Below are 110,083 nucleotides of genomic sequence, written 5' to 3' on the forward strand. Positions count from 1 at the left end.
CAGTGAGTGCACGAGCACCTCCCAGCCGAGGCCGACAAATCCCGTTAAAGACCCGAAGCCAGTAAGCAGAAGGGTCAGACCCCGGCGGGAGGTGCTCATGAACATCATCTCTGTAAGCAGAGCAAAGTCCTTGAAGCCCCTTCGGGACTGCCGTGGTGCTGTGTAAATGCGAGGTGAGTTGATCTTCATCCGTTAGTGACGGCTGAGGACGTGTCAGGATTTGCGGGTCAGGTCGCCTCCGGGCGAAGCGGCCTCGCCGCGGACGTCGGGTCGGGCCTTGCCGTCCGCATACTCGAGTGCGTGTACTCGCCGACGAGTAATGCGAAGCGGACGGACGAGCGAAAAAGAGCAAGATGGCCAAGCGACGCCGGGTGGCCAACCTGATGGCGCTGGGCGTCCTGTCCACCGTCGCGTTCCGGCCGATGCACCCGTACGAGATGGCCACTGCCCTTCGCGGGCCAAGCACGGCCTGCCCGAAGAGGCCGAATCGAGTCGCGCGGGCCGCCGCCCCGAGCGCACCGGCCCCGAGCAGCGCTACCGCATCGATTGGCCGGCGTCGGTCTGAGCCACGTGCCGGCGGAACCTCTCCTCGAGGAAGGCCCGGTCGGGCCGCCCGATCACCCGCAGCCGCGCCATCCCGCCGTCGGGCAGGATGTCGAGCCGCACCCGGTCGGCGGCCCGCCCGGACGCCACCGCGAACCGATGCGGCGTGTCCGGGTTGAGCGGCACCCGCGGCAGCACCTCGAACCATTCCCCGCCGTCGAGCGAGCCGTGCACCGAGGCCGCCCCCGGCGCGTTGCCCTTGAAGTGGCTGGTGTCGAGGTCGACGAACTCGATCTCCGACGGCGCCGCCAGCGTCACCTCCACCCATTCGTTGCCGTCGGTGCGGCGCCGGGCCGTCTCCCACCCGTCGCCCATGTGCTGCGCCAGCCCCGGCATCAGCATGTTGTGCGGCCGGCCGAAGAACATGTTGCTGCACCCGGAGATCCGTCCCCCGGCGGCGATCGTGGCCACGTCGAAGACGGCCGGCAGCAGCGTGGGATCGGGCACCACCTCGCCGTGCACGCGCAGCCGGGCCACCCCGCCGTCCGGATGGATCGTCAGCCGCACGTGGGTGAACCGGCGGCGGTCGTCGACCGGGAACAGGTTGCGGGTGTCGCCGTCGAGCGGGGACTTCGGCACGATCGGCACCCAGGTGGCGGCCTGCAGCGCGGCCGGCGCCGGATAGCCGTCGGTGGCCAGCGCGTCGACCGACGCGTGCGTGGGGTAGTTGCCGACGAAGAACGCGGTGTCGACGTCGACGCCGTGGATGACCCCGGGCGCGCCGAGCCGCACGATCGCGACGTCGTGCCCGGGGCTGCGCCGGCGGCGGGTCTCCCAGCCGTCGTACACCTGGCCCTTCTGGTCGAAGGTGCGCGGCGAGAAGGCCGGCGCCGACGGCAGGACCAGGTGGTCGGCGGCCGCGAAGAACTCGTCGTTGGCCCACACCACGCCGCCGCCGAGGGCCCGCGAGGCGAGGTCGGTCCGGGTGCTGAACTCCTCCATCGTGCTACCCCTCTCGCGCGAGAAAACGGCCGCGGGCCTGGTCGGTGGTCACCGTGCGCCCGCGCAGCCAGGTCGTGCGGACCACGCCGTGCAAGACCCTTCCGGCGTACGGCGTGACGGGGTTCCGGTGGTGCAGCCGCCGCGGGTCGACCTCGAAGGCCGCGTCGGGGTCGAACGCGACCAGGTCGGCGTCCGCGCCCGGCGCGATGCGGCCCTTGCCGGTCAGCCCGGCCAGCTCGGCCGGGCGCCGCGCCATCCACTCCACCACGTCGGCGAGCCCGTGCCCGCGCTCGCGCGCCGCCGTCCAGATCACCGGCAGCCCCAGCTGCACCGACGCGATCCCGCCCCACGCCGCCGCGAAGTCGCCGGTGTCGCGCCTCTTCAGCTCGGGCGTGCACGGCGAATGATCGCTGACCACGCACGTGATCAGCCCGTCCGCGAGCGCCCGCCACAGCGCGTCGGCGTTCGCGGCGTCCCGGATCGGCGGGCAGCACTTGAACTCGGTGGCCCCGTCGGGGATGCCGGCCGCGTCGAGCGTCAAGTAGTGCGGACAGGTCTCCGCGGTGACGCGTACCCCCTGGGCTTTTGCCTCGGCGATCAGCGGAAGCGCGCCGGCCGCCGAAAGATGCAGGATGTGCACGCGCCGGCCGGTCACCCGCGCCGCGTCGATCGCCGTGGCGATCGCGGCGTGCTCGGCCGCGGCGGGCCGGGAGGCGAGAAAATCGGCGTACGCGGCGGACGACGCCGCGTCCCGGAGGTGACCGGGATCCTCCGCGTGCACGACGAACAGCGCGTCCACGGCCCGCAGAGCCGAAACCAGCTCGGCCGGGGACACCGGCGGGAACTCGGGAACGCCCGAATCGGCGAGGAAGGCCTTGAACCCGAAGACGCCGGCGTCGTGCAGGCCGGGCAGCGCCGACGCGTTCCCCGGGATCGCGCCGCCCCAGAAACCCACGTCGACGTGGATCTGCCCGCACGCCGCCGCCTGCTTGATCCGCAGCGCTTCCACGTCGACCGTCGGCGGCAGGCTGTTCAGCGGCATGTCGATGATCGTGGTGACCCCGCCGGCCGCGGCGGCCCGGGTGGCGGTCGCGAAGCCCTCCCATTCCGTACGCCCCGGCTCGTTCACGTGGACGTGCGTGTCGACCAGGCCGGGCAGCAGGGCGGTGTCGCCGAGATCGATCTCTTCGGTGGCCTCGATCGCCGCGTCGTACGACGAAACCGACACGATCCGCGAACCGGTCACGGCCACGGCGGCGGGCCGCTGCGCGCCATCGACGACCGTGCGCCGGGAGCGCAGCACGAGATCGGCCATGTCACCGACCTTAGACGGCGGACCGAGGGTTGTTCAGCGCGCTGGGTAATCCACACTGTGGGCGTGACGCGAATCGTGAATCTGGTCTTCGTCGACCCGTCCGGCCGGCTGCTGGGCGCCCTCCCGCCGTTCGAGGTGCCGACGCCGTGGCGGCAGGAGGTGGGTGCGTTCGCCGACCAGCGGTGGCAGGTGCTGCGGATGCTGCACGCGGACGGCCGTGAGGTGACCTACCTGGCCGAGACCGCCGACCCGCCGGCCGGGCTGCTTCCCGCCTCCGCCGATCTCGCGCCGCACCCCCTCCGGGCGCCGTACGCCGAGGTCGGTGGGCCGGCCGCCTCGCTCGCCTGGGCGCGGTCGGTGCTCGGGCCCGGGATCACCGCGCATCAGGTGCGCACCTGGAACCTGTCGGCGATCTGGCGCCTCGACCGGGACGGCCGCACGGTCGCCTGGCTCAAGCAGGTGCCGTCGTTCTTCGCCCACGAGCCGGACGCGTTGCGCCTGGTCGACGCGGTGCGGCCCGGGCTGGTGCCGCCGCTGATCGCGGCCGGCGACCAGGGGCGGATGCTGCTCGCCCACGTCGAGGGGACCGACCGGTACGGCGCGGGCGCCGACCTGTGCGCCCGGATCGCGGAGGCGTTCGTGCCGGTGCAGGCCGAGCTGGCCGGCGCGCCCGGGCTGAGCGTGATCCCGGCCGGCCGGCTGGACGTTCGGCGGGTCGCAGCGCCGTACTTCGACAAGATCGACGGGCTCGAGGCGCTGATCGACAGCCTGCCCGGGCGCCTGGAAGCCGTCGCGGAGTGCGGCCTGCCCGACACCCTCGTGCACGGCGACCTGCACCCCGGCAACACCCGCACCGACGACGCCGGCCGGCTCACCATCATGGACTGGGGCGACTGCACGGTCGGCAACCCGGCCTTCGACATCCTCCGGCTGACCGAGGGGCTCGCGGACCCCGGTCCGGTGACCGAGCTGTGGGCGTACGGATGGAAGAAAGCCCGGCCCGGCACCCGGCCGGAACGTGCCGCCCAGCTGTTGCGCCCGGTCGCCGCGTTGCGCGGCGCCGTGACCTATGCCGCCTTCCTGGACGCCATCGAACCCTCCGAATGGCCCTATCACGCCGACGACGTCCCGGCGTGCCTGTCCGCGGCCGTCGCCGCCTCTATCGTGAAGGGGTGACCGGCCCGCGCGGGGACTACCTCGAGCAGATCCGGCGAGGTGGCGCCGACCTCCCGCCGGAGCTGGCGGCCGCGTTCGCCAAGGTTCCTCGCGAGGCGTTCGTGCCCGACGGCTTCCAGCGCCGCGACGGAAGCTGGGTGCGCCCGGCCGATCCCGAGTTCCTGGCCACGGTCTACAGCGACGACGTGCTGGTCACCAAGGTCGACAACAAGATCCCGGTCAGCTCGTCGAGCCAGCCGTCGCTGATGGCCATCATGATCATGGCGCTGCGCGTGACGCCGGGCCTGCGCATCCTCGAGATCGGCGCCGGCACCGGGTACAACGCCGCCCTCCTCGCTTCGCTCGGGGCGACGGTCACCAGCATCGACGTGCAGGAGGACGTGGCGGTCCGGGCGCGCGCCGCGTTGGCCCGGGCCGGAGTCTCCGGCGTACGGGTGGAGCACGGCGACGGCTACGCGGGTCGTCCGGGCGACCGCTTCGACCGGGTGATCGTCACGGTCGGCATCGGCGGCGTCTCTCCACAGTGGCTGGCACAACTCACGCCCGGGGGTTTCGTGCTCGCCCCCGTGAAGCACGCCGGCACCCATCCCGTCCTGGTCGTCTCGGGCCCGCCCGGCGGCCCGGTCATCGCCACCCCGGTCTGCCCGTCGGGATTCATGCTCGCGGCCGGCCCGCTGACCGCCGACCACCCCGGCGCGTTCCCGTCGCCGGCCGGCCCGCTGCCCGAGCTCTCGCCGGTGGCGCCGCCGCGTTTCGACCCGCCGCTGGACGAGATCGCCTACCGCGACCTGTGGTACGCGGCCGGCGCCTGGAGCCGCCGCGCGGCGCACGTCGCCGTGCCCGGACGGGATCAGGGCTGCCTGGCCCTGCTCGACGAGTCCCGCACCGACGGCGCCGTGATCTATCCGGACGGCAGCATCCACACCGGCAACTCGGCGGATCTCGTGCCGGCGGCCGCGGACATCCTCGACCGGTGGACCGCGGCGGGCCGGCCCACGATGCGGGCCTGGCGGGTGTCGTTCACCCTGACCGGCGATCCGGCGGCGCCGATCTGGGCGCCCGACGCTTGGGAGTTGTCATGACCGATGCCGTGCTGGCTTGGTTGCGCGACCGGGGCGCCGAGTCCGTCCCGCACGCCGGGGGCTCGCTCTACGAGCACCTGGGCCGGGTGGCCGACCGGCTGGCCGGCCACGGCGGGTCGCCGGCGTGCTGCCTGGCCGCGCTGACCCACGCGGCGTACGGGACCGACGGCTTCCCGGTCGTGCTGCTCGACGTCGCCGAGCGGCAGGTACTGCGCGAGCTGATCGGCGCCGAGGCGGAGGAGATGGTCTACCGCTACGGCGGCTGCGACCGCGGCCGCACCTGGCGCGCGCTGCCCGCGACCGGGCTGATCTGGAGCCGCTTCACCGGCCACAGCGAATCGCCGACGCCGGCCGGGGTGCGGGCCTTCGCCGACCTGAGCATCGTCAACGAGCTGGACGTGTACGAGCGCTCGCCGGAGATCGCCGCCAAGGCCGGCGACTATTTCCGGTCGGTCTTCCCGACCTGGGCGCCGGTGGCGTCGCCCGAGGTGATGGCGGACGCCCGGCGCGTGTTCGGCCTGAGGTAGTTCGGACTCCCGACGTGTCGCCTTCCGGCTCAGAAGGCGTTTCGGCGGCGCTCTCGCCAGGGGCGGCCGTCCGGGTCGTAGAAGAGGCGGTAGACCGGCAGCGACCAGAACCGCTGGTGCCACGGCAGGCGCTCGGGGGAGTGCGGGAACACGCGACCAGCCGGCCTTTCCGACTCGCGGCCGTCGTCGCTCCAGGCGCGCAGGCGATCGGCGGTCTCGGTCATCGCCTTGACCGCGGAGACCGGGTCCACCAGGTCCTCGTCGTCGCCCTCCGTCCGGTCCAGGTGCTCGCGCATCAGCCGGATGCGCAGGTCCCGCGCGAACCGCCGCGGCTCGTCGCTCCTCGGGTCGTCGCGGTCCTCTTCGCTCTTCCGGTCGCGGTCCTCATCGCTCTTCCGGTCGTCGCGGTCGTCGTCGCTCGGGTTGCGGTCGGCGCGGGTCTCGTCGAGGATCGCGCACGAGATCTCGCTGTCGTGCGTCCACGAGCGACGGTTGAAGTTGTCGCTGCCGACGCTGCACCAGATGTCGTCGATGACGCAGACCTTGGCGTGCACGTACACCGGGGTGCCTTGATGATTTTCCAGGTCGAAGACGTGGACCCGGTCGGGCGCGGCCAGGTGGCACACCGACAGCGCCTGCTCGCGGCCGATCTCGTTGGGCGGCAGCGCCAGGCGGCCGTCCACGTCCGGATAGCGGGGCACCACCGCGACCAGGTGCAGGGTCGGCGTGCTGCGCAGCGCCTCGGCGAACAGCTGGGCCACCTCGGTCGACCAGAGATACTGGTCCTCCACATAGATCAGGTGCCGGGCCTTGCGGATCGCCTTGGTGTAGGCACGGGCGATGGTGCGCTCCCCGTTCGGCGCGAACGAGTACTTCGGGCGCATGGCCGGATATGTCCGCAACACCTGGACGGCCAGCGTGCCGCACGGCGGCGGATCCGGCGGCTGCGGCGGGAGCGGGTCGGCGTGGTCGTCGGCGTGCTTGAGCTTGTCCATGATCGTGGCGATCGGGCCGTGCTGGTCGAGCGGGGCCGGGTCGGTCCACCGCTCGCGGAAGCTCAGGTCGAGCGCGCCGACCACCGGTCCCCGCAGGGCCAGCTGCAGGTCATGCCATGGCGGATTTTTCCCGTATTTTCCGGACATCTGCACTGCCTGCGGATCGCCCAGGTGCAAGGGCCCGTCCCGGCGGCTGTGGCACAGGTCGATGCCGCCGACGAAGGCCACGTCCCGCTCCGGCTCGCCCGGGTGCCGGATCACCACCAGCTTCTGATGGTGGGATCCACCCCGCCGTACGCGTTGATCGAGCAGCACCTCGCCGCCGGCCGCCCGCACCGCGTCCCCGAGGTTGCGGTTCTCCTCCTCGCTGTAGGCCATCTTGTCCAGATGGGACCGCCACAACAGCCCTTTGACGATCACGCCCCGCTTGGCGGCCGCCGCGAACAGCGACGCCACCGTCGGCCCCTCGTCGCGCAACCGCTCGTCCGGGTCGCCCCGCCAGTCGGTGAAGAACAGGTGGTCACCCTCCCGGAGACTGTCCACCTCGGCGACCAGCCGGTCAAAATACGTTATTCCGTGAATAAGCGGTTCGGCGGTGTTTCCCGTGCACCACGTGGGTATGGAGGAGTCCGGGTTGCCGCGCTCCCGCGTACTGAGGAACCACTCCACCACGCAGCCCCTTCGAGGTCGACGAAGCCCTCACGGTAAGCCCCTTGACGCACCCCCGCACCCTGGACGCCTTCCCCGGAGGGATCAGCCCATGAGCAGTGAGCCACTCACGACCACGCCCGCCGCCTCTGCCTCTGCCACTGCCGCCCCGGCCGTTTCCCCTGCTGTCTCGGCCGCTTCCGTTGCCTCGGCCGCTTCCGTTGCCCCGGCCGCTTCCGTTGCCTCGGCCGCCGCGGCCGCCGAGAAAGGCTTGCTCGTCGCGATCCTGGCGATCGTCCTGCTGGGCGCCGGTGCGATGCTCGTCATGATCTGACCGCGCCGATCGACAGGGTGGTCGGCACCGGCGCCCCGCCTTCGCGAAACTCCCGGAACGCGAAGCCGGCCGCCAGAAACGCCCCCAGCAGCTCCGGCAACGGATAGTGCGTGGCGCCGACCCGGTTGCGCACACCCTCCGTGGTCCACGAGTCCTTCGTCCAGTGACCGTCCACGTACCCCGGCCGGATCACCACCGCCGCGGGGTCGCTGCGGTCCGCGAAGCCGCCGCAGAACGCCGGATGCACTCCGACGTGCACAAACGTGCCGCCCGGGCGCAGGACCCGGGCGGCCTCACGCAGCACCGCCGGGTAGTCCGGCATATCGGTATGCACCATGATCGCCACCAATGCCCCCAGCGCACCGTCACGGATCGGCAGGCGCGTGGCGTCACCCCGGGCGACCGGCAGGCGCTTTTTCGCGTACGTCAACATGCGCGTCGACAGGTCGACACCCAGCGGCGTCCAACCCAGCTCGGCGAGCTGAGCCGCGTGCACGCCGGTGCCGCACCCGAGCTCGAGGACCGGCCCCCGCCCCGGCTCGAGCAGCGCCTCGATCGCCGCCCGAATCCCGATCGGATCCCCCGGAGTGCTGCCGGGGAGGAACTCGGTCTCGTACCAGTCGGCTATCGCGTCATAAACCGCCATCTACGCCAGCCCTCCGCCGTTCCGGTGCTCGCCGTTGCGCTGCCGGCTGTTCCGAAGTTCGTCGTTTTCGGCCCACCGCCGACCCCGCCCTCCCTGGGGGAGCCCCCGCTGGTCATTATCGCGGAAATGGGGCGACGGCGTGCCGCGGGCCGTCGCAGGCTGTGGACGACACGCAACTGTGGACAGACGCCGGCGTCGTGATACCGGGCCTGCCGGCGCGCTTGTCCGGAATCCCGCGGCCGTGACAACGTGTACCTGTGTCGCAGTTGACTGCCGATTCGAAGCGTGCGCTCGAGAGCATCGATCGCTTCGTCGCGGTCGCCGGTGAGATCGCCGAGCTTCCGATCCTGCGCCGGCCGGATTTCCGTCCGGCGGCGGACGCTTTGTACCGGATCGCCCAACTTCTCTTGGATGCGAACGAAAACCTCGCGCGGTGGCTGCACCTGTTCTTGCAGTTCAACTTCCACGGTGGCGACGCCCGTCAGCGGTTCCTTGATCTCGTGCAGCGCTATCGCACGGCAAAGGCCGGGCAGGAGCTGCGGCAGATGAAGTTCCGGTGCGGCGACATCTCGGTCATCTACTGGAACCACGTGGCCGGCAAGATGAGCGAGCTCTATCCGTCGGATGAGCACGACCGCCAACGTGCCGAGATGGCGTTCGGCCGGCTCGCCAATGCCGATGACGACATGGTGGCGCTCATCTACGAGACGGTGGTGGCCGGGATCGACGGATTCCTGGCGGACGCGGAGCGCAACGTCGATCGCTCGGATCTCAACGCGGCGGAGGCCCGGCGGCTGGCCTTCAAGGTCGCGTCGGCGCCGCTGTCGCAGCAGGTGGAACGCCTCGGGGCGGAGTTGTCCGACCTGGTCCTGCGGTATGCGCGGCTGGCCCACCGGTCGGTGACGCTCACGGCTGAGGGCGGATAGTGTCACCCAGATTCGCGCCGTCGAGCAGCACCTGTTCGGGACGTATCCCGGACAGGTCGGTGTGGCGCAGATCGGCGTCCCGCAGGTCCAGCTTCACCGTGGAGCGCCGGAGCAGACGGCCGGCCACGCGGAGCGCCGCCCGCACATCTTCGGGTGGCATGTCCGGACGCTCGCGGAGCTCTCGCGACCGCTCCCGCGTGAAGGCGCCGAGGACCCAGATTATCGTGTCCCGATCGTGCGACGAGTCGTTGCCGATCCGCTCCAGCGCATAGATGCCGCCGATACGTATTGCCGATGAGGCGTCGCCCAGCTGGGCAACGGCTTTCGTGTACCGATCCGTGATGTGGCCGTCCCGGCCCAGCCGGTAGGTGCGCGCGGTGAACCAGAGCGTCACGGCACTTCCGACCAGGACGACGAAACCGATCAACGGGGTCCGGACGTCATTGACCGCCTTGAGTTGCTCCGCGGCCGTCAGGTCGCGCGACGGATGCCGCGTCAACAGGGCCGGCAGGATCCACAGCGTCAGGATTCCGAGGACCACCACGCCGCTCAGCAGAAGCAACGCCCGCCATCCCCACCGCACGGCGTTCCTCGGGCCCATACGAATCTTTGTACGCCCGCGGCGTCAGCGACACCAGGCCGAACCAGCCCACCCGGTCACCGCAGGAAGTCCAGCAGGATCGGGTTCAGCAGGTCGGGGCGCTCGATGCTGGGCAGGTGGCCGACCCAGGGCAGGTGCATCCGGGTGGCCGCGGGCAGCACCCCGGCCAGGTGGTCGGCCACCTCGCTGAACTCGGGGAGGTCGTGGGCGCCGGTGACGAGCAGGGTCCGGGCGGTGATGTCCGCGTACGCGTACTCGTAAGCGGTCTGCGGTGGCTCCTCGGGGACTGCCATCTGGATGTCGAAAACGCGGCGCTGCATGACCCGTACGGAAGAACGGGTTTGATCCGATGCTTCCGGACCCACCCATTGGGTGACGTTCAGATCCACCGCACCGTCGATGTCGCCCGCTTCGAGCAGGGCGTTCTCGCGATCCCAGACGGCGCGCAGCCGCGGGCCGGGCGCGAGGTCGTCGCTGGCGGTGCAGAGCAGCACCAGCGTGGTCACGCGGGCCGGATGGCGGGCGGCGATCTCCAGCGCGACGCGGCCGCCGCCCGAGGAACCGATGATCGCGAAGGGACCGGGGCCGAGCAGGGCGAGCGCGTCGTCGGCGTCGTTGTAGGGCTCGGCGGCCAGCGGGGAGTCGCCGTAGCCGCGCAGGTCGCAGCGGACCGCCCGGAAGCCGGCCTCGGCGAGCGCGGGAATCGTCGGATCCCACATGCGGCGGTCGACCACCGTCGAATGCAGCAGCAGGACGGTGGGGCCGTCACCGGTCACGTCGTGGGCAAGAGTCACGCCGACGACGGTAGACCCCGCCGCCGGACCCACCTGATCTAGGCTGTCCGGCATGGGACGGATCGAGCGCTTCGCCGACCTGGTCGTCCGGGCCGGGGTCAACGTGCAGCCGGGGCAGGGTGTCGTGCTCGACACCGACACCGAGCACCTGGAGATCGCCCGGGCGGTGGTCGAGGCGGCGTACCGGGCCGGCGCCGCCTGGGTCGAGACGATCTGGAGCGACGGGCCGATGCAGCGGTCGGCGGTCGACCACCTGACCGTCGAGCAACTGTCGCGTAGCCGGCCGTGGGCGCTGGCCCGGATCGAGGAGTGGGCGGCCGCGGGCGCCGCGTCGATCGCGCTGGTCGGCGACGCGAACCCGCACCTGTTCGACGGCGCCGACCCGGCCAAGGTCGCGGCGCGCCGGTGGGACGAGGCGCAGGCGCGCCGGCGGGTGCTGTTCGGTCGGATGCGCTGGAGCGTGGTGGCCGCGCCCAACCCGGGCTGGGCCGAGCAGATCTTCGGCGAGCCGGACATGGATCGGCTGTGGGAGGCGGTCGGCACGGCGATGCGGCTCGACTCGCCCGACCCGGCGGCCGAGTGGCAGCAGCGGTCGGCGACACTGACGGCGCGCGCCCGCCGGCTGGACGAGCTGGAGCTGACCGAGGTGCGCTACCTGGGCGAGGGCACCGACCTGACGGTCGGGCTGCCGGCCAGCGCCCGCTGGACCGGCGGCGGCATGATCGACGGCGACGGCATCCCGTACATGCCGAACATCCCGACCGAGGAGGTCTTCACCAGCCCCGATCGCCGTCGCGCGGACGGCGCGATCCGGGTGACCAAGCCCATGGTCATCCTCGGCCAGATGGTCACCGGCCTCCGGGTCGACTTCAAGGACGGCAAGATCATTGACGCGTACGCCGACGAGGGCGCCGACGTCGTGCGAGCGCAGATCGCCACGGACGAGGGATCGAGCCGGCTCGGCGAGGTGTCGCTGGTCGACCGGGACAGCCGGATAGCGAAGGCCGGGATCGTCTTCCGGAACACCCTCTTCGACGAGAACGCCGGGTGTCACGTGGCGTGGGGACAGAGCTTCCCGTTCGCGGTCGAGGGCGGCATGGCGCTCAGCGAGGACGAGCGGGCCGCGCTCGGGCTCAACGTGTCGGCCGTGCACACCGACGTGGTGATCGGCGGGGACGGCATCACCGTCACCGGGACGGGTCCCAAGGGCACAGTCGAGATCATCCGCGACGACGAGTGGGTGCTCTGACCGCCCGCATGCGGGTGCTGGTGCTGGGCGGGACGGGCTTCGTCGGCCGCACCATCGTCGAGCGGTTGCTCGCCGACGGCCACTCCCCGACGCTGTTCAACCGGGGTCGCAACGCCTCACTGTTTCCCGAGGTCGAGCAGCTGGCCGGCGACCGGTATGCGGGCGACTTCGGGGCGCTGGCGGCCGGCTCGTGGGACGCGGTCGTGGACGTGACATCGTACGTGCCGCGGGATGTGGCCGGGGCGATGGACGCGCTCGGCGACCGGGTGGGGCGGTACCTGCTCATCTCCAGCCACGCGGTGTTCGACGGCGCCGGCCCGGCGCTGCGCCCACCGATCCGCGACGCGGTGTGGCCGCTGACGAACGAGACCTACGGCCCGTCGAAGGTCGCCTGCGAGCAGGATGTCGCCGGCCGCTTCGGCGCACGGGCGACGATCGTGCGGCCGGTCAAGGTGGCGGGCCCCTATGACGACGAGAATGGGTTGGTTTACTGGGTGCGGGCCGCGGCTCGGGGCGGCCGGGTTTCGCTGCCCGGGGATCCGGCCCAGCCGATCCAGCTGGTCGACTCGCGGGACCTGGCCCGCCTGGTGGTCACCCTCCTGGCCACCGATCGGGGCGCCGCTTTCACAGCGGCCGGCCCCACCACCACCTTTGCCGGACTTATTGGGATTTGCGCCGAAGCGGCCGGGACGTCGGTGGAGGTGGTGCCGGTGCCGCCGCGAGGCCGGTTCCCCCTGGTGCGGGACCCATCGGTGTGGCCGACGCTGCACCGCACGCCGGCACCGGAGATGGGTGCGCTCACGCCGCTGCTGACGACGGCCCGGGACGTGCTGGCGTGGGACCGCGAGGCGACCGCCTGACGGCTCAGTCGGTGTGCGGGAGCCGGTCGGCCGGCACCACGCCGAGGCGGCCCTTCTGGAAGTCCTCGAACGCCTGGGCCAGCTCCTCCTTGGTGTTCATCACGAACGGCCCGTAGTGCGCCACCGGCTCCCGGATCGGCTGACCGCCCATCACGAACAGCTCCATCGCCGGAATGTTCGAGTCCTGGGCGGCGTCCGCCGTGACCCGGATCGCGTCGCCGGCGCCGAAGACCGCCAACTGTCCGATCTGGATCGGCCGCTTCTCGGCGCCGACGGTGCCGCGGCCGGCGAGGACGTACACCAGCGCGTTGTAGTCCGGCTGCCACGGCAGGTCGAGCTGCGCGCCGGGCTGGAGGGTCACGTGCGCCAGGTTGATCGGCGTGAACGTCGAGCCGGGGCCGGCGTGCCCGTCGATCGAGCCGGCGATGATGCGGATCAGGCTGCCGCCGTCCGGCGTGGTGATCAGCGCCGACTCGCGTCCGCGGATGTCCTGGTATTTCGGGGTGATCATCTTGGCGGCGCGCGGCAGGTTGACCCAGAGCTGCAGGCCGTGGAAGAGGCCGCCGCTGGTCACCAGGTGCTCCGGCGGCGCCTCGATGTGCAGGATGCCCTGCCCGGCGGTCATCCACTGGGTGTCGCCGTTGGTGATCGTCCCGCCGCCGCCCAGCGAGTCCTGGTGGTCCATGATCCCGTCGATCATGTAGGTCACCGTCTCGAAGCCGCGGTGCGGATGCCAGGGCGTGCCCTTCGGCTCGCCCGGCGCGTAGTCGACCTCGCCCATCTGGTCGAGGTGGATGAACGGGTCGAGCTCGTTCACCGGCACGCCGGCGAACGCGCGGCGCACCGGGAAGCCCTCGCCCTCGTAACCGGAGGGCGCGGTGGTGAGGCGGCGAACCGGCCGGAAAGCACCGGTGACGGTGCCGAGGCGGGGCAGGACGAGGACGTCGTCGACGGTGATGGCGGGCATCTCAGGCCTTCCTTACTTTGTCGAAAACCCTCTCGATGACCTCGAGCTCGTCGGGGTCGAGGCGGTCGATGAAGCGGTCCCGCACGGTGACCAGGTGCAGCGGGGCCGCGGACTCCAGCGCGGCCATCCCCTCGTCGGTGAGCACGGCCTCCTGGCCGCGCCCGTCCTCGGGACAGGGCTGCTTGCGGACGAGGCCGCGCTTGACCATCGAGTTGATCTGGTACGTGATGCGGCTCGGCGAGAACACCAGCCGGCCCGCCAGCTCGCCCATGCGCAGCCGGCGGCCGGGCGCCTCGGAGAGCACGACCATGACGTGGTAATCGTTCATGCTCAGGCCGGTCTGGGCGCGCAGGTCGTCCTCGAGATGGGTGTGCAGCGCCCACGAGCTCTCGATGAACGTGCGCCAGGCGCGCTGCTCGTCGTCGGTCAACGGTTCGGCCATGACGAGAACTGTAGCTCTTTCAAATCTTAAATAACAAGGTGCCGAGGGTCACGACGCGTCGCGGATCCGCTCCATCAGCGCCACGAACGCCGCCGGCTGATCGAACATCGACCGATGACCCGCGTTCTTGAGCGTCACGAGCTCTTTGCGCGGCGCCTTCAGCACCGCGTTCCAAAGACCGAGATCGCGTACGCGCGCGGGCACCTCACGGTCACCGGCGACGAAATAGACGGGTACGCCCAGGGCGGGCACCTGGCTCTTGAAGTCGATCGAGCGCACCCGCGGGTAGTAGGCGTCGAACGAATCGAGGAAGCCGGACAGCACGTGGACCTTCTCGAGCGCCCCCAGCTCGGGCGCCTCCGCGTTCTCGATCAGCGCGTCGCCGTTGTCCGTCCCGTACACCCGATCCTCGTTGAGGATCATCGGCTCGTACCCGTAGATGTTGGTGTAGGGCGGCGGGCCGACCTGCGTGAGCCGCGCGACCAGCTCGCCGTCGCCGTGGGCCCGCGCCCACGCCAGCGTGTCCGCGTACTGCGTGCGGTCGCTGGCGGTCGGATCCGCCACCTGCCCGACGCCGACGTAGGCCGCGAAATACCCCGGGCTTTCCTGTACGGCCAGGGTCGCGCCGATCGTGCCGCCCGAATGTGCGACCAGGAGGATCTTGTCGCGCCGGAACCGGGTGCGCAGGTATTCGGTGACGTCCAGGACGTTGCGGGTCTCGTTCGCCACCGTGAAGGTCGGCGTCGGGTCGAGCGCGCCGAACGACCGCGCCCCGCCGCGCCTGTCCATGGTCACCACGACGAACCGCTGCTCCAGCGCCGCGAGCCGCTCGCGCATCGCGCGCAGCTCGGAACCGCCCGGCGACCCGGGGACGAACAGCAGGACCGGGAGGTCGGCGCGGGCGCCCCTGATCATGAGACCGAGCTTCCCCGCGTACGCAAGCTCGGAAATGCCCCGTCGATCGGCGCGGCGCGCCCCGGGACCGCGACCACCACCCCGGTCGCGACCACCACGACGGCCAGCACGCCCGTCACGAACCGGCCCACCCACCGCCAGGGGCTGCGGCTGTGCCGCGTGGAGCCCGCGCCGTAGGCCGCGGCGACCCCCATCGGCAGCAGCGTGAGCAGCGCCTGGAAGCCGCGCCCCACGATCAGCGCGAGGATGCCCAGGGCGGTCGGGCGCGGATAATCCACCGTCGGGCCGGCGAACCCCACCCGCGTCACCTCGGCCGCCACCAGGAACAGCAGCGGCGTCAGCAGAATCGCCCAGCGCGAGCGGGTGTAGCGCCCCGCGAACGCGCCGACCGCGATGCTGCCCAGCAGGATCGCGACCGCCTCGATCGGGAAGACCGGCCCGCGCGGCCGCCAGAAGGCCACGAGCACACCCCAGACCAGCGCTGGAAGCAACCCCACGCCACGGACCATGAGGGGCACGGTAGTGGAAAATCGATGCCGTCTGCTGCCCCGGGACGGCTAACCTGCGTGCCATGATTGCTCGCCTCGCCGTGCCCGATGACGCCGACGAGCTGGTGCGCCTGCGCGCCGTCATGTTGCGCTCGCTGCACGCCGGATCGTGGACCGACGACTGGCGCAAACACGCCCGCGCCACCCTGATCGACCGCCTCGCCGCCGGCACGATGGCGGCGTTCGTCGTCGACCGCCCGGAGGCGACCGGCCTGGCGTCGTGCGCGCTCGGCGTGATCGAGGAGAGGCTCGGCGGCCCCGGCAACCCGTTCGGCCGCAGCGGCTACGTCTTCAGCGTCGCGACCGACGAGGACATGCGCCGCCGCGGCTTCTCCCGCGCGTGCATGACGGCGCTGCTCGACTGGTTCCGCGACCGCGGCGTCACCAAGGTCGACCTGCGCGCGTCGCCGTCGGGGGAGCCGCTCTACCGGTCGCTGGGCTTCGAGCGCACCCCCGACCCCGCGATGCGCCTACGGTTCTAGGGTCCGCAGCATCTGCCAGCCGCGGTGGATCCACGCCTCGGTCCCGCGCCGGAGCTCTTCCGCGCACCGCTCGGCCGTGACCCGGGCGAGCTCGGCGTCCGCCGCGCTCATCCAGCCGTGGCGAAGCGACTCCTCGTACTCGTCCCAGTCCTCGATCTCCACCCGCCCGTCACCCTCGTGCCGCACCGGATCCAGCTCGAGATCGACATACCGCCAGCCGTCCGCGGTGGGCTCGGGCGGAAGGCAGATGTCGATCTCCAGCCGCCGATCGGCTGGCTCGTCGACCCACCAGGCTGCCCACGGACGGCCCGTCGCCAGCCACACCAGCACCGGAACCGCCGACGTGCCGTCATCGTGCGGCGCCTGCCACGGCGAACCGACCGGGCCCCACAGCCACGTGCCATCGCCGTCCTGGGCGATCGGCTGGAATCCGTACCAATGGACGCCCCCGGGGCGCTTGACCTTCGACAGGCTCATCGCTATTCGGGGCGGCCGTCGGCGAGCCACTGCGCCAGGCCGCGCAGGCCGACCGCCCACCGGCCGAGGTCGGTGACCTCGGGGTGCCCGGTGACGACGGTGAGCAGCTCGGCGACCGCCTCGTCCGGCCGGCCGGCGTCGTTGAGGGTCAGGGCGCGGAAGACCCGGACGGAATCGGAGTCGGGGAACTCCCGGCGGGCGCGGTCGAGCACGGCCAGCGACTCGTCCAGGTCGCCCAGCCACCGCAGGGTGCTGGCGTACTGGCACAGGCACCTGCGCAGCGGGTCGCCGTCGAGGCCGAGGGCCAGTGCCCGCTCGTAGTAGCCGCGCGCGGTCTCCTCCTCGCCCGCGGTGTCGTAGGCGCCGCCCACCTCGTACACGAGCACCGGATGGTCCGGGTGCTCGGCCAGCAGCGCCTGGAAGTAGGCGATCGTCGGCGCCATGTTCGCCCGGTCGCGCTGGTCGTAGCCGCGCTGGATCGCATCGGCCAGCTCGGAAGTCACTTCTGATGTCACTGGTGCAGCCCCTACGCGTATCGGACGGTGAAGGTCGTGGGCGCGCCGTCGACCGCCGGCCCGCACCGGACGCTATCGGGCGCGCGTCCGGTCGCGCGGAGGCGGGTGGCACTGTGGCGGCTCACGCGCGGGTGAGTTTCGCGGAGGCGAGTGGCGCTGTGGTGGCTCACGCGCGGGTGGGTGGCGCGGCGGCGCTCAGGCGGCGGGCTGCAAGGCCTGGTGGCCCCGGCCTTCCGCGACCGACGTTTCCGCGACCAAGGGCTCGGCGGTCAGTGGCTCCGCGTCCAGCGGCTCGGCGCCCACGGGCTCGGCCACGAGGGGCTCGGCGGGCGGGGCGGCGACGGCCAGGCGGGCGACCGGTGGGGGCTCGACCGGGATCGGGATGGCCGCGGCGCCGGCGCCGGTGGGGCGCGGCTTGCGCTTCGGGGAGCGGGACGACGTGCTGCCGCCCCGGCCGGGATAGACGTAGAGACCGTTGACCGGGTCGGGGGTCGCGTCGAGGGCCGCGGTCACGACGGGCAGGGACCGGAAGCGATCCCACTCGTCGGCCTCGCGGAACGCCACCTCCAGCACGACGCCGCCGGGGATCACGGTCCACTCCCACTTGCGGGCGCCATTGGTGACGGCCGCCTCCAGGAGGGCCTCACCGTATCCGTCCTTCCACCGCAACGCGGGCAGGACGCCATCGCGAACCTCGATCGACCACCACCGCACGCTCATGCCATCGAAGGTACGCCTCGAAAGCACGCCGCGCGGGTACGCATTCCAGACATCGGGGAGTTGCCGCGAGCGGGGAACGGAAACTCATCTGGCGTGCGTTCCGGGCACCCGGATGACCTGGAAACTTGCACTGATCATGACCGCGACGAAGGCCTGGCCACGCCATTATCATCGACGCGCTATGGCTTACCGGGTGGAGTACAACGGCGAGGACATCGAGCTCGCCACCCTCGATGCCGCCCTCAACTGCGCCCGCAACGCGATCGCCAACGACGTCGACCGCTTCGACGGCTGGGCGGTCGAGCACGACGAGGAGCTCGACGACTGGTTCGTGCAGGCCGTGCGCAACGGCCGCCGGATCGGGCCGACCGCGGTGATCTCCGGACCCGGCGCCCGCGTGGTGGAGGAGTGGGAGCGCCGGGTCTCGTTCATCGGCCGTACCCCGGCCGAGGCGTTCGCGATGGCGGCCGACTGGCTGGAGCGCCGGCCCGACATCGACGTGCTCGGCGATGTCGGCTGGCACCACACGTCCAGCGGCCACCAGCTGCGCATCTATTACCGCGGCTGAGCGGCCACGGTGGCACAGCGGCCGTTCGGTCACCGTGGCCAAACGGCGCCGCGGCTAAGCGGCCTCGTTCTTCAGCGCGTTCTCCAGATCGGCGCGGAGCTTCCGGAAGTCGACGTCGTGGTCGGCCAGGATGCGGGCGGCCAGCCCCTCGCCCTCGCGCAGCAGGCCCAGCATGATGTGCTCGGGGGCGATGAAGTTCTGGTGCAGGCGGATCGCCTCGCGCAGCGAGAGCTCGAGCAGCTTCTTGGCTCGCGGGGAGAACGGGATGTGCCCGCCGCTCGCGTAGAACTTGCCGAAGATGCCGCGCTTGCGCGGCGCGGGCTTGGGCAGGCGCAGCGAGCCGGCGCCGAAGCTTTCCTCGATGGCGGCGCGCACCTTGTCGAGGTCGATGCCGATGGCCTTGAGCGCGGCGGCGTCCTCGTCGTCGGCCTCGGTGAAGGAGAGGTCGGGCCGGTCGGACGGGTAGATGCGCCGGACGTCGGCCCGGGCGGTCGCCAGGTCGAGGGGGCGCAGCAATCGCGCGACGGCGCCGTCCTCCTCGGCCAGCATCGAGAGCAGCACGTGCTCGGTGCCGATGCGGTCGTGGCCCAGGTCGCGGGCCTGTGCCTGGGCACCGACCACAACCTGGCGCGCGGCGGCGGTGAACCGTTCGAACATGTCAGTCCTCCCGTGGGTCGCGCGCCGGCATGAGGTGCGCGTGCTTCTTGTGGACGCCCTGGCGGGTCACGTCGAGCGCGTCGGCGATCTCCTGCCAGGACCAGCCCTGGCGGCGGGCGTTGGCGACCTGCAGGTGCTCGAGCCCCTCGAGCAGTCGGCGCAGGGCGACCACCGCGCGCAGGCCGACCCGGGGGTCGGCGCTGCCGGCGGCGGCGGCGAGGTCGGTTGCCTCAGTCATGCTGTCAACTTACGTTGACGACACCCCCGTCGTCAACCCCGGTTGACACCTTCGGGACGCGCGCACCGGCGTCCGCTCCGCTCCGCGACCAGGACGGCCGGCCCCGTTCACCAGCCTTTGCTCTGCTTACAGAGCGGAAGCACGGAGACATTCGCTGCCGAGTCCGCGCTTCCCCAGAGTGAGCAGAGCAGTCCGCGCTTCCCCGGAGTGAGCAGAGCAAAGCCTTCGGAGACCGTCGCCCGACCGGTGGCGGACGCTGGTAAACAGAGCGTCGGGAGCGAGGCCGGGCGAAAAAGAAGGCCGGCTTCCCGAAGGAAGCCGGCCCCTTTTGGTCGGACGAATCAGCCGCCGTACGTCAGCTCGAACCCGATGATGTCGTTGTAGGCGACCGAAAGCTCCACCGGCCGCGGCACCGGCGCCGTGACCGCGAACGGCGCACCCGCCGGGTCGACAATCTCGACGTACCGCCCGAGCCCCAGCTCCACCGGCCCGGCCGTCACCCGGCCGCCCAGCCGGGCCACGTCGTCGGTCAGCGCGGGGCAGTCGGCCACCTGGAACGACGGCTGCCAGCGGTTGTCGTACCGCCCGGTGATCAGCCCGGCCACCGAGTCGTGCGCCTCGGTCAGCCATTCGCCGCTGCCGAACTCGTGCGTCAGCGTCCACCCGAACACCGAGCCGTAGAACCCCGTCGCGCGGGCCGTGTCGTCGGTCAGCAGGTCGGACCACGCCATCGTGCCCGGCTCGCCGCGCAGCTGGGCGCCCGCGAACCCGGTGGACTGCCAGAGGCCGAAGAGCGCTCCGCCGGCGTCGGCGACGATCGAGCTGCGTGCGCCGGCTCGCTCCTCCGGCGGGGTCAAAATTCTCCCGTACGCCTGGAGCACACGTTCCCAGGTCTCCTCGAGATCGGGAGTCGCGAGGTACGTCAGCCACCCGTCGGGCCGGTCGTGCCGGCTCCGCGAGATGCCGGCGACCGCGCGACCATCGAGCAGGAACCGATCGCCGTCGATCTCCCAGCCGAACAGTCCGGCGTAGAACTCCGCCGCCCGCGCCGGGTCCGAAGTCGTCAGTTCCACCCAGCAGGGGGTCGATGGCGCAAAGCCTCTGATCCTCATGTGCCGCTCCAACCTGGATGTCCCCGAATTGCTGAACACCTTACGGCACCCAATACGCTTCGTCACTACCCAAGGGTTCAATGTCCGGTTTGGCGCGTGTTGCCGCAACGTAGAGTAATTGGTTGAGGGTTCGAATGTAACGCGACCGTTAGGCTGTCGATCAGTCGAGTGTGGATCTGATCAGCATCTCGAACCACACGGTCGAGCCGCGGACCGACGGGTCGGTGCCCCACGAGTCGCTCAGCTCCTCGATCAGCCCGAGGCCGCGACCGCGGCTGCTCAGGCTCGTCTTGGCCTCGGCCGGCGTGCGGATCACGCCGCCCCGGGTGCCGGTGTCGGCGACCGACACCAGCAGCCTCTCCGCGTTCAGGTCGATACCCACCTCGGCCGGCGTGCCGGCGTGCAGCAGCGCGTTGGTGGTGAGCTCGCTGGTGCACAGGACGGCGGACGCGATCACCGGCTCGGGCACCGACCACTGACGCAGGCGGGCGGTCATCCAATGGCGTACCCGGCCCGGGCCGCTCGGATCGGCCGCCACCCGCATCGTGTCGGACCGGCTGCGGGTGACCGCCCGCTCCACCGCGAGCACCGCCACGTCGTCGTCGGTCGGCGGGCCCGGCACCGCCGCGGTCGCCAGCGAGCACAGGTTGCGCGGGTCGCCGCTCGGCGCCGCCGCGGCCGCCGACACCAGCGCGTCCAGCCCGTCGTTCAGCGGGCGGCCGCGCCGCTCCACCATCCCGTCGCTGAACAGCATGATCGTGTCGCCCGGCTCGAGCCGCACCTGGCCGGTCTGCCACCGGCCGCCCAGCCCCAGCGGCGCGCCCGGCGGCACCTTGACCAGCTCGGCCGTGGGCGGCTCGCCGGCCAGCCCGGCGCGGCGCAGCACCGGCGGCGGATGGCCAGCGCTGGCCAGCGTGATGGTGCCGTCCGCGAGGTCGAGCACCCCGTACGCCACCGTCACGAAGATCTCCTCGTTGCGCGACTCGGCGCCCAGCGAGCCGACCAGCCGGTCGAGGCCGGCCAGCACCGCCGGCGGCTCGCTGTCGGTCAGCGCCATCGCCCGCAGCGCGGCCCGCACCTGGCCCATCACCGCGGCCGCCCGCACGTCGTGCCCGGCCACGTCGCCCAGCACGATCGCCAGCCGGTCGTCGGCCAGCCGGAACGCGTCGTAGAAGTCGCCGCCCGCGGCGTTGCCGTCGACGCCCGGCGCGTAGCGGGCCGCGATGCGGAAGTTGTCGAGCTCGGGCAGGTGCTCGGGGAGCATGCTGCGCTGCAGGAGCTGGGCGGTGCCGTGCTGCGCCTCGAAGCGGCGGGCCCGCTCGGCGGCCTGGGCCACCAGCTGGGCGACCGCGCCGAGCAGCGCGCGCTCGGCCGGCAGCCAGGTGTGCGGGGCGCGATAGCCGATGCTCAGCGCGCCGGTCAGCGACGGCGTGCGCAGCGGCAGCACGGCCAGCGCCCGGACGCGCCGCTCGTGCCGGTCGGCCGCCACCTCGCGCAGCGGCTCGCCGTCGGGCACGAACGACGGCCGCCCGTCGCGGGCGGCCGTCACCAGCGGGGCGCGCGCGTCGCCGGGCATGCCCTTCCACACCGGGGGAAGGCGCTCGTCGGCCTCGTCGAGCACGTCGCCGCGCACCCGCCGCACCATGCGGAAGGCGGCGCCGTCGTCGACCGCGAAGGCGCAGTGGTCGACGTCGAACGAGGCCGCCGCGTAGCCCAGCACCACCCGGGCCACGTCGTCGACGGTCAGCGCGACCGCGAGCCGTGCGGTCAGGTCGCCCAGGTTCTGCAGGCGGCGGGTCACCTGGGTGGTCTCGGCGGCCACGGTCAGCACCCCGGCCACGGCCCCGTGCGAGTCGTGCACGACCGAGTGCCCGCGGGTGAAGAACGCCTGCTCGGCCGGGCCGCCCTCGGTGCGGGCCACGGTCAGCTGGGTCTCGGCCTCGAGGAACGGCTGGCCGCTGCGGTAGACCCCCTCGACGACGCCGCCCAGGGTCGCCCAGAGGTCGGCCAGTCCCTCCGGCGCGGGGCGGCCCAGCGCGGCCGGGTGCAGGGAGCCGATCATTTCCGCGTACGCGTCGTTGTAGATCAGCAGGAAGCCGGCGCCGGCGCTGAACGCCATCGGCATCGGGGACGCCAGCACGAGCTCGACGGTGGCCGCGACCGCCGGATCCCAGCTCTCCCGCGCGCCGAGCGGGGTGGCCGGCCAGTCGATCTCGGCGACGATCTCGACGCAGCCGCGGCGGCCAGGCTGGGGCCCACCCGGCTGCGACGGCAGCGCGGGCATCACTGAGGGGCTCACCCCACCCGTCCCGGCCATGAACAAAAGCGTAGCCCGCCTCGGCCATTCGGACGATGCCCCGCCCACCGTCCGTCCGATTCCTGACGGTACGAGTGATGACACCGCGAGCCGAGCGGCGTTGCTCGTTCCGTCTTATGGTCGCAGTGTTCTTGATGACGGCAGGGGAGTGGCGATGACCGATAACGGGATAGGCCAGGGGCTCAGCGACATGTGGCGCTCGGTGCTGTTGTTCCTGCCCAAGGCGCTGGTGTTCCTCGTGATCCTGATCGTCGGGTATGTCGTGGCCCGGCTGCTGCGGACGCTGGTGGCCAAGGGGCTCGGGCGCACCGGCTTCGATCGGGCGGTGTCACGCGGCGGGGTCGGGCGAGCGCTGCGCAACGTCAGCGCCGCCGACCTTTGTGCGAAGATTGTCTTTTATGCGGTCCTGCTGTTCGCGCTCCAGCTGGCGTTCGGGATCTGGGGTCCCAACCCGGTCAGCGACCTGCTCACGGCGCTGATCGCGTGGCTGCCGCGGGCGTTCGTGGCGATCGTCATCGTGGTGGTGGCCGCGGCGATCGCCGGCGCCGTCCACGATCTGATCGCGAGCGCGCTGGGCGGCCTCGGGTACGGGCGGGTGCTGGCCCGGGCGGTGGCGATCGTGATCGTGGCGCTGGGCGTGATCGCGGCGCTGGACCAGGTGCAGATCGCCACGTCGGTCACGCAGCCGCTGCTGATCGCGGTGCTGGCCACGGTCGCCGGCGTGGTGATCGTCGGGGTCGGCGGCGGGCTGGTCCGGCCCATGCAGCAGCGGTGGGAGGGGTGGCTGGATCGCGCCTCGACCGAGACCAGCGCGATCCGCGAGCATGCGAAGGCGTATGCGGACGAGCGCCGTGCCGAGGAGGCCCGTCGTGCCGAGGAGGCGCGGCTCGCGGAGGAGGCCCGGCTGGCGAAGGAAGCCGAGGAGGCGCGGCTCGCGGAGGAGGCCCGCCTCGCGAAGGAAGCCGAGGAAGCCCGCCTCGCGAAGGAAGCGGAGGAGGCCCGGAAAGCCGAGGAAGCCCGGAAAGCCGAGGAGGCCAGGAGGGCTGAGGAGGCCCGGAAAGCCGAGGCGGCCAGGAGGGCTGAGGAGGCCCGCCGGGCGGAGGAGGCACGAAAGGCCGAGGAGGCTCGGAAGGCCGCGCAAGCCGAGCCGCCTCCGGATGACACCCAGGTCATCCCGACCCCGCGTGGCCGCCGCGTCACCGACGGCGCCGACGCCGAGCAGCGTGCCGACTTCGTCCCGGGCTTCGACGCCGACCCCGATGCCACCACGATCATCACCTCGGACACCGCCGACACCACGATCATCAACCCCGGTGCCGACGACACGGTGGTGATCGCCGGCGACGAGACCCAGGTGATCTCCGCGGACGATGTCACGCAGGACGTCACGCGGGACGACACCACCCAGGACGTCACGGCCGAGGACCGCCGCAAGCCGAGGAGATAGCGCCGCCGACATAGAAGGCCGCCACCGGGTACGAAACCCGGCGGCGGCCCGGGTCGGACAGCCTGTGGAGCGGTGGGGCGTGCGATCAGCCGGCCTCGGGCAGGGTGCGGGCGAGCGCGCACACGGCCAGCAGCCGGCGCATCACCCAATCGTTCTCCGACCAGTCGATCGGGCCGACCGGCGGCCGCCAGCCGTGGGTGAAGGCGGCGTCGCGCACGCCCTCGGCGTACGCGGCGAGCAGGACCGCGGTCAGTGGGCGGACGTCCGCGGACAGGCTGTCGCGGATGCCGGCCGAGTGCTGGTCGACGACGGCCATCAGGCCCGGGCTGACGTCGGCGGCGTCGAGGCCGCTGACGCCCACCGTGTCGTGGAGCTCGGCGAGGCAGGCGTAGGCGGAACGGAGGGCAGCACGGGCGGCGGCGCCGCTGAACAGGCCATTCATGAGAAGGAAAGCTACGGAGACCGGGGTAGGGAAAGGTATTCCGTACAGGTGCAGGTCGGTTGAAGGAGAACGACTTTTCCGCAACGTCACGCCCGGGCACTGGACGTTCCAGCCGGTGGAGGGCGCCTATTCGGCCGGTTCCATCGACGACGGCCGGCGGCGCTGGGCGTCGTCGGCCAGGATCACGGTGGCCACGCAGAGGGCGACGACCACGGCGAACAGCCAGGACGCGTCGTGGACGACCTTGGCGGCCACCGGCGCCTGGAAGGCGGCCAGCAGGAAACCGACCCAGGCGTACCGACGCTGGCGTTCGGACAGGAAACCGGCAGATCGCATTCGGCCAGTTTGTCGCGGTCGTCGGGGATCGCCGTCACCCGTTCGGCCGATTCTCCGTTGTCCGATAGTGCTCTCAGGATTGCGCCCACACGGCTCAACAGTTCGCGGGATGGTCGCGTTGTTGCTGGTCGGCGCGTTGGCCGGGTGCGCGTCGCCGACCTCGTCCCGGTCCGGCCCGGTCCCGGCGCAACCGGTGGCCGCCGGGTCGCTTCTCGGCCGCACCGGCGCGTACCTGACGGTCGAGGACGCCGCCTCCCGGGTCGAGGTGATCACCGCGGCGCTCCCCGGCCTCCTCTACCGCGTCACCACCCCCGCCGACGGCGGTCTCACCCCGCACGTCACCAGCGAGAACGGCCATGTCCGGGCGACCCTGCGGCCGAATGGCGCGGGCGGTCCCGACGAGGTCCGCATCGTGCTCAACCGGGACGTCCGCTGGGCGATCAGCCTGCCGGCGGGCGCCGGCGAGCAGCGGCTGGACCTGCGCCGGGGCCGCGTCACCCGGCTCGTTCTGGGCGCGTCCGGCCTGCTGGAGCTGCATCTGCCGGCGCCGGCCGGCACCGTGCCGATCACCCTCGCCGGCGCCGTCGGCAGCGTCGTGGTGGACGCTGCCGCCGACGCCGGCGTCGTTCCGGGCGCGACGCCCCTGCGCGTCGAGCTGGCTCAGGGCGCCGGCTTCGCCGAGCTTCCGTGGCGATCCGGCCGGGCGATCACCTCGCGCGCCGTCGTGGAGACGCCGGGTTGGAGCAAAGCCCTGGACCGGTACGCGATCACCGCGCACTCGACGATCGGAAGCCTGACCGTGCGCTAGGTTCGCGCCTCGGCCCGGCCCGGTGGCTCAGCGGCCGGGCCGGTCCACCTCACCGCGCCACGCGCCGGTCTCCACGCCTCGGCGCCCCTCGATGAACTCGCGGAAGCGGTTCAGATCGCCCTTCACCCGGTGGTCGACGACGCCCAGCTTGGCGCCGGCCGTCTCGATGGCGCCCTGCGGGTCGAAGTCCATCTGGACCGTCACCCGGGTGTGGGTGTCGTCCAGGCGGTGGAAGGTGACCACGCCGGCCTGCTTCTCGCCGTCCACGGACTTCCAGGCCACGCGCTCGTCCGGCACCTGCTCGGTGATCTCGGCGTCGAACTCGCGCTTGACGCCGGCGATCTCGGTCTTCCAGTGCATGCGGGTGTCGTCGAGCTGGCGGATCTCGCGTACGCCGTCCATGAACCGCGGGAACTCCTCGAACTGGGTCCACTGGTTGTACGCGGTGCGAACGGGAACATTGACGTCAACAGACTCCGTCACGGTGCTCACGGGATCTCTTTCTCCTTCGGTCGAGTTTTCCGTTCGTGTTAAGCAAGGACGTGCCCGGGCATACCCCGGCTAAACGCGATGGGGAGATGGATGGACGCCGCGGACGCGATCGTGATCGGCGCGGGGCACAACGGGCTCGTCGCCGCCAACGTGCTGGCCGACGCCGGCTGGTCGGTGCTGGTGCTGGAGGCGACGCCGCGACCGGGCGGCGCCGTCAGATCTGGATTTATCACAACGAGTGGATACTTGTCCGATCTGTTCAGCTCATTTTATCCGCTGGGGATCGCCTCGCCGGTGCTGCGCGAACTTGATCTTGGCATCGAGTGGCGGCACGCGCCGGACGTCTTCACCCATCTGCTGCCGGACGGGCGGGCGGCGACCGTCAACCGCGACCTCGAGACGACCATGGCCTCGATGGAGCAGTTCGCCCCCGGCGACGGCGAGCGGTGGCGGGCCGCGTACGAGGAATGGCGATCGATCTCGGCGCCGTTGCTGGACGCGCTGCTGCGGCCCTTCCCGCCGGTGACGGCGGGCCTCGGCCTGCTGGCCCGGCTCCGCGTCGCCGGCGCGCTCCGGATGGCCCGGCGGCTGTTGTTGCCGGCCCGTCAGCTGGGTGCGGAGCTCTTCCGCGGCGAGGGCGCGACCCTGGCGCTGGCCGGCTGCGCCCTGCACACCGACCTGTCGCCGGACGACGCGGGCGGCGGCATCTACGGGTGGCTGCTCGCCATGCTCGGGCAGGAAGTGGGCTGGCCGGTCCCGGCCGGCGGGGCGCAACGGATCACCGATGCGCTGGTGACCCGGCTCGAGGCGGGTGGCGGCGAGATCGTCTACGACGCGCCGGTCGAGCGGGTGCTGATCGCCCGGAACCGGGCCATGGGGGTCCGCGCCGACCGGGACTACCGGGCGCGGCGGGCGGTCCTGGCCGACGTGCCGGCGCCCGCGCTGTTCCTCGATCTCGTCGGGTCGCGGCGGCTGCCACCGCGGATGGTCGACGACCTGTCCCACTTCCGCTGGGACGGCGCGACGATCAAGGTCGACTGGGCCGTCCGGGGCAAGATCCCGTGGGCCAACGGCGCGGTGGCCGGCTCCGGCACCGTGCACCTCAACGCGGACCTGAACGGGCTCACCCGGTACGCCGCCGAACTCGCGACCGGCGAGCTGCCCCGGGATCCGTTCCTGCTGCTCGGCCAGATGACCACGGCCGACCCCCGGCATTCGCCCCCGGGCACGGAGTCGGCCTGGGCCTACACCCACCTGCCCCGGCGGGACAACTGGCACGCCGACGAGATGGCGGCCCACGTCGAGAAGATGGAGGCGGCGATCGAGAAGGCGGCGCCCGGCTTCGGTGAGCTGATCATCGGGCGGCACGTGTTCTCCCCGGCCGGGCTCGAGCGCGCGAACCCCTCGCTGGACGGCGGAGCGATCGGCGGCGGCACCGCGGCCGCGTACCAGCAGCTCTTCCTCCGCCCCGTCCCGGGCCTGGGCCGCGCCGACACCCCGGTCGACCGCCTCTACCTGGCGAGCTCCTCGGCCCACCCGGGCGGCGGCGTGCACGGCGCCCCCGGCGCGAACGCCGCCCGGGCCGCGCTGACCCGTGCGGCCCCGGTCACAGGAGACCTCTACCGTGCGGCCATCGCCGCAGCTCAGCGGGCTGTCTACCGGTAACGTGCGGGGGGTGATGTTTACCGTTTCGGGCGTCGGGCACCAAGCACCCCGTCACCGTCGCCCGACCGGAGGGACACCGTGCGCATCGCGATGATTTCCGAGCACGCCAGCCCCCTGCGGGACGGCGGGCAGAATACCCATGTCGCCGATCTTTCGGCGGCGCTCGCCGACCTCGGCCACGAGGTCCGCGTCTACACCCGGCGCGACGACCCCACGGTCGCCGAGGAGGTGACCACCCGCGGCGGCATCCGCGTCGTGCACGTGCCGGCCGGACCCGCCCACGTCGTGCCGTCCGACGTCCTGCTGCCGTACATGGGGGAGTTCGCCCGCTGGCTCGAGCAGCAGTGGCGCGCCGGGTGGGCGCCCGAGGTGGTGCACGCCCACTTCTGGACCAGTGGACTGGCCGCCGTGACCGCCGCCCGCCAGCTGGGCATCCCCGTGGTGCAGTCCTTCCACGAGCTCGGCGAGGCCGAGCCGGCCGCCGACGGCAAGCCGTCGCGGTCCGGCTACGAGCGGGCGCTGGGCCGCGCGGTCGACCGGGTGGTCGCGCAGTCGCAGGACGAGGTACGCGGTCTGGTGCGCATCGGCGTGCCACGGGCGCAGCTCACGATCGTTCCGGCCGGGGTCAACTCGGAGCGGTTCACGCCCGAGGGCCCGGCGGTCGAGCGCGACCCCGACCGGCCGCGCATCCTCTCGGTCGGCAAGCTGGTCGAGCGCAAGGGGTTCGGCGACGTCATCCAGGCCATGCGCTGGGTGCCGAGCGCCGAGGTGGTGGTCGTGGGCGGCCCGCCCGCCGATCAGCTGCCCGCCGACCCGGGCGCCCGCAAGCTGCGCGCCCTCGCCGAGCGCCTGCAGGTCGCCGACCGGTTCCGGCTGGTCGGCCGGGTCCCGTCGGCCGACATGCCGCGCTGGTACCGCTCGGCCGACCTGCTGGTGGCCGCGCCCTGGCAGGAGGAGCTCGAGCCGTCCGCGCTCGAGGCGATGGCCTGCGGGGTGCCGATCGTGGGCACCGCGGTGGGCGGGCTCAACGACGCCGTGGTCGACGGGCTGACCGGCGATCTGGTGCCGCCGCGCGACCCGCGGGCGCTGGGCGGCGCGCTGCGCCGGCTGGTCAACGACAAGGTGCGCCGGTTCGCGTACGCGACGGCCGCGCTCGACCGGGCGCGCCAGGCGTACTCGTGGAAGCGGGTCGCCGCCCAGGTCGGCTCGGTCTACGCGGCGGTCGCCGGCCTGCGCAAGGCCGGCGCGACCGAGGCGAACACCGAGGCCGTGGCGTAAGCCCGCATCCACCAACCGGTTGACCGGAAGGCTCGCTCGCCGGTCGATTCGACGCGGCCGGTTCTCCGCGACGCTCGATGCATGCCAGTCATCGAGGTCCAGAATCTGCGGAAGCGCTACGGGGACACGGTCGCGGTGCGGGATGTCTCGTTCACCGTCGAGCGTGGCGAGATCTTCGGCATCCTCGGCCCCAACGGCGCCGGCAAGACCACCGCCGTCGAGTGCGTGGCCGGCCTGCGCGTGCCGGACGGCGGCACGATCGACGTGCTCGGCCGGGAGCCACGCGACCGCTCGCTGCGCCGCGCGGTCGGCGTGCAGCTGCAGGAGAGCCAGCTCCCCGACAAGATGACCGTCCAGGAGGCATTGCAGCTCTACGCCTCCTTCTATCCCGACCCGGCCGATTGGCGGGCGCTGGCGCGCGAGCTCGGGCTCGCCGACCAGTTGCGTACGCGGTACGCGAAGCTCTCCGGCGGCCGCAAGCAGCGGTTGTCGATCGCCCTCGCCCTGATCGGCAACCCGGAGATCGCCGTCCTCGACGAGCTCACCACCGGCCTGGACCCGCAGGCCCGGCGCGACACCTGGGACCTGATCGAGTCGGTCCGGCGGAGCGGCGTGACGATCGTGCTGGTCACCCATTTCATGGAAGAGGCGGAGCGGCTCTGCGACCGGCTCGCGGTGATCGACCACGGCGAGGTCGTCGCGCTCGACACCCCGGCCGGACTGGTCGACGCGGTCAGCGCCGAGCAGCGCATCTGGTTCCGGCCGTCGGCGCCGCTGGACGACGCGCTGCTGCTGGCCGCGCCCGAGGTCGCCACGGTCGTGCGGCACGGCCAGCAGGTCGAGGTGACCGGGAGCGGCAACCTGCTGCACGCGGTCACCTCGGTGCTGGCCACCCACCGGATCATCGCCAACGACCTGCGAATCGAGCAGCCCGGCCTGGACGAGGCGTTCGTCCGGCTGGTCGGAAAGGACGGCTGAGCCGTGTTCACCAGACTCACCATCAGCGAACTCAAACTGCTCGCCCGCGAGCCGGTGGCGGCGTTCTTCTCGCTGCTGTTCCCGACGGTGCTCGTGGTCATCCTGGGCAGCATCCCGGCGTTCCGCGAGCCGTCGCCCGATTTGGGCGGCCTGCGCGTGGTCGACGTCTACGTGGGCATCGCGGTGGCGTTGACGCTGGCCATGCTGGGCTTGCAGGTGACCCCGCTGGCGCTGGCCACGTACCGGGAGCGGGGCATCCTGCGCCGGCTGGCCACCACCCCGGCCCGGCCCGAGTTGCTGCTGGCCGCGCAACTCGCCGCGGCTCTGGCGACGGCGATCCTGTCCAGCGCGCTCGCCATCGCCGTCGGGCGCCTTGCTTTCGACGTACCCCTCGCCGGGAATCTTGTGGGTTTTGTTCTGGCCTTTGTCCTCACCGCGCTGGGGATCTTCGCGATCGGGTTGTTCGTCGCTGCCGTGGCTCCGAGCGGGAAGGCCGGCAACTCGATCGGCACGCTGCTGTTCTTCCCGCTGATGTTCTTCGCCGGGTTGTGGACGCCGCGCGAGGTGATGCCCTCGGTCCTGCAGAAGATCGGCGACTTCACGCCGCTGGGCGCGGGGGAGCGGGCGCTGCACGAGACCATGACGGGTCACTGGCCCGCCCTGGTGTCGGTTACCGTGCTGGTGGGATACCTCGCGGTGTTCGGGTTCGCGGCGGCCCGGCTGTTCCGCTGGTCCTGAGGGGGTTGCGGAGATGTCGGACAGGTCGGAGGTCGCCCGGCTGGAGACCTCGCAGCGCCGGCTCGACCGGTGGATGATGTGGGTGCCGTACGGCGCGCTCGTCATCTCCTCCGCGCTGGTGCCGATCGGCGCGGCCGCCGACCTGGCCACGGTGCCCTACCCGGTGGTCGGCGTGGTCGTGGTCCTCACCGCGGCCTGGATGCTGTGGTGGACGACGCTGCACCCGCAGTGGGAGCACGACCGCCGGCGCATGGTGACCTTCTACGCCGTGCTCGTCGCGCTGATCTACGTGCTGATCTGGTGCAGCCCGCTGTTCGGCTTCTTCGCCTGGACGGGGTACCTCTTCACGGCGTACGCGCTGAAGGGACGTCTCACCCGGCTGGCCGGCACCTCCGCGGTGGCCGTGGCCACCGCCCTCTCCCAGGTCGGCGGCTACCCGGCGATCAAGAACCCGGGCGCGTGGCGCTTCTTCGTGGTGCTGCTGCTGTTCAACGTGGTGATCGCCGGGTCGATGACGCTGCTCACCACGATGACGCACGAGCAGTCGGCCAAGCGCGCCGAGATGCTGGAACAGCTCACCGAGGCCAACGCCAAGCTCGAGGCGGCGCTGCGGGAGAACGCCGGGCTGCACAGCCAGCTGCTGGTGCAGGCGCGGGAGGCGGGCGTGCACGACGAGCGGCAGCGGATGGCCGGCGAGATCCACGACGTGCTGGCCCAGGGCCTGACCGGGATAGTCACGCAGTTGGAGGCGGCCGCGTCGGTGCCCTCGGCGTGGGAACGGCACGTCGAAGCGGCCAAGAAGCTGGCCCGGGAAAGCCTCACCGAGGCCCGGCGGTCGGTGCAGGCGCTGCGGCCGCAGCCGCTCGACGAGGCCGGGCTGCCGGACGCGCTGTCGGATGTGGTCTCCACCTGGTCGTCCCTGCATGACGTGCCGGCGTCGCTGATCACTACCGGGGCGCCGCGATCCCTGCTGCCCGAGATCGAGATGACGCTGTTGCGGACCGCTCAGGAGGCGTTGGCCAACGTGGCCCGGCACGCATCCGCCACCCGAGTTTTCCTGACATTGTCGTATATGGAGGATGTAGTCACCTTGGACGTCCGCGATGATGGTGTCGGCTTCGACGTGTCCGTTTACCCGGAAATTTCGTCTTATGGGCTGACGGCGATGCGAGACCGGGTGCTGCGGGTCGCCGGGTCGCTCGAGGTCGAATCGGAGCCCGGCGCCGGGACGGCCGTGTCCGCGTGCGTGCCCGCCCTCGGGGTGGCGGCGTGATCGGGCTGCTCATCGTCGACGACCATCCGGTCGTGCGGGACGGCCTGCGCGGCATGTTCGCCGGCGACGACCGGTTCGAGGTGCTGGGCGAGGCCGGGAACGGCCGGGAGGCGCTGGCGGTGGCCCGGTCGGTCGCGCCCGACGTGGTGCTGATGGACCTGCGCATGCCCGAGATGGACGGCGTCACCACGATCAAGGAGCTGCGGGCGCAGGGCAGCACGGCCCGCGTGCTGGTGCTGACCACGTACGACACCGACCGCGACGTGCTGCCGGCGATCAAGGCCGGCGCCACCGGCTATCTGCTCAAGGACACGCCCCGGGAGGAGTTGTTCCGGGCGGTCACCGCGGCGCACCGCGGGGAGTCGGTGCTGTCGCCGGCCGTGGCCGGCCGTTTGATGGGAAATTTGCGCTCGCCGGTGAAGGAGCCGTTGTCCGCCCGCGAGATCGAGGTGCTGACCCTGATCGCGCGCGGAAACAGCAACCGGGAGGCGGCCTCGCTGCTTTTCATCAGCGAGGCGACGGTCAAAACCCACCTCCTGCACGCGTACGCGAAATTGGGCGTTCGCGACCGGGCGGCGGCCGTTGCCGCGGCCTTCGAGCAGGGTCTGATGAGCCGCGACTGAGGCGGGTGTCATACCCAGGTGGTAGAGGACTGTACGACGCTGGTGCGACGCGCACCCTCATCTCTTCGGCAAGGATCGACGACATGCCTGGTCCATCGAGTTCCGCTTCCGCCGTCCACGCGTTCCCGTCCGGCCCACCAGCGCCCGGCGTGCCGGTGCCCGAGCCACCCGCCGGAGCGCCTTTTCCTGGTGCGCCCTCACCCGGTGCGCTGCCCTCAGCCGGTGCGTCGCCATCTGCCGGGGTGTCGGTTTCCCCTGTTTCGTCGGCTTCTCCGGTCTCGTCGGTTTCCCCGGTCGCGGCGCCGCCTCCCGGTGCGCGGCCGATCGAGCGGGCGGGCTATCTGATCGGTGCGGTGCTGATCGCGAGCGGCCTGTTCCACGCCGCCGTGCTGATCACCTCGGGCGGCACGTGGGAGGGTCCGGTCTCCTGGCGCAAGCCGATGACGTTCGGCCTCTCCTTCGGCCTGACGCTGATCACCCTGGCCTGGGTGACCTCGTGGATCCCGCTGCGCGACCGCACCCGCAACCTGCTGCTGGGCCTGTTCGCCACCGTCTCGGTGGTCGAGGTCCTGCTGATCACCATGCAGGCCTGGCGCCGGGTCCCCTCGCACTTCAACATGGAGACCGCCGTCGACACCGCGGTCTCCCGCGTCCTGGCCGGCGGCGGGGGCGTCATCATCGTCGTCCTGATCGCCCTGACCGTCGCGACCTGGCGCCCGCTTCCCGGGGTGGCCCCGTCGATGCGGCTGGCCCTGCGCGCGGGCTTCCTGGCCCTCGACTCGGCGTTGCTGATCGGCGCCATCATGGTCGTCACCGCCGTGCTGGATGTCTCGCGTGGCGACCAGCTGGCGGCCTACGCGGTGGGCGCCCAGTGGAAGCCGGCCCACTTCGTCCCGATGCACGGGGTGCTGGCATTGCCCCTGCTGGCGTGGTTGCTCACCCGGACCCCGCTGCCGGAACGCTCCCGCCTCCGGACGGTCGCCCTGGCCGCGGCCGGATACGCCGTGCTCTGCCTGCTGTCGGTCGTCGAGTCGGCCGCGGCCATCGATCCGCTGCGGGCGCCGTTGCCGGTCGACACGACCGCCGCCGTGGCCATAGCCGCGATCGTGGCGGCGGCCGGCCGGGCGCTGGCGTTGCTGCGAAGCACGCCCGTCCCCGAAGCCCCGACCACCTGAGCCACGCCTGACCCGTTCCCGCTGCCGGGCCGGCCCGGCGGATAGTGCCGGGCAGGCTCTCGGACGACGGCGGCGGCGGTTGGTCAAGGTCGGTGGCCGGGCAACTGCGATCGGTCAGGCCTGCTGCCCGGGCCGCGACATTGGGTGGTCAGGCCTTCTGCCCGGGCCGCAACAGCGGGTGGTCAGGTCGGCTCGTGAGTGGTCGTGTTCGCCGGCGGGGTCGCCACTGCCGACGTGGGCGTTGCGGAGGTGGGCTCTGCCGGGCTGGCCGGGGCGCGGGCGGCCACCCACTGGGCTACGGCGACCAAGCAGCCGAGCAGCAGCAGCCACAGGTAGGGGTCGACGAGCTCGATGCGGCTGTTGGCCAGCTGGTCCGCCGGGGTCAGGGCGTGCGGCGCGAGGCTGGGGATCAGCTCGGCCGGGCCGAAGGAGCCCAGCAGCACGACGGCGTTGAAGATCAGCAGGGCCGCGGTGGTTCCGGCGATCAGGGCGGCGCGCAGGGCGGTCATCGGCGTGCGGCGGGGCACGAGGAGGACCGCGGCGGCCATGCCCGCCCCGACGATGGCGGTCGCGAAGCCGGGGCCGGGCGGGATCGGCGGGGCCAGCACCACCGCGACGACCCACGCGGCGGCGGCGGTCGTGCCGGCGGCCAGTCCGATCAGCAGCGAGCGGGAGGTCGCCTCGGCGCGGCGGCGGGTCACGGCCAGCGTCGCGGCGAGGTAGACGGCCAGCACCGTGGACAGCACCGGCACCCCGGCCAGGTCGTTGTTGTCCTTGTGGGCGATCGCGAAGTCCACCTCGACGGCGAGGACGCCGACCAGCAGGTACCCGCAGGCGCGGGTGAACCGGGCGGCCCCGCCGCGGGCGACCGGTCCGAGCGGTCCGACGACGCCCAGCTCGGCGACGACGGCGAGGACGGCGGCGAACGCGACGACGCCCCAGCGCCGCGGCGCCCAGTCGATGCTCGCGCTCCACAACAGCACGTAGGCCACGACGGCCGCGGGCAGCAGCGCATAGCCGATCCGCCGCCACACGGCCGGCCGGCTGCCGACCGCCGCGACGCACCCGATCGCGAAGCGGCGGCGCTCATCCGGCTCGGTCAGCGCGTCCAGCTCCGCCCGCATGGCCGCGCCCCAGTCACGCCGGCCGGGCGGCAGCAGCCGCACCGCGCCGGCCAGCAGCCGCGCCGCGGCGTCGGGGCGGGCCGCGCCGGCCGGGAGCGCCTGCGTGCTGGGCGAATCGCTCACCACGCACCCCCGAACTCGGCCGGGCGCAGCGCCCGTGCCCGCGGCGCCTGGGACCGGGCGACGGCGGGCGACGGCTGCTCGGCAGCAACCTCGGCCGCCAGCTGCCGGCCCGGCTCGGTCAGGCGATAGAGGTGGCGGGGCGGCCTGCCGGCCGGCGGCTCGCTCTCCCAGGTGGACTCCAGCAGCCCGCGGTCGGTCAGCCGCATCAGGATCGGGTAGAGCGAGCCGGCCCGCAAGCCGACCTGCTGGCCGAGCTCGTAGCCGTATCGCCAGGCCGACGGCTCGTCGGCCAGCGCGTGCAGGACCGCAGCGGTCTGCGGTGAGGGTCGTCGTATCCGGGTCACGAGGCGTAACTCTATATAGGTAGAGTTACTCGCGCTAGTCCCCGGCGCGGGGTTCTCCGCGGTAGGTGCCGAACGACCAGAGGTTGCCCTCGGGGTCGCGCGCGGCGAACTCGTGCGAGCCGTAATCGGTGTCCTGCGGCGGGCGGATGATCTCGGCGCCGGCCGTCACGGCCCGGGCGTGCAGGGCGTCGATGTCGTCGGCCACCACGTACGCGCCGAACGTGCCGGGCCGCAGCGGCCACTGGTCGCCGGGGCCACGGTCGGCGGAGCCGAGCATGATGCCGCCGCCCAGCGGCCAGCTCAGCTGGGCGTGATCGACCCGGTCGCCTTCGCCGTAGACCACGGTCTCCTCGAAACCGAACGCCTCGACCAGGAACTTGATGAGGGCACGGGCGTCGTTCGCCCGCAGCGTCGGCCACACCTGCGGTGGCGGGGTCTTCGTATCGGTCATGGCTCGATCCTCGCCCCGGGCGGCGGGCGGGGGCTTGGACAAAACCGAACTACCTTCCGGAGGCTCACGGCCAGCTCGCGCTCGTCGGCCAGCCAGGTGGTCGGCGCGCAGCCGGCGAAGGCGCGGAACTCGCGGACCAGGTGCGACTGGTCGGCGAAGCCGTGCTCGGCGGCCAGATCGGCGAGGCGGGTGGCGGGGCCGAGCGCGCGGCGGGCGCGGTCGAACCGGGCCACCCGGGCCGCCTCTTTGGGGCGCAGGCCCACCTCGGCCCGGAACCGGTCGGTGAGGTAGCGAGGGCTCCAGCCCACCTCGGTGGCGACGGCCGCCACCGGGACCGGCGGGCCGGCGAGGAGGCGACGGCAGGCGTACGCGATCTCGGGCAGCGCGCCGGGCGGATCGTCGCGTAAGCGACGCAGCAAGGCCTCGTCGACCACCGCGAAGCGCGACGGCCAGTCCGGGGCCGACCGCAGCCGATCGCGGATCTCGTCGACCGGAAGGGCGCCGAGCACGTCGGCCGCGTCCAGGTCGGCGCCGGCCAGCTCCGCGGCGGGCAGCCCGAACAGCGCGCGGCAACCCAGCGGGCGCAGCGCCACCTGGACGCCGGACTGACGGCCCGGGTGGGTGATCACCGCGGGCGCGAGGTGCAGGCCACCGATCAGCGCGTCGTAGCGCCCGGCGGGCTGGCGGGGGTCGGGGTGGGCGGCCACGTCCAGCGGGTCGTCGATCGTGAAGATCAATGTCAGGTACGGCGACGGCAGCCCCCGGTGGCGGGCCGGCGCCAGCCCGGCCTGGCGATACCCGGTGTAGAAACCCACGAACGGGCGCAGGCCGGCCGAGGGTCGTGCCTGCGCGTACTCGTCGACGCCCACCACACAGACCCTAGTCGGCGAGCGCCTTCGCCAGCTCGTCGCGGAACTCGCGCTCGGTGTCGGTCACCTGCTCGCCGCCGATGCCCAGGACCCCGCCGGTGCTGGCCGCGCCGACGACGCTCTCGGCGATCTCGACCAGCCAGTGCTTGTAGGTCTCGGCGTCGGACTGCTCGGCCTTCGCGGTGAGCAGCGCGTTCACCTCGGTCGCCCGATCGAGCACGTCCTCGACGTACGCGATGGGGTCCGGCGGCTCGATCACCGGAACCTCCTCGCCCAGCTCGGGATCGCCCCCCTCGGCGAGCAGCTCGGCGGCGACCGCGGTCACCAGGGGACTGGCCGACGCCCGGGCGTCGGAGATCACGTCCCGGCCCGCCTCGTTCTCGGCCCGGGTCTTGCGGGCGCTGTCCGGCGTGGCAGCGCTCGCCGCCGTCAGCACCGACTGCGGCAGGCCGACCAGCAGCCCCCACTCGGCGTCGGTGAAGCCCAGCTTCGCGTAGAGCGGTTCGTCCGTCACGACAATCGTCCTCACATCTCGGCACATCGGCAGATCGTTCTTCTTCTACCCGGACCGTCGCCGGAGATCACCGACCCGAGGCAGCGAGACGGAAAGTATCAGCAGCCGCTCCCATGTTCACTTGACGTAATGATTACGTCATTCTATTATTTGGCAGTGTTGTTTCCGACGCCGACGTTGTCTCCGGCCGATCGGGCAGTCCTGTCCGAGGTCGAGCAGATGCGCGACCGGCTCCGCCATCAGGTTCAGGCGCATCCGGGCAAGTGGACATCCGGGTTGCGCAAGCTCCTGGCGGCCGACGCCGTCGCCGCGTCGAACTCGATCGAAGGCTTCCGCGTCACCACCCAGGACGTTCAGGACTTGATGGACGGCGAGCGGGACGTCGACGTGTCCGACGAGGACCGCGAGGAGACGCTCGCCTATCAGCGCATGATGACCTACGTGCAGTCGCTGCACGACGTCGCCGACTTCCAGTACGGCAAAGGCCTGCTGAACGCCCTCCACTGGATGCTGCAGGGGCACCGGCACACGAAGCGCAAGCCGGCCGGGCAGTGGCGCAACGGGCCGGTGTACGTGACCGACCCGGGCAACCCTCGGCTCGCGGCGTACACGGCTCCGGGCGCGGCCGACGTTCCCGGGCTGATGGCCGAGCTGGTCGACTGGCTCAACACCGACGACGGCGCCCACCCGTTGATCCGCGCGGCCATGGCCCACCTGCACCTGGTGTCCATCCACCCGTGGGCCGACGGCAACGGGCGGATGTCGCGATCGCTGCAAACACTCCTGATCGCTCGCGAGGGTGTCCTCGCCCCCGAGTTCTCGTCGATCGAGGCGTGGCTCGGCCGGCCGGGGAACACCTGGGAGTACTACCGGGAACTCCAGCGCCGGGGCGCCACCTACCTGCCCGACCAGGACGTTTCCGGGTGGATCCGGTTCAACCTGACCGCCTATCACCAGCAGGCGCAGACGGTCCAGCATCGGATGGACGATTCCGCCGCCGTGTGGGAGCTGCTCACCGCCTTCGTCGTGGAGGCCGGGCTGGACGAACGGGTCGTCTCGGCGCTGCACGACGTCGCCGTGGTCGGCCGGATCCGGCGGTCCCGCTATGAGAAGGCCGAGGGCCTCACCCTCCAGCAGGCCCAGCGCGACCTGCGCGACCTGGCCGCCGCCGGCCTGCTCGTTCCGGTCGGCCGCACCCGGGCGCGCTATTACACCGAGGGGCCGCGGTTTCCCGAGCCGGTGCTGGCGAGGGCCCGCACGCCGTTCACGATCAGCTCGCCCTACCCGCTCTGAGCGCCCGGCTCCGCTTCGAGCAACTTGCGCTCCAGGACCACCGGCACCGACAGCGTCTTGTAGCCCACGTCGTCGAAGAGGACGGTCATCCGATCCTCCTCGTAGCCCATCACCATGCCGGCGCCCCACTCGTCGTGGCGGACCTTGCTGTGCACGGCGAACGGCTCGGACGCCGACGACAGCTCTTCGGTGGCGCCGTTGACGCAGTTGTCGCAGTGGCCGCACGGCTTGGGCATGTCCTCGCCGAAGTAGGCCAGCAGGACCTGGCTGCGGCAGCCGCGCGCCTCGGCGAAACCGCGCATCATGTCGGTGCGGGAACGCGAGACCACCTGCTGCCGCTCGTACGCGTCCATGGCGGCCTTGGCCGCGGCGGCCGGAAGCGGGGCGAAAAGCGGGACCGTCATCTTGTTGCCGGCGCCGGCCACGGCGGCGCCGATCTGCTCCAGCAGGCCCAGGTATGCACCCAGCTTGCGCGGGCCCAGGCCGGTCTTCTCCTTCAGGGCGGTCTTGGTGACCGGGCCTTTGCGTAGCGCCGCGGCCAGCTCGCGCAGCTCGACCTCGTCGGGGGCGCCGCCGGTGAAGAAGCGCTGGATGGCCTCGTCCTCGGCCCGCCACAGCAGCATGGCGTGGGCCAGCTCGCCGTCGCGGCCGGAGCGGCCGATCTCCTGGAAGTAGCTGTCGGGGGAGTCGGGCAGCGCCATGTGGGCGACCCAGCGGATGTTGGCCTTGTCGATGCCCATGCCGAACGCCGAGGTGGCCACCATGATGTCGACCCGGTCGGCGGCGAAGTCCTCCTGCCGCTGCTCACGGGCGCCGCCGGCCATTCCGCCGTGGTAGAACGCGGTGTTGTAGCCGGCGTCGGCCAGGCGCTCGGCGAGCTCCTCGGCGGCGCGGCGGGTGGCGACGTAGACGATGCCGGGACGGGGGACCGAGTCGATCAGCTTGGTGAGCCGCCGCCAGCGGTAGTCCTCGTCGGGGCAGTAGGCGACCTCGAGGAACAGGTTGGGCCGGTCGAGACCGGAGACGTGGATCTCGGGACGGCGCAGGCCGAGCCGGTCGATGATGTCCTCGCGTACGGGCGGCGAGGCGGTCGCGGTCAGCGCCAGCACGGGCGGGCGGCCCAGCTCCTTGATCATCTCGCCGAGGGCGAGGTAGTCGGGGCGGAAGTCGTGGCCCCAGGCCGAGATGCAGTGCGCCTCGTCGACCGCGACCAGCCCGGGCTTGAGCGCGCGGACCTCGGCCAGCCGGTCGGGGTTGCTCAGCTGCTCGGGCGTGATGAAGAGGAACTCGGCGCGGCCGGCGCGGATCTCGTCGAGCGCCGCCTGCTGCTGGTTGGGGGTCTCGGCCGAGCTGACCCGCACCGCGCGGACGCGCGGATCGTCCCGCTCGTTGAGCGCCGCGATCTGGTCCTGCTGCAGCGCGAGCAGCGGGGAGATCACGACCGTCGGCCCCGGCAGTAGCACGGCCGGCACCTGGTAGATGGCCGATTTTCCGGCGCCGGTGGGCAGCACGACCAGGGCGTCGCGGCGGCGCAGCACGGCGCGCATCGGCTTGAACTGGCCGGGGCGCAGGGACGGCCACCCGAACTGAAGGCGCGCGACCTTGCGCAGGCGGGGTCCGTAAACAGGCAGCTTCATGGCGCGGGCCATTGTGCCCCACGGGTGTGACAGTCAAACCGCTACTTGAACATCCGCCGGATCGCCCAGAGAAGAAACAGGACCGCAAGAGCAACACCCAGCAGGCGTACGGCGTGGATCTGCGACCAATCGACGCCCGAGGACTCGGCAAGCGGGTAAGGCACGAGCGCATCGTATCGAGCCCGGGCTCGGTCCCGAGCGAGCCCGGGCTCGCTCGGGACCGAGCCGTGGCTTGGTCCCGAGAAATAGGAAGGTTTGTTGACTAAATCGGGAAGGGGGTGTGACCATAGGTCGGCACAACGGGGGCGCGCTCCCATGGGCGCGCGCGACGACATCAGCGGAGGTACGGGGGCCCATGCCCAACCAAGGCGAACTGCCGGAGCTGGCCGCGACGGTGCTCCAGCCGGGCTTTGTCGGCACGAGCGCGCCGGACTGGGTCCGCCGCTGGCTCGCCGGCGGACTCGGCGGCGTGGCGCTCTTCGCCCGCAACGTCGAGTCGCCGGCCCAGGTGGCCGCGCTCACCGCCCAGCTGCGGGCCGAGCGCCCCGACGTGATCGTGGCGATCGACGAGGAGGCCGGCGACGTCACCCGCTTCGAGTCGCGGCTCGGCAGCTCCCGCCCCGGCAACCTGGCGCTCGGCGCGATCGACGACCCCGCCCTGACCTTCGCGGTGGCGCGCGACCTGGGCGCCGAGCTCGCCGGCGCGGGCATCACCCTCGACTACGCCCCCGACACGGATGTCAACAGCAACCCCGGCAACCCGGTCATCGGCGTACGGGCCTTCGGCGCCGAGCCGCAGCTGGTGGCGCGCCACTCCGCGGCCTTCGTCTCGGGCCTGCAGGACGCCGGCGTGGCCGCCTGTGCCAAGCATTTCCCCGGCCACGGCGACACCAGCGTCGACTCGCACCACGACGTCCCGCTGATCGACCGGGACCGGGCCGGGCTGGACGCCTGCGAGCTGCCGCCCTTTCGTGCCGCCATCGAGGCCGGCGTGCAGGCCGTGATGACCGGTCACCTGCTGGTGCCGGCGTTCGACGACCGGCTGCCGGCGACGCTGAGCCACCGCATCATGACCGGCCTGCTGCGCGAGGAGCTCGGCTTCCGGGGCCTGATCGTGACCGACGGCATCGAGATGCGGGCCGTGCGCCTCCGCTACGGGCTGCCCGGCGCGGCGGTCCGGGCGCTGGCGGCCGGAGTGGACGCGATCTGCGTGGGCGGGGACCACGCGGACGAGAAGACCGCGGTCCTCCTGCGGGACGCGATCGTCGAGGCCGTGCGGGACGGCTCGCTGAGCGAGGACCGGCTGGCGGACGCGGCCGCCCGGGTGCGCCGGCTCGGGGCGTGGGCGACGGCGGCCCAGACCCGCACCGGGGCGCGGGCGATCGCCGACCGGGCACGGGTGCCCGGCGACCGGGCGCGGGTGCTCGGCGACCTGGCCGCCGTGCCGCCGTCGGACCAGGGTTCGGCGCCCGCCAACGGCTCGGCGGCCTCAAATGACTCGGCCGTCGCCAACGGCTCGGCGGCGCCCAACGGCTCGGCGCAGGCCAACGGCTTGGCGGCGGCCAACGGCTCGGCGGCGGTCAACGGCTCGGCGGCGAGCAACGACTCGGGGTCAGCTCATGGGTCGGCGGGGGTCGGCGGATCGGCGGTGGGCTATGACGCCGCGCGCCGGGCCGTGCGGGTGACTCTCGCCGAGGGCGCCGCGGCGCTGCCGATCGATCGTCCCGCGCATGTGGTGGAGTTCGCGCCGCCCCGCAACATCGCGATCGGCGCCGAGACCCCGTGGGGCATCGGCGCGCCGCTGGCCGGCCTGCTGCCCGGCACCACCTCGGTCCGGCTGACCGCCGACGACCTCGATGGCGCGGCCGATCCGCTGGCCGGCACGGACGGGCGCGCCCTGGTGCTGGTGGCCCGCGACGTGCACCGGCACCCGTGGCTGGAGGCCGCCCTGCGGCGCGTGCTGGCGGCCCGGCCCGACGCCATCGTGGTGGAGATGGGCGTGCCCGTGACGGTGCTGGGCGGGGTGCACATCGCGACATACGGCGCGACCCGGGCCTGCGGGCTGGCGGCGGCCGAGCTCATCGCGGGCAGCCAGATGCCCGCCCCCATCGCGGCGTAGGCGCTAGCGGATCACGATGTCGTCGTACTCGCGGTGTTCCTCGACATAGCGGGCGAAGAACGGGCAGACCGGCACGATCTTCTCGCCGCGGGAGCGGATCAGCTCCAGCGTGCGCTGGGCCAGCTCGTTGCCCAGGCCCCGGCCGCGGAAGTCCGGGCTCACCTCGCTGTGGGTGACCACGACGGTGTGCTCGTCGCGGCGGCGGTACATGGCCAGGCCGGCGACGGCGCCGTCGACCAGGAGCTCGAAGCGATGGTTGGCGGCGTTGTCCTGCACATCGAAGTCGCTCACGCCTCTCACTTTAGGTCGCGCGGCGCCCGTACTCTCGAATGGTGCTCAAGCCCACCCGGCGCGTCGCCGCCGCACTCAGCTCAGCCGCCCTCGCCCTCGCGTTGCTCGCCGGCTGCGGCGGCGACAACGTCAGCTGCGGCCTCGACCAATGCACGGTGACCATCGACCGCGAGGTGAACGCCAGCGCGAGCGTCCTCGGCATCGAGGCGAAATTCGTCAGCGCCGATGCCAACACGGTCACTCTCGATGTCGCCGGCGAGCGGATCACGCTGACCAAGGGGCAGCAGGCGGTACAGGTCGCGGGGCTTGCGGTGTCCCTCGACAGCATTACCGCCGACACCGTGAGTTTTCAGGTGTCACGCGACTGAGGTTTGTCGGACGTCGGCTCCGGTCAATGAGGGGGTCATGTCGTCTGCCACCTCGAACGTCAAACACACCGCCTCCCGAGCGGCGGACAGCAAGCCGCTCGAGTACGTGGCCCGCGCCGGATTCATCGGTTACGGCATCATTCATCTGCTGTTCGCGTGGATCGCCTTCCAGGTCGCGTTCCGCGGCTCCGGGCAGGAGAGCGACCAGTCCGGCGCCCTGCAGACCCTCGCCGGCAACGGCGTGGGCAAGGCGCTGCTCGTCCTGATCGCGATCGGCATGGTCGGGCTGGCCATCTGGCAGGCCTTCGAGGCCGCGATCGGCGAGAGCGGGCCGCGGGACAAGACGGCGATGGCCGAGCGCGTGATCTCCGGCGTGCGCGCGATCCTCTACCTGGTGCTGGCCTGGTATGCGGTCAACATCCTGCGCGGCGCGAGCGCGTCGATGGCGCAGAACCAGCAGAACAAGTCGGCCGGGATCATGGCGCACACCGGCGGCCGCTGGCTGGTCGGGCTGATCGGCCTGGTCGTGCTGGGCGTCGGCATCGGGATCTTCGTGTACGGCTGGCGCAAGAAGTTCGTGAAGCACCTGAACACCGAGCAGATGAACGCCTCGGTGCGCAAGTCGACGGTCCGGCTGGGCATGGCGGGGTACATGGCCAAGGGCGTCGCGTACGCCATCGCCGGTGTCCTGGTCATCACCGCCGCCGTCACGTTCGACCCGGAGAAGGCCCGCGGCCTCGACGCGGCGCTCAAGACGCTGGCCGGGCACCCGTGGGGCGTGTGGCTGCTGGCGCTGATCGGGCTGGGCATCGCCGCGTTCGGCATCTACTGCTTCGCGCAGGCCCGCTACCGCAAGGTGTGAGCCCCGTCCAAACTCTCCGGGAAAGGGTTGAGAGGCCCGGCCGCCGGAGAGGATGGCACGATGCGGGACTTGATGATCGGCATCCTGACGGTTGTGGCGTCGGCCGGCGCCGCGATCGTGTTCGTCGAGATTTTGCACTGGACGGTCCGCCGGATCGGTCGCCGCTCGCAACTGGCGGCCGATCTCGCGGCCACCGCCCACCGGCCGTTCCTCGCCGCGACCACCCTGTTCGCGGTGCAACTGGGCATCCGATGGCTGCTCGGTGACTTCGACGGCCGCGGGCCGCTGCTGCACCTGCTGGTGATCCTGTTCATCGCGGCGTTCGGGTGGCTGGTGGCGGCCCTGGTGCTGGTGCTCGAGGACGCGGCGCTCGCCCGCTGGCGCACCGACGTGCCGGACAACCTGAAACGCCGTCGCCTCAAGACCCAGGTGGTGATCCTGCGGCGGGTCACGGTCGCCGCGATCGTGGTGCTCACGCTGGGCGTGGTGCTGATGACCTTTCCCGGGATCCGGGCGCTGGGCGCGAGCGTGCTCGCCTCGGCCGGCGTGGTCTCGGTGATCGCGGCGCTGGCCGCGCAGAGCACGCTCGGCAACGTCTTCGCCGGGCTGCAGCTCGCGTTCAGCGACGCGGTGCGGGTCGACGACGTCGTGGTGGTCGAGCAGGAGTGGGGCCGGATCGAGGAGCTCACGCTCACCTACGTGGCCGTGCAGATCTGGGACGACCGCCGGCTGATCCTGCCGACCTCGTACTTCACCACCAAGCCGTTCCAGAACTGGACGCGTACGGGATCGGCGGTCCTCGGCACCGCCGAGCTGGACGTGGATTTCGGCACCGACATCGAGCCGCTGCGTGCCGAGCTCCGCGCGGTCTGCGAGGGTTCCGAGCTCTGGGACGGCCGGGTGTGCGTGCTGCAGGTGACGGACGCGGTGGGCGGCAACGTCCGGCTGCGGGCGCTGGTCAGCGCCAACGACGCCGGGTCGCTCTGGGACCTTCGCTGCCTGGTGCGTGAGCGGCTTGTCGCGTACGTGTGGGAGCACCAGCGCGACGCCCTGCCCCGGGTGCGGGCCGACCTGCAGCGGTCCGGCGCCGCCCCGGCCGGTCCCGCGACGGGTCGCGCCCCGGCGCCGGCCGGGCCCTCGCCGGACGCGCAGGTGTTCTCGGGCGGCCCGGACGGGCGGGAGCGCGGCACCCGCTTCGCCGGTCCCGATGACCCCACCCAGATCATTCCGAGCGTTCGGGGGGCATAGCCGGGTTTCCGGCAACAGGATTGACTGGGTGTTGATCAGGGCATAAACCGTGGTGAAAGGAAAGGGGGACACGATGGCCGATGTCCTGAACGGGAGGACAACCAGGCCGGTCGCGGAACAGTCCACGGCCGAGCTCGTGCAGACCGCCAGCGAACAGATCTCCCGTCTGGTCCGCGACGAGATAGCGCTTGCCAAGGCCGAGCTCGCCGAGAAGGGCAAGCACGCCGGCATCGGCATCGGGCTGTTCGGCGGCGGCGGCGTCCTGGTCTTCTACGGCGTGGGCGCGGCGATCGCGACGCTGATCATCGTGTTCGACATTTTCCTGCCGTTGTGGCTGGCCGCGTTGATCTGGACCGTCGCGCTGTTCCTGGTCGCCGGGATCCTGGCGCTGATCGGGAAGAATCAGGTGACCAAGGCGGTGCCGCCGGAGCCGAAGGCCGCGATCGAGAGCGTCAAGCTCGACGTCGACGAGGTCAAGCAGGCGGTCAAGGAGCGGAAGCGGGCATGAGTGAACAGACGAGCGACCCGGCCGCGGTGACCGGCCCACGGGCCGCGGTGACCAGTGGCCAGGCCGGGGTGACCAGCAGTGCGGCCGCGATGAACGGCGACCGGGCGCCGGCGCCCAAGCCGACGATCGAGGAGCTGCGGGCCGGCATCAAGCAGACCCGCGCCGAGCTCGGCGAGACCGTGCAGGCCCTGGCGGCCAAGGCGGACGTCAAGACGCGCGCCCTCGATCAGGTCGAGGTGGTCAAGCAGCGGGCCCGGGCGGCGGTCACCACCTCGCCGGTGCCGGTGGCGCTGATGGTCGCGGGCGTGGCAGCCGTTGTCGGGATCATTCTGGTGGTGCGAGGGAGACGCCGGTGAGCAAGGTTTCCAAGATCGCGTACAAGCCCGTCGGCCTGTTGCTGGGCGCGGCGGCCGGCGCGCTCGCCGGATTCGCCTTCAAAGAGGTCTGGAAGGCGGTGTCCGGTGACGACGACGCGCCGGATGCAACCGATGAAGAGCGTGGATGGGGTGAGGTCCTCGCGGCCGCCGCGCTGCAGGGACTGATCTTCGCCGTCGTGAAGGCGGCCGTCGATCGGGGTGGCGCGACCGGAGTCCGCAAACTGACTGGTCAATGGCCGAACTAACTCCATGCCGTACGGCAACGGCCTCCCACATCGCGAGAGCGAAGTGGGGGGCCTTTTCCATATCAGCAACCGTTTATTCGATTCGGTTCAGGGGGAGCTTTCCGGGCCGATTCTCGGGTACAGTGTGGCCAGTTTTTGCGTACGTGGTTCGCTGCTTCCGCCAAGACCACGAGACGCTGGCCGATCGGTGCTTCGGCGAGCGTCCCGAGGCCGCGACGGATGGGACGTCCTCTGAAAGGCCGCCTCACGGCGCCGCTGCTCGAAAACGGTCAAAGGCCCGGGCTTCAGCAGGGCCGGCATTTTCAGAGGGAGAGTTCAGCATGGCGCAAGGAACCGTGAAGTGGTTCAACGCGGACAAGGGCTTCGGCTTCATCACCGTCGATGGTGGGGGTGCTGACGTGTTCGTCCACTTCTCGGCCATCCAGATGAGCGGATACCGCAGTCTGGAAGAGAACCAGCGGGTCGAGTTCGAGATCGCCCAGGGCCAGAAGGGCCCGCAGGCGGAGCAGGTTCGCCCGCTCTGAGATACCACGCGCGGTCCTTCGTGACCGGCTCGCCGATCGCCTGGCGGAGATCGGCTCGGATCTAGACAAGCCCCGCACTCCCGTTGGGAGTGCGGGGCTTTCCGTTAATTGTTCTTATTATTTTTGGATCGGGATCGGACACGTTCCCCGATCACCGTCAAGATCAGCCCAAACACGGCAACGGCCCCGCCGACGAATGCCCAGGTTTGTTTGCCGCTCATCTTGCTGTCGGTGAGAATGTCGAGTCCCTGAACCGTCCACAACGCGCCGACGACGATCGCGAGTAGCCCGATCGTCATGAGCAGCCAGCCCTTGAGCTTCGGCGGCGATGCCGGATCGTTCACCATTTGTCATGGACCTTCGGGCGGATCAGCTCGTCGTACACCTCTTGGACCGCGGCGTGGGTCTCGGCGGACAGCGGCGCGAGGCCGGCCGCGGACGCGTTGGCCCGTGCCTGCCCGGCGTTGCGGGCGCCCGGGATGACCACGGTGACGGCCGGATGGTCGACGATCCAGCGCAGGGCGAACTGCGCCATGCTCGCCCCCGCGGGGAGCAGTGGACGGAGCCGGCGCACCGCCTCGAGGCCGGTCTCGAAGTCGACGCCGGCGAACGTCTCGCCGACGTCGAACGCCTCGCCGTGCCGGTTGAAGTTGCGATGGTCGTTCGCCGGGAACGTGGTGTGCTCGTCGTACCGCCCGGAGAGCAGGCCGCTGGCGAGCGGCACGCGGGCGATGATGCCGACCCCGGCCTCGGCGGCGGCCGGCAGCACCCGGTCGAGGGGCTTGAGCCGGAACGCGTTGAAGATGATCTGAATGCTCGCGACGCCCGGGCGGGCGATCGCGGCCAGGGCCTCGTCGACCTTCTCGACGCTGACGCCGTACGCCTTGACGCGCTTCTCCTCGACCAGGGTGTCGAGCGCGTCGTAGACCGCGTCGGTGGAGTAGACCGGCGTCGGCGGGCAGTGCAGCTGGACCAGGTCGAGCGTGTCGACCCCGAGGTTGGCCCGGGAGCGGTCGTTCCAGCGGCGGAAGTTGTCGAGCGAATAGTTCTCCGGAAGCTGCTCGACCCGGCGTCCCATCTTGGTGGCGACCGTCAGCTGCGGTTTGTCTTTGCGGAACGAGCCGACGATCTGCTCGCTGCGGCCGTCGCCGTAGACGTCGGCGGTGTCGATGAAGGTGACCCCGGCGTCGACCGCGGCCTGCAGGGTGGCGTGCGCGTCGGCCTCGCTGACCTCACCCCAGTCGGCGCCCAGTTGCCAGGCGCCCAGGCCGATCACGCCGACCGTGCGGCCCATCCTCGAGAAGCTGCGATTTTCCACGGCTCGACCCTAGGCCCTGTTCCGTAACCCGACCAGGGCTGCGGCGTGGCCCAGGCGCCGCCTGACGGCACCCGCAGAACGGCCACATCCAACACCGGGATGCGACCGCCCTGCGGGCGACGCCAGCCGACCCCTGGACCTCGCCTCGCACTTGGCCGGGTTACGGAACAGGGCCTGGCGTTTCCTGTGCTAGGTTCTAGCAAAACGTACGTACGGTTTGGAGGCCGACCATGTGGGATCCCACTGTCTACCGGCGCTTCGGCACCGAGCGCTCCCGGCCCTTCTTCGATCTGCTCGCCCACATCGACGCCGAGCGCCCGCGGGCGGTCGCCGATCTCGGCTGCGGCCCGGGCGAGCTCACCCTGACGCTGACCGAGCGCTGGCCGGATGCCCGGGTCACCGGCGTCGACTCGTCGCCCGAGATGATCGAGAAGGCGGTCGCGCACGGCGGCAAGGCCTGGTTCCAGCTCGGCGACGTGCGCGACTGGAAGCCCGGCGCCGACGTCGACGTGCTGATCACGAACGCCACCCTGCAGTGGGTCGACGGCCACCGCGACCTGCTCGCCCGCTGGGCCGTCGAGCTGCCGGCCGGCGCGTGGCTGGCCATGCAGGTCCCCGGCAACTTCGACGCGCCCTCGCACCGGGCCCTGCGCCGGGTGGCCGCCGAGTACGGCGTCGGGCACGTGACCCGGGAGGCGCCGGTCGACGACCCCACCGGCTACGCCGATCTGCTGATGGCCGCCGGCGCGACCGTGGACGCCTGGGAGACGACCTACCTGCACCTGCTGCCCGCGCTCGAGGGTGATCATCCGGTGCTGCGCTGGATGGAGGGCACGGCGTTGCGGCCCGTCAAGGCCGCGCTGGACGAGAATGCCTGGGAGTCGTTCCGCGCCGACCTCGGCCGGGAGCTGACCGCCGCCTACCCGGCGGCACACGGGCACGTCGCGTTCCCGTTCCGCCGCGTCTTCGTGGTGGCCCGGACCGCGGCATAGGAAGAAGGGACATCGGGTGACCGAGCTGACCTCGTTCATCGCCGGGCTGCCGAAGGCCGAGCTGCACGTGCACCACGTGGGCTCGGCCTCGCCGCGGATCGTGGCCGAGCTGGCCGCCCGGCACGAGGGGCGGTCGCCGGTGCCGGCCGACCCGGCCGCGCTGGCCGACTACTTCGCGTTCCGCGACTTCGCGCACTTCATCGACGTCTACCTGACCGTGGTCGACCTGATCCGCGACGACGAGGACGTGCGCACGCTGACCTACGAGGTCGCCCGCGAGCTCGCCCGCCAGCAGGTCCGCTACGCCGAGCTGACGATCACGCCGTACTCCAGCGTCAAGCGCGGCATCCCGGCCAAGGCGTTCTGCGAGGCGATCGAGGACGCCCGGCGCGGCGCCGCCCGGGACTTCGGCATCGAGCTGTGCTGGTGCTTCGACATCCCCGGCGAGGCCGGCCTGCCGGCGGCCGAGGAGACGCTGCGGATCGCGCTCGGCGAGCGCCCCGACGGGCTGATCAGTTTCGGCCTCGGCGGACCCGAGATCGGGGTGCCGAGGCCGCAGTTCAAGCCGTTCTTCGACCAGGCGCGGGCGGCCGGGCTGCACAGCGCGCCGCACGCCGGCGAGACCACCGGGCCCGAGACCATCTGGTCGGCGATCCGCGACCTCGGCGCCGAGCGGATCGGGCACGGCATCTCCGCCGTCGGCGACCCCCAGCTGGTGGCCTATCTGGCCGACAACCGGATCCCGCTGGAGATCTCACCGACCTCCAACGTGCGCACCCGGGCGGTCGCCTCGATCGAGGAGCATCCGCTCGCCGCGCTGGTCGGCGCGGGCGTGCCGGTCAGCGTCAACTCCGACGACCCGCCGATGTTCGGCACCACGATCGAGGAGGAGTACGCGGTCGCCGCCCGCCTGCTCGGCCTGGACGAGGCCGGCGTGGCCGGCCTGGCACGCGGCGCGGTGGAGCAGAGCTTCCTCGCCCCGGCCGGGAAGGAAGCCCTGCTCGCCGAGATCGACGCCTACACGGCCGCCCATCGCGGCGCCTGAGGGCCGCGGCAGACGCGCGCGCCGGCCGCGGCGCGGGCTCAGAAGCGGGCGTAGAGCGGCTCCTGCCAGACCGCGAGCACCACGATGATGCCGATCGTCAGGATCGCGATCCAGCGCACCAGGCGCCGCTTGTTGAACCGGGCCGGGCCCTCCTCGGGCTCGGCCAGGGGTTTCGTCATCAGATCGGGCATCGTCGCCTCCCCAAGGGCGGGCCTAGTCCGGCACCGCCGTCCAGCTCTGGTGGCGCTGACCGTTGCCGTTCTGGAGCACGAGCACCCGGTGCGCGCCGAAGCGTTGCTGTCCTACGCCGGCGACCAGGTCGCCGACCGTGGTGCGCATGGTGAATCCGTAGTCCGAGGCCTGCAACTGCCAGCGGGCCCCGTAGTCGGTGCCGCAGTCGCCCTGCACCAGGGGAGTGCCGGCCACCGGGTTGCCGTCCAGCGGGACCACGCACTTGCCGGTGGCCCGCGAGACGAGCGAGTAGGCGCCGTTGCCGGCCGGCACCAGCTGCCACTGCTGCTGGGCGTTGCCGTCGGTCTCGGCGAGCGTGAGCGGCGTGCCGTTGGCGGTGCGCGCCGCGTACAGGTCGGCGGCGCCGCCGGTCAGCGCGTTGGTCAGGGTGAACCACGTGTTCTGGGCGGGCCGGGCGGCCGGCGCGGTCTCGGCGGTGGCCTTCGCCGCGTACGCGCTGCCCGACTTGACGGTCACCTGGTAGGTGGCGTCGGGCTTGAGGCCGATCAGCCGGGCCCGGGTGGCCTTGGTGGTGGCGATGGGGGAGTCGCCGACCCAGACCTCGTACGTGGCGGTGGGGGAGGCGGCGCTCCACATGAGGCGGACCGAGCTGCTGGTCGCGTCCCGGATCTCGAGGACCGCCTGCACCGCCTGGGCCTGCTGCTTCGGCCCGGCGGCCGGCAGCACCCGGTGACCGGCCTGCTCGGTCGGCAGGCCGCCGGGCGGGGGAACGCCGGGGGAGGCGAGCGTGCCGTTGCCGTTGGTGCCGTCCGGGTTGCCGTTGCCGGGGCCGGCGCCGTTGCCGTTCCCGGCCCCGTTCGGGTTGCCGGCGCCGTCCGGGTTGCCCGCCCCGTTGCCGGCGCCGGGCGCGTTCCCGTTGCCGGGAGCCGTGACGTCGGGGGCCGGGGGAGCGTCGCCGCCGCCGTCGGCCGCGCCCGCCGCGTACGAGACGCTCGCGCTCGGCGCCCGCGCGGGTGGCTCGGTGGCCGGCTCGGCGGCGACGTCGGGGGCGCCGGCCGCGTCGGGCACGTCGTCGCCGCCGTCGCCGCGCAGCAGGAACTCGCTGGTCGCGATGTTCCAGTTCTTGGCGAGATAGCTGCCCGGCCGGGGGTTGGTGCTGAAGTAGTCGTCGTGGCCGCAGTCCAGCCGGGTCTCGTGCTTCTTGGGGCACACGTTGCGCACCGGCTTGCCCGAGCGGTCCTCGCCGCACAGCAGGTCGTACTCGTCCAGGCAGCCGCCGGCGCCGCTCGCGTTCGGCGACTTGACCAGCACCGCGCCCAGCGTCTGGGTGAGCTCGCGGGCCGCCATCATCGAGCTCCAGCAGCCCGAGTCGACCCGGCCGTACGACGGGCCGCCGTTGTTGCGGTTGCCCAGGCCGGCGCGGGTGTCGGCGATGTAGGTGGCGATGCCGCAGTAGACGTTCGTGTCGGCGAACATCAGGTATTTGCGGTCGTTGCGGTTGTATCCCAGGGTCTGCAGCGCCCGGATGCTCTTGGCGAAGGTGCCCAGGGCCTCGGGCGGCAGCTGCACCTCGGCGACGTCGACCCGGCACTGCGGGTTGGTGACGAAGCGGACGTGCCGCGAGCCGCCGGTCTCGCCGGCGCTCTCGTCGAAGATCTGGTCGACGCCGCCCGCCCAGGTGCGGATCGAGCCGAGGTAGTCGGTGTACCGCGACGGCGTGCCGAACTCGTGCAGGTAGAGCACCTGGACGCGCTTGCCGCTGCGCCCGTCGGCCTCGCACGCGACATTCTGCGAGCCCATGATGAAGTCGGCCTCGCCGGGGGCCGCGTCGGGAATCAGGGCGGGCGCGTCCGCGGTCAGCGCGCTGCCGCCCTCGTCCCGGGCGATCTCGGCGTCGGCGGGCACCGCGCCGGTCTCCAGCGTCGGCTGGACCGGCTCGGGCGCCTTCGCCGTGACCGGGGCGACGCCCCGGCGCACCGAAAGCCCGGCCGGGGCCGGGTCGGGGCCGCGGGTGCAGGTCTGGTCGTCCAACTGGTACGTGCCCGCGCAGATCGCACCGGACTTCGCCGCCGCGAGACCCTCGTAGACCAGGCCCTGACCGGGGTTGTCGGCCGGCAGCGCGGTCAGCTCGAGCTGCTGGGAGCCGCCGGACACCTCCTCCACCACGCTGGGGCCGACCACGCCGCCGACGCCGAGCACGGCCAGACCGAGCCCGACCGGCAGCAGCCGGTGGGTCCAGGGCCGGTTCGAGGCGTGGGGGCGCTCCACCCGGCGATGCGCGCGCGGCGCGACGACCGGCCGGCGGTGGGTGGACAAGTCCTCTCCTTGCCTGGCGGGGGCGCGGTGGGAGGCAGCCTTGGGGTTACCACCTCTCACCGCGCGTGAGCTTCGCCGGTTCTTCTCGCGGGGACGATTTGCGGGCTTCGAACCGGGAAGCCGGATGGGATCGTCGGGAACAATTCCACCCCGGCCGAGTCGGCGAAACCTTTTTAACGCAGATCTAAGCAACTGCTCACTCCGACCTGCCGGGGCGGCTGGTGCGCTCGCGCGCGAGGCGTCCCACCAGCCCGAACCGGCTGGCCTGCTTGGGCGCGGCCTCGGCGTCGGCCAGCAGCATCACCACGCTGGCGCCGCCCATCGCGGCACGGTCGAGGCTGACCGAGCCGCCGGCGGCCGTGGCCGCGCGGCGGGCGATGTCGAGCCCCAGGCCCGTCGAGCCCTGGTTGCTCTGACCACGCTGCATCGCTTTCTCCGGATCGGGGATGCCGGGCCCCGCGTCGTCGACCCGGACGGCAACCCAGCCGTCACGGCGGGAGATGCCGACCTCGAACGCGGTGCCCTGGGGGGTGTAGCGGAACACATTACCCAAAACGGCATCAAGAGCGGCAGCCAGCTCCGCACGGGCCACCGGGACGGGGATCCGCAGATGGGCGCCGATCACCCGGTACTGCCTGTTCTGGTCGGTGGCGAGCGCCGACCAGAACATCATCCTTTCCCGGACCACCTCGCTGGCGTCGCACAAACCGTCCTCGGGGGCCTCGGCCACCTGCGCCGCGACCGCCTGGCGGGTGGTGTTGATCAGCTGGTTGACCTCGCCCTCGAGGGTCACGATCGCCTGCCGGATGCGCCGGATGCCGCGCCGGCGGTCGAGCTCCTCCTGATCGAACATGCCGACCTGGGTGTCGTCCGGGTCCAGCGCCTCGGCGTCCAGCCGCAGCGCGGTCAGCGGGGTGCGCAGCCGGTGCGACAGGTCGGCGACCAGCTCCCGCTCGTCGGTGCGCGCGCTGACCAGGCGGTCGGCCATCCGGTTGAACGCGTACCCGGCCTCGGCCAGCTCGCGCGGGCCGGAGGGCTGGATGCGCACGCCGAGGTCGCCGCCGCCGACGGCGAGCGCCGCGTGCACCAGATTGCGGGCCGAGCTCACCGCGCCGCGGGCCAGCCGGTCGACCACGAAGACCGAGCCGCCGACCAGGCCGAGGGCGATGCCGAGCAGCAGCAGCCAGTTGCGGGTGGTGTCGCCGGCGAGATCGGCGGCCGGCACGAACACCTCGACCACGGAGGTCTTGCCGGCGACGGTCACCGGCTCCAGGCGTACCCGGCCATCGGCGACACCCACCTCGCGGATCGCGCCGCCGGAAGCCGTCAGTCGCACCTCGGCCGCGCCCGCCCACCCGCCCGCGACGTCACCCGGGGGATGGGTCACCGTCCGGCCGCCGGCCGCCGCGACGGCGGCGGCCAGGCCCTTCTTGTCGGCGCCCGAGGCGATCGCGCCCGCGATCGTGGCGCTGCGCCGCTCGGCCAGCGACATGACCTGGTCCCGGTGGTCGGAGCGCAGATACCAGCCGAGCGGAACGAGGAACGCCAGCGCGGCGACGGCGGTGGTGGCCGCGGTCATGACCGCCAGCCGGGACCTCAGTCCGGCGCCACCAACCGGAACCCGACCCCCCGCACGGTGCGCAGGTAGCGAGGCTTCGCCGCGGACTCGCCCAGTTTCCGGCGCAGCCAGTACAGGTGAACGTCGATCGTCTGGTCCTCGCCGACCGATGGCTGTCGCCATACCTCCTCCAACAGCTCACGACGGGAGACCACCCGGCCCGGGCGCGCCGCTAAATATGCCAGTAGATCGAATTCCTTGCGGGTCAGGGCAAGGGCCTGGTCGCCGAGGCTGGCGCTGCGCTCGCCGACGTCCACCCGCAGCTCGCCGACCTCGTGCACAGCGGGCTGGGCGGTGCGGCTCGCGCGGCCCACCCGGCGCAGCACCGTGGCGATGCGCGCGTCCAGGTGGGCGCCGGTGAACGGCTTGACCATGTAGTCGTCGGCGCCGGCCCGCAGCAGCCGCACGACGGACTGCTCGTCGTCGCGGGCGGTCGCGATGATGATCGGAACGTCGGTGATGCCCCGCAACATGCGCAACGCATCCGAACCGTCCAGATCGGGCAGTCCGAGATCGAGCACCACCAGGTCGGGCGTCTCGGCGGCGACCCGGCGCAGCGCGTCCAGGGCCGTGCCGACGGCGTGCACGGCATGCCCCCGGTCGGTCAGCGATCGGAGCATGGCGCCGCGCACGACGTGATCGTCCTCGACGAGCAACACCGTGGCCATGCAGAGACCGTACTGCCCCGGGCAAGACACGCCTAACCGGTGATCCAGGGACACCCTTCGATCACGTTCAGTGACGGATTACCATCCGATGTGCTGATGTCGTTCACGCTTTTCCCCGGTACGCGACTGGCCCTGGCGCTCGAGAGCCTGGCCGGTCTGAGCGTCGGCGACGCGCTCGGGGCCCAGCATTTCGCGGCTCCGCTCGACTTCGCCGACCTGCCCGTCGCTCCCTGGGAGTGGACCGACGACACCGAGGAGGCGTGCTGCCTGGTCGCGGTCCTCAACGACGGCGAGTTCGACCGGGACGCCTTCGCCGAGCTGCTGGGCCGTCATCACGATCCGTATCGGGGCTACGGGCCCGGCGCGGTCGTCATGCTGCGGGCTATCCGCGAGGGCCTGCCGTGGCCGATCGCGGCGGCGTCGGCCTTCGACGGCGAGGGATCGGCCGGCAACGGCGCGGCCATGCGGGCCGCGCCGCTGGGCGCCTGGCACGCCGACTCGCTCGCGCACGCGGCGACGCAGGGCGCCCGGGCGGCCGAGGTGACCCACGCGCACGCCGAGGGCATCGCCGGGGGCGTGGCGGTGGCGGTCGCGGCGGCGCTCGCGGCGGCCGGGCGGCTCGACGGCCACCGGCCCGGGCTGTTGCGGGCGGTGGCGGCGCACACCCCCGACGGGCGGGTCCGGGAGGGGCTGGTGACCGCGACCCGGTGCCGCTCGGCCGAGGAGGCGGCGTACGAGCTGGGGGCCGGGGCGCAGGCGATGGCGCGCGACACCGTGCCGTTCGCGCTCTGGGTGGCCGACCGGTTCCTCGACGACTATCCGGCGGCGATCCGGGCCTGCGTGGCGGCGGGCGGGGACGTGGACACCACCTGCGCGATCGCCGGCGGGATCGTGGCCGCGCACACCGGCCTCGACGGCATCCCGGCCGGCTGGCTGTCGGCGCGCGAGCCGTTGCCGCCCTGGCTCGCCACCTCGTTGGCATAGGCTGCTGGGCGTGACGGAGACGGGGGAGCCGGACGGCCTGGAGAGGCTGTGGACGCCGTACCGGATGGCTTATGTCACCGGCGAGGAGGCGCCGCCCGAGGGGTACGCGAAGCCGTCGGGCTGCCCGTTCTGCCGGGCGCCGGCCGAGGCCGAGAGCCTGGTGGTGGCCCGCGGCGAGCTGGTCTACGCGGTGCTCAACCTCTATCCGTACAATCCAGGCCACCTGCTGATCTGCCCCTACCGGCACGTCGCCGACTACACCGATCTGACCGACGGCGAGACGATCGAGCTGGCGGCTTTCACGCGTACGGCGATGCGCGTGATCCGCACGGTGAGCAGCCCGCACGGTTTCAATCTGGGGATGAACCAGGGCGCCGTGGCCGGCGCCGGCATCGCGGCCCACCTGCACCAGCACGTGGTGCCGAGGTGGGGCGGCGACGCCAACTTCATGTCGGTGATCGGCCGCACCAAGGTGCTGCCCCAGGTGCTCACCGACACCCGGGTCATGCTTCGGAAAGCCTGGCCAGCGCCCTGATCCCGGCGACGATCTGGTCGGGGCCAGGCGCGTTCTCCGGGTCGGTGAACCACTGGGTGAGGATCCCGGACATCAGCGCCATCTGCACCGCGCCGAGCGTGCGCACGGTCTCGTCGTCGAGCTGATCCTCGGGCACGCCGGTCATCAGCGACGCCATGCCGCGGCGGCCCTGCTCGACGCCCTCGGCGAGCTGCTCGCGCAACCGCGGGTTGTGCTCGGCCTGGATCGTCACCTCGATGCTGGCCATCCAGAGCGCGCGGTCCTGCTGGATCGAGCCGATCACCCGCCGCCAGAAGCCGATCAGCGGGTCCTCGCCGTCCTCGGCCGGCCCGGCCAGCGCCAGGCCGAGCCGATCGCCCCAGTCCTCCATGGCGCTGAGCATCGCGGCGGTCATCAGCGCCTCGGTGGAGCCGTAGTGGTAGCCGATCGAGCCGAGGTTGGTTCCGGAGAGGGCCACGATGTCGCGCGCCGTCGTGCGCGCGTAGCCCTTTTCCAGCAGCGCCCGCTTCGCGCCCACCAGCAGATCTTCCTTGTGGCCCACGATCGCGATCCTAACTTCTATACAAACGTATAATACGTTTGTATAGTAGTCCGCATGACATCGACTCGGGTACTGATCTCCGGCGCCGGCGTGGCCGGCCCCGCATGTGCGTTCTGGCTGCGCGAGCGCGGCTTCGAGGTGACCGTGGTGGAGCGCGCTCCGGCGCTGCGCGAGGCGGGCTACAAGGTGGATGTGCGCGGCGCGGCCACCGAGGTGCTCCGCCGGATGGGCCTGCTCGAGGCGGCGACCGCGGCCGACACCGGCATGCGGCAGATCACCTACGTGCGCGGCAACGGCAAGCCGATCGCGGCGCTGCCGGCCGACCTGCTGATGGGCCGGCGCGGCGACGACGTCGAGATCATGCGGTGGGATCTGAGCCGCATCCTGCACGACGCCACGGCCGACGGGGTGGAGTACGTGTTCGGCGACGCGATCACCAAGATCGCCGACGGGCCGGAGGGCGTCGACGTGGCGTTCGAGCGCGGCGCGCCCCGCCGGTTCGACTACGTGATCGGCGCCGACGGTTTGCACTCGGCGACCCGGCGGCTGGTCTTCGGCGAGACCCCGCTGAGCCACCTCGGGGCGTACATCTCGATCTTCTCGACGCCCAACCTGCTGGGCATCGAGCGCGAGGAGGTCATGTACTTCCGGCCCGGGCGGCTCGTCTTCGCGTACGCGATGGACCGGGACCGAAACGCACGGGTCGGCCTGACCTTCGCCGCGCCGGAGCTCGACCTGGCGCGCCGCGACGTCGCGGCGCAGAAGCGGCTGGTCCGCGAGGCTTTCGCCGGTCAGGGCTGGCGGGTCGACGAGTTCCTGGCGGCGATGGACGACGCGCCCGACTTCTACTTCGACTCGATGAGCCAGGTCGAGCTGCCGTCCTGGGCACGCGGGCGGGTGGCGCTGCTCGGCGACGCCGCGCACTGCCCGGCGCCGGCCTCCGGGCAGGGCACCAGCCTCGCCCTGGCCGGGGCGTACGTGCTCGGCAAGCACCTCGGCGAGCCGGACGGCCTGGCCACCTACGAGCGGGTGATGCGCCCGTACGTGGCCAAGAACATGGCCTTCGGCAAGAAGATGGCCAAGGACATGGTGCCGGGCGGCCGCCTCGCGATCGCGTTCCGCAGTTACGGCATGCGGACCCTGAAGTACCACCCGCGCAAGGAGCAGGTGATCGACAAGGTCCTCGCGCCGATGCACGAGGCGGCCAACGCCATCGCGCTGTGACCCGCCCTACTTGGCGTTCTCCTTCTCCTTCTTCACGGCCTCGGCGAGGTGGGCGGGCATGGGCTCGTGGCGGATGTACTGGCGGGTGAAGGTGCCCGCGCCGGAGGACAGGGCGCGCAGCTCCACCGCGTACCGGATCAGCTCGGTGGCCGGCACCTCGGCCCGCACGACGCTGTGCGCGCCGTCCGGTTCCGACTCCGAGCCCAGCGGGCGGCCCCGGCGGCCGGAGAGGTCGCTCATCACCGCGCCGACATACATCTCGGGCACCCGCACGGCGATCTCGTCGATCGGCTCGAGCAGGGTGACCTGGCCGGCCGCGGCCGCCTCGCGCAGCGCCAGCGCGCCGGCGGTCTGGAAGGCGGCGTCGGAGGAGTCGACGCTGTGCGCCTTGCCGTCGAAGAGCGTCACCCGCAGGTCGACCACCGGGTAACCGGAGACCAGGCCGCGCTCGAGCTGGCTGCGCACGCCCTTCTCGACCGAGGGGATGTAGTTGTGCGGGACCGCGCCGCCGACCACCTTGTCGACGAACTCGAAGCCGGAGCCGCGGGGCAGCGGCTCGACGCTGATGTCGCAGACCGCGTACTGACCGTGGCCGCCGGACTGCTTGACGTGCCGGCCGTGACCCTTGGCCTCGCAGCCGAACGTCTCGCGCAGCGGCACCTTGACCGGCTCGGTGTCCAGCTCGACGCCGCCCGAGCGGAGCCGGTCGAGCACCACGTCGGCGTGCGACTCGCCCATCGTCCAGAGCACCAGCTGGTGGGTCTCGACGTTGCGCTCCAGGCGCATCGTCGGGTCGCCGGCCACCAGACGGGCGAGGTTTTTCGCCAGCGCGTCCTCGTCGGAGCGGGTCTTGGCGACCACGGCGATCGGCAGCAGCGGCTCGGGCATGCTCCACGGCGCCATCAGCATCGGGTCGTCCTTGCTCGACAGCGTGTCGCCGGTCTCGGCGCTGCCCGACTTGGTGATCGCGCAGATGTCGCCGGCCACGCAGTAGGGCACCTCGCGCAGCGTCGCGCCGAGCGGGGAGTAGATGTGCGCCACCCGCTCGTCGGCGTCGTGGTCGGGGTGGCCGCGCTCGGCCATGCCGTGCCCGGAGACGTGCAGCACCTGCTCGGGGCGCAGGGTGCCGGAGAAGACCCGGACCAGCGAGACCCGGCCGACGTGCCGGTCGATCGTGGTCTTGACCACCTCGGCCACCAGCGGGCCCTCGGGGTCGCAGGTCAGCGGCGGGCGCGGCGAGCCGTCGACCCCGGTGACCACCGGCAGGTCGTGCTCGAGCGGCGACGGCGCGCCGGTGACCAGGCCGTCCAGCAGGGCGTCGAGTCCGACGCCGGTCGCCGAGCAGACCGGGATGACCGGGTAGAAGTTGCCCTTGGCGACCGCCTTCTCCAGATCGGCGACCAGCGTGTCGGCGGTGACCTCCTCGCCGCCGAGGTAGCGGTCCATCAGGGTCTCGTCCTCGCTCTCGGCGATGATCCCCTCGATCAGCGTGTTGCGGTCGTCGGCGATCGGCTCGAGGTGCTCGGGCTCGGCCTCGCCGGCCTTGGGCGGGTAACCCTCGGAGTAGTCCAGCACGCGCAGCGTGACCAGGCCCATGAGGCCGGCGATCGAGACGCCGTCGTCGCCGAGCATGGGCTGATAGATCGGCATGACGTTCTCGCCGAACGCGTCCTGGCAGGCCTCGAGGGTGGCGTCGTAGTCGGCGCGCGGGTGGTCGAGCCGGGTGATCACGACGGCGCGGGGCATGCCGACCGCCGCGCACTCCTCCCAGAGCGCCGTCGTCGCGTCGTCGACGCCGCCCTCGGCCGACACCACGAAGACGGCGGCGTCCGCGGCCCGCAGGCCGGCGCGCAACTCGCCCACGAAGTCGGCGTAGCCGGGCGTGTCGAGCAGGTTGATCTTGACGTCCTGGTGCATCAGCGGGGCACAGGACAGCGAAACCGACCGCTGCTGACGCACCGCGGCCGGGTCATGGTCGGACACCGTGGTGCCGTCGGCCACCGTGCCCGCCCGAGGAATCGTCCCGGTGGCGGCGAGCAGGGCTTCGACCAGAGTGGTCTTGCCCGAGCCCGAATGGCCCACCAGCACCACGTTGCGTACTCTGCCGGGCTCGGTCACCACCGGCGCCGCCGCGCCGTTGAGCCCCTTCTCCGAGGTCTTCTGCGCCATGGCGTCCGCTCCCTAGCCGTTTCGTGACTGTTACGACGCTGTTCCTGAATCCCACACCCGCCGCTGTGCCCGTCGCAACCCTTTGTAGTGGTCAAACGTCGCAGGAGATGACGATACGGCCACTGGGGGGCCTGGGTCGTACTGTCCCGCGCTTCCCGCCGATAGGGTGGGACCGCCATGGCAAAGATCGTCAACGCAACCGCCCGTGCTGTCGTGTCGCACGGCGTCAATCCGGCCGCGCGTTTTCTGCTGCGGATCGGGGTCACCCCGAACGCCGTGACCATCGCCGGCACCGTCGGCGTGCTCATCGGCGCCTATTTCGGCGCGATCGGCGAGCTCCTGGTGGGCACCCTGGTGGTCACCGCGTGCGCCCTCACCGACGTGCTCGACGGGACGATGGCCCGGATGCGCGGCGGCTCCGGCAAGTTCGGCGCGCTGCTCGACTCCTCCATGGACCGCATCGCCGACGGCGCGGTCTTCGGGGCGGTCGTCTACTACATGGCGACCCAGGGCAATCCGTACGGCGGCACGGCCGCCGCCCTGATCAGCCTGGCCGCCGGCCAGGTCGTGTCGTATGTGAAGGCGCGCGCCCAGAGCCTCGGGCTGAACGCCGACGTGGGCATCGCCGAGCGCCTCGAGCGCCTGGTGATCCTCGGCGTCGGCGGGCTGCTCGGCGCCGCCGGGCTCGACTGGGGCCTGCCGGCCGCGCTGTGGGTGGTGGCGCTGCTCTCCGTCGTCACGGTCTTCCAGCGCCTGATCCACGCCGCCCGCACCGAGCCGGCCCCCGTGTCGCCGTCGGAGCCCACGTGAAGGACCGGCTCACCGAGATCGGGTTCGCGGCCGGCTGGCGGCTCGTGCGGATGCTGCCGCTGCCGGTGGCGCGGTCGCTGTTCGTGGCCGCGGCCGACCGGGCGTACCGGAAGAACGGGCCCGGCACCCAGCGCCTGCGCCGGAATCTCACCCAGGTCGTCGGCGAGGGCATGCCGGACGAGCTGGTCCGCGACGGGTTGCGCTCCTACGCGCGGTACTGGCTCGAGGCCTTCCGGCTGCCGTCGCAGAGCAAGGAGCAGTTGCTCGCGGGGTTCGGGATCACCGACGAGCACTACGACTGGATCCGGAAAGGCGCCACCGACGGCGGCGGCATCATCCTGGCCCTGCCGCACCTGGCCAACTGGGATGCCGCGGCCGGCTGGGTGGCCGCCAACGGCTGGCGCATGGTGACCGTCATGGAGCGGCTCAAGCCCGAAGGGGTGTTCCGGCAGTTCATGGCGTACCGCCGGAAGCTGGGCATGGAGATCATCCCGCTGACCGGTGGTGAGCGCCCGCCGCTCGACGTGCTCGCCGAGCGGCTCGGCCAGGGCTTCATCGTCTGCCTGCTCAGCGACCGCGATCTCTCTCGCAGCGGGGTGGAGGTCGAGTTCTTCGGCGGGCGCACCCGGATGCCGGCCGGCCCGGCGATCCTGGCGATCCGCACCGGCGCGCCGCTCTACGCCGTCGATCTTTCATTCCAAGGCAAGCAGACGTACGCGGTGCTGCGCCCGATCACGCCGCCTACCGAGGGCCGCCTCGACGAGCGGGTCAAGGCCACCACGCAGATGCTGGCGGACGCGTACGCGGCCGGGATCGCCGAGCACCCGCAGGACTGGCACATGCTCCAGAAGCTGTGGCTGTAGGGGGAGCATCGTGCGGATCGGGATCGTCTCGCCCTACTCGTTCGACGTGCCCGGCGGCGTGCAGAACCACATCATGGACCTCTCCGAGGCGCTGATCGGGCTCGGGCACGAGGTCAGCGTGCTGGCGCCGGCCGACGAGGACGCCGACTTCCCGCCGTACGTGGTGCCGGCCGGGCGGGCGGTGCCGTTCCCGTACAACGGGTCGGTGGCCCGGATCGCGTTCGGTCCGGTGTCCACCGCCCGGGTGCGGCGGTGGCTGAACCGCGGGAACTTCGACGTGCTGCACGTGCACGAGCCGATGGTGCTCTCGCTGTCGATGCTGGCCGTGCTCTCCGCGCGGGGCCCGGTCGTGGCCACCTTCCACACGGCCATGACCCGGTCGCGAGCGCTGTCGATGGCGCAGGGGCTGCTGCAGCTGGTGGTCGAGAAGATCACCGCCCGGATCGCGGTCAGCGAGCTGGCCCGCAAGGTGCAGGTGGAGCACCTGGGCGGGGGAGCGGTCGAGATCCCCAACGGGGTGGCGGTCGCCAAGTTCGCCGACGCCGTGCCGCTGGACGGGTGGCCCGGTTCTGGGGGCGCGATCGGATTTCTCGGACGTTTCACCGAGCCGCGCAAGGGGTTCGACATCTTGCGGTCGGCCTTCGTGCCGCTGGCCCGGGAGCGGCCCGGGTTGCGGCTGCTGGTGGCCGGACCGGGCGAGTCGTCCGAGCTCTACGCGGAAATACCGGCTGATCTCCACCATCGCGTGATATTTCTCGGTATGGTGTCGGAAGCGGACAAAGCTCGCATGCTCCGCAGCGTGGACGTGTACGTGGCGCCCAACACCGGCGGCGAGAGCTTCGGCATGATCCTCACCGAGGCGATGGCGGCCGGGACCGCCATCGCGGCTTCCGATCTCGACGCGTTCCGGCGAGTCCTCGACGGTGGCAAGGCCGGCGCGCTGTTCCCGACCGGGGATCCGGCCGCGCTCGCGGTGCTGCTCGGGGCGCTGCTCGACGACCCGGACCGCCGCGCGGCGCTGGCGGCGGACGCCCGCACGGCGGTCGCGGCCTTCGACTGGCCGGGGGTGGCGCTGCGCGTGCTCGAGGTCTACGCGACCGCGATCGAGGCCACCGACGGCCGGGTCATCGACGAGGAGTGGGCAGAGCCACGGCCCGGGGCGTGACCCGCCGGGGCCGGAGGGCACTACGATGCCCCGCATGTGGTGGGTGCTGGGGGCGGTCGCGGTGGTCGCGCTGTTCTCCGCCTACCTGGGCTGGACCGCGCATCGGGTCGAGCGGGTGCACGTGCGCGCGCAGGCGGCCGAGCGGGCCCTCGACGCCCACCTGCTGCGCCGGGCCGCGGCCGCCGCGGTCGTCGCCGAGCAGCAGGACAACGTCGAGCTCTACGCCGCCGCCCGGCTGGCGCTCGACGCCGATCCGGACGAGCGCGAGTCGGCCGAGAACGATCTGACCCGCCAGCTGCGCGCCACGCCGCTGACCGGCAACGACCCGGCGGTGCGGCAGCTGATCGCCACCAGCCGCCGGGTGGGATTGGCCCGCCAGGTGCACACCGATCAGGTACGCGACGCGCTGACGTGCCGCCGCCGGCTGCTGGTGCGGGCGCTGGGGATGACCCGGCGGTACCCGCTGCCGCAGTACTTCGACATCGAGGACCCGGCGCTGCCCGAGCCCGCGGCCGGGGTGCCGCAGCCGGCGGCCCCGCCCACGGCCCCACTCGAGTCGGTCTGACCCTCCGCCGCCTCCTCCCCCGGCCGCGACCAGCTCTTTCACCGCCCTTTGCTCTGCTCACCCTGAGGAAGCACGCGGCCCTCTTGCTCTGCTTACTGTGAGGAAGCGGCTGCGCATTTGCTCCGCTTACCGGGAGGAAGCAGAGCAAAGCGTCCGCTTACCGTGAGGAAGCAGAGCAAAGCGTCCGCTTACCGTGAGGAAGCAGAGCAAAGCGTCCGCGTTCGAAGCCCCGGCTGGATCGCCGGGGCTTTTGGGCATCGGTGTGTTACCAGCCGCGCTCGGCGAGGCGGTGCGGCACCGGGATGTCGTCGACGTTGATGCCGACCATGGCCTCGCCCAGGCCGCGCGAGACCTTGGCGATCACGTCGGGGTCGTCGTGGAAGGTGACGGCCTTGACGATCGCGGCGGCGCGCTGGGCCGGGTTGCCCGACTTGAAGATGCCGGAGCCGACGAAGACGCCCTCGGCGCCGAGCTGCATCATCATTGCGGCGTCGGCCGGGGTGGCGATGCCGCCGGCGGTGAACAGCACCACCGGGAGCTTGCCGGCCTCGGCGACCTCCCGGACCAGGTCGTACGGCGCCTGCAGCTCCTTGGCCGCGACGAACAGCTCGTCCTCGGGCAGCGTCTGCAGGCGGCGGATCTCCTGCCGGATCTTGCGCATGTGGGTGGTGGCGTTGGAGACGTCGCCGGTGCCGGCCTCGCCCTTCGACCGGATCATGGCGGCGCCCTCGGTGATGCGGCGCAGCGCCTCGCCCAGGTTGGTCGCGCCGCAGACGAACGGCACGGTGAACTGCCACTTGTCGATGTGGTTGGCGTAATCGGCCGGGGTCAGCACCTCGGACTCGTCGACGTAGTCGACGCCGAGCGCCTGCAGCACCTGGGCCTCGACGAAGTGGCCGATGCGGGCCTTGGCCATCACCGGGATCGAGACGGCGTCGATGATGCCGTCGATCATGTCGGGGTCGGACATGCGGGAGACGCCGCCCTGGGCCCGGATGTCGGCCGGCACCCGCTCGAGCGCCATGACCGCCACCGCGCCGGCATCCTCGGCGATCTTCGCCTGCTCCGGCGTGACGACATCCATGATCACGCCGCCCTTGAGCATCTCCGCCATACCGCGCTTGACCCGCGCGGTCCCGACTGCGCTCTGGTTCTCGGACATGGTGTATCGGCTCCTCAAGCAGGGGTTTCGGTAACCGGATCGTATCCAGCCGCCCCCGGGCCGACGATGGCCAATCGACACCCTGGTGGCCTGCTTCCCGCCGCTGTCGTCGGCTTGAGGCTTTCCCGGGGCCGAACCGAACCGCAACCCGGGCGCGCCCGTTGCGCACTCCGCGCCCCCGCGGCCGGCCCGAACTGACTGGCATGACCGACACGATGATTGTTGAGCTGGGCCTGCAGGCGATGACCATTGCCGCGAAGATGGCCGCCCCGGTGCTGCTCACCGCCCTGGCGGTGGGCTTCGCGATCTCCCTGTTCCAGTCGGTCACCCAGATCCAGGAGGCGACCCTCTCGTTCGTCCCGAAGGCGGCGGCGGTGGGCGCGGCGCTGCTCTTCTCGGGCAACTGGATGCTGCACGAGATGGTCACCTACACCCAGCAGCTGTTCGAGAAGATCCCGCAGCTCATCGGCAGCTGAACCAGCTGAGGAAAGGGCCGGCCCGGTGGGCCGGCCCTTTTGCGTGGTCAGAAGTTCCTGAGGTCGTCCTGGGTGAACGGCTTGCGTTCGACCAGCGTGAGCCAGTTGCCGGTGTTGTCGCGGATGACCGCTTCCACGCCGTAGGGGCGATCGGCCGGTTCCTGGACGAACGTGACGCCGGCCTCGCGCAGCGCGGCGGCGGTCTTGCGGCAGTCGTCGACCTCGAGGCCGAGACCGCCCATCTGGCCCGCCTCGAGCTGGCCGCGCACGAACGCGGCCGCCTCGGCGGACAGCGGCGGGCCGGGGACCATGAGCGTGACCTCGAGCTCCGGCTGGCTCGGCTGGGCGATGGTCACCCACCGGAACTCGCCCATGGTGGCGTCGACCCGGGTCTCGAACCCGAGGTTGCGCACGTAGAACTCGCGCGTGGCGTCCTGGTCGAGGCAGTACACGGTGACCAGCGAGATGTTCTTAATCATGTCTCGACGCTAAGGCTCCCGGCGGCCGACGTGCTTCTCCCCGATTGCGCGACGACGCCGTGCATGAACAGGTGGCAGCCGGGGATGTGCGGCGTGTCGTAGGCGTATCGCCGCTGGTACGCGGCCGGGCTCTCGCCGACCAGGGCACGGAAGCGGGCGGAGAACGACCCCAGTGATGAGAAGCCGACGGCGACGCACACCTCGGTGACCGTGAGGTTCCCGTACCGGAGAAGGTCTTGTGCCCGTTCGATGCGACGGCGGGACAGGTAGTTGATCGGGGTGTCGCCGTAGGCCGCCCGGAACGTCCGGACCAGGTGAAATCTCGAAATGCCGGATAATTTGGTCAGATCGGCGAGCGCGATCGGCTCGGCGTAATGGCGGTCGAGGTGGTCCCGCACCCGGCGGATCGCGAACACCCGGCCAGCCTAAGCTGGGAAAGGTGAATATCGGAGTGCTGGCCCTGCAGGGCGATGTTCGGGAACACCTGGCGGCGCTCGCGGAAAGCGACGTGCTGGCGCGCCCGGTGCGGCGGCCCGAGGAGTTGGCGGAGGTCGCGGCGCTGGTGATTCCGGGCGGCGAGTCGACGGCCATCAGCAAGCTCGCGGTCGGCTTCGGGCTGCTCGACCCGATCCGGAAGCGGATCGCCGACGGCATGCCGGTCTACGGCTCGTGCGCCGGCATGATCATGCTGGCCACCTCGGTGCTCGACGGGCGTCCCGACCAGGAGTCGTTCCACGGCATCGAGATGACCGTGCGCCGCAACGCGTTCGGGCGGCAGGTGGACTCGTTCGAGGGCGACGTGACCATCGACGACATTCCGGGCGGGGATTTTCACGCCGTCTTCATCCGCGCGCCCTGGGTGGAAGACGTCGGCGAGGACGTGCGGGTGTTGGGCCGCGTCAAGGACGGACCGGCCGCCGGTAGGATTGTCGCCGTTCGGCAGGGGAACCTGCTCGCCACGGCTTTCCACCCGGAGCTCACCGGCGACCTCCGCGTCCACCGGTACTTCGTCGAGATGGTCCGCCAGGCCGCCTGACACCACGGAGGTTTTGCATGTCCGGCCACTCCAAGTGGGCGACGACCAAGCACAAGAAGGCCGTCATCGACGCCAAGCGCGGCAAGATGTTCGCGAAGCTGATCAAGAACATCGAGGTCGCTGCCCGCACCGGCGGTGGGGATCCGGCGGGCAACCCGACGCTCTACGACGCCATTCAGAAGGCGAAGAAGAGCTCCGTCCCCAACGACAACATCAACAACGCGGTCAAGCGCGGCTCCGGCCTGGAGGCCGGCGGCGCCGACTGGCAGACGATCATGTACGAGGGTTACGGCCCCAACGGTGTGGCGATCCTGATCGAGTGCCTCACCGACAACCGCAACCGCGCGGCGACCGAGGTGCGCACCGCGCTCACCCGCAACGGCGGCACCTTCGCCGACGCCGGCAGCGTGTCGTACCTGTTCAACCGCAAGGGCGTGGTGATCGTCCCGAAGGGCTCGCTGAGCGAGGACGACCTGATGCTCGCGGTCCTCGACGCCGGCGCCGAGGAGATCAACGACCTCGGCGACTCGTTCGAGGTGGTCTCCGAGCCCACCGACCTCATCCCGGTGCGCACCGCCCTGCAGGAGGCCGGCATCGAGTACGACTCGGCCGAGTCCTCCCTGGTCCCGACGATGACCGTGCCGGTCGACGAGGACGCGGCGCGCAAGGTCTTCAAGCTGATCGACGCCCTCGAGGACTGCGACGACGTGCAGAACATCTTCGCCAACTTCGACGTGTCCGACGAGGTCATGGCCGCCATCGACGCGTGACGCCCGAGCGCGGGCGGGGTCGAGCATGAGACCAGTTGACCAGTGACATCGAGTCTCATGACTAGTATGGTGAAGGGGTTGGTAGAGAATGACCGATCCGCGGGAGGCAGCGATGACTGACCTGGCTACCGATCCCACAACCGAACCGGCAGTCGATGCAGACCTTCTGGCAGAGGCGCAGCGGCAGATCCGAGCCACGTACGCCAACGAAGCCATCAACGAGGGCCTACGGCTCATTGTCGAGCGGGAACGCGCCAAGCGTCAGGCCGCACGGGCGCGCCTGGAGCAGATGCACGACGAAGGGTTGTTCGACTACGACCAACTCGACGCGGCCGACGAATGAATTACCTGATCGATGCGAGCGCCCTGACGCGGGTGCTGCGCAAGCAGGCTGACCCCAGTTGGAACGCTGTCGAGGATCGCGGGCTGCTCTCGGTCTGCGAACCGATTCTCGCGGAGACGCTGCTCATCGCATCGAGCAAGGAATACGAGGCAACCGAGGAAAATCTCGTCCTGAGGTTCCTTCCGGTGGCCGTGCCGGACGGAATCTGGGGTCTCGTCGCGGCTATCCGGCGCGACCTGGTGCCGCACGGCGCGCACCGCGGCCTGTCGGTCGCAGATCTGGTGATCGCCGCGACGGCCATCCGGCTCAAGTTGACCGTGCTCCACGAGGATGCTGACTTCGAAACGGTCGCCCGCTATGTGCCGGAGATGCGACAGCATCGACTGAGCGCGGGGCCGCCGTGATCGATGACAAGACACCCATGCGGGACGTCTGGCATGTGGAAAAGCCCGCCACTACCTTCTGGCACAAGGCGATAGCCGGCAGGCTTCTGTCGATGCGGGGCGCGGACGGCGCTCACGCTTTCTATCGACCGGCGCTGCACGGTGACAACCCGGGCGACTACGTCCTGCCCGACATCGGTGTGATCACGCGGCTCCCGCCGGATCGGTTGACCTGCTCCGCGTTGCCGGGGTCCGCGTTCACGCTGGTGGCCGAGATCGTTGACTTAGGCGGCGACGAAGGCGAGCGCGCCGACAAGATGGACTGGTATGCCCAGCGCGGCATCCCGGAGTACTGGATCGCCGACCAGGCGCCCGACCGCTCGGATGATGACGCCCTCGTCATCGTCCACCGGTTGGAGTCCTTCGGCGGCAAGTCCGTGTATCAATGCGAGCGCAGCCTCCTGCTATCCGAACTGGAAGCGGAGTACCGCGCCGGGTAATGGCGGGGATCGATCTGAGAAGCTGGCTTCTCAGGACGTCAGGGTGGAGAGCCAGGACATGTACTGAATCATTCCGCCGACCAGGAGTATGCCGGTGGCGATCAGGCGGCCCACGCGGTGCCACTGCTGTTTGCGGTACGCCTGGACCCACGCGATGCCGGCGTCGGCGTAGGGGCCCGCTCCCACCCGTACGGTGTCGTCCAGAACGTCCGCCTTGCGCACGGCCAGCGTCGGACCCGGACCACGCAGCGGCATGTACGGCTGCGTGCGCAGCACGCGGATGTCGACCTCGTAGATCTGCTCGTCCCGCCACTGCTTCGTGCGGCTGGCCAGGCGCCGCGACATGTACTCCATCGGCGCGTCCTTGTGGGCCAGCCATCCCCACCACGTCAGCCTGCGCCAATGGCCGGCCACGTCGGCCAGCACGTCCATATAGAGGTGTCCCGCCTCGAAGTCGCCGCCCACCAGCCGATCCGTCTCGCGGCGCAGCGCCGCGAGGTGGCCGGCCACGAAGGCGACGTACTCCGGTGGCGGTTCGTCGTCCATCGGCGGAACGAGGTACATGGCTACCTCCCGACTCCCATCGTCGAGGCGTGTCGGTGCCGGGCGCAAGACCGGCCCGTATTAAGGTGTCGAACACACGTACGTGAGACAGGGGAGGTCCGTGGTGCGCGTGCTCGGCGTCGACCCGGGCCTCACCCGCTGCGGCGTCGGCGTGGTCGAGGGCGTGCCCGGCCGTCCGTGCAAACTGATCGGCTACTACGTGGTCTACACCGACCCCGACGACGACATCTCCCTGCGCCTGCTGCGGCTCGACACCGAGCTGGCCGCCCTGGTCGCCGAGCACCGGCCCGCGAGCGTCGCGGTGGAACGCGTGTTCTCCCAGCACAACGTGCGCACGGTGATGGGCACGGCACAGGCCAGCGGGGTCGCGATCCTGGCCGGCGCGCGGGCCGGCCTGCCGGTGCAGACGTACACGCCGAGCGAGGTCAAGGCGGCCGTCACCGGCTCCGGCACGGCCGGCAAGCAGCAGATGACCAGCATGGTCACCCGGCTGCTCGGGCTCGACGCGCCGCCCCGGCCGGCCGACGCCGCGGACGCGCTGGCCCTCGCCATCTGCCACATCTGGCGCGGCGGCACCCGGGCCCGCATCGAGGCCGCCGCGCTCGCGGCGAAGCGTTTGCAGAGAAGAGGAGCACGGCGATGATCGCGAGCGTCCGCGGCGTGGTGGCCGCCATCAACCCGGACAGCGCCGTGATCGAGGTCGGCGGCGTCGGCCTGCAGGTGCAGTGCGCGCCGGGCACGCTCGCCGGCCTCAAGGCCGGCGTCGAGGCCCGGGTGGCGACCAGCCTGGTGGTCCGGGAGGATTCCCTGACCCTGTACGGCTTCGCGGACGACGACGAGAAGCAGCTGTTCGAGCTGCTGCAGACCGCGAGCGGCGTCGGCCCCCGGCTGGCCCAGGCGGTGCTCGCCGTGCACGCGCCCGACGTGGTGCGCCGCGCCATCGCCGGCGCTGACCTGGCCACGCTGACCCAGGTGCCGGGCATCGGCAAGAAGGGCGCCGAGAAGATGGTGGTCGAGCTGCGCGACCGGATCGGCCCCATGCCGGCCGGTGGCGAGGGCGCGCCGGCCGGCGTGCTCAGCGGGGGCTGGCAGGAGCAGGTGCGCCAGGGCGTGCTCGCGCTCGGCTGGACGGTCGCCCAGGCCGACCAGGCGGTCGCCAAGCTCGGCGAGACCATCGACGGCGAGGTCCCGCCGGTTCCGCAGCTGCTGCGCCAGGCCATCCGCCTGCTGGGCCGGGCCCGATGACGGATCTGGTATCGCCCGACGCGGGCGACGACGACCTCGACGCCGAGGCCAGCGTCCGGCCCCGCCGGCTGGCCGACTTCATCGCCCAGCACCGGGTGCGCGACCAGCTGGAACTGCTGCTCAAGGGCGCGATGGGCCGCGGCACGCCGCCCGACCACATCCTGCTCTCGGGCCCGCCTGGCTTAGGTAAGACCACGCTGGCGAACATCGTGGCGGCCGAGCTCGGCACCGGGATCCGCACCACGAGCGGGCCGGTGATCGAGCGGTCCGGGGACCTCGCGGCGATCCTGACCAGCCTCGCGCCCGGCGACGTGCTGTTCATCGACGAGATCCACCGGATCGCCAAGCCGGCCGAGGAGCTGCTCTACAGCGCCATGGAGGACTTCCGGGTCGACGTGGTGGTCGGCAAGGGGCCGGGCGCCACCGCGATCCCGCTGGACGTCGAGCCGTTCACGCTGGTGGGGGCGACGACGCGGGCGGGGCTGCTCTCCGGGCCGATGCGCGACCGGTTCGGGTTCGTGGCGCACCTCGACTTCTACTCACCGGCCGATCTGGACGCGCTGCTGCACCGCTCGGCGCGGATCCTCGGGGTGCCGATCACCGCGGAGGGCGCGGCCGAGATCGCCGGGCGCTCGCGCGGCACGCCGCGCATCGCGAACCGGCTGCTGCGCCGGGTGCGCGACTACGCCGAGGTGCGGGCCGACGGAGTGGTCACCCAGGAAACTGCCAGGGAGGCCCTTCGGGTGTACGACGTGGACGTGCTCGGCCTCGATCGGCTGGACCGGGCGGTGCTGCGGGCGCTGATCGAGACGTTCCGGGGCGGCCCCGTCGGGCTCTCCACGCTTGCCGTGGCGGTGGGGGAGCAGTCCGACACGGTCGAGGAGGTCTGCGAGCCGTTCCTGGTGCGCGCCGGTCTGCTGGCCCGCACGCCGCGGGGGCGGGTGGCGACCGAGGCCGGCTGGCTGCACCTGGGCAAGACGCCCCCGTCCGGCGCGGTTCAGGCGGATTTGTTCGCCCGAGACGTATGAAATCCGCTCGTAATGTGAACGTGATGTGTGCCGCATTCGGACTTCCCAGGTTGACCGATTAGACTCGCCGCGGTTCAACCCAGATGTGTATATCGCCCGGACGCGTGTGATCGCCCGCGCCGGGGTCTACGGAAGGCTTTCTTGTGTATCTGTCAGCGGCCGCCTCGGGCGGGGGGAGCAGCTTCACCACGATCCTGTTCCTGCTTCTGCTCTTCGGCGTCGTCTATTTCCTGATGATCCGGCCGCAGCAGAAGCGGCGCCGCGAGGCGCAGGACCTTCAGAAGCAGCTCGGCCCCGGCGACCAGATCGTCACCATCGGTGGCCTGCACGGCACGATCGTCGCGATCGACGACGACGCGGCTACCCTGGAGGTCGCTCCGGGGGTTCAGGTGAAGTTCGCCCGCCAGGCGATCGCCCGCGTCCTGCCCCGGCCGGCGGCCGAGGAGGCTGCTCCGGCGGCGGAGCCGACGATCGACGACGTCGAGAGCACGGTCGTCGACGACAGCCAGAAAAAGGACTGAACCACTTTCCGGACCGGCCCTCGGCGCACTGAGCCGACGGGCCGGTTCGTCCGGCCGGAGACCGGCCACTGATCATCGTATGGGCGCCGCCAGGGGGGCGGCCGTGACGCAGGGAGACCGAACGCCGTGGCACGACCACCACAGGGACAGATGCATCCCGGACGCCAGCTCGGCGTGCTCGGCCTGGTCTTCGTCGTCCTGTATCTGCTGGTCTTCTTCGCCGGTGGGGCGAAGGGAGGCTTCACCGACCGGCTCCACCCCAAGCTGGGGCTGGACCTGGTCGGTGGCACGCAGGCCACCTACATCGCGTCCGTGCAGGGCGGCCAGGTGCCGTCCAAGGAGAGCATGGAGCAGGCCAAGAACATCATCGAGAACCGCGTGAACGCGCTCGGTGTGTCCGAGGCCGAGGTGGTCGTGCAGGGCGACCGCAACATCGTCGTCTCGCTCGCGGGCAAGGCCGACGACCAGCTCAAGAACCTCTCGCAGGCGGCGCAGATGCGCTTCCGCCTGGTGATCGGCGCGACCGGTGACGTGTCGTCGACGGCGCTGAACCCGCCGTCCGCGCCGGCCTCGGCCGCGCCCTCCGGCTCCGCCCAGCCGTCGACGTCGGCCAGTGCGCCCGCCGCCAACGCGAGCGCCCCGGCCGCCGACGCCAGCGCGCCGAGCGGTGGCCAGGGTGGCGGCGAGGTGGTGAAGGCGCCGAGCCCGAGCACCACCCCGAGCACCACCCCGAGCGCCGCGCCGAGCGCGACCCCGGCCGCGACGCCGGACGCGACGAGCACCGCCGCCGTGCCCGGCCAGGAGCAGGTTTCCGTCGCCGACGTGCAGAAGAAGGTGGGCCCGGCCGCCTGGGCCGCCGCCGAGAAGCTGACCGCGCCGGTCGACCTCTCCGCCGACCCCAAAGCCGGCCTGCCGTTCGCCAACTTCGCGAAGCTCTCCGGCGCGGAGGTCAACGCGCTGACCCCGCAGATGCAGTACTACGTGCCGACGATCAGCTGCAAGCAGCTCGACGACCGGCCGAACGGCGCGATCGACGACGTCAACAAGCAGGCCACGGTCTGCTACCAGGGCGGCAAGGTGCTGCTGGACAAGGCGCCGGTGGTCGGTGACGACATCTCGAAGGCCAGCCCGCAGCTCGACCAGCAGAACGGCCAGTGGGTCGTCTCGCTCGACTTCAAGAGCGAGGGCTCGACGAAGTGGGCGAACCTCACCCGCCAGGCGTTCAACGCGACCTCGAGCGACCCCTGCTACACCGCCGCCACGGCGATGTACGGCAGCATCGAGCACTGTGCCGTCGCGGTCGTCCTCGACAAGACGGTGATCTCGGCGCCGCAGATCCAGGGCGTGCTCACCGGCACCTCGCAGATCACCGGCCAGTTCACCGCGGTGTCCGCCAAGCAGCTGGCCGACCAGCTCAACTTCGGCGCGCTGCCGGTCACCTTCACCTCGGGCCCGGCCCAGACGGTCTCCGCGACCCTGGGCATCGCCCAGCTCAAGGCCGGTCTGCTGGCGGCCGCGATCGGCATGGCGCTGGTGGCGGTGTACGCGTTCTTCTACTACCGCCTGCTCGGCTCGGTCATCTTCCTGAGCCTGATGCTGTCGGGGTTGCTGACCTTCGGCGCGCTGGTCTTCCTCGGCCGCACGCTGGGCTTCACGCTGACCCTGGCCGGTATCGCCGGCTTCATCGTTTCACTGGGTGTGGCAGCCGACTCGTTCGTCATCTACTTCGAACGCCTCAAGGACGAGATCCACGAGGGCCGAAGTCCGCGTAGCGCCGTGCCCCGCGCCTGGGCCCGGGCCCGCCGCACGATCATCTCGGCGAACACGATCACGATCATGGCCGCGGTGGTGCTCTACATCGTCTCGGTCGGCGCGGTCCAGGGCTTCGCCTTCGCGCTGGGTCTGTCCACCGTGCTCGACCTGATCGTGGTGTTCCTCTTCCGGCACCCGATCATGACGATGTTCGCGAACACCAAGGCGTTCATGTCGCCGCGGGTGAGCGGTCTCGGCCGCGTCCTGCGTCGCGCCCCGACCGACGTCAAGGAGGCCTGATCATGGCCCGCACCGGTCTCGCCACCCGCCTCTACCAGGGCGAGGCGAACATCAACATCGTGGGCCGGCGCAACCGCTGGTTCGCGATCGCGGCGATCCTCGTCCTGATCTCGATCGGCAGCTTCGTGTTCCGCGGCTTCGAGCTGGGCATCGAGTTCGCCGGCGGCACGTCGTTCAGCGTGCCCGGCACGACCGTCAGCGGCGAGAAGCTGACCCAGTCGCAGGTCTCCGACGCGGTCGAGCACGCGATCCAGTCGGTCGACCCGAACGCCGAGGTCACCGCCGTCCAGACGGTGCGCGGCGCCGGCCAGGGCGAGAGCTTCACCGTCCGGGCGTCGGCGCTCACCGCGCCGCAGGCCGAGCAGGCGAAGGCCACCCTGGTCGAGGACCTCAACGTGAATCCCGACGACGTCAGCGACGACCAGGTCTCGGCGGCCTGGGGTGGTCAGGTGACCCGGCAGGCGCTCATCGGCCTGGTCATCTTCCTGATCCTGGTGATGGCGTACCTGGTGATCCGGTTCGAGTGGCGGATGGCGGCGGCCGCGGTCTCCTCGCTGCTGCTCGACCTGATCCTGACCGCGGGCGTGTATTCGCTGGTCGGGTTCGAGGTCACGCCATCCACGGTGATCGGCTTCCTGACGATTCTCGGTTACGCGCTGTACGACGTCGTGGTGGTGTTCGACAAGGTCCAGGAGAACACCCGCGGCATCACGGCGGGCAGCACCCGGACCTACTCCGAGGCGACCAACCTGGCGGTCAACCAGACCATCATGCGGTCGATCAACACCGGGCTGGTGGCGCTGCTGCCGGTCGGCGGTCTGCTGTTCATCGGCGCCGGCCTGCTCGGCGCGGGCACGCTCAAGGACCTCGGTCTGGTGCTCTTCGTCGGCATGGGCTTCGGCGTCATCTCCTCGATCATGTTCGCGGCGCCGGTGCTGACCGTGCTCAAGGAGCGCGAGCCGAGGATCAAGGCGCACACCGCCCGGGTGCTGGCCCGCCGCGCGGCGGTCAAGGCGGGCGACGTCGCCCCGCGCGCCGAGCGGCAGCGCCAGCCGAACGCGACCGCGCCGGACGAGGCTGCCCCGGCCCTGGCCGCCTCGTCGGCGCCGCGGCCCGGCTCGCGCCCGACGGCCAAGCGCAACACCAACCGCGGCGGCCGTCCCGGTGGCAACCGCCCGAGCGGCGGCGGCAAGCGGCGGTAGATTCTGCGTCGATGGCCCGCCTTTCTCCGGAAGGGCGGGCCATTACGCTGTCTGGCGTGACGGATCAGACTCCCAAGGGTGACAGTGGGCCCGAGCTTGCCGCCGTGGTCGCGAACCGCACGGTCGACGTGCCCGACTTTCCGAAGCCGGGCATCGTCTTCAAGGACCTGATGCCGCTGTTCGCCGACGGGCAGGCCTTCCGCACGGTGATCGACGGGATCGTCGGGCACTATCCGGCGGGCTTCGACGTGGTTGCGGGGGTGGAGGCGCGCGGGTTCGTGGTCGCCGCGGCGGTCGCCTACGCGACCGGCGCCGGGGTGGTGCCGGTGCGCAAGGCCGGCAAGCTGCCGCGAAAGGCCCTCAGTGCCTCGTACGAGCTCGAATACGGCGAAGCCACCCTCGAGGTGCACGAGGACGCGTTCATCGCCGGTCAGCGTGTCCTGGTGGTCGACGACGTGCTCGCCACCGGCGGCACGGCCGGTGCGGCCCTCGATCTCGTCGAGCGCGCGGGCGGCACGATCGCCGGCTTCACCGTGGTGATGGAGCTGGCCTTCCTCAAGGGCCGGGAGCGGCTCGCGCCCCGCGAGGTCCACGCGCTGCTGACCGTTTGACCGCTTTGCCGGGTTGGCGGTCGTTCTTTCGGAGGTTCGGCCGGGCCAAGGGGGAAGAGCGTGCGGGTAGGATGGCGTTCCAGACCAGGTGACCAATGGCATGAGCGGACTTCTCCGGCCGACGGCGATCGGTGAGGTTCCAGGCGATGGTGTGAGGAGGCCGGTGTCCAGCGACGTCGCCCCTCCGGCGGAGGGCACGGTGCAGCCGACCGAAGGCACACAGACCGGCGCGGACGCCACGGAGGCGCCGCCCGTCGACCAGGCGCGCGTCGCCGACCTCGCCGAGACTCGTGTCGACGAGCCTCGCGACGCGGCCGGCGTCCGGGCGGCCCAAACTCAGGCGGCCCAGAACAACGCGGCCCAGTCTCAGGCGGCCCAGACTCACGTGGCCCAGACTGAGGCCGTTCAGACGCAGGCAACCAAGGCCAAGGCGCCCAAGACCGAATCGGCCAAGAGCAAGTCCGCCAAGACCGAGTCGGCCAAGGGCCAGCCGGCCAAGACCGAGACGGCTCATCCCCGCCCCGCGGTCCCGGCCCCCGATCCCGAGGTCACCCAGCCGATGCCGCCGGGCGAGGAGTCCGGCGGCGGGTTCGGGCTGGCCAGCGCGCCGACCGGCCGGCGGGTCCGGGCCCGGCTCGCCCGGTTCAACGCGCCGTGGCAGAGCACGCAGGTCAGCGAGGTCCTCGAGCCGCTGATCGCGACCCACCGGGCCAGCCACCCCAAGGCCGACGGGCGTCAGCTCCAGCGCGCCTTCGACGTCGCCGCTCGCTGGCACTCGGGTCAATATCGCAAGTCCGGCGACCCGTACATCACGCATCCGCTCGCCGTGGCGACGATTCTGGCCAACCTCGGCATGGACACGACCACCCTGGTGGCCGCCCTGCTGCACGACACGATCGAGGACACCGACTACTCGCTCGACCAGATGCGCACCGACTTCGGCGGCGAGGTGGCGCTGCTGGTCGACGGCGTGACCAAGCTCGACCGGGTCAAGCTGGGCGACGCGGCCAAGGCCGAGACCATCCGCAAGATGGTCGTCGCGATGGCGAAAGACCCGCGCGTGCTGGTCATCAAGCTGGCCGACCGGCTGCACAACATGCGTACGCTGACCTTCCTGCCCCGCGCCAAGCAGGAGCAGAAGGCCAAGGAGACGCTGGAGATCCTCGCCCCGCTGGCGCACCGGCTGGGTATGAACACGATCAAGTGGGAGCTCGAGGACCTGGCGTTCGGCACGCTGTTCCCCAAGCGGTTCGAGGAGATCAACCGCCTGATCGGCGAGCACCAGCCGCAGCGTGAGGCGCTGCTGCGCCAGGTGACCAACCGGGTGTCGCTCGACCTGAAGTCGGCCAAGATCAAGGCGGAGACGACCGGGCGGCCCAAGCACCTGTACTCGATCTATCAGAAGATGATCGTGCGGGGCCGCGACTTCAACGACATCTACGACCTGGTCGGCGTGCGCATCCTGGTCGACACGGTCCGCGACTGCTACGCCGCGCTGGGCGTCATCCACGCGAACTGGCAGCCGGTGCCGGGCCGGTTCAAGGACTACATCGCGATGCCGAAGTTCAACATGTACCAGTCGTTGCACACGACGGTCATCGGCCCGACCGGCAAGCCGGTCGAGATGCAGATCCGCACGTTCGCGATGCACCGCACGGCCGAGTTCGGCATCGCCGCGCACTGGAAGTACAAGGAGCAGAAGGGCGCGACGATCGTCGGCCCGCCGGCGCACATCGACGAGATGACCTGGCTGCGGCAGCTGCTCGACTGGCAGCGCGAGGCGAGCGACCCGTCCGAGTTCCTGGACGCGCTGCGCTTCGACCTGTCCAGCCAGGAGGTCTACGTCTTCACGCCGAAGGGCGACGTGATCCCGCTGCCCACCGGCTCGACCCCGGTCGACTTCGCGTACGCGGTGCACACCCAGGTCGGGCACAAGTGCATCGGCGCGCGGGTCAACGGCAAGCTGGTCCCGCTCGAGTCGACGCTGTCCAACGGCGACGTCATCGAGATCTTCACGTCGAAGTCGGCCTCGGCCGGCCCGACGCAGGACTGGCTCGGCTTCGTCAAGAGCCCCCGGGCGCGTACGAAGATCCGGCAGTTCTTCAACAAGGAGCGCCGCGAGGAAGCGATCGAGATCGGCAAGGAGTCGATCGTCAAGGCGATGCGCAAGCAGGGCCTGCCCCTGCAGCGCATGCTGACCAGCGAAAACCTGACCACCATCGCCCGTGACCTGCACCTGGCCGACGTGGCCTCGCTGTACGCCGCGGTCGGGGAGAACACGGTCTCCGCCCAGTCGGTCGTGCAGAAGCTGGTGGCCGGTTTCGGCGGCGAGGAGGGCGCGGTCGAGGACATCGCCGAGACCGCCGTCGCGACCCGCCCGCCGCGCAACCGCAGCACCGCGCAGGATCCGGGCGTGGTGGTCAAGGGCGTCAGCGACGTCTGGGTCAAGCTGGCCCGCTGCTGCACGCCGGTGCCCGGCGACGCGGTCTTCGGCTTCGTCACCCGCTCCGGCGGGGTGAGCGTGCACCGTGAGGACTGCGCCAACGCCGAGGACCTGCGCGACCAGCCCGAGCGCCTGGTCGAGGTCAGCTGGAAGCCGACCAGCGCGTCGACGTTCCTGGTCGCGATCCAGGTCGAGGCGCTCGACCGGCACAAGCTGCTGGCCGACGTGACGCGGGTCCTCTCCGAGGAGCGCGTCAATATCCTCTCGGCGACGGTGACGACCACGCGCGACCGGGTCGCGGTCAGCCGCTTCACCTTCGAGATGGCCGACCCGAAACACCTGGGCCACCTGGTGGCGGCCGTCCGCAAGGTCGACGGCGTCTTCGACGCCTACCGGGTGACGTCGGGCGCGTAACGAAGCGTGACGTGCGCGCGGAGCGCGCGCACCCACCGCCTCGGAGGCGGGGACGCCCGAATCCGGCGCGGGACGGTGCGCGACGCGTACCATATCGGGGTTTTTATACGGAGAGGGCGAGACCAGACGGCCTCGCCCTTCCGCACCCGGCTGAATCAGCTCATCACGAGCGTCTTGATGTCGAGTTCCTTCTTGGGATGGCCGCCGCCGGCCTGCTGCGCGAACGCGCCGTCGTCACCGGCCTTGACCACGTCCTTCACCAGGTCGAGGCCCGTGGTGATCTTGCCGAGCAGGGTGTAGCTCGCGGGCAGCTTGGTGTCTTCCGAGCAGATGAAGAACTGGCTGCCGGTGCTGCCCGGCTGGCCCGTGTTGGCCATCGCGATCGAGCCGGCCGGGTACGGGTTGTTGGTGTCGGTCGGCAGGTTTTCCTCGGCCATCGTGTAGCTCGGGCCGCCCTGACCATCGGTGTCGCGGTAGCCCTTGCCGGACGCGAACGGGTCACCGCACTGCAGCACCTTGAAGCTGGCCTCGTTGACCAGCCGGTGGCACTTCGTGTTGTCCCAGAACTTCTTGCTGCTCAGGTACGCGAAGCTCGCCGCCGTGCATGGCACCTTGGACTTGTCGAGCGTCGCCACGATCTTGCCGAGGTTGGTGTCCATGGTCATCGTGGCGGTGCCGGTGTTGGGCGCCGTCGCCGGCGGGGTGCCGACGTCCTTGACCTTGCCGCCGCCGGTGTCCGGGGTCCAGGTGCACGCGACCTGGCCGGCGGGCACCGCGCTCGCGGCCGGGGTGTCCTTCTTGTCGTCCTTCATCGCGGTCACGATCCACACCGCGACGCCGGCGATGACGACGACCGCGATCGCCGAACCGATGATGGCCTGCCGCTGGCGGCGCTTTCGAGCGGCCGCGGAGCGCTCGGCCATCTCCTTCTCGAGCCGGGCCCGCGCCGCCGCGCGCTGCCGGTCCTTGATCGACGACACGGTGTTCCTCCTGCTGTGTTCGGCCTGGGGGATTAAGACTGGGCGCTCGCTGAAGGGGCAGCCGTCTGCCCGACGGTGAGGCTGGTGATCGTGATCTTGGTTTTGGGCTTGACCTTGTCGCCGGCGTCGTCCGCGACGGTGGGGATCTTGCCGATCTTCTCGACGGTGGTCATGCCGCCGGACACCGAGCCGACGGTCGAGAACTCCGGGGTGGCCGGCGAGTAGTCCTTGAAGAAGATCAGGAACTGGCTGCCGTTGGTGCCGGGCGGGTTGCCGATCAGCGCGACCGTGCCCTTGGGGTAGAGCGGGGTCGGGCCGGCGGCGCCGGAGCTCGGCGACGGGTCCGGAGCGGCCGGCGTGTTCTCGCTGTACACGCTGTACGTCGGGCCGCCGAGGCCGGTGCCGGTCGGGTCGCCGCAGCGGATCGCGCCGTACGTCGTGATCTCGTGGCACGTGGTGTTGTCGTAGAAGTTCTTGCTCGCCAGGTACCGGAGGTCCTCGGCACCGCACGGCGCCGAGGCCACATCCAGCGTGACCTCGATCGGTTCGCCCTGGTCGGTCGTGACCGTCATCGTCTCGGTGCCGTCGACGGGGATGTCCTTGGTGGGCGGCGTGCCGACGTCCTTGAGGTTGGTGTTGGTCGTCGCGTTCTGCGGCGTCCAGGCGCAGATGTCCTGGTCGGCCGCGCTGGGCGTGTCGTCGGAGTCGAACGCCCCGCCGATCCACGCGATCCCGGCGACGATCAGGAGGACCGCGACACCAGCGCCGAGGCCGGCGTACATCCGGCGCCTCCGCCGCTCCTTGACGGCTCGTCGTGCCATCTGCCGATCGAGCTTCGCCCGGGCGAGCTTGCGCTGCCGGTCCTTACTGGATGCCACCGAAGGCTGCCCTTCCTCACTGTGTCCTGTCACACGCCCGCAAGAGTGTACGGGTACCTCCTGAGAAAGTGGTGTGCCCCCGCCCGGCTAGGCTCGTTACGATTCGTACCCGATCTTTGCGTGGAGTGGGTCAGTTGCTCGTCACTGGGTTTCCGGCTGAAGCCTTCGGCACCAATTGCTATGTGGTGGCCGCCGGGCCGGGCGAGCAATGCCTGATCGTCGATCCCGGCATCGGGGTTCTCGACCGGCTCGACGAGGTGCTCGCCCAGCACCGGCTCCAGCCGGCCGCCGTGCTGCTCACGCACGGGCACCTCGATCACACGTTCTCGGTGGCGCCGGTCTGCGGGGCGCGCGGGATCCCGGCGTACGTGCACCCGGCCGACCTCGAGATGCTGGCCGACCCGGCCAAGGGGCTGAGCGCCGACCTGTCCGCGGTGTTCGGCGGCCGGTTGAGCTACACCGAGCCGTCCGACGTCGCCGAGCTGACCGACGGAGCCGTGCTCAACCTCGTCGGCCTCGAGGTGACGGTCGACCACGCCCCGGGCCATACCGGCGGGTCGGTGCTGTTCCGCCTGCCCGGGGACGATTCGCCGCTCTGCCTCGCCGGCGACTTGCTCTTCGCGGGATCCATCGGGCGCACCGACCTGCCGGGCGGGAACACCGCGACGATGATGACCAGCCTGCGGGACAAGATCCTGCCGCTGGCCGACGACACCGTCGTGCTGCCCGGCCACGGACCGGCCACCACCATCGGCCGCGAGCGCGCGACGAACCCGTACCTGCGGGAGCTGATCGCCGCGCCCGGCCGTGGTCTCTGATCGCATCAATAGGAGATTTTGAGAATGCCGATTTCCGGCTTCCCCGAATGGCTGCCCGCGCAGCGCATGATCGAGCAGCGGGTCATCGACCGGATTCGCGCGACCTTCGAGCTGTACGGCTTCGCGCCGCTCGAAACCCGTTCCGTCGAGCCGCTGGAGACCCTTCTGAGCAAGGGTGAGACCTCGAAGGAGGTCTATCTGCTGCACCGCCTCCAGGGCGATCCCGGCGACGCCCCGTCCGACGATCAGCTCGGCCTGCACTTCGACCTGACGGTGCCCTTCGCTCGGTACGTCGTGGAAAATGCCGGCAAGCTGGTCTTCCCGTTCCGGCGCTACCAGATCCAGAAGGTGTGGCGGGGCGAGCGGCCGCAGGAGGGCCGCTACCGCGAGTTCCTGCAGGCCGACATCGACGTGGTCAACCGGGACAACCTGCCGTTCCACTACGACACCGAGATGCCGCTGGTGATCGGGGACGCGCTGGGCGGGCTGCCGATCCCGGCCGCGCGCATCCAGGTCAACAACCGCAAGGTGTGCGAGGGCTTCTACCGGGGCCTGGGCCTGTCGGACACCGACCAGGTGCTGCGCACCGTCGACAAGCTCGACAAGATCGGCCCGGCCCGCGTGTCGGAACTGCTGGTGGAGACGGCCGGCGCATCACCGGCCCAGGCGTCCGCGTGCCTCGACCTCGCGGCGATCTCGGCCGAGGACGCGTCCTTCGTGGACGCGGTGCGCAAGCTGGGTGTCGCCGATCCGCTGCTCGACGAGGGCCTCGAGGAACTCGTCCGGGTCGTCGAGACCGCCCGCGAGCACGCGCCCGGCCTGGTCGTCGCCGAGCTCAAGATCGCGCGCGGCCTCGACTACTACACCGGCACGGTCTACGAGACCCAGCTGCGCGGCTACGAGCGGTTCGGGTCGGTCTGCTCCGGCGGCCGCTACGACAACCTCGCCTCCTCGGGCAAGGAGAGGTTCCCGGGGGTCGGCATCTCGATCGGCGTGTCCCGCATGCTCGGCGTGCTCTTCGGCCAGCGAGCGCTGAGCGTCTCCCGCTCGGTGCCGACCTGCGTGCTGGTCGCGCTGCCGCACGAGGACCAGCGGGTGGCCTGCGACCGGATCGCCGCGTCGCTGCGGCGACGCCGCATCCCCACCGAGGTGGCGCCGTCCGCCGCCAAGTTCGGCAAGCAGATCCAGTACGCCGACCGGCGCGGGATCCCGTACGTGTGGTTCCCTGGTTCTCCGGACACGGTGAAGGACATCCGCTCCGGCGACCAGGTCCCCGCCGACGCCGCGACCTGGCAGCCCCCGGCCGACGACCTGCACCCGGTCGTGTCCGGCGCTTGAGCCCTGCCCCCGACCCGCATGCACATCGCGCCCCGGGTTACCGCGGCGCGGGCGGGTCCGCCACCTCACCTGCTCCGATCATTTCGTTTCACTGAGGCCGGCGCGGCGTTCCTGACGTCGCGCCGCTTCCCGCCGTTGTGCACCGCTTTTCACCGTTATGCGCTGCTTTCCGCGGTTGTGCCCCGCTTCCGCGCTGCGCCGCTCCCCGCCGTTGTGCACCGCTTTCCGCTGGGCGCTTCGCGCCGCCTTTCCGCTGCACCGCTGCGCGCCGCTTCGGCTGCGCGCCGCTTTCCGCAGCGCGTCGCTTCGCGCCTTCGCACCCGTCGCCGCACCATCTCCCGCGGTGTGCTCAGCGATCTTGATGACCTGCGGTTAGTCGCGAACACCACCTCATCAGAACTAGCCGTTAGTGATCAACTTCCGCCCGAACAACCCGACATGTCGGGCGCCGGAGCGTCAGCTGTCCCACCAAGTGGCCCGCTCGCCCAGCCCGCAGGACCCACCGCCACCTTGTGGGAACGAGTCTCGGCGCGTTGGCGTGACCGCCACATCATGGGATGCTGCCGCCCGCGCGACCGGCCCCAGCTCACCGCGCCCACTCGCATCTCCCCGAATGCCACGAGCCGCGCCCCCAAAGGCGGGTCCCGCAGACCCCGCACCCCGAGCCAAGTGGGTGATCTCCTCGCGACGGCACCCCCGGCAATATCGCGCTGGTGGGTGGGGTGCAAGCGGGGTTTGCTTGCGCCCCACCCACCGGTGTGATCGCCTCCAGGCGCCGCCGCGAGGAGATCACCCACGCCCCCACCGCAACCATCGCCAGCCAGATCTCCGAGCGATGGCCGGGGTGGGGGGCGGAGCCCCGCGAACTTGACCTTCGAAAACAAGCGCCAATCGATCTTCGCAGCGCCCCGCAGACCGCCCCCACCCCGGCGCTGGGCGGGGCCGAGTAGACCACCCGCGTACGACAAGAACGGGGCGCTGTCCACAGGGCGGAAGAAGATCAGGACGGCAGCTGCCGGTGCATCACCTCGACGGTCTGCGGCAGGTGCGGCGTCGTGAGCGTGTAGGTGGGAGCGCCGCCGCACAGCGCCACCACCAGGAAATTGATCAGGGCGATGTCGATCGGGTGCGGCTCGGTCGCCGAGCTGGTAGAAGGCCATGTTCTGGGCATACGTCACCTGGCGGCTGCCGTCCGGGCTGTGCCACGACACCGTCTGGTGGCCGATCGTGCCGCCGTCGTGACCCCAGAAGCGGCCGCACGGCAGGTCCACCCAGTACAGGCCGAGGCCGTAACCGCCGGCGGCCGGGTCGGCGGGCACCTGCGGGACGGTGGTCTGCATCTGGGCCAGCAGGGCCGGCTTCAGCAGGCGGCCGGTGAGCAGCGCGCGGTAGAAGACGTTCAGGTCACGGGCGGTGGAGACGATCTCGCCGGCGGCCCAGGCCCACGACATGTTGCATTGGGTGAAGTCCTTGAGCGTGCCGTCGGTCCACGGCACATAGGCGTGCATGTGCGGCCCGCGGATGCCGGGGTCGGCGCCCTCGAAATAGGTGTGGCGCAGGCCCAGCGGCCGCAGGATCCGCTTGGCGATCTCGGCGCGGTAGCTGTGCCCGGTCACCCGCTCGATGATGATCCCGGCGAGGATGTAGTTGGTGTTCGAGTACGAGTGCATCGCGCCGGGCGGGTTGGTGGCGCCGGCGCCGACCCCGATCCGCACCAGCTGCTCGGGGGTGTAAAGGGTGCCGCACAGCGTGGGCAGGTCCTCGAGTCCGGACAGGATCGTGGTGTCGTAGTCGCCGATGCCGCTCGTGTGGTTGAGCAGCATCCGCACGGTCACCTCGCGGGCCAGGCCGGCGGGGACGAGGCCGCGCGGCAGATAGCGGCCGATCGGCGCGTCCAGGGCGATCCGGCGCTCGCCGGCCAGCTGGAGCACGGTGGTGGCGGTGAAGGTCTTGGTGATGCTGCCGATCCGGTGCCGCATGCCGTCGCGCACCGGGGCGCCGGTCGCGACGTCGGCCACGCCGGTGGTCGGGGTCCAGGTGCGGCGGCCGTCGCGCACCTCGGCGAACGCGCCGGGCATCCCGGCCGCGTGCACGGCGTCGAGCTGTTGCTGCAGCAGCCGGCCGAAGGTGTCGCCGGAGGTAGCCGCGGCCGGCGCCGCCGGAGCGATCAGCACGGCGAAGGTCGTCAGAACGGTCAGGGTGCGTCGCAACATCGCTGCCTCCCGGGTCGTCAGGAGCCATCCATGATGGTCCATCAGCGCCGTGAGTCAGCCGAGGCGGCCGTGAGTCAGCTGAAGCGGCCGTGAGTCAGCTGAAGCGGCCGTGAGTCAGCTGAAAATGTGCGACCTCTCGGGGAGTACCGCCCGGTAAGAGGCTACGGTAGCGTAAGTTACGCAACCGTAGGGAGTGATCGTGGACCAGACCGCCCTGCTCATCGAGCTGGAGCCCGTGGTGGCCGCCAACCTCGACCGGCATCTGTCGCTGGCCAAGGAGTGGTTCCCGCACGAATACGTGCCGTGGAGCGAGGGGCGGACCTTCGACGGTCTTCTGGACGGCGAGCCGTGGCGCGAGGACGACTCGGCGATCCCGGATGTGGCCCGCACCGCCCTGATCGTGAACCTGCTGACCGAGGACAACCTGCCGTCGTACCACCACGAGATCGCGACGCTCTTCGGGCGCGACGGCGCGTGGGGTACCTGGGTGCACCGCTGGACGGCCGAGGAGGGCCGGCACGGCATCGCGCTGCGCGACTACCTGACGGTGACCCGGGCGGTCGACCCGGTCGCGCTGGAGCGCGCCCGGATGACCCACATGCAGGCCGGGTACGCCAACGCGCACCCCGAGGAGATGATGCACTCCATCGCGTACGTGGCGTTCCAGGAGCTGGCCACTCGCATCTCGCACCGCAACACCGGCAAGGCGACCGGCGACCCGCTCGCCGAGCAGCTGCTGGCCCGGGTGGCGGCCGACGAGAACCTGCACATGGTCTTCTACCGCAACCTGCTGGCCGCGGCCTTCGACCTCGACGCCGACCACGCGATGCAGGCGGTGGCCGACGTCGTGGCGGGCTTCGAGATGCCGGGCGCCAACATCGAGGGCTTCCAGCGCAAGGCGCTCTCGATCGCGCTGGCCGGCATCTACGACCTGCGCCAGCACCGGGACGAGGTGCTGCAGCCGGTCCTGCGCCAGTGGAACGTCTTCGGCCGTACCGACCTGACCGCCGCGGGCGAGAAGGCGCGCGAGCAGCTCGCGGCGCACATGGACGAGCTCGAGGTCCAGGCCGCCCGCTTCGAGGAGAAGCGCGAGGCCCGGCGCCGGCGCCAGGCCGAGAAGCGGTGAGGTGATCCGGGAACGCGCGGCCGGTGACCTCGCCGCCTGCGTGGCGGCGCTGCGGGCGGTCCACCTGAGCGACGGTTACCCGCGGAACTGGCCGGCGGATCCGGCCCGGTGGCTCGCGCCGCGCGGGCTGCGGCGGGCCTGGATCGCCGAGCTGCCGGGAGTGGGGCTGGCCGGGCACGTCGCCGTTCAGGGGGACGGCGAGGTGTCCCGGCTCTTCGTGACGCCGGACGCCCGGCGGCAGGGCGTGGCCGAGGCGCTGGTGCGACGGGCGGTCGAGTGGGCGCGGGCGAACGGGCTCCGGCTGACGCTGAACGTGACCGAGGAGCAGCGGTCGGCGGCGATCGCCTTCTACGAGGCCACCGGGTGGCGGTACACGCACACCAGCGTCGCCGGCTGGACCGGCCCGGCGGGGGAGCCGGTCCGGTTGCGGCACTACGAGCTCGACGCCGACTGAGGCAGCGCTACGACATCGGACAGCGCTACGACATCTCGAACAGGATGCAGGAGCTGGTGGCGTGGGCCATCAGGCGGTCCGCGCCGTCGACGATGCTCGCCTCGGCCAGCGCCGTGCGGCGCCCGCGCTGCAGGACCTTGCCGGTGCAGACGATGCGGCCGGTGGCGATCGTGATCGGGCGCAGGAACTTCACCGTCAGGTCGAGGCTGGTGTAGCCGACGCCGACCGGCAGCGTGCTGTGCACCGAGCAGGCGGCGGCGGTGTCGAGCAGCGTCGAGATGACGCCGCCGTGCATGGAGCCCAGCGGGTTGTAGTGGAACTCCTGCGGGTCGAGGCGCAGGGTGACCGTGCCCTCCTCGGCCTCCAGCGACGCCAGATCGATCAGGTGCATGATGGGCGGCGCCGGGAAGTCGCCCCGCGCCATGGCCTGCAGCAAGTCCAGGCCGCTACGCCGGCCGATCTCGGCGGCGTGGGCGGCGGGGTCGGTCCAGCCGAACGTGCGGGTGCGTTCCTGGGTCTGCGTCATGGATTCAGGCTTCGGGCGGTTGCTGCGTCTGTCAAGTAGACCTAGCCTGGCTGTCATGCATCCCACAACCTCCCCCGACGCGCTGAGCTGGTCGATCGACGGCTGCACGATCGGGCGGGCGATGGAAGTGCTCGGCGAGAAGTGGACCGTCGTGGTGCTGCGGGAGGTCTTCAACGGGATCCGGCGCTTCGACGACATGCGGGTGCGCACCGGGATCCCGCGGCAGGTGCTCACCAATCGCCTGGCGATGCTGGTCGAGCAGGGCGTGCTGCGGCGTGAGCCGTATCGGGAGCCGGGCGCGCGGGAGCGCCACGAGTACCGCCTGACCAGCAAGGGGCTCGACGTCTACCCAGTGCTGATCACGCTGCTCGAGTGGGGCAACCGCTACCTGGCCGATCCGGGTGGGCCGCCGCTGCGGTTCGAGCACCGCGACTGCGGGGCCGAGGTGCACGCCGAGCTGCATTGTTCAAGCGGCCACCGGTTGCGCGACCCGCGTGCGGTCGTGCCGAGGCCCGGCCCGGGGGCGCGGCGCCGATAGGTTCCTGCCGTGACAACTACGGCCTCGCCCTGGACGCCGCTGCGCCACCCGGTGTTCCGGAACCTGTCGATCGCGGTGCTCGCCAGCAACGTCGGCACCTGGATGCAGACGGTCGGCGCGCAGTGGCTGGTGGTCAAGGAGCCGGACGCGGCCACCTGGGTCAGCGCGGTGCAGGCCGCGACGACGCTGCCGGTGCTGCTGCTCGCGCTGCCGTCGGGAGCGCTCGCGGACCGGTTCGACCGGCGGCGGCTGCTGCTCGCGGTGCAGGTCGCGCTGTTCGCCGTCGGCTGCTGTCTGAGCGCGCTCACGGCGGTGGGCCGCATGCCGCCGCCGCTGTTGCTGGTCTTCACGTTCCTGTTCGGCGTGGGGCAGGCGCTGACGCTGCCGTCCTGGCAGGCGGTCATCCCCGAGGTGGTGCCGCGCGACGAGCTGCCGTCGGCGTCGGCGCTCGGCGCCGTCAACACCAACCTGGCGCGGTCGGCTGGCCCGGCCGTGGCCGGGTTGCTGGTCGCGCAGATCGGCTCGGCGGCGGTCTTCGCGTTGAACGCCCTCTCGTTCGGGGTCTTCGCTCTCGTTCTCGTCGCCTGGCGGCGCAAGCCGCAGATCCCCGCCTCGCATCCGGAGCACCTGGGTTCGGCGCTGCGGGCCGGCGGGCGATACGTGCGCTATTCGCCGGTGGTGCGGCGGCTGCTCGGCCGGGTCGTCCTCTTTGTCCTGCCGGGCAGCGTCATCTGGGGCCTGCTCCCGCTCGTCGCCCACCAGGAGCTGCGGATGGGCGCGAGCGGCTACGGCATCCTCCTCGCGGCGCTGGGCGTGGGCGCGATCGCCGGCGCCCTGCTCATGCCGAGGATCCGCAACCTGATCACCCCGAACCAGCTGATCGCCGCCGCGGGCGCCGGCTACGGCCTCGCCCTGGTGGTCATCGCCCTGGTGCCCGACCGGTACGCGGTCACCGCCGCCCTGGTCGCGGCCGGGCTGGCCTGGATGACGCTGGTGTCGCGGATGAACGCGGCGCTGCAGCTCTTCCTGCCGAACTGGGTGCGTGCCCGCGGCTTCGGCATCTACCAGGTCGTGTTCGCCGGCGGGCAGGCCTTCGGCGCGCTGCTCTGGGGCCAGGTCGTCGAGCACAGCAGCCTGAAGGTCGCCTACCTGGCCGCGGCGGCGCTGATGCTCCTCGGCACGGTGACCGTGCGCTGGTGGCCGATCCACGAGCAGGACGGCACCGACCGCAGCCCGGCGATCTTCTGGGCCGAGCCGCACCTCATGCTCGAGCCACACCTCGACGAGGGGCCGGTGCTGGTCACGTCCGTCTACCGGGTCGACGAGGCGAACGTCGATGCCTTCCGCCAGGCGATGGCGGCGCTGCGGGGGTCGCGCCAGCGCACCGGCGCGACCCGCTGGGGGCTGTTCCGCGACGGCGCGGATCCCTCGCGGTTCGTCGAGGTCTACCAGGTGCCGACCTGGGCCGAGCACCTGCGGCAGCACGAGGGCCGGCTGACCGTGCGCGACGAGGAGATCGAGGAGAAGGCGGTCGCGCTGGCGCGCGGCCCGGCCGAGGTGACGCACCTGCTGCCGGCCGAGCTGAATGACAAATCGGACTAAGGGCATTGGCCGGATGTTTCGCGTTTGTTCCGTTTAACCTGAGGCTGTGTCGAGTCGCCGGCTCCTGATCATCGGCGGCGCGGCCGGACCGGGCCTGCTCGGCCGCTTCGTCTCGCTGGCCGGCGGCGCGGCAGCCCGCATCGTCGTGATCGCCACCGCCAGTTCCGAGCCCGCCGAGGCCGAGAACGCCCACCGCGAGGCGTTCACCGCGCTGGGCGCCGGCGAGGTGCACGCGCTGCGGCTGTCCACCCGCGGCGAGGCCCAGTGCGAGCAGCCGCTGCTGAGATCCGCCACCGGCGTCTTCTTCACCGGCGGCGACCAGGAGCGGATCTCCTCGATCATCGGCGGCACGACCGCCGACGCGGAGCTCCAGCAGCACCCGCTGATCGGCGGCACCAGCGCCGGCGCGGCGGTCATGTCCGGCACGATGATCGTCGGGGGCGACGCGCCCGGGGTGACCCGGGCCGGCGTGCGCACCGGGCCCGGCCTCGAACTGCTGCCCGGCGTGCTGATCGACCAGCACTTCGCCGAGCGGGGACGGGTCAACCGGCTGCTCAGCGCGGTCGCCCGCTATCCGCACGAGCTCGGCCTCGGCATCGACGAGGACACCGCGATCCTCACCGACGGCGACCGCTTCGAGGTCCTCGGCGCCGGCGCGGTCACCGTGATCGACGCGGGCGCCGCCACCGACATCCGGGTTCCGGCCCGGGGCCCGATCACGCTCACCGGCGCGCGCATCCACGTGCTCGCCGCCGGGCACACCTTCCACCTGACGGGACGCCGGCCGGTCGTCGACGCGCCCGCGCCTGAACGGGGAGTCGCATGAAGATCGAGAGCCTGCGCCGCCTGCGCGGACCCAACGTGCACGTGTCGCGCCCGGCGATTGTCGCGGGCCTGCGGCTGGAGGAGCTGGCCGGGCGGGAGACCTCGGACGTCACCGGCTTCGCCGAGCGGCTGCTGCGGGCGCTGCCGGGGCTCGCCGACCACCACTGCGCGGCCGGGGCGCCGGGCGGCTTCGTCAGCCGGCTGCGCGGCGGCACCTACTTCGGCCACGTCACCGAGCACGTCTGCCTGGAGCTGTCCCAGCTGATCGGGCGGGACGTGAGCTTCGGCCGTACCGTCTCGACCGGCGAGCCCGGGCTCTATCACCTGATCATCGAGTGCCCGGTGGACGAGCCGGCCGAGTCCGGCGTCCCGGGCGACCTGCTGGCCGTCGCCGTCGACCTGGTCACCGAGATCGTCTCGGGGGTGTCGTACTCGAGCGCCGTGCTGGCCGCCGCCGGCGCCGGCGTTGCCCAGATGCAGCATGGATCGGCGGGCCGGCTGGCGATGCTGGCCGCGACCGCCGAACGGGAGGCCACCGGGCCGAGCACCCGGGCGATCATCGCGGCGGCGCGGCGGCGGGGCATCCCGGTGGAGCGCTGCGCCGACCTCAGCCTGGTGCGGCTGGGCTGGGGCAACCGGCGCCGGCTGGCCTGGGCCGCGATGAGCGATCGCACCAGCGGCGTGGGCATCGACATCGCCGGCGACAAGGAGATCACCCGGCGGCTGCTGCTCGACGCGGGCGTGCCGGTTCCGGCCGGCGGAGTGGCGCGGTCCGCCGCCGAGGCCGCCCGCCTGTTCGCCACGCTGGGCGCTCCGGTCGTGGTCAAACCCCGCCGCGGCCGGCAGGGCGATCGGGTCACGCTGAGCGTGACGACCGGGGCCGAGGTCGCGTACGCCTTCGCGGCGGCCGGCCAGGACGTCGTCGTCGAACGGCAGCTAGGCGGCCGCGACTATCGGGTGCTCGTGGTGAACGGCGAGATCGTGGCGGCCGCCGAGCGGATCGCCGCGCACGTCGTCGGCGACGGCCGCAGCACCGTCGCCGAGCTGGTCGACCGCACCAACAGCGACCCGCGCCGCGGCGCCGGCCATTCCCGGGTGCTGACCCGGATCACCGTGGACGACGCCTCGATGCGGGTGCTGGAACGGCAGGGCCGCTCGCTCGGCGACGTCCCGGCGACGGGGGAGAAGGTCTGGCTGCGCGAGACCACGAACCTGTCGACCGGCGGCACCAGCCACGACGTCACCGACCGGATGCACCCCGACGTGGCCCGGCTGTGCCTGCGGGTCGCCGCGCTGGTCGGGCTGGACATCGCCGGGATCGACCTGCGGCTGCCGGACATCGCCGAGCCGTTGCCGCCGGCCCGCGCCGGCCGGGAGGTCACCGGCGGCGTGATCGAGGTCAACGCCGTGCCCGGCCTGCGGATGCACCTGGCCCCGGTGCGCGGCCGGTCGCGCGACGTGGGCGACGCGATCGTGCGGGCGATGTTCCCGGCGGGCTCCGACGGCCGCATCCCGACCGCCGCGGTGACCGGCACCAACGGCAAGACCACGGTGGCCCGGCTGACCGCGCACCTGCTCGCCGACACCGGCATGCGGATCGGGCTGACCACTAGCGACGGGGTGAGCATCGACGGCCGCACCATCTTCCGGGCCGACGCGACCGGGCCGCTCTCGGCGCAGATGGTGCTCGGCGACCCCGGGGTGCAGGCCGCGGTGCTGGAGACAGCGCGCGGCGGATTGCTGCGGCGCGGGCTCGGCTACGACTGGTCGGACGTCGGTGTGATCACCAACATCACCGCCGACCACCTCGGGCAGGACGGGCTGGACACGATCGACGACCTCGCGCACGTCAAGGCCCTGGTGGCCGAGCGGGTCCGGGACGGCGGGACGCTGGTGCTCAACGCGGACGACCCGTGGGTGCGCTCGCTGGTGGACCGGCCGCGGGTGCGCGCCGACCGCAAGCGGATCGTCTGGTTCGGGCTCGACCCGCGGCAGCCGGTGGTGGTCGAGCACCTGGCCAAGGGCGCGACGGCCTATCTGCTGCACGACGGGTGGCTGGTGCAGGCGACCGGCGCCCGGCGCACGCCCATGCTGCGGGTGGCCGACCTGCCCGGGGCGTACGGCGGGGCGGCGCCGCACGCGGCCGCGAACGCGCTCGCGGCGGTGGCGGCGGCCCGGGCGCTCGGGGCCGGGCAGGAGTCGGTGGCGAGCCGCCTGGCCGACTTCGACCCGCCGGTGGCGAACCCGGGCCGGGCCACGCTGCTGCGGATCGGCGACGTTTCGGTCTTCGTGGACTACGGGCACAACCCGGCCGCGCTCGCGGCCACGCTGCGCACCCTGCAGCGGCTGTGGGGCGTCGAGCGCTGCGTGGCCGCGGTGACGCTGCCCGGCGACCGCCGCGACGACCTGCTGGCGGCATGCGCGCAGATCGTCGCAGACGGGGTCGGCCGGGCGGTGCTCTACGACGACGAGGATCCGCGCGGCCGGCAGCCGGGGGAGGTGTCGGGGCTGGTCGAGCGGGAGATGCGGGCCCGGCGACCCAAGCTGCTGGCGCTGCGGGCGGACGGCTACCGCGAGGCGATCACCGAGGCGGTGCGGCTGGCCCGGCCGGGCGACGTGGTGCTGGTCCTCTACGAGTCGCTCGCGCCGGTGCTCGCACTGCTGGCGGAGCTGGGCGCGGTGCGCGGCGCCGACGTGCCGGTGCCGTCGGGGATGGCGCTGCCGACCACGAAGGCGCCGGGCGCGGTGCAGTCGCCGGCCCGGGAGCTGGCCCGGGGCGTGCTGCTGGGGTGACGCGTCCGGTCACGAAACGGCGCCTTAGTCCGACTTATCGCGAGATGGACGCGCCGGGTGATGATGTGGCACGCGGAAATGGCTGAACAGGTGGGGGGATCACCCGATCAGATGGGGTTGCACAGGTAGATCCTTCAACATTTGTCGTAGGGCTAGTAATCAAAGATCATGAGTTGGTGACGGGTTTCGTCTCGCTGCGTGACACGTTGACGACAATCAGTGGGCCGCTCGGGTGGGCACATTCAGAAACCAGAACTAGCGACGCATCGGTTATAGACCGAAAAGTCTGGAACTAGCTCGCGAAACGGTGCCGGAAACAGTCCAAGATCCGACTTTCGGCCCCTCCGAAGATCACCCCGACGGGTGGCATATGCGCGGAAACGGTCCGTAACGATCCGCAGGTGGGGCAGCCTGCGGGTATCTCGTGATAGTGCCCCGGGTGGGCTAACATCCTCGCCGTCGATGGGGAACGCACGGTCCAACGCCGGGCCGGGCCGACCCCGGCGCCGGATGGCATGGCGGTGTGATCCGGCGTTTCTTCGGAGCGCGCATGTGGGGGCACATGAGCACGACGGACCTGCCCGGGTCGAGTCTGCTGGCCGGTCGATACCGGCTGGTGGAGAGACTTGGCGCCGGCGGGATGTCAGTGGTGTGGCGAGGGTTCGACGAGGTCCTCGGACGGCAGGTCGCGGTCAAGGTCCTGCCGCCGTCGACGAGCACCGACCCGGCCTTCCGGCGCCGGCTGCGGGCCGAGGCCCAGGCGGCGGCGAGGCTCAGCCACCCGAACATCACCAATGTCTACGACTACGGCGAGGCCACCACCGTTGACGGTGAGCCGGTGCCGTACGTCGTCATGGAATTGATCGACGGCGAGTCGCTCGCCGCCGTGCTCGCCCGGACCCGCCGGCTGCCCTGGCAGCACGCGGTCCGGATCACCGCCGAGGTCGCCGCGGCGCTCGCGGCCGCGCACGCGCGCGGCATCGTGCACCGCGACGTCACCCCGGCCAACGTCATGCTCACCCCGACCGGGGCCAAGGTGGTCGACTTCGGCATCTCGGCCCTCATCGGGGAGAACGACATAGACCCCGACGGCAGCCTGCTCGGCACCCCGGCCTACCTCGCGCCCGAGCGGCTCGAGGGCGGCCAGGTCAGCCCGGCCACCGACGTGTACGCGGTCGGCCTGCTGGTCTACCGCACGCTGATCGGCCAGCTGCCCTGGGACGTCGGCACCACCACCGCGCTGCTGCGGGCCCATCAGTACGTCGAGCCCGACCCGCTGCCCGCGGTGGAGGGCCTGCCGCCCGCGGTGGACGCCCTGGTCGGCCGCTGCCTGGAGAAGCACCCGTCCGACCGGCCGTCCAGCGCCGAGCTCGCGCACGTGCTCGCCCAGATCGCGGCCGGGGCGCCGCTGGCCGCCCGGGGCTACGTCCCGGACTGGTCCGAGAGCGGCGAGGACACCACGATCCTGCCGGCCCAGCGGTCCTACCCGGATGTGATCCGCCAGGAGCCGGGACCGGCCGTCGGCGGGCCGGAGGCGCCGGCCCGCAACAGCCGGTTCGCCGAGCTCAAGTCGGGCCCGGTCCTGATCGGGGCGGCGGCCGGAGCGGCCGCGGCGGCCGGCTCGGAGGCGGATGACACGGGTGCGGACGGGGCAGCCGATGGGGGTGCGGCTTCGGCCGACAGCCCGGCCCTGCGCAAGGCGTACGACAACAAGCCCGGCGGCCCGCCACCGGGCGAGCAGGACAAGGCCCGCAACAACTCCCGCGAGCACACCCGCCGGGTGCTGTTGGCGGCGGGCGCCGTCCTGCTCCTCGGCGCCGGCACGTACGCGTGGAGTCTGGCCAACAACGTCCCCGGCAGCGCCTCCAGCCGGCGCTCCGTCGCGCCGCAGCCGAGCGTGGTGCCCGCCACCGGCAAATGCGTGGTCAGCTACGCGGTCTGGTCGGAGGCCAACGGCCAGTTCAAGGCTCAGGTGACGCTGGCCAACCGGGCCGACGTGCCGGTCGACAACTGGAAGCTGTGGTTCATCATGCCCGGCGACCAGGTGGTCTCGACCAGCGGCAAGTCGCAGCTCACCCAGGCCGGCCAGGGCGTGACGGTCACCTCGGCGGCCCCGCTGCGGCCGCAGACCACGCTGAACGTGCCGATCACCGGGACCTATCAGCAGAACAACACGGCGCCGCTGGCGTTCATGCTGAACAACCGCACCTGCGAGACGTTCGTGTCGGCCAAGCCCGGCCAGCCCTCCCGGCAGGTCGAGCACCTGTCGGACGGCACGGTGCGCCTGGGTGCGACCCCGGTGGCCAGCAACCCGACGGTGGGCGTCTCGGTCGACCCGGGTGGCATCGTGCACATCACGCCGACCACGGCGCCGGCGACCACGCCGGTCACGGGCGGCGGAACGACCTCACCGGGCACCTTGCCGCACTCGTTGCCGGCGTCCCAGGACCCACCAGACGCGACGGCGACGGTGGCACCGACCCCGCCGCCGACGAAGACCTCGCCGACTCCGGAGGAATCCGAGACGTCCACCGATCCCGTGGTGGAGACGAGCCCCTCGCTGGAGAGCCCGCCGCCGGCCCTGCCGAGCGACGAAGGCTGCGTGAACATCAACGACCCGGACTGTTTCACCTGATTCAGCCGGTGATCGGCCGTCCGACAAAAAGCACGAGTCGGGCGGCCGATCATCGCGTTAGGGTGAAAGTGATGTGAGCAGTCACTTTCTGGAGCGATCCGTTCCCCCGGCACCGATGAGACGAACGTGCGGCGTGGCGGACACCCCGGACACGCCCGGCGGGCAAGAATCGCTCCAGCGGGGCCATATCGTCGTACATCGGGGAGATCGACCAAAATGATCAGCATCGTGAAGGATCTGGCGGCGGAGGCGCTGTTCGTCTCCAGCCTGCAGCCGTCCGAGAGCCCCAGCAGGCAGGCGGTGGAGCAGGCCGTCACCGCGATGATCCTGCTGCACGGCAGCGACGGCTGCGCGGCCGAGGTGGCCAGCGAGTTCGGTGATCACCCGGAGATGGCGGTCCGCCGTATGCACTGGGTGCACCACGAGCTCATCGGCGTGGTGACGCCCGCGGTCGTGAACTGATACCTGAGCTTTTCTCGTAAAAAGCACCCCAAAAGCAACCGAGTTCGTCCGCCGCTGCACCTTTCGGCGGCAAAAGTTCTCCTCGTCAGCCGGTTTTCACCACCGGTCGTATGAGCGAGGAGGACCACGTGACGACCACGACCGAGCTCCCCGCCACCATCGGCACGACCCACGACGCGCCGTCCGCGCGTGACATCGAGGATCTCGTCCGCGAGAACATGCCGATGGTTGGCCATCTGGTCCGGGAGCTGCTCAACCGGGTACCGGGCCATGTACACGCGGATGACCTGTCGTCGGCCGGATTCGCCGCCCTGCTCGGCGCGGCCCGATCATTCGACGTGACCAGGGGAATTCCCTTCCACCGCTTCGCCGCGGTCCGGATCCGCGGCGCCCTGCTGGACGAGCTGCGCGGCCAGGACTGGGCGAGCCGCTCGGTGCGGGCGCGGGCGAGGCGCACCGCGGCCGCCCGCCAGGAGCTGACCGCCGCGCTCGGCCGTACGCCCACCGACGCCGAGGTGGCGGAGCTGCTGGGCATCGGGGTCGCCGAGCTCGCCACCGTCGAGGACGACGTGCAGAAGGCCGCCCTGCTCAGCCTGCAAGGCTTCCCCACCGGCGCGGCCGAGGAGATGGTGCCGGAGATGTCGGAGGGGCCGGAGGACCTGCTGCTCAAGCGCGAGCGGCTCGGCTACCTGCACCAGGCGATCCAGGCGCTGCCTGAGCGGCTGCGCCAGGTGGTCACCGAGTCGTTCCTGCAGGAGCAGCCGCTCAGCGACGTCGCGGCGCGGCTGGGCGTGACCGAGTCCCGGATCTCCCAGCTGCGCACCGAGGCCCTGCAGCTGCTCCGCGAGGGCCTGAACAGCTCGCTGGCGCCCGAGCTGCTCACCGTCGCGGCCGGCGGACCCCGGACCCGCAAGGGGTGCCTGCAGCGCCGGCGCTCGGAGTACTTCGCCCGGGTGGCGCAGCAGGGCAACCTGCACACCCGGCTGGCGCTCACCGACAGCCACGGCGTGCCCATCGCGGTGGCCGCCTGAGAAGCGCCCCAAAAGCGGCGGCCGAAGCGCCCGAAAAGCGGCCGAAGCGCCCGGAAAGCGGCGGCGGCCGAAGCGCCCGGAAAGCGGTCAGCGGCCCGCTCCGGCCGGCGCCGGGGCGGGCCGCGCACCCGGCCGCCGGCGACCTGGGCCTCGAGGCCGCCGGAGTGCGCGTGGCCGCCGGACGGCAGGCGGCCGTCGGCGAGCACGAGGAGGGTCGCGAGGCTCATCGTCGGAACCTTCAGAAGAGGAAGTAGCGCTGGGCCATGGGCAGCTCGGTCACCGGCTCGGGCTCGATGACCTCGCCGTCGATCCGGACCGTGAAGGTGTCCGGCTCGACCTCGATGCGGGGGAGCGCGTCGTTGAGCGGCAAGTCGGCCTTGCGCAGGTGGCGGGTGTCGGAGACCGGGGCCAGGGCCCGCTTGACGCCGATGCGGTCGCCGAGGAGCGCGTCGATCGCGGCCGGCGCGACGAACGCCACCGAGGTCTGGGCGGGGACGACGCCGTACGCTCCGAACATCGGGCGCGGCAGCATCGGCTGCGGGGTGGGTATCGAGGCGTTGGCGTCGCCCATCTGGGCGTACGCGATCATGCCGCCCTTGATCACCAGGGCCGGCCGCACGCCGAAGAAGGCCGGATCCCACAGCACCAGGTCGGCCAGCTTGCCCGTCTCGACCGAGCCGACGTGCTCGGCCATCCCGTGCGCCACCGCCGGGCAGATCGTATATTTCGCGATATAGCGTTTGACGCGGGCGTTGTCGTTCCGGTCGCCGGAACCGCGCCGGGCCTTCATCACGTGCGCGGTCTGCCAGGTCCGCATGACGACCTCGCCGACCCGGCCCATCGCCTGCGAGTCCGAGCCGATCATCGAGATCGCGCCGAGGTCGTGCAGCAGGTCCTCGGCCGCCATCGTGGAGGGACGGATCCGGCTCTCGGCGAACGCCAGGTCCTCCGGCACCGCCGAGTTCAGGTGGTGGCAGACCATCAGCATGTCGAGGTGCTCGCTGAGCGTGTTGCGGGTGTACGGCCGGGTCGGGTTGGTCGACGAGGGCAGCACGTTGGGGTGCGAGGCGACCGTGATGATGTCCGGCGCGTGCCCGCCGCCGGCGCCCTCGGTGTGGTACGCGTGGATCGAGCGCCCGCCGATCGCGCGCAGCGTCTCCTCGACGAAGCCGGCCTCGTTCAGCGTGTCGGTGTGGATCGCGACCTGCACCCCCGACGCGTCGGCCACCCGCAGGCACGCGTCGATGACGGCCGGCGTCGTGCCCCAGTCCTCGTGCAGCTTGAAGCCGCCCGCCCCGCCGCGCAGCTGCTCCCACATCGACTCCTCCGACATCGTGTTGCCCTTGCCGAGCAGCAGCACGTTGATCGGGTACGTGTCGATCGCCTCGAGCATCCGGGCCAGGTGCCACTGGTTGGGGGTGACGGTCGTGGCCTTCGTCCCCTCGGCCGGCCCGGTGCCGCCGCCGACGATCGTGGTGATCCCGCTCGCCAGCGCGGTGTCCAGGATGGTCGGGCTGATCAGGTGCACGTGGCTGTCGACGGCGCCGGCCGTGAGGATCTTCCCGTTGCCCGCGATGATCTCGGTGCCCGGCCCGATCACCAGCTCCGCGTCCACGCCGTCCATCGTGTCCGGGTTGCCGGCCTTGCCGATGCCCACGATCCGCCCGTCCCGGATCCCGACGTCCGCCTTGACGATCCCCCAGTGGTCCACCACCACCGCCCCGGTGATCACTGTGTCCGGGGTGCCCTCGGCCCGGCTCGCCCGCGACTGCCCCATCGACTCGCGGATCACCTTGCCGCCGCCGAAGACCACCTCGTCCCCGGCGTGCGCCCCGCCGCTGCGGTCCTGCTCGACCTCGATCAGCAGGTTGGTGTCGGCCAGCCGGATCCGGTCGCCGATGGTCGGCCCGTAGAGCGCGGCGTAGCGCCCGCGATCCAGGCTGCTCATCGCGGGCTGCCGTTCTCGGGCTCGGTTTCCGGAGCTTCGTCCCGGTCTTCCTCCGGCGCCGAGGGCTCGGCCGTGCCGTCCAAGCCGCCGCCCGCCAGCCCGCGCAATCCCGGCACGATCCGCTTTCCGCGCAGCGCGACCAGCTCCACGTCGCGCGGCATCCCCGGCTCGAACCGCACCGAGGTCCCGGCCGGAACCGCCAGCCGCCGGCCCCACGCGACCGCACGATCGAACTCGAGCGCCGCGTTGCACTCGGCGAAGTGGAAGTGCGACCCGACCTGCACCGGCCGATCACCGGTGTTACGCACCGTCAGGGCGACCACCGCACGCCCCGCATTGATCTCGATCGCACCGTCACCCGCGATGACCTCGCCCGGGATCACGAGATCGGCCCATGCACGGTGACGAGCTTGGTCCCGTCCGGAAAGGTCGCCTCGACCTGCACCTCACCCAGCATCTCGGGCACGCCTTCCATCACGTCGTCGCGGGTGAGCACCCGCCGCCCGGAGTCCATCAGCTCGGCTACCGTCCGCCCGTCCCGCGCGCCCTCCAGCAGGAACGCCGTGATGATCGCGGTGGCCTCCGGATGATTGAGCTTCAACCCGCGCTCCTGCCGCCGCCGAGCCACCTCCGCCGCGACGTGGATCAGCAGGCGCTCCTGTTCGTGCTGGCTGAGGAACAACCGAACCTCCCTGTGTCCCGGCGATGCTCGCACCCCCGACGTTTCTCACCTGTTACCGGTTATCGCTGATCAAATCACCCGAGGCGCCGATCGTCCGGATTCCGGCAAATTCAAAATCTTTATCGGGTACGGGCGGCGCCGGGTCCCGCCGAGCCGCGCCGGCCAGTCGGCGCCCCGGGCCGTCGGCCGCCGCCGGGCTGTCCTGCAACGCAAACCCCGCTCGCGGCCCGCCCGCCGTCCGGCGCTCGCCGCCCACCCCGCCGCCGGCACTCGCGGCCGGCATCGCCCGCCGCGCGCCCGCTCGCCCCCGCTCACTCGCCTGCCCTGCCTGCTCGTCCCGCACTTGCTGCCTGCGCTCGCCCCACCCGCCGGCGCTCACCCGCTCCCTCATGCAGCCCGCGCCCGCCCCACTCACCGCGCCCACTCGTCCCCGCCCGCCGCTCGCCCTGCGTCGCCCGCTCGCCCTGCGTCGCCCGGTCGCCCTGTGTCGCCCGCTCGCCCTGCGTCGCCCGCTCGCCGAGCCCACTCGTTCCCGCGCGCCGGCGCGCCTGCGCCTCCCACCGCCCACTCGCCTGCGCCCGGCCGCGTCCGTCCCGAACCTGCGCGGCCACCCCTCCCGGCCTCGTCGCGCTGAGTGTGCGGCGGGTCACCGCGGCAATGCCAACAAATGTTTGCCAACGCACGTTGGCATCGACTACCTTCATGCCAACGATTGTTGGCAAATGGAGGAGGAGTCATACGAGAGATCGATGTTCTGGTCGCCGGAGCCGGGCCGGTCGGGCTCGCCCTGGCGGCCGCGCTGACCCAGCGCGGGATGCAGGTCGTGATCGTCGACAAGCAGGCGGCGGGCGCCAACACGTCGCGCGCCGCCGTCATTCACGCCCGCACGCTCGAGGTGCTCGACGAGATCGGCGTCTCACCCGAGCTGGTGGAGCGCGGCGTCGTCGTGCCCCGGTTCACCGTCCGGGACCGGGATCGGGCGCTGCTCACGGTGGACTTCGGCGGGCTGCCCACGGCGTACCCGTACACGTTGATGTTGCCGCAGAACGAGACGGAGCGGATCCTCGCCGCCCGCCTGGACCACCTCGGGGTCTCGGTCCGCCGGCCGGCGGAGATCGTCGGCGTCCGGCCGGACGACGGCGGCGTGACCGCCACGCTGCGCGACGGCGAGACGATCCGGGCGCGCTATCTGGTGGGCGCCGACGGCATGCACAGCACGGTCCGTGAGCTCAGCGGCATCACCTTCAGCGGCGATGCGTATGCCCAGTCCTTCGTGCTGGCCGACGTGCGCATGGAGTGGCCGGTGCCGGACGACGAGGTGACGCTCGGGTTCGCGCCGGACGGGTTCCTCGTGGTGGCCGCGCTGCCCGGCGGCCACTACCGGATCGTGGCCACGCTCGACGACGCGCCCGAGCACCCGACCGCGGCCGACGTGCAGGCGCTGCTCGACGCCCGCGGCCCCCGCAAGCAGCCGGCCCGGCTGCGCGAGGTGGTGTGGAGCTCCCGCTTCCGGGTGCACCACCGGCTCGCCGACCGCTACCGCAACGGGCGGGTCTTCCTGGCCGGCGACGCCGCGCACGTGCACAGCCCGGCCGGCGGCCAGGGGATGAACACCGGCATCCAGGACGCGATCGAGCTGGCCGCCGTGCTGGCCGACGGCACCGACCTGGACGCGTACGAGGCCCGGCGACGCCCGGTCGCCGCCGACGTCATCGCGCTCACTCACCGCATGACCCGGATCGCCACGTTGCGGAGCCGGCCGCTGATCGCGCTGCGCAACGCCGTGCTGCCGCTCGTGGGCGGCATCCCCGCCGTCAGCCGCGGGCTCGCGATGAACCTGTCCGAGCTGTCTACGATCCACCGGGAGAAAGCGGCGACGGGAGCTTAGAAATGGCCGGACGGCGTTCCGACGCCACGCGCGCGGCGATCCTGGTGGCGGCCCGGGAGCGGTTCGCCAGCGACGGGTACGAGCGGGCCACCATCCGCTCGATCGCCGCCGACGCCGACATCGACCCGTCGATGGTGATGCGCTACTACGGCAACAAGGAGAAGTTGTTCGCGGCCGCCGCCGAGTTCGACCTCCAGCTCCCCGACGTCTCGGCGGTGCCGCCCGGCGAGGTGGGCGCCGCCCTGGCCCGGCACTTCCTGCACCGCTGGGAGGGCGACGACACGCTGACCGCCCTGCTGCGCGCGTCCGCGACCAACGAGGCCGCCGCCGACCGGATGCGCGACCTGTTCGGCGCGCAGCTGCTGCCGGTGGTGGCCGCGGTCTGCCCCGACCCCGCGGAGGCGCCGCGCCGCGCCGGGCTGGTCGCGAGCCAGATGCTGGGGCTGGCGCTGTGCCGGTTCGTGCTGCGCCTGCCCCCGGTGGTCGGCATGCCGGCCGCCGAGGCCGCCGCCTGGGTGGGCCCGACGATCCAGCGATACCTGACGGAACGATCCAGCGATACCTGACGGGGCCGTCCCGCGCGGCCTGACCGCCCGAGTCGCGGGCGGGCGGTGGCGCGGTTGGCGTCGGGGCATGTTGCGGGCCGAGTCGCGGGCGGGCGGTGGCGCGGTTAGCGTCGGGGCATGTTGCAGGTGACGCCGAACGGGCCGTGGGGCAAGGACGTTCACGCGAACATGCCGGTCACGCTCGACGAAGTGCTCGCGGACCTGCGCGAGTGCTTCCGGGCCGGCGCGACGGGCGTACATCTGCATGTGCGCGACCACGCCGGCGCCGAGACGCTGCGGCCCGAGGCGGTCAACGAGAGCTGCCGGCGGGTGCGGGAGCTGGCGGCCGAGGAGGGCATCGCGGTCGAGGTGGGCCTGACCACCGGGGCGTGGATCGTGCCGGACCCGGCCGAGCGCATCGCGATGATCCGGGAGTGGGAAGGGGTCGACTGCGCGACGGTCAACCTGTCCGAGAAGGGGTTCGAGGGCGTCATGCGGGCGATGCTCGACACCGGCATCGGGATCGACGTGGGGCTCTGGGCGCCGGCCGAGATGGAGCTGCTGATCGGCTCCGGGTTCCTGCCGAGCGCGCGGCGGATCAGCATCGAGCTCGACCCGGGGGAGCCCTATTTTCTCACCGGCGACCCGGCGGAGGTGGCGCGACAGGTCAACGACGCGCTCGACCACGCCGGCTCGACGTGTCCGCGGCTCACACACGGCATGAACGACTGGACCTGGCCGCTGATCGCCGACGCGTTCCGCCGGGGGCACGACACGCGGGTCGGGTTCGAGGACTCGATCTCCCTGCCGGACGGCTCCCCGGCGCAGAGCAACGCCGAACTGGTCCGGGCCGCCCGGGCGCTCCACCGGGCGCGCGAGGGATGACCGGCGCGCGAGGGATGACCGGCGTGCGCGTGCTCAGCGGCCCCGGCGTGCGCCCGGCGCGAGCAGGATCACCAGCGCGCCCAGGGTGAGCGCCGCGCCGACCCCGGCCAGCGGCTGCGCTCCGTACCGCGGCAGCAGCGCGCCCCCGACCAGCGACCCGGCCGCGATCCCCAGGTTGAAGGCGGTGCTCAGCCCGGCCGAGGCGATGTCCGTGTTGCCGGGCGCGACCTGCAGCATGCGGTTCTGCAGGGCGGTGGCGAAGGACGAGAACGAGATCCCCAGCCCGGCCAGCAGCACCACCGTGACCACCTGCAGGGAGCCGAGCAGGTAGAGCCCGAGCAGCGAGGCCGAGCCCACGGCGAGCGGGGTGAGCAGCGACGAGATCGGGTGCGCGTCCAGGGTGCGGGACACGATGATCGTTCCGGCGGTCCCGGCGACGCCCGACACGAACAGCAGCGGGGCCAGCGCGCCGTCCGAGAACCCGCTGACGTCCAGCAGGAACGGCGTGACGTAGGTGTTGAACACCAGGAAACCGGTGATGCCGGCGGCGACCGCGACCAGCAGCACCGCGAAGGCGCGCCGGTCGGGCGCGGTGCCGCGGGCCGCGCCGCCGTCGCCGGGCGGATAGGTGGGGATCAGCGCGACCACCGCCACGGTCGCGGCGAGACCGGCCGCCGCCATCACCGCGAACGCCGCCCGCCATCCGGCCTGCTGCCCCAGCCAGGTGCCGAGCGGCACGCCGAGGACCGGGCCCAGCGCGGCGCCGGTGGAGAAGAGCGCCACCACCCGGCCCCGCATGCTGGCCGGGAACAGGCCGCTCACCACGGGCGGCGCGATCGACCAGAACAGAGCCTGGGTCAGGGCGGTGACCAGACGGGCAACGGCCAGGATTTCGTACGACGGGGCCAGCGCGCCGGCGAGATTGGCCGCGGCGAACAGCACCATGGTGGCGCCGAGCACCCGCCGCCGCGGCACGTTCCGGGTCAGCGCGGTCAGCGGGAGCGACGCCAGCACGACCACGATCGCGTATCCGCCCACCAGCAGGCCGATCTGCGAGCGCGACCGGCCGAGGTCGTCGGCGATCACGGTGAGCAGGCCGATCGGCAGCAACTCGGTGGACACGAACGTGAACGCGGTCACCGCCAGCACCATCAGCGCGGCCCAGGACCGGCGGAGCGTGAGCACAGGCATCGGCGACGACGCTACAGGTTGGTCAGCAGGGTGATGAGCAGCAGCGCGGGAGCGCACAGCAGGGTGGACAGGAAGATCGCGTCGCGGGCCAGGACGAGGCCGACGCCGAAGCGCTGGCCGTAGAGGAAGATATTCTGGGCGGTGGGAAGCGCGGCGAGCACGCTCACGGCGTACGCGCGCTCGTGACTCAGCCCGAGCACGACGGCCAGAAGGAACGCGATCGCCGGCATGCCGGCGATCTTGAGCAGCACCGCGGCGATCGTGGCGATGCGGTCGGGACCGGCGGCGAGGACGCGACGGCCGGAGAGCGACATGCCGAAGGCGATCAGCACGACCGGGACCGCGGCGTGACCCATGGTCGTGATCGGAGCGGCGATGACGGTCGGTAGGCGCATTCCGGTCACGGAGAAGAGCGCCCCGAGCAGCACCGCCACGATCATCGGGTTGCGCAGCGGCGCCGTCACGGTCGAGCGCCACGAGGCGTGCCCGGTCTCGGCGATCTCCAGCAGGGCCAGCGCGATCGGGGTCACGATCAGCAGTTGCAGCATGATGATCGGTACGACCAGGGCGGCGTCGCCCAGCACATACGTGGCGATCGGGATCCCGATGTAGTTGGCGTTGACGTATCCGGCGGTCAGCGCGCCCATGATCCGCGTGCCCATGGTCCGCCTGCCCGGCATGCGCCCCCGCGTGCACAGCAGGTGCAGGCCGAAGCAGGCGCACGCGGCCGTGGCCGACACCAGCAGCGGCTCGCTGAACAGCACCCGCAGGTCGGCGGCCTCGACCCCGGTGAACAGCAGGCACGGGTTGAGCACCGTGTAGACCAGCCGGCCGATCGCGGCCTCCGCGTTCGGCGGCAGCCCGGCCCAGCGCTTCGCCGCCCAGCCCGCGGCCACGATCACGCCGATCAGCGCGAAGCCGGACAGAGCCGAGATCATGGCGCTCCGTCGATGAGATATCGCGGTAGCCTGCTGCGGTGACGGATCGTATGCCGGACGTAGGGGACGTGGCGGCGATCCCGTTGCGTGACGGCTACGGCGCCTGCCTGGTCACCGGCCTCGGCCCGATGGCGTGCGCGCTGGATTTCTTCTCCGCCGGGATGCCCTCGCTGGACGAGCTGGCGGACGCCCAGCCGCTCATCCTCGATCATCACGTCCTCCGCGGGCAGCCTACCGAGATCAACGTCATCGGCGACGAGCCGCCCCCGCCCTGGTGGGTGTGGCTGGGCCGGCGTGACCTGCCGGCCGGCGTCGCCGAGCGGGTCGACTCGCACGCCGGCTGGTCGTGGCTGTCCGGGCAGATCGCCGCCCAGCGCCGCTGGGATGTCGCGCTCCCGCCGTTCGCCAAGGAGGCCTACCGCACCGGCCAGGGCAAGGCCACCTCGCTGCTCGACATGACCGGCGCCGCGGCGTCCTGGGCCGACCTCGACCGCCTCCCGCGCTGCCGTTCGCTGGTCTGGTCGGGCCCCGACCGAGGCCTGCGCGAGGCCCTCGTGGCGCACCCGATCGTCAGCGACCTGACCTGGGTCGACGCGCCCCGCCGGGTCGATCTCACGGGCACCTACCTGACCCGTCTGCGGCTGTCCGCGTCCGATGTCGACGTGGTCCGCCTCCCCGACGACCTCGAGACGCTCAAGCTCGACGAGGACACCCGGGTCGCCTCGGTGGTCGCCGCCGACGACGGCCGCTGGCTGCGGCTGACCGCCGACCGCGCCGAGGTGCCGCGGGGCCTCACCGGGCTGTGGGACCTGGAGCTCACCGGCGACGGCACGATCTCGGCCGGCGCTCTCGAGGGCCTTCGCGACCTGCGCCGCCTGCGCCTGGCCTGGCGGGCGGCGCCCGGCGAGCTGAGCGGCGCGGTCGCCCTGAGCGGCCTGTCGCGCTTGACCGACGTCAAGTTCGTCGGCGCGTACGGGTTGACCGCGCGCACCCTGCCGGACCTGCCGTCGTTGAGCTGGCTCGTGTGCGACGGGCTGTATCGCAAGGCCGCCGCCGGCATCGAGGCCCGGTACCGGGACGCCGACGTCCGGGTCGACATCACCGGCGTCGAGAACGAATGGCGCGAGTTCTGAAGCCGTGCGGAGGTTCCTCCGGTCTCATCCCGTCCCGACGGCCAGGGCGAGGAGGGCGCGGCATTCGAGGAAGCCGCCGCAACTGCGGTTGTTCACCTCGACGCAATTGGCGACGATGCGCGACACGACGAAGCGCCGCAACTATTCCACCGAGGCCGAGGAATTCCGTCGGGAGCATCAGCGACATCGCGTCTGGGGTTTGGCACAGCGCCACGCGGCACACCCGTCAGCGGCAAGGACGAGCGTCACAGGAACGCTGTCATGGTGCTGACGAACCACTCCGGCGTGTCGAGCCAGGTGGTGTGGGCGGCGGCGGGTGCCACGGCCTGCGTCGCGTTGGGGAACTTCGCGGCGTAACTCCTCAGGCGGCGTGGCGGGATCTGCAGGTCGTACTCGCCGGTGATCAGCAGGACCGGGGCGAAGACCCCGAACAGGTCGGGTGCGCTGGAAGTCCCGTAGTAGAGGGCGGCTGCCTTCTCGTTGCGCTCGATGGCGGCGTCCGCGCGGGCGGACTCGTCCCAGCGGCCGTAGTTGAACGGGTCGATGGCGGACCAGTCGGCGTCGGTCTGGGTGCCGGACCAGATGCGCTCGAGGGCCGCATAGGCCGCGGGGAACCAAGGCTCGTCGCGGCGCAGCAGGGCTATCTCGCGGCGGTCCTCGTTGGTGATCTCGAGGTTGATGACGCGGGGGCTCGGGTTGAGCAGGGCCAGGTGGGCGATCCGGTGCGGATGCCGGGCGGCGTAGTGCACGGCCACGGCGGCGCCGGCCGAGTGGCCGGCCAGGTCGAGGCGGTCGAGACCCAGGTGGAGGCGCAGCGCCTCGATGTCTTCGGCCAGAAGGCGGCAATCGTACGTGGCGGGGTCGGCGGGCGTGTCCGAAGCGCCGGTACCGCGCGGGTCGAGCTGGATCAGGGTGCGGTGGGCGTCCAGGCCGCCCATGCCGCCCAGGTACGCGCCGGCGCGCATGGGGCCGCCGGGGACGCAGATCAAGGGTGGGCCCTCGCCCCGGCGGTGGAAAGCGATCTTGGTGTCGTCGGCGGCGCGAAAGAAGTCCACCGCAGGATCTTAGAGGCCGGCGGTGCGCAGGTCGGCGGTCATCTTGTGGAACTCGGCGAGGCGGTCGTCGCGATATAGTTCGCTGACCTGGCAATTTCTGTCCACGGGAGCCGGATGACCTGGGATCTCCTCCTGGCGGGCGGCGAGCCCTTCGACGTGGCCGTCGCCGGCGGGGTGATCGCCGCGACGGGCCGGGGCCTGCCCCGCGACGCCGGCACGGTCGTCGACGTGTCCGGGCTGCTCGTCACGCCGGGCCTGATCGACCTGCACACGCACGTGGGGCCCGGGTACTGGGGGATCCGGCCCGACCCGATCGCCTGGTACACGGGCGTGACGACCTGGGTGGACGCGGGCTCGGCCGGCGCCTACACGCTGCGCTTCCCCGCCACCGGCGTCCGCGTCGCGGCGCTGCTGAACATCTCGGCCACCGGGCTGGCCGGGCGCACCGGGGAAAATCGCGACCTGGCCAACTGCGACGTCGCGCTGGCGATCGACACCCTCCAGCAGCACCGCGACCTGCTGCGCGGCATCAAGGTGCGGATCGACCGGGAGGCGGTCGGCGACAACGGCGTCGAACCGCTGCGCCGGGCGCTGACCGCCGCGGCCGCGTGCGACGTGCCGGTGATGGTCCACGTCGGGGCCGCGCCGCCCGCGGTGGACGAGGTGCTCGACCTGCTGCGGCCTGGTGACATCGTCACCCACTGCGCCAGCGGCCTCGCCGCGCCGCTCGGCCGCGCGCTGGTCGAGGCGGCCGCTCGCGGGGTGCTCCTCGACATCGGGCACGGGTCGGGCGGGTTCGCCTTCGACGTCCTCGAACGGCAGCTCGACCTCGGCGTCCGCCCGCACACGATCTCGACCGACCTGCACGCCCGGTCGCTGCACGGCCCCGCCTTCGACCTGCCGACCACGATGGCGAAGCTGCTGGCCGTGGGCCTGCCGCTGGACGAGGTGCTGGCCGCCGTGACGATCCGGCCCGCGCAGGCGCTCGGCCTGCCCGGCGGCACCCTCGACGTGGGCGCGCCCGCCGACCTGGCCGTCTTCGAGGTCCGTGCCGAGGACTTCGAGGTCACCGACGCCCACCTGCGGGCGCGACGGTCGCCGGTGCGGTTGATCAACCATTACACGTACGCGAAGGGCCGGCTCCTGCCCTCGCAGCTGCCGCCGCCGGTGCCGCCGTGGATCCCGCTCACCGGCGCCCAGCGCGCGGCCCTGGCCCGCCGCGACCGTGACATCCGCGCCCTGCTCAGCACGCCGCTGGTCGGCGCGGACGCGTTGGAAGACCAGTTCCCACGAGACCGCAGGAGTCCCTGACATGCCCAAGCGCGCCATCATGACCGACCAAGCGGCCCCGCCCGGCGGCCCGTACTCCCACGCGGTCGTCGCCGGCGACACCATCTACCTGGCCGGCGCCGTCCCCGCCCGCCCGGACGGCACCCGGGTCACCGGCAGCTTCGCCGACCAGGCACACGCCGCTTTCCGCAACCTGGCGGCGTGCGCCGCGGCGGCCGGCGCCTCCCTCGACGACGCCGTGCGGGTGGGCGTGTACCTGCGCGACTTCGGGGATTTCGCCGAGCTCAACGAGATCTACAAGCAGTACATCAAGGGCGACAACCTGCCGGTCCGGACGACGCTGCCGGTGGCGCTGGAGGACTTCGACATCGAGATCGACGCCATCCTGTACGTCGGTTAGCTCGCGGCCTGCGGGCCCTCGACGACCAGCGTCAGGCACTCCAGGAACAGGTCGTCGACGGTGCGGCCGGGGCGGTAGTACTCGGTGATGGCGGCGATCATCGTCGGGTAGGCGGTCAGGTCGAACGACCGGGCGGCCTCCTCGTCGGGGCGGGGGCCCTGCTCCTCCAGCACGAAGCCGATCGTCATGCGCTCGACCGTGAACACCATGACCCGGGCCTGGTGCAGCGGGATGCCCTTGGCCACCAGGGTGCTCATCGCCAGTTCCGACAACGCCGCCATGTTTCGCGACAACTGGGCCATTGAGATGACGCGGGCGCCGTCGGGGTGGGCCAGCAGGGCCTGCCGCAGGCCGGCCGCCATGCCGATGAGCCAGTCCTGCCAGCGGTCGCCGGGCGCGGCCGGGCGCGCGGGCAGCGGGGTGAGGATCTCCTCGGCGATGGCGGTGATCAGGGCCGCCTTGTTCGGGATGTGCCAGTAGAGGGTGGGCGCCTGCACCGCCAGCCGGGCGGCGAGTTTGCGCAGCGTGACGTGATCCAGGCCCTCGGCGTCGAGCAGGGCGACCGCCTCCGCCACGATCCGCCGCCGATCCAACGCCATGACGGGACACTCTATCAGTGTTAGAGTGCTCTAACACCGTAAGAGAGGCGGCGCGATGAAGGCAGCGGTTCTGCACGAGCGTGACGGCGTCCCGCGCTACGAGGACTTTCCCGACCCGGTGGCCGGCGCGGGCGAGGTGATCGTCGAGGTGGTGGCGGCCGCGGTGGAGAACGTCGACCGGGCCGTCGCGGCCGGCACGCATTTCGCGGCGCGGGCGATGATGCCGGAGCTCCCGGCGATCCCCTGCTTCGACGGCATCGGCCGGCTG

Annotated in this window: 118 protein-coding genes and 2 pseudogenes (1 of these 120 cut by a window edge); 68 read left to right on the forward strand and 52 right to left on the reverse strand. The window is 71.8% G+C overall.

The window, feature by feature from the left end:
* Positions 1–534: 534 nt before the first annotated feature.
* Entirely contained in the window at positions 535–1,545 is a 1,011-nt protein-coding gene (gene alc, locus ACFQS1_RS23080; RefSeq protein WP_378971774.1) for an allantoicase, read from the reverse strand.
* Between the two features lie 4 nt (positions 1,546–1,549).
* Complete coding sequence (gene allB / locus ACFQS1_RS23085) at positions 1,550–2,860, reverse strand: allantoinase AllB (RefSeq protein WP_378971777.1); 1,311 nt, start codon at positions 2,858–2,860, stop codon at positions 1,550–1,552.
* 63 nt (positions 2,861–2,923) lie between these two features.
* On the opposite strand from allB, the gene ACFQS1_RS23090 reads away from it, so the two are divergent.
* Genes ACFQS1_RS23090 through ACFQS1_RS23100 form a run of 3 tightly spaced genes read left to right on the forward strand, consistent with a single transcriptional unit; the run spans position 2,924 to position 5,645 of the window.
* A complete protein-coding gene (locus tag ACFQS1_RS23090; RefSeq protein WP_378971779.1) occupies positions 2,924–4,036 on the forward strand; it encodes a phosphotransferase family protein in 1,113 nt (370 codons plus the stop codon).
* Positions 4,033–5,118 (forward strand): protein-L-isoaspartate O-methyltransferase family protein, encoded by a 1,086-nt coding sequence (locus tag ACFQS1_RS23095; protein ID WP_378971781.1) that lies wholly within the window; start codon positions 4,033–4,035, stop codon positions 5,116–5,118. The genes ACFQS1_RS23090 and ACFQS1_RS23095 overlap by 4 nt, the downstream gene beginning before the upstream one ends.
* On the forward strand, positions 5,115–5,645 hold the full coding sequence (locus tag ACFQS1_RS23100) for a DUF6817 domain-containing protein (protein ID WP_378971783.1): 531 nt from the start codon (positions 5,115–5,117) through the stop codon (positions 5,643–5,645). Before ACFQS1_RS23095 ends, ACFQS1_RS23100 begins: the two co-directional genes overlap by 4 nt.
* Before the next feature lie 29 nt (positions 5,646–5,674).
* Here the strand turns inward: ACFQS1_RS23100 and ACFQS1_RS23105 are convergent, their stop codons facing one another.
* Positions 5,675–7,312: a phospholipase D family protein gene (locus ACFQS1_RS23105; protein ID WP_378971786.1), complete on the reverse strand. Its 1,638-nt coding sequence runs from the start codon at positions 7,310–7,312 to the stop codon at positions 5,675–5,677.
* Between the two features lie 88 nt (positions 7,313–7,400).
* On the opposite strand from ACFQS1_RS23105, the gene ACFQS1_RS23110 reads away from it, so the two are divergent.
* Positions 7,401–7,622, forward strand: a complete 222-nt coding sequence (locus ACFQS1_RS23110) for a hypothetical protein (RefSeq protein WP_378971788.1) — start codon at positions 7,401–7,403, stop codon at positions 7,620–7,622.
* Here the strand turns inward: ACFQS1_RS23110 and ACFQS1_RS23115 are convergent.
* Positions 7,612–8,268 carry a class I SAM-dependent methyltransferase gene (locus ACFQS1_RS23115; protein ID WP_378971790.1) on the reverse strand — a complete coding sequence of 219 codons (657 nt, stop codon included), beginning with the start codon at positions 8,266–8,268 and terminating at the stop codon, positions 7,612–7,614. The two genes, ACFQS1_RS23110 and ACFQS1_RS23115, sit on opposite strands and share 11 nt — an antisense overlap.
* Positions 8,269–8,525: 257 nt before the next feature.
* Here ACFQS1_RS23115 and ACFQS1_RS23120 point away from each other — a divergent pair, with 257 nt between their 5' ends.
* Positions 8,526–9,194, forward strand: a complete 669-nt coding sequence (locus tag ACFQS1_RS23120) for a hypothetical protein (RefSeq protein WP_378971793.1) — start codon at positions 8,526–8,528, stop codon at positions 9,192–9,194.
* On the opposite strand, the gene ACFQS1_RS23125 is transcribed toward ACFQS1_RS23120, so the two are convergent.
* Positions 9,175–9,756 (reverse strand): pentapeptide repeat-containing protein, encoded by a 582-nt coding sequence (locus tag ACFQS1_RS23125; RefSeq protein WP_378971795.1) that lies wholly within the window; start codon positions 9,754–9,756, stop codon positions 9,175–9,177. The two genes, ACFQS1_RS23120 and ACFQS1_RS23125, sit on opposite strands and share 20 nt — an antisense overlap.
* Before the next feature lie 95 nt (positions 9,757–9,851).
* Complete coding sequence (locus ACFQS1_RS23130) at positions 9,852–10,589, reverse strand: alpha/beta fold hydrolase (RefSeq protein WP_378971798.1); 738 nt, start codon at positions 10,587–10,589, stop codon at positions 9,852–9,854.
* A gap of 52 nt (positions 10,590–10,641) precedes the next feature.
* Between ACFQS1_RS23130 and ACFQS1_RS23135 the strand changes: the two genes are divergently transcribed.
* Together ACFQS1_RS23135 and ACFQS1_RS23140 are read left to right on the forward strand one after the other, a co-directional pair.
* Positions 10,642–11,838, forward strand: a complete 1,197-nt coding sequence (locus ACFQS1_RS23135; protein WP_378971800.1) for an aminopeptidase — start codon at positions 10,642–10,644, stop codon at positions 11,836–11,838.
* Positions 11,826–12,698, forward strand: a complete 873-nt coding sequence (locus ACFQS1_RS23140) for an NAD-dependent epimerase/dehydratase family protein (protein ID WP_378971803.1) — start codon at positions 11,826–11,828, stop codon at positions 12,696–12,698. Before ACFQS1_RS23135 ends, ACFQS1_RS23140 begins: the two co-directional genes overlap by 13 nt.
* A gap of 4 nt (positions 12,699–12,702) precedes the next feature.
* Here the strand turns inward: ACFQS1_RS23140 and ACFQS1_RS23145 are convergent, their stop codons facing one another.
* Genes ACFQS1_RS23145 through ACFQS1_RS23160 form a run of 4 tightly spaced genes read right to left on the reverse strand, consistent with a single transcriptional unit; the run spans position 12,703 to position 15,519 of the window.
* Positions 12,703–13,665: a pirin family protein gene (locus ACFQS1_RS23145; RefSeq protein ID WP_378971805.1), complete on the reverse strand. Its 963-nt coding sequence runs from the start codon at positions 13,663–13,665 to the stop codon at positions 12,703–12,705.
* A 1-nt stretch (position 13,666) separates the two neighbouring features.
* Complete coding sequence (locus ACFQS1_RS23150) at positions 13,667–14,107, reverse strand: MarR family winged helix-turn-helix transcriptional regulator (protein WP_378971808.1); 441 nt, start codon at positions 14,105–14,107, stop codon at positions 13,667–13,669.
* A 48-nt stretch (positions 14,108–14,155) separates the two neighbouring features.
* Positions 14,156–15,022, reverse strand: a complete 867-nt coding sequence (locus ACFQS1_RS23155) for an alpha/beta fold hydrolase (RefSeq protein WP_378971811.1) — start codon at positions 15,020–15,022, stop codon at positions 14,156–14,158.
* Complete coding sequence (locus tag ACFQS1_RS23160; RefSeq protein WP_378971813.1) at positions 15,019–15,519, reverse strand: hypothetical protein; 501 nt, start codon at positions 15,517–15,519, stop codon at positions 15,019–15,021. The genes ACFQS1_RS23155 and ACFQS1_RS23160 overlap by 4 nt, the downstream gene beginning before the upstream one ends.
* Positions 15,520–15,593: 74 nt before the next feature.
* On the opposite strand from ACFQS1_RS23160, the gene ACFQS1_RS23165 reads away from it, so the two are divergent.
* Positions 15,594–16,052, forward strand: a complete 459-nt coding sequence (locus tag ACFQS1_RS23165; protein ID WP_378971815.1) for a GNAT family N-acetyltransferase — start codon at positions 15,594–15,596, stop codon at positions 16,050–16,052.
* Here the strand turns inward: ACFQS1_RS23165 and ACFQS1_RS23170 are convergent.
* The 3 genes from ACFQS1_RS23170 to ACFQS1_RS23180 form a co-directional block, all read right to left on the reverse strand.
* Positions 16,041–16,529 carry a DUF402 domain-containing protein gene (locus ACFQS1_RS23170; protein WP_378971818.1) on the reverse strand — a complete coding sequence of 163 codons (489 nt, stop codon included), beginning with the start codon at positions 16,527–16,529 and terminating at the stop codon, positions 16,041–16,043. The genes ACFQS1_RS23165 and ACFQS1_RS23170 overlap by 12 nt on opposite strands.
* A 2-nt stretch (positions 16,530–16,531) precedes the next feature.
* The gene (locus tag ACFQS1_RS23175; protein WP_378971820.1) at positions 16,532–17,032 is read right to left on the reverse strand and encodes a tetratricopeptide repeat protein; all 501 of its coding nucleotides are present in this window, start codon (positions 17,030–17,032) and stop codon (positions 16,532–16,534) included.
* A gap of 207 nt (positions 17,033–17,239) precedes the next feature.
* Positions 17,240–17,764, reverse strand: a complete 525-nt coding sequence (locus ACFQS1_RS23180) for a hypothetical protein (protein WP_378971822.1) — start codon at positions 17,762–17,764, stop codon at positions 17,240–17,242.
* Positions 17,765–17,945: 181 nt separating this feature from the next.
* Here ACFQS1_RS23180 and ACFQS1_RS23185 point away from each other — a divergent pair, with 181 nt between their 5' ends.
* Entirely contained in the window at positions 17,946–18,332 is a 387-nt protein-coding gene (locus ACFQS1_RS23185; RefSeq protein WP_378971825.1) for a hypothetical protein, read from the forward strand.
* A gap of 54 nt (positions 18,333–18,386) precedes the next feature.
* Here ACFQS1_RS23185 and ACFQS1_RS40670 read toward each other — a convergent pair.
* The 5 genes and pseudogenes from ACFQS1_RS40670 to ACFQS1_RS23205 form a co-directional block, all read right to left on the reverse strand.
* Positions 18,387–18,614, reverse strand: a pseudogene (locus ACFQS1_RS40670) (Clp protease N-terminal domain-containing protein); the annotation flags it as partial.
* A 228-nt stretch (positions 18,615–18,842) separates the two neighbouring features.
* Positions 18,843–18,989 (reverse strand): annotated as a pseudogene (locus ACFQS1_RS40675) (Clp protease N-terminal domain-containing protein); the annotation flags it as partial.
* 1 nt (position 18,990) lies between these two features.
* Entirely contained in the window at positions 18,991–19,227 is a 237-nt protein-coding gene (locus ACFQS1_RS23195) for a helix-turn-helix domain-containing protein (protein WP_378971829.1), read from the reverse strand.
* Positions 19,228–19,568: 341 nt separating this feature from the next.
* A complete protein-coding gene (locus tag ACFQS1_RS23200; protein WP_378971831.1) occupies positions 19,569–20,300 on the reverse strand; it encodes a VOC family protein in 732 nt (243 codons plus the stop codon).
* A gap of 199 nt (positions 20,301–20,499) precedes the next feature.
* A complete protein-coding gene (locus tag ACFQS1_RS23205) occupies positions 20,500–22,656 on the reverse strand; it encodes an ATP-binding SpoIIE family protein phosphatase (protein WP_378971833.1) in 2,157 nt (718 codons plus the stop codon).
* Positions 22,657–22,810: 154 nt separating this feature from the next.
* On the opposite strand from ACFQS1_RS23205, the gene ACFQS1_RS23210 reads away from it, so the two are divergent.
* Entirely contained in the window at positions 22,811–24,103 is a 1,293-nt protein-coding gene (locus ACFQS1_RS23210; protein WP_378971835.1) for a mechanosensitive ion channel family protein, read from the forward strand.
* An 85-nt stretch (positions 24,104–24,188) separates the two neighbouring features.
* Here the strand turns inward: ACFQS1_RS23210 and ACFQS1_RS23215 are convergent, their stop codons facing one another.
* Positions 24,189–24,545, reverse strand: a complete 357-nt coding sequence (locus ACFQS1_RS23215) for a DUF6401 family natural product biosynthesis protein (protein WP_378971837.1) — start codon at positions 24,543–24,545, stop codon at positions 24,189–24,191.
* Positions 24,546–24,671: 126 nt separating this feature from the next.
* Positions 24,672–24,881 (reverse strand): hypothetical protein, encoded by a 210-nt coding sequence (locus ACFQS1_RS23220; RefSeq protein ID WP_378971839.1) that lies wholly within the window; start codon positions 24,879–24,881, stop codon positions 24,672–24,674.
* Positions 24,882–24,990: 109 nt separating this feature from the next.
* Between ACFQS1_RS23220 and ACFQS1_RS23225 the strand changes: the two genes are divergently transcribed.
* Positions 24,991–25,689 carry a hypothetical protein gene (locus ACFQS1_RS23225; protein WP_378971841.1) on the forward strand — a complete coding sequence of 233 codons (699 nt, stop codon included), beginning with the start codon at positions 24,991–24,993 and terminating at the stop codon, positions 25,687–25,689.
* A 27-nt stretch (positions 25,690–25,716) separates the two neighbouring features.
* On the opposite strand, the gene ACFQS1_RS23230 is transcribed toward ACFQS1_RS23225, so the two are convergent.
* Complete coding sequence (locus ACFQS1_RS23230; RefSeq protein WP_378971843.1) at positions 25,717–26,181, reverse strand: SRPBCC family protein; 465 nt, start codon at positions 26,179–26,181, stop codon at positions 25,717–25,719.
* 90 nt (positions 26,182–26,271) lie between these two features.
* Here ACFQS1_RS23230 and ACFQS1_RS23235 point away from each other — a divergent pair, with 90 nt between their 5' ends.
* From ACFQS1_RS23235 to ACFQS1_RS23265, 7 genes are all read left to right on the forward strand, one after another.
* The gene (locus tag ACFQS1_RS23235) at positions 26,272–27,846 is read left to right on the forward strand and encodes a phytoene desaturase family protein (protein ID WP_378971845.1); all 1,575 of its coding nucleotides are present in this window, start codon (positions 26,272–26,274) and stop codon (positions 27,844–27,846) included.
* Between the two features lie 78 nt (positions 27,847–27,924).
* Complete coding sequence (locus ACFQS1_RS23240; protein ID WP_378971847.1) at positions 27,925–29,124, forward strand: glycosyltransferase; 1,200 nt, start codon at positions 27,925–27,927, stop codon at positions 29,122–29,124.
* A gap of 81 nt (positions 29,125–29,205) precedes the next feature.
* On the forward strand, positions 29,206–30,102 hold the full coding sequence (locus ACFQS1_RS23245; protein ID WP_378971849.1) for an ABC transporter ATP-binding protein: 897 nt from the start codon (positions 29,206–29,208) through the stop codon (positions 30,100–30,102).
* Between the two features lie 3 nt (positions 30,103–30,105).
* Positions 30,106–30,840: an ABC transporter permease gene (locus ACFQS1_RS23250; protein WP_378971851.1), complete on the forward strand. Its 735-nt coding sequence runs from the start codon at positions 30,106–30,108 to the stop codon at positions 30,838–30,840.
* A 13-nt stretch (positions 30,841–30,853) separates the two neighbouring features.
* The gene (locus tag ACFQS1_RS23255; protein WP_378971853.1) at positions 30,854–32,113 is read left to right on the forward strand and encodes a sensor histidine kinase; all 1,260 of its coding nucleotides are present in this window, start codon (positions 30,854–30,856) and stop codon (positions 32,111–32,113) included.
* On the forward strand, positions 32,110–32,736 hold the full coding sequence (locus tag ACFQS1_RS23260; RefSeq protein WP_378971855.1) for a response regulator: 627 nt from the start codon (positions 32,110–32,112) through the stop codon (positions 32,734–32,736). Before ACFQS1_RS23255 ends, ACFQS1_RS23260 begins: the two co-directional genes overlap by 4 nt.
* 353 nt (positions 32,737–33,089) lie before the next feature.
* Entirely contained in the window at positions 33,090–33,911 is an 822-nt protein-coding gene (locus ACFQS1_RS23265) for a hypothetical protein (protein ID WP_378971857.1), read from the forward strand.
* 182 nt (positions 33,912–34,093) lie between these two features.
* Here ACFQS1_RS23265 and ACFQS1_RS23270 read toward each other — a convergent pair whose 3' ends face one another.
* From ACFQS1_RS23270 to ACFQS1_RS23290, 5 genes are read right to left on the reverse strand one after another with little or no spacing between them, the layout of a single operon-like run.
* Positions 34,094–35,158, reverse strand: a complete 1,065-nt coding sequence (locus tag ACFQS1_RS23270; RefSeq protein ID WP_378971859.1) for a hypothetical protein — start codon at positions 35,156–35,158, stop codon at positions 34,094–34,096.
* Positions 35,155–35,502 carry a PadR family transcriptional regulator gene (locus ACFQS1_RS23275; protein WP_378971861.1) on the reverse strand — a complete coding sequence of 116 codons (348 nt, stop codon included), beginning with the start codon at positions 35,500–35,502 and terminating at the stop codon, positions 35,155–35,157. Before ACFQS1_RS23275 ends, ACFQS1_RS23270 begins: the two co-directional genes overlap by 4 nt.
* Positions 35,503–35,536: 34 nt before the next feature.
* Positions 35,537–35,953 (reverse strand): VOC family protein, encoded by a 417-nt coding sequence (locus ACFQS1_RS23280; RefSeq protein WP_378971863.1) that lies wholly within the window; start codon positions 35,951–35,953, stop codon positions 35,537–35,539.
* Positions 35,950–36,822 carry a helix-turn-helix domain-containing protein gene (locus ACFQS1_RS23285; RefSeq protein ID WP_378971865.1) on the reverse strand — a complete coding sequence of 291 codons (873 nt, stop codon included), beginning with the start codon at positions 36,820–36,822 and terminating at the stop codon, positions 35,950–35,952. Before ACFQS1_RS23285 ends, ACFQS1_RS23280 begins: the two co-directional genes overlap by 4 nt.
* A 10-nt stretch (positions 36,823–36,832) precedes the next feature.
* Positions 36,833–37,336 carry a hypothetical protein gene (locus ACFQS1_RS23290; protein WP_378971867.1) on the reverse strand — a complete coding sequence of 168 codons (504 nt, stop codon included), beginning with the start codon at positions 37,334–37,336 and terminating at the stop codon, positions 36,833–36,835.
* Between the two features lie 156 nt (positions 37,337–37,492).
* Here ACFQS1_RS23290 and ACFQS1_RS23295 point away from each other — a divergent pair, with 156 nt between their 5' ends.
* Entirely contained in the window at positions 37,493–38,629 is a 1,137-nt protein-coding gene (locus ACFQS1_RS23295; protein WP_378971869.1) for a Fic family protein, read from the forward strand.
* On the opposite strand, the gene ACFQS1_RS23300 is transcribed toward ACFQS1_RS23295, so the two are convergent.
* Together ACFQS1_RS23300 and ACFQS1_RS23305 are read right to left on the reverse strand one after the other, a co-directional pair.
* Positions 38,617–40,266: a RecQ family ATP-dependent DNA helicase gene (locus tag ACFQS1_RS23300; protein WP_378971871.1), complete on the reverse strand. Its 1,650-nt coding sequence runs from the start codon at positions 40,264–40,266 to the stop codon at positions 38,617–38,619. The genes ACFQS1_RS23295 and ACFQS1_RS23300 overlap by 13 nt on opposite strands.
* A 41-nt stretch (positions 40,267–40,307) precedes the next feature.
* A complete protein-coding gene (locus ACFQS1_RS23305; protein WP_378971873.1) occupies positions 40,308–40,430 on the reverse strand; it encodes a hypothetical protein in 123 nt (40 codons plus the stop codon).
* 191 nt (positions 40,431–40,621) lie between these two features.
* On the opposite strand from ACFQS1_RS23305, the gene ACFQS1_RS23310 reads away from it, so the two are divergent.
* Positions 40,622–42,385, forward strand: coding sequence for a glycoside hydrolase family 3 protein (locus ACFQS1_RS23310; RefSeq protein WP_417629331.1), 1,764 nt, complete (start codon positions 40,622–40,624; stop codon positions 42,383–42,385).
* 3 nt (positions 42,386–42,388) lie between these two features.
* Here ACFQS1_RS23310 and ACFQS1_RS23315 read toward each other — a convergent pair whose 3' ends face one another.
* Complete coding sequence (locus ACFQS1_RS23315; RefSeq protein WP_378971875.1) at positions 42,389–42,676, reverse strand: GNAT family N-acetyltransferase; 288 nt, start codon at positions 42,674–42,676, stop codon at positions 42,389–42,391.
* A 38-nt stretch (positions 42,677–42,714) separates the two neighbouring features.
* Between ACFQS1_RS23315 and ACFQS1_RS23320 the strand changes: the two genes are divergently transcribed.
* The 7 genes from ACFQS1_RS23320 (at position 42,715) to ACFQS1_RS23350 (ending at position 46,808) form a co-directional block, all read left to right on the forward strand.
* Complete coding sequence (locus ACFQS1_RS23320) at positions 42,715–43,044, forward strand: hypothetical protein (RefSeq protein ID WP_378971877.1); 330 nt, start codon at positions 42,715–42,717, stop codon at positions 43,042–43,044.
* Positions 43,045–43,081: 37 nt separating this feature from the next.
* Complete coding sequence (locus ACFQS1_RS23325; RefSeq protein ID WP_378971879.1) at positions 43,082–43,906, forward strand: DUF1206 domain-containing protein; 825 nt, start codon at positions 43,082–43,084, stop codon at positions 43,904–43,906.
* A 60-nt stretch (positions 43,907–43,966) separates the two neighbouring features.
* Positions 43,967–45,154, forward strand: coding sequence for a mechanosensitive ion channel family protein (locus ACFQS1_RS23330; RefSeq protein ID WP_378971880.1), 1,188 nt, complete (start codon positions 43,967–43,969; stop codon positions 45,152–45,154).
* Between the two features lie 73 nt (positions 45,155–45,227).
* Positions 45,228–45,662, forward strand: a complete 435-nt coding sequence (locus ACFQS1_RS23335) for a phage holin family protein (protein WP_378971882.1) — start codon at positions 45,228–45,230, stop codon at positions 45,660–45,662.
* Positions 45,659–46,018: a DUF3618 domain-containing protein gene (locus ACFQS1_RS23340; protein WP_378971884.1), complete on the forward strand. Its 360-nt coding sequence runs from the start codon at positions 45,659–45,661 to the stop codon at positions 46,016–46,018. Before ACFQS1_RS23335 ends, ACFQS1_RS23340 begins: the two co-directional genes overlap by 4 nt.
* Positions 46,015–46,284, forward strand: a complete 270-nt coding sequence (locus ACFQS1_RS23345; protein WP_378971886.1) for a DUF4235 domain-containing protein — start codon at positions 46,015–46,017, stop codon at positions 46,282–46,284. Before ACFQS1_RS23340 ends, ACFQS1_RS23345 begins: the two co-directional genes overlap by 4 nt.
* A gap of 320 nt (positions 46,285–46,604) precedes the next feature.
* Positions 46,605–46,808 carry a cold-shock protein gene (locus ACFQS1_RS23350; RefSeq protein WP_030440218.1) on the forward strand — a complete coding sequence of 68 codons (204 nt, stop codon included), beginning with the start codon at positions 46,605–46,607 and terminating at the stop codon, positions 46,806–46,808.
* A 104-nt stretch (positions 46,809–46,912) separates the two neighbouring features.
* Here ACFQS1_RS23350 and ACFQS1_RS23355 read toward each other — a convergent pair whose 3' ends face one another.
* Positions 46,913–47,155, reverse strand: coding sequence for a hypothetical protein (locus tag ACFQS1_RS23355; protein ID WP_378971888.1), 243 nt, complete (start codon positions 47,153–47,155; stop codon positions 46,913–46,915).
* Positions 47,149–48,126 (reverse strand): aldo/keto reductase, encoded by a 978-nt coding sequence (locus ACFQS1_RS23360; protein ID WP_378971889.1) that lies wholly within the window; start codon positions 48,124–48,126, stop codon positions 47,149–47,151. Before ACFQS1_RS23360 ends, ACFQS1_RS23355 begins: the two co-directional genes overlap by 7 nt.
* A 230-nt stretch (positions 48,127–48,356) precedes the next feature.
* Between ACFQS1_RS23360 and ACFQS1_RS23365 the strand changes: the two genes are divergently transcribed.
* On the forward strand, positions 48,357–49,118 hold the full coding sequence (locus ACFQS1_RS23365; RefSeq protein WP_378971891.1) for a trans-aconitate 2-methyltransferase: 762 nt from the start codon (positions 48,357–48,359) through the stop codon (positions 49,116–49,118).
* 16 nt (positions 49,119–49,134) lie between these two features.
* The gene (locus tag ACFQS1_RS23370; protein WP_378971892.1) at positions 49,135–50,163 is read left to right on the forward strand and encodes an adenosine deaminase; all 1,029 of its coding nucleotides are present in this window, start codon (positions 49,135–49,137) and stop codon (positions 50,161–50,163) included.
* Positions 50,164–50,201: 38 nt separating this feature from the next.
* Here ACFQS1_RS23370 and ACFQS1_RS23375 read toward each other — a convergent pair whose 3' ends face one another.
* From ACFQS1_RS23375 to ACFQS1_RS23390, 4 genes are all read right to left on the reverse strand, one after another.
* Positions 50,202–50,354, reverse strand: a complete 153-nt coding sequence (locus tag ACFQS1_RS23375) for a hypothetical protein (protein ID WP_378971894.1) — start codon at positions 50,352–50,354, stop codon at positions 50,202–50,204.
* 22 nt (positions 50,355–50,376) lie between these two features.
* Complete coding sequence (locus tag ACFQS1_RS23380) at positions 50,377–52,671, reverse strand: RICIN domain-containing protein (RefSeq protein WP_378971895.1); 2,295 nt, start codon at positions 52,669–52,671, stop codon at positions 50,377–50,379.
* A gap of 196 nt (positions 52,672–52,867) precedes the next feature.
* Positions 52,868–54,250, reverse strand: a complete 1,383-nt coding sequence (locus ACFQS1_RS23385; protein WP_378971897.1) for a HAMP domain-containing sensor histidine kinase — start codon at positions 54,248–54,250, stop codon at positions 52,868–52,870.
* Between the two features lie 17 nt (positions 54,251–54,267).
* On the reverse strand, positions 54,268–54,957 hold the full coding sequence (locus ACFQS1_RS23390) for a response regulator transcription factor (RefSeq protein WP_378971899.1): 690 nt from the start codon (positions 54,955–54,957) through the stop codon (positions 54,268–54,270).
* A 96-nt stretch (positions 54,958–55,053) separates the two neighbouring features.
* Here ACFQS1_RS23390 and ACFQS1_RS23395 point away from each other — a divergent pair, with 96 nt between their 5' ends.
* Positions 55,054–55,941: an ADP-ribosylglycohydrolase family protein gene (locus tag ACFQS1_RS23395; RefSeq protein ID WP_378971901.1), complete on the forward strand. Its 888-nt coding sequence runs from the start codon at positions 55,054–55,056 to the stop codon at positions 55,939–55,941.
* A gap of 64 nt (positions 55,942–56,005) precedes the next feature.
* Positions 56,006–56,476, forward strand: coding sequence for an HIT family protein (locus ACFQS1_RS23400; RefSeq protein WP_378972084.1), 471 nt, complete (start codon positions 56,006–56,008; stop codon positions 56,474–56,476).
* Here the strand turns inward: ACFQS1_RS23400 and ACFQS1_RS23405 are convergent.
* On the reverse strand, positions 56,445–57,017 hold the full coding sequence (locus tag ACFQS1_RS23405; protein ID WP_378971903.1) for a TetR/AcrR family transcriptional regulator: 573 nt from the start codon (positions 57,015–57,017) through the stop codon (positions 56,445–56,447). The genes ACFQS1_RS23400 and ACFQS1_RS23405 overlap by 32 nt on opposite strands.
* Positions 57,018–57,071: 54 nt before the next feature.
* Between ACFQS1_RS23405 and ACFQS1_RS23410 the strand changes: the two genes are divergently transcribed.
* Positions 57,072–58,241 carry an FAD-dependent monooxygenase gene (locus ACFQS1_RS23410; protein ID WP_378971905.1) on the forward strand — a complete coding sequence of 390 codons (1,170 nt, stop codon included), beginning with the start codon at positions 57,072–57,074 and terminating at the stop codon, positions 58,239–58,241.
* A 6-nt stretch (positions 58,242–58,247) separates the two neighbouring features.
* Here the strand turns inward: ACFQS1_RS23410 and ACFQS1_RS23415 are convergent, their stop codons facing one another.
* Positions 58,248–60,410 (reverse strand): elongation factor G-like protein EF-G2, encoded by a 2,163-nt coding sequence (locus ACFQS1_RS23415; RefSeq protein ID WP_378971907.1) that lies wholly within the window; start codon positions 60,408–60,410, stop codon positions 58,248–58,250.
* Positions 60,411–60,587: 177 nt separating this feature from the next.
* On the opposite strand from ACFQS1_RS23415, the gene pgsA reads away from it, so the two are divergent.
* The 4 genes from pgsA to ACFQS1_RS23435 are packed head-to-tail and all read left to right on the forward strand — an operon-like array spanning position 60,588 to position 63,813.
* Positions 60,588–61,220 carry a phosphatidylinositol phosphate synthase gene (pgsA, locus tag ACFQS1_RS23420; protein WP_378971909.1) on the forward strand — a complete coding sequence of 211 codons (633 nt, stop codon included), beginning with the start codon at positions 60,588–60,590 and terminating at the stop codon, positions 61,218–61,220.
* 50 nt (positions 61,221–61,270) lie between these two features.
* Complete coding sequence (locus ACFQS1_RS23425; protein ID WP_465263215.1) at positions 61,271–62,083, forward strand: phosphatidylinositol mannoside acyltransferase; 813 nt, start codon at positions 61,271–61,273, stop codon at positions 62,081–62,083.
* A 10-nt stretch (positions 62,084–62,093) separates the two neighbouring features.
* Positions 62,094–63,248 carry a glycosyltransferase family 4 protein gene (locus tag ACFQS1_RS23430; protein ID WP_378971913.1) on the forward strand — a complete coding sequence of 385 codons (1,155 nt, stop codon included), beginning with the start codon at positions 62,094–62,096 and terminating at the stop codon, positions 63,246–63,248.
* 25 nt (positions 63,249–63,273) lie between these two features.
* Entirely contained in the window at positions 63,274–63,813 is a 540-nt protein-coding gene (locus ACFQS1_RS23435; protein WP_378971915.1) for a hypothetical protein, read from the forward strand.
* A 265-nt stretch (positions 63,814–64,078) separates the two neighbouring features.
* On the opposite strand, the gene pdxS is transcribed toward ACFQS1_RS23435, so the two are convergent.
* Positions 64,079–64,975, reverse strand: a complete 897-nt coding sequence (gene pdxS, locus ACFQS1_RS23440) for a pyridoxal 5'-phosphate synthase lyase subunit PdxS (RefSeq protein WP_378971917.1) — start codon at positions 64,973–64,975, stop codon at positions 64,079–64,081.
* Positions 64,976–65,178: 203 nt separating this feature from the next.
* On the opposite strand from pdxS, the gene fliQ reads away from it, so the two are divergent.
* Positions 65,179–65,451 (forward strand): flagellar biosynthesis protein FliQ, encoded by a 273-nt coding sequence (gene fliQ / locus ACFQS1_RS23445; RefSeq protein ID WP_378971919.1) that lies wholly within the window; start codon positions 65,179–65,181, stop codon positions 65,449–65,451.
* Between the two features lie 47 nt (positions 65,452–65,498).
* On the opposite strand, the gene ACFQS1_RS23450 is transcribed toward fliQ, so the two are convergent.
* Together ACFQS1_RS23450 and ACFQS1_RS23455 are read right to left on the reverse strand one after the other, a co-directional pair.
* Positions 65,499–65,930 carry a VOC family protein gene (locus ACFQS1_RS23450; RefSeq protein WP_378971921.1) on the reverse strand — a complete coding sequence of 144 codons (432 nt, stop codon included), beginning with the start codon at positions 65,928–65,930 and terminating at the stop codon, positions 65,499–65,501.
* Positions 65,927–66,346, reverse strand: coding sequence for a helix-turn-helix domain-containing protein (locus tag ACFQS1_RS23455; RefSeq protein WP_378971923.1), 420 nt, complete (start codon positions 66,344–66,346; stop codon positions 65,927–65,929). The genes ACFQS1_RS23450 and ACFQS1_RS23455 overlap by 4 nt, the downstream gene beginning before the upstream one ends.
* A gap of 23 nt (positions 66,347–66,369) precedes the next feature.
* Between ACFQS1_RS23455 and pdxT the strand changes: the two genes are divergently transcribed.
* From pdxT to ACFQS1_RS23480, 5 genes are all read left to right on the forward strand, one after another.
* Positions 66,370–66,966: a pyridoxal 5'-phosphate synthase glutaminase subunit PdxT gene (gene pdxT / locus ACFQS1_RS23460; protein ID WP_378971925.1), complete on the forward strand. Its 597-nt coding sequence runs from the start codon at positions 66,370–66,372 to the stop codon at positions 66,964–66,966.
* A gap of 17 nt (positions 66,967–66,983) precedes the next feature.
* The gene (locus ACFQS1_RS23465) at positions 66,984–67,736 is read left to right on the forward strand and encodes a YebC/PmpR family DNA-binding transcriptional regulator (RefSeq protein ID WP_378971927.1); all 753 of its coding nucleotides are present in this window, start codon (positions 66,984–66,986) and stop codon (positions 67,734–67,736) included.
* Positions 67,737–67,848: 112 nt separating this feature from the next.
* Positions 67,849–68,079 carry a type II toxin-antitoxin system VapB family antitoxin gene (locus ACFQS1_RS23470; protein WP_378971929.1) on the forward strand — a complete coding sequence of 77 codons (231 nt, stop codon included), beginning with the start codon at positions 67,849–67,851 and terminating at the stop codon, positions 68,077–68,079.
* Positions 68,076–68,483 (forward strand): PIN domain-containing protein, encoded by a 408-nt coding sequence (locus ACFQS1_RS23475; protein WP_378971931.1) that lies wholly within the window; start codon positions 68,076–68,078, stop codon positions 68,481–68,483. Before ACFQS1_RS23470 ends, ACFQS1_RS23475 begins: the two co-directional genes overlap by 4 nt.
* Positions 68,480–68,962 (forward strand): Uma2 family endonuclease, encoded by a 483-nt coding sequence (locus ACFQS1_RS23480; RefSeq protein ID WP_378971933.1) that lies wholly within the window; start codon positions 68,480–68,482, stop codon positions 68,960–68,962. The genes ACFQS1_RS23475 and ACFQS1_RS23480 overlap by 4 nt, the downstream gene beginning before the upstream one ends.
* 30 nt (positions 68,963–68,992) lie before the next feature.
* Here the strand turns inward: ACFQS1_RS23480 and ACFQS1_RS23485 are convergent, their stop codons facing one another.
* Positions 68,993–69,526, reverse strand: a complete 534-nt coding sequence (locus ACFQS1_RS23485) for a hypothetical protein (protein WP_378971937.1) — start codon at positions 69,524–69,526, stop codon at positions 68,993–68,995.
* Between the two features lie 103 nt (positions 69,527–69,629).
* Between ACFQS1_RS23485 and ruvC the strand changes: the two genes are divergently transcribed.
* The 8 genes from ruvC to ACFQS1_RS23525 all read left to right on the forward strand — a co-directional run bounded on the left by ruvC (position 69,630) and on the right by ACFQS1_RS23525 (position 79,042).
* Positions 69,630–70,169, forward strand: coding sequence for a crossover junction endodeoxyribonuclease RuvC (gene ruvC / locus ACFQS1_RS23490; protein WP_378972087.1), 540 nt, complete (start codon positions 69,630–69,632; stop codon positions 70,167–70,169).
* A complete protein-coding gene (gene ruvA / locus ACFQS1_RS23495; RefSeq protein ID WP_378971939.1) occupies positions 70,166–70,771 on the forward strand; it encodes a Holliday junction branch migration protein RuvA in 606 nt (201 codons plus the stop codon). Before ruvC ends, ruvA begins: the two co-directional genes overlap by 4 nt.
* Positions 70,768–71,799: a Holliday junction branch migration DNA helicase RuvB gene (ruvB, locus tag ACFQS1_RS23500; protein ID WP_378971941.1), complete on the forward strand. Its 1,032-nt coding sequence runs from the start codon at positions 70,768–70,770 to the stop codon at positions 71,797–71,799. Before ruvA ends, ruvB begins: the two co-directional genes overlap by 4 nt.
* A gap of 143 nt (positions 71,800–71,942) precedes the next feature.
* Positions 71,943–72,320: a preprotein translocase subunit YajC gene (yajC, locus tag ACFQS1_RS23505; protein WP_378971943.1), complete on the forward strand. Its 378-nt coding sequence runs from the start codon at positions 71,943–71,945 to the stop codon at positions 72,318–72,320.
* Positions 72,321–72,470: 150 nt separating this feature from the next.
* Positions 72,471–74,372 (forward strand): protein translocase subunit SecD, encoded by a 1,902-nt coding sequence (secD, locus tag ACFQS1_RS23510; RefSeq protein WP_378972089.1) that lies wholly within the window; start codon positions 72,471–72,473, stop codon positions 74,370–74,372.
* Positions 74,373–74,374: 2 nt separating this feature from the next.
* On the forward strand, positions 74,375–75,574 hold the full coding sequence (gene secF, locus ACFQS1_RS23515; protein WP_378971945.1) for a protein translocase subunit SecF: 1,200 nt from the start codon (positions 74,375–74,377) through the stop codon (positions 75,572–75,574).
* Positions 75,575–75,630: 56 nt separating this feature from the next.
* A complete protein-coding gene (locus tag ACFQS1_RS23520) occupies positions 75,631–76,185 on the forward strand; it encodes an adenine phosphoribosyltransferase (protein ID WP_378971947.1) in 555 nt (184 codons plus the stop codon).
* 163 nt (positions 76,186–76,348) lie between these two features.
* A complete protein-coding gene (locus ACFQS1_RS23525) occupies positions 76,349–79,042 on the forward strand; it encodes a RelA/SpoT family protein (protein ID WP_378971949.1) in 2,694 nt (897 codons plus the stop codon).
* Positions 79,043–79,197: 155 nt separating this feature from the next.
* Here ACFQS1_RS23525 and ACFQS1_RS23530 read toward each other — a convergent pair whose 3' ends face one another.
* Together ACFQS1_RS23530 and ACFQS1_RS23535 are read right to left on the reverse strand one after the other, a co-directional pair.
* Positions 79,198–80,022 carry a peptidylprolyl isomerase gene (locus ACFQS1_RS23530; RefSeq protein ID WP_378971951.1) on the reverse strand — a complete coding sequence of 275 codons (825 nt, stop codon included), beginning with the start codon at positions 80,020–80,022 and terminating at the stop codon, positions 79,198–79,200.
* 32 nt (positions 80,023–80,054) lie between these two features.
* Positions 80,055–80,900: a peptidylprolyl isomerase gene (locus ACFQS1_RS23535; RefSeq protein WP_378971953.1), complete on the reverse strand. Its 846-nt coding sequence runs from the start codon at positions 80,898–80,900 to the stop codon at positions 80,055–80,057.
* 134 nt (positions 80,901–81,034) lie between these two features.
* Between ACFQS1_RS23535 and ACFQS1_RS23540 the strand changes: the two genes are divergently transcribed.
* Together ACFQS1_RS23540 and hisS are read left to right on the forward strand one after the other, a co-directional pair.
* Positions 81,035–81,718, forward strand: a complete 684-nt coding sequence (locus ACFQS1_RS23540; RefSeq protein WP_378971955.1) for an MBL fold metallo-hydrolase — start codon at positions 81,035–81,037, stop codon at positions 81,716–81,718.
* Positions 81,719–81,742: 24 nt separating this feature from the next.
* The gene (hisS, locus tag ACFQS1_RS23545; protein WP_378971957.1) at positions 81,743–83,056 is read left to right on the forward strand and encodes a histidine--tRNA ligase; all 1,314 of its coding nucleotides are present in this window, start codon (positions 81,743–81,745) and stop codon (positions 83,054–83,056) included.
* Between the two features lie 413 nt (positions 83,057–83,469).
* Here the strand turns inward: hisS and ACFQS1_RS23550 are convergent, their stop codons facing one another.
* A complete protein-coding gene (locus ACFQS1_RS23550) occupies positions 83,470–85,269 on the reverse strand; it encodes a serine hydrolase domain-containing protein (RefSeq protein ID WP_378971959.1) in 1,800 nt (599 codons plus the stop codon).
* A 193-nt stretch (positions 85,270–85,462) separates the two neighbouring features.
* Between ACFQS1_RS23550 and ACFQS1_RS23555 the strand changes: the two genes are divergently transcribed.
* Positions 85,463–86,395 carry an acyl-ACP desaturase gene (locus ACFQS1_RS23555; protein WP_378971961.1) on the forward strand — a complete coding sequence of 311 codons (933 nt, stop codon included), beginning with the start codon at positions 85,463–85,465 and terminating at the stop codon, positions 86,393–86,395.
* 1 nt (position 86,396) lies between these two features.
* Positions 86,397–86,849 (forward strand): GNAT family N-acetyltransferase, encoded by a 453-nt coding sequence (locus ACFQS1_RS23560; protein WP_378971963.1) that lies wholly within the window; start codon positions 86,397–86,399, stop codon positions 86,847–86,849.
* A 25-nt stretch (positions 86,850–86,874) separates the two neighbouring features.
* Here ACFQS1_RS23560 and ACFQS1_RS23565 read toward each other — a convergent pair whose 3' ends face one another.
* Positions 86,875–87,375, reverse strand: a complete 501-nt coding sequence (locus tag ACFQS1_RS23565) for a PaaI family thioesterase (protein WP_378971965.1) — start codon at positions 87,373–87,375, stop codon at positions 86,875–86,877.
* A 55-nt stretch (positions 87,376–87,430) separates the two neighbouring features.
* Between ACFQS1_RS23565 and ACFQS1_RS23570 the strand changes: the two genes are divergently transcribed.
* The 7 genes from ACFQS1_RS23570 to ACFQS1_RS23600 all read left to right on the forward strand — a co-directional run bounded on the left by ACFQS1_RS23570 (position 87,431) and on the right by ACFQS1_RS23600 (position 97,261).
* A complete protein-coding gene (locus tag ACFQS1_RS23570) occupies positions 87,431–87,913 on the forward strand; it encodes a winged helix-turn-helix transcriptional regulator (RefSeq protein ID WP_378971967.1) in 483 nt (160 codons plus the stop codon).
* Between the two features lie 9 nt (positions 87,914–87,922).
* Positions 87,923–89,515: an MFS transporter gene (locus ACFQS1_RS23575; protein ID WP_378971969.1), complete on the forward strand. Its 1,593-nt coding sequence runs from the start codon at positions 87,923–87,925 to the stop codon at positions 89,513–89,515.
* A 46-nt stretch (positions 89,516–89,561) separates the two neighbouring features.
* A complete protein-coding gene (locus ACFQS1_RS23580) occupies positions 89,562–90,341 on the forward strand; it encodes a cyanophycinase (RefSeq protein ID WP_378971972.1) in 780 nt (259 codons plus the stop codon).
* Positions 90,338–93,133 (forward strand): cyanophycin synthetase, encoded by a 2,796-nt coding sequence (gene cphA, locus ACFQS1_RS23585; protein ID WP_378971974.1) that lies wholly within the window; start codon positions 90,338–90,340, stop codon positions 93,131–93,133. The genes ACFQS1_RS23580 and cphA overlap by 4 nt, the downstream gene beginning before the upstream one ends.
* A gap of 562 nt (positions 93,134–93,695) precedes the next feature.
* The gene (locus ACFQS1_RS23590) at positions 93,696–95,768 is read left to right on the forward strand and encodes a serine/threonine-protein kinase (RefSeq protein WP_378971977.1); all 2,073 of its coding nucleotides are present in this window, start codon (positions 93,696–93,698) and stop codon (positions 95,766–95,768) included.
* 216 nt (positions 95,769–95,984) lie between these two features.
* A complete protein-coding gene (locus tag ACFQS1_RS23595) occupies positions 95,985–96,230 on the forward strand; it encodes a hypothetical protein (RefSeq protein ID WP_378971979.1) in 246 nt (81 codons plus the stop codon).
* A gap of 128 nt (positions 96,231–96,358) precedes the next feature.
* Positions 96,359–97,261 carry a sigma-70 family RNA polymerase sigma factor gene (locus ACFQS1_RS23600; protein ID WP_378971981.1) on the forward strand — a complete coding sequence of 301 codons (903 nt, stop codon included), beginning with the start codon at positions 96,359–96,361 and terminating at the stop codon, positions 97,259–97,261.
* Positions 97,262–97,499: 238 nt separating this feature from the next.
* On the opposite strand, the gene ACFQS1_RS23605 is transcribed toward ACFQS1_RS23600, so the two are convergent.
* From ACFQS1_RS23605 to ACFQS1_RS23615, 3 genes are read right to left on the reverse strand one after another with little or no spacing between them, the layout of a single operon-like run.
* A complete protein-coding gene (locus tag ACFQS1_RS23605) occupies positions 97,500–99,209 on the reverse strand; it encodes an urease subunit alpha (RefSeq protein ID WP_378971983.1) in 1,710 nt (569 codons plus the stop codon).
* A complete protein-coding gene (locus tag ACFQS1_RS23610) occupies positions 99,206–99,592 on the reverse strand; it encodes an urease subunit beta (protein WP_378971986.1) in 387 nt (128 codons plus the stop codon). Before ACFQS1_RS23610 ends, ACFQS1_RS23605 begins: the two co-directional genes overlap by 4 nt.
* Positions 99,589–99,891 (reverse strand): urease subunit gamma, encoded by a 303-nt coding sequence (locus ACFQS1_RS23615; RefSeq protein WP_378971988.1) that lies wholly within the window; start codon positions 99,889–99,891, stop codon positions 99,589–99,591. Before ACFQS1_RS23615 ends, ACFQS1_RS23610 begins: the two co-directional genes overlap by 4 nt.
* Positions 99,892–100,606: 715 nt before the next feature.
* Here ACFQS1_RS23615 and ACFQS1_RS23620 point away from each other — a divergent pair.
* From ACFQS1_RS23620 to ACFQS1_RS23630, 3 genes are all read left to right on the forward strand, one after another.
* Positions 100,607–101,779 (forward strand): FAD-dependent oxidoreductase, encoded by a 1,173-nt coding sequence (locus ACFQS1_RS23620; RefSeq protein WP_378971990.1) that lies wholly within the window; start codon positions 100,607–100,609, stop codon positions 101,777–101,779.
* A gap of 2 nt (positions 101,780–101,781) precedes the next feature.
* The gene (locus ACFQS1_RS23625) at positions 101,782–102,345 is read left to right on the forward strand and encodes a TetR/AcrR family transcriptional regulator (protein WP_378971993.1); all 564 of its coding nucleotides are present in this window, start codon (positions 101,782–101,784) and stop codon (positions 102,343–102,345) included.
* Between the two features lie 117 nt (positions 102,346–102,462).
* Complete coding sequence (locus ACFQS1_RS23630; RefSeq protein ID WP_378971996.1) at positions 102,463–103,209, forward strand: 3-keto-5-aminohexanoate cleavage protein; 747 nt, start codon at positions 102,463–102,465, stop codon at positions 103,207–103,209.
* Positions 103,210–103,242: 33 nt separating this feature from the next.
* Here ACFQS1_RS23630 and ACFQS1_RS23635 read toward each other — a convergent pair whose 3' ends face one another.
* Positions 103,243–104,400, reverse strand: a complete 1,158-nt coding sequence (locus ACFQS1_RS23635) for an MFS transporter (protein WP_378971998.1) — start codon at positions 104,398–104,400, stop codon at positions 103,243–103,245.
* A gap of 11 nt (positions 104,401–104,411) precedes the next feature.
* Entirely contained in the window at positions 104,412–105,338 is a 927-nt protein-coding gene (locus ACFQS1_RS23640) for an AEC family transporter (RefSeq protein WP_378972000.1), read from the reverse strand.
* A 38-nt stretch (positions 105,339–105,376) separates the two neighbouring features.
* On the opposite strand from ACFQS1_RS23640, the gene ACFQS1_RS23645 reads away from it, so the two are divergent.
* Positions 105,377–106,471, forward strand: coding sequence for a hypothetical protein (locus ACFQS1_RS23645; RefSeq protein ID WP_378972003.1), 1,095 nt, complete (start codon positions 105,377–105,379; stop codon positions 106,469–106,471).
* A gap of 245 nt (positions 106,472–106,716) precedes the next feature.
* Here the strand turns inward: ACFQS1_RS23645 and ACFQS1_RS23650 are convergent, their stop codons facing one another.
* On the reverse strand, positions 106,717–107,526 hold the full coding sequence (locus ACFQS1_RS23650) for an alpha/beta fold hydrolase (protein WP_378972005.1): 810 nt from the start codon (positions 107,524–107,526) through the stop codon (positions 106,717–106,719).
* A gap of 114 nt (positions 107,527–107,640) precedes the next feature.
* Between ACFQS1_RS23650 and ACFQS1_RS23655 the strand changes: the two genes are divergently transcribed.
* Together ACFQS1_RS23655 and ACFQS1_RS23660 are read left to right on the forward strand one after the other, a co-directional pair.
* Entirely contained in the window at positions 107,641–108,837 is a 1,197-nt protein-coding gene (locus tag ACFQS1_RS23655) for an amidohydrolase family protein (RefSeq protein WP_378972008.1), read from the forward strand.
* Between the two features lies 1 nt (position 108,838).
* Entirely contained in the window at positions 108,839–109,216 is a 378-nt protein-coding gene (locus ACFQS1_RS23660; protein ID WP_378972010.1) for a RidA family protein, read from the forward strand.
* Here ACFQS1_RS23660 and ACFQS1_RS23665 read toward each other — a convergent pair.
* The gene (locus ACFQS1_RS23665) at positions 109,213–109,815 is read right to left on the reverse strand and encodes a TetR/AcrR family transcriptional regulator C-terminal domain-containing protein (RefSeq protein ID WP_378972013.1); all 603 of its coding nucleotides are present in this window, start codon (positions 109,813–109,815) and stop codon (positions 109,213–109,215) included. The genes ACFQS1_RS23660 and ACFQS1_RS23665 overlap by 4 nt on opposite strands.
* Positions 109,816–109,870: 55 nt before the next feature.
* On the opposite strand from ACFQS1_RS23665, the gene ACFQS1_RS23670 reads away from it, so the two are divergent.
* A protein-coding gene (locus ACFQS1_RS23670) for a zinc-binding alcohol dehydrogenase family protein (protein ID WP_378972015.1) crosses the window boundary here: on the forward strand, positions 109,871–110,083 show its 5' end (the start). 729 nt of this gene lie beyond the right edge of the window; 213 of the gene's 942 nt are visible here — the first part of the coding sequence; it begins with the start codon at positions 109,871–109,873; its stop codon lies off the right edge, out of view.

It is taken from the genome of Paractinoplanes rhizophilus (genome assembly GCF_042664765.1).
GTDB lineage: Bacteria > Actinomycetota > Actinomycetes > Mycobacteriales > Micromonosporaceae > Actinoplanes > Actinoplanes rhizophilus.

Bases quoted from the DNA above. Each gene is read 5' to 3' on its own strand.
- alc (WP_378971774.1), bottom strand. From the start codon at position 1,545: ATGGAGGAGTTCAGCACCCGGACCGACCTCGCCTCGCGGGCCCTCGGC.
- allB (WP_378971777.1), bottom strand. From the start codon at position 2,860: ATGGCCGATCTCGTGCTGCGCTCCCGGCGCACGGTCGTCGATGGCGCG.
- ACFQS1_RS23100 (WP_378971783.1), top strand. From the start codon at position 5,115: ATGACCGATGCCGTGCTGGCTTGGTTGCGCGACCGGGGCGCCGAGTCC.
- ACFQS1_RS23110 (WP_378971788.1), top strand. From the start codon at position 7,401: ATGAGCAGTGAGCCACTCACGACCACGCCCGCCGCCTCTGCCTCTGCC.
- ACFQS1_RS23115 (WP_378971790.1), bottom strand. From the start codon at position 8,268: ATGGCGGTTTATGACGCGATAGCCGACTGGTACGAGACCGAGTTCCTC.
- ACFQS1_RS23135 (WP_378971800.1), top strand. From the start codon at position 10,642: ATGGGACGGATCGAGCGCTTCGCCGACCTGGTCGTCCGGGCCGGGGTC.
- ACFQS1_RS23145 (WP_378971805.1), bottom strand. From the start codon at position 13,665: ATGCCCGCCATCACCGTCGACGACGTCCTCGTCCTGCCCCGCCTCGGC.
- ACFQS1_RS23150 (WP_378971808.1), bottom strand. From the start codon at position 14,107: ATGGCCGAACCGTTGACCGACGACGAGCAGCGCGCCTGGCGCACGTTC.
- ACFQS1_RS23155 (WP_378971811.1), bottom strand. From the start codon at position 15,022: ATGATCAGGGGCGCCCGCGCCGACCTCCCGGTCCTGCTGTTCGTCCCC.
- ACFQS1_RS23165 (WP_378971815.1), top strand. From the start codon at position 15,594: ATGATTGCTCGCCTCGCCGTGCCCGATGACGCCGACGAGCTGGTGCGC.
- ACFQS1_RS23170 (WP_378971818.1), bottom strand. From the start codon at position 16,529: ATGAGCCTGTCGAAGGTCAAGCGCCCCGGGGGCGTCCATTGGTACGGA.
- ACFQS1_RS23180 (WP_378971822.1), bottom strand. From the start codon at position 17,764: ATGAGCGTGCGGTGGTGGTCGATCGAGGTTCGCGATGGCGTCCTGCCC.
- ACFQS1_RS23185 (WP_378971825.1), top strand. From the start codon at position 17,946: ATGGCTTACCGGGTGGAGTACAACGGCGAGGACATCGAGCTCGCCACC.
- ACFQS1_RS23195 (WP_378971829.1), bottom strand. From the start codon at position 19,227: ATGACTGAGGCAACCGACCTCGCCGCCGCCGCCGGCAGCGCCGACCCC.
- ACFQS1_RS23205 (WP_378971833.1), bottom strand. From the start codon at position 22,656: ATGGCCGGGACGGGTGGGGTGAGCCCCTCAGTGATGCCCGCGCTGCCG.
- ACFQS1_RS23210 (WP_378971835.1), top strand. From the start codon at position 22,811: ATGACCGATAACGGGATAGGCCAGGGGCTCAGCGACATGTGGCGCTCG.
- ACFQS1_RS23215 (WP_378971837.1), bottom strand. From the start codon at position 24,545: ATGAATGGCCTGTTCAGCGGCGCCGCCGCCCGTGCTGCCCTCCGTTCC.
- ACFQS1_RS23220 (WP_378971839.1), bottom strand. From the start codon at position 24,881: ATGCGATCTGCCGGTTTCCTGTCCGAACGCCAGCGTCGGTACGCCTGG.
- ACFQS1_RS23225 (WP_378971841.1), top strand. From the start codon at position 24,991: ATGGTCGCGTTGTTGCTGGTCGGCGCGTTGGCCGGGTGCGCGTCGCCG.
- ACFQS1_RS23235 (WP_378971845.1), top strand. From the start codon at position 26,272: ATGGACGCCGCGGACGCGATCGTGATCGGCGCGGGGCACAACGGGCTC.
- ACFQS1_RS23245 (WP_378971849.1), top strand. From the start codon at position 29,206: ATGCCAGTCATCGAGGTCCAGAATCTGCGGAAGCGCTACGGGGACACG.
- ACFQS1_RS23255 (WP_378971853.1), top strand. From the start codon at position 30,854: ATGTCGGACAGGTCGGAGGTCGCCCGGCTGGAGACCTCGCAGCGCCGG.
- ACFQS1_RS23280 (WP_378971863.1), bottom strand. From the start codon at position 35,953: ATGACCGATACGAAGACCCCGCCACCGCAGGTGTGGCCGACGCTGCGG.
- ACFQS1_RS23300 (WP_378971871.1), bottom strand. From the start codon at position 40,266: ATGAAGCTGCCTGTTTACGGACCCCGCCTGCGCAAGGTCGCGCGCCTT.
- ACFQS1_RS23310 (WP_417629331.1), top strand. From the start codon at position 40,622: ATGCCCAACCAAGGCGAACTGCCGGAGCTGGCCGCGACGGTGCTCCAG.
- ACFQS1_RS23320 (WP_378971877.1), top strand. From the start codon at position 42,715: ATGGTGCTCAAGCCCACCCGGCGCGTCGCCGCCGCACTCAGCTCAGCC.
- ACFQS1_RS23325 (WP_378971879.1), top strand. From the start codon at position 43,082: ATGTCGTCTGCCACCTCGAACGTCAAACACACCGCCTCCCGAGCGGCG.
- ACFQS1_RS23330 (WP_378971880.1), top strand. From the start codon at position 43,967: ATGCGGGACTTGATGATCGGCATCCTGACGGTTGTGGCGTCGGCCGGC.
- ACFQS1_RS23335 (WP_378971882.1), top strand. From the start codon at position 45,228: ATGGCCGATGTCCTGAACGGGAGGACAACCAGGCCGGTCGCGGAACAG.
- ACFQS1_RS23340 (WP_378971884.1), top strand. From the start codon at position 45,659: ATGAGTGAACAGACGAGCGACCCGGCCGCGGTGACCGGCCCACGGGCC.
- ACFQS1_RS23350 (WP_030440218.1), top strand. From the start codon at position 46,605: ATGGCGCAAGGAACCGTGAAGTGGTTCAACGCGGACAAGGGCTTCGGC.
- ACFQS1_RS23355 (WP_378971888.1), bottom strand. From the start codon at position 47,155: ATGGTGAACGATCCGGCATCGCCGCCGAAGCTCAAGGGCTGGCTGCTC.
- ACFQS1_RS23365 (WP_378971891.1), top strand. From the start codon at position 48,357: ATGTGGGATCCCACTGTCTACCGGCGCTTCGGCACCGAGCGCTCCCGG.
- ACFQS1_RS23375 (WP_378971894.1), bottom strand. From the start codon at position 50,354: ATGCCCGATCTGATGACGAAACCCCTGGCCGAGCCCGAGGAGGGCCCG.
- ACFQS1_RS23385 (WP_378971897.1), bottom strand. From the start codon at position 54,250: ATGACCGCGGCCACCACCGCCGTCGCCGCGCTGGCGTTCCTCGTTCCG.
- ACFQS1_RS23390 (WP_378971899.1), bottom strand. From the start codon at position 54,957: ATGGCCACGGTGTTGCTCGTCGAGGACGATCACGTCGTGCGCGGCGCC.
- ACFQS1_RS23395 (WP_378971901.1), top strand. From the start codon at position 55,054: ATGTCGTTCACGCTTTTCCCCGGTACGCGACTGGCCCTGGCGCTCGAG.
- ACFQS1_RS23400 (WP_378972084.1), top strand. From the start codon at position 56,006: ATGGCTTATGTCACCGGCGAGGAGGCGCCGCCCGAGGGGTACGCGAAG.
- ACFQS1_RS23410 (WP_378971905.1), top strand. From the start codon at position 57,072: ATGACATCGACTCGGGTACTGATCTCCGGCGCCGGCGTGGCCGGCCCC.
- ACFQS1_RS23415 (WP_378971907.1), bottom strand. From the start codon at position 60,410: ATGGCGCAGAAGACCTCGGAGAAGGGGCTCAACGGCGCGGCGGCGCCG.
- pgsA (WP_378971909.1), top strand. From the start codon at position 60,588: ATGGCAAAGATCGTCAACGCAACCGCCCGTGCTGTCGTGTCGCACGGC.
- ACFQS1_RS23425 (WP_465263215.1), top strand. From the start codon at position 61,271: ATGCTGCCGCTGCCGGTGGCGCGGTCGCTGTTCGTGGCCGCGGCCGAC.
- ACFQS1_RS23435 (WP_378971915.1), top strand. From the start codon at position 63,274: ATGCCCCGCATGTGGTGGGTGCTGGGGGCGGTCGCGGTGGTCGCGCTG.
- pdxS (WP_378971917.1), bottom strand. From the start codon at position 64,975: ATGTCCGAGAACCAGAGCGCAGTCGGGACCGCGCGGGTCAAGCGCGGT.
- fliQ (WP_378971919.1), top strand. From the start codon at position 65,179: ATGACCGACACGATGATTGTTGAGCTGGGCCTGCAGGCGATGACCATT.
- ACFQS1_RS23450 (WP_378971921.1), bottom strand. From the start codon at position 65,930: ATGATTAAGAACATCTCGCTGGTCACCGTGTACTGCCTCGACCAGGAC.
- ACFQS1_RS23465 (WP_378971927.1), top strand. From the start codon at position 66,984: ATGTCCGGCCACTCCAAGTGGGCGACGACCAAGCACAAGAAGGCCGTC.
- ACFQS1_RS23470 (WP_378971929.1), top strand. From the start codon at position 67,849: ATGACTGACCTGGCTACCGATCCCACAACCGAACCGGCAGTCGATGCA.
- ACFQS1_RS23475 (WP_378971931.1), top strand. From the start codon at position 68,076: ATGAATTACCTGATCGATGCGAGCGCCCTGACGCGGGTGCTGCGCAAG.
- ACFQS1_RS23485 (WP_378971937.1), bottom strand. From the start codon at position 69,526: ATGTACCTCGTTCCGCCGATGGACGACGAACCGCCACCGGAGTACGTC.
- ruvA (WP_378971939.1), top strand. From the start codon at position 70,166: ATGATCGCGAGCGTCCGCGGCGTGGTGGCCGCCATCAACCCGGACAGC.
- ruvB (WP_378971941.1), top strand. From the start codon at position 70,768: ATGACGGATCTGGTATCGCCCGACGCGGGCGACGACGACCTCGACGCC.
- secD (WP_378972089.1), top strand. From the start codon at position 72,471: ATGCATCCCGGACGCCAGCTCGGCGTGCTCGGCCTGGTCTTCGTCGTC.
- secF (WP_378971945.1), top strand. From the start codon at position 74,375: ATGGCCCGCACCGGTCTCGCCACCCGCCTCTACCAGGGCGAGGCGAAC.
- hisS (WP_378971957.1), top strand. From the start codon at position 81,743: ATGCCGATTTCCGGCTTCCCCGAATGGCTGCCCGCGCAGCGCATGATC.
- ACFQS1_RS23550 (WP_378971959.1), bottom strand. From the start codon at position 85,269: ATGTTGCGACGCACCCTGACCGTTCTGACGACCTTCGCCGTGCTGATC.
- ACFQS1_RS23565 (WP_378971965.1), bottom strand. From the start codon at position 87,375: ATGACGCAGACCCAGGAACGCACCCGCACGTTCGGCTGGACCGACCCC.
- ACFQS1_RS23570 (WP_378971967.1), top strand. From the start codon at position 87,431: ATGCATCCCACAACCTCCCCCGACGCGCTGAGCTGGTCGATCGACGGC.
- cphA (WP_378971974.1), top strand. From the start codon at position 90,338: ATGAAGATCGAGAGCCTGCGCCGCCTGCGCGGACCCAACGTGCACGTG.
- ACFQS1_RS23590 (WP_378971977.1), top strand. From the start codon at position 93,696: ATGAGCACGACGGACCTGCCCGGGTCGAGTCTGCTGGCCGGTCGATAC.
- ACFQS1_RS23595 (WP_378971979.1), top strand. From the start codon at position 95,985: ATGATCAGCATCGTGAAGGATCTGGCGGCGGAGGCGCTGTTCGTCTCC.
- ACFQS1_RS23605 (WP_378971983.1), bottom strand. From the start codon at position 99,209: ATGAGCAGCCTGGATCGCGGGCGCTACGCCGCGCTCTACGGGCCGACC.
- ACFQS1_RS23625 (WP_378971993.1), top strand. From the start codon at position 101,782: ATGGCCGGACGGCGTTCCGACGCCACGCGCGCGGCGATCCTGGTGGCG.
- ACFQS1_RS23630 (WP_378971996.1), top strand. From the start codon at position 102,463: ATGTTGCAGGTGACGCCGAACGGGCCGTGGGGCAAGGACGTTCACGCG.
- ACFQS1_RS23635 (WP_378971998.1), bottom strand. From the start codon at position 104,400: ATGCCTGTGCTCACGCTCCGCCGGTCCTGGGCCGCGCTGATGGTGCTG.
- ACFQS1_RS23640 (WP_378972000.1), bottom strand. From the start codon at position 105,338: ATGATCTCGGCTCTGTCCGGCTTCGCGCTGATCGGCGTGATCGTGGCC.
- ACFQS1_RS23655 (WP_378972008.1), top strand. From the start codon at position 107,641: ATGACCTGGGATCTCCTCCTGGCGGGCGGCGAGCCCTTCGACGTGGCC.
- ACFQS1_RS23660 (WP_378972010.1), top strand. From the start codon at position 108,839: ATGCCCAAGCGCGCCATCATGACCGACCAAGCGGCCCCGCCCGGCGGC.
- ACFQS1_RS23665 (WP_378972013.1), bottom strand. From the start codon at position 109,815: ATGGCGTTGGATCGGCGGCGGATCGTGGCGGAGGCGGTCGCCCTGCTC.